Genomic DNA, 115,343 nt, shown 5'->3' with positions numbered 1-115,343 from the left:
GTGTAGCTCTTCCCGAGTTTGAAGGCGTAATTGAGCCTATCATAATAGGGGCAGGCAAAAAGGAAGGAAATTACATAGGGCGTGCCCCTATCCAGGAGCGCTGCTCAAAACTTGCAGCCAGGGTCCTTAAATGGATAAACCTTCGAAAAAAACCGGTTAACCGGAGAAAGATTGCTTTTATCCTGCACAACAGGCCCTGCACAGGGGTTGAAGGCTCGGTTGGGGATGCTGCAAACCTTGATTCCCTTGAAAGCGTGGCAAGGATATTAAACCGGATGCAGGAAGCAGGCTATGCTGTTAACTCTCCCCTGGACGGCAGGGAACTTATTGAAACTATCCTCAACAGAAAAGCAATTTCCGAGTTCAGATGGACTCCCATAAATGAAATTGTAAAGAACGGAGGGGTTCTGGCTTTTGTGGAAAAAGGAGAATATGAACAATTTTTCAATACCCTGAGCCCGAATGTAAGGCAGAGGATGATCGAGGGATGGGGAAACCCGCCCGGGGAAGAAGTCAACGGCATTCCTGCTGCAATGGTCTATGAAAACAAAATCGTTGTGACCGGGGTACAGTATGGAAATGCTGTTGTCTGTGTGCAGCCAAAGCGAGGATGTGCAGGTGCCAGATGTGATGGAAAAGTCTGCAAGATCCTGCACGACCCTGACGTTCCGCCAACCCATCAGTACCTTGCGACCTACAGGTACCTTGAAAACACCTTTGGAGCTGATGTGCTCGTACATGTAGGGACCCACGGCACCCTGGAGTTCCTGCCCGGAAAAGGGGTGGGGCTTTCAGGAGACTGTTATCCTGATATCGGAATCGGGACTATTCCCCATCTTTACATCTACAATTCTGACAATCCCCCGGAGGGCACCATTGCCAAACGTCGGAGCCTTGCCTGCCTTATTGACCATATGCAGACGGTCATGACCTCGGGAGGGCTTTATGGAAGCCTTGAAGAACTTGACAGGCTGCTCGGGGAATACGAACAGGTAAAATATGACAAAGGACGGGCACATGCCCTGAAGCACCTGATCCTTGATGAGATTAAAAAATCGAACCTGGACTCCGAAATAAAAGCCGACCACCAGACTCCTTTTGAGGAAATAATAAGAAAAGCACATGAAGCTCTCGGAAAGATAAGGAACAGCCAGATACATAACGGGATGCACATCTTCGGGCAGCTCCCCGAGGGCGAGAAGAAAGTTGAGTTCATAAACTCGATTTTAAGGTACGATGACCAGGAAAGTGTGGGAAACAGAGTTTCGATTAGAAGGATGATTGCAGGGCTTCTGGGGCTTGACCTTGACGAACTGATCTCTGACCAGAGCCTGATTTCAGCAAATGGGAAGTCAAATGGCCAGAGGCTTGAGGAGATTGATTCCCTTTCAAAAGATTTCATCAGGACATTCATAAGTAACCCGGAAAAAGAGCCGGACCGGATAATCAAAGAGGTTCTTTCAGGGCAGAATTTTGCAGGGCAGAGTTTTGAGGTTCAGAGCACAAACCCGACCTCCTCCCGGATCGCTGCTGCAATCTGTGAAAGGATTCTTGACCTTGAATCCAGAATAGATGCATCTCTGGAAATTGAAGCTCTTCTGCATGGTTTTGAAGGAGGATACATCCCGGCCGGACCTTCAGGTCTTATCATGCGCGGAAGAGATGACGTGCTGCCAACCGGCAGGAATTTTTATTCTCTTGACCCAAAACGGGTCCCGACAAAAGCTGCCTGGAGAGTGGGACAGCAGCTCTCCGGGGTTTTGATTGATAAACACCTCAGAGAGGAGGGCCGTTATCCTGAAAACGTAGCATTTTACTGGATGGCAAACGACATCATGTGGGCTGATGGAGAGGGCATGGCCCAGATTATGAGCCTGCTGGGAGTTGAACCGCTCTTGCTTGGCAATGGGCGCCTTAAGGGGTTCTCTGTTATTCCCCTTGAAGAGCTGGGAAGGCCCAGGATTGATGTTACTATCAGGATCTCCGGAATCCTCAGGGATAATTTCCCGAACTGCCTGGAGGTTATAGATGAGGCAATCCAGGCTGTGGCTTCGCTTGATGAACCTGAGGACATGAACTACCCACGAAAACACAGCCACAGGATGATTGAGGAAGGAGCGGATTCCAGAGAGGCTACTTTAAGAATATTTTCAAGCAAACCCGGGACCTATTCCGCAGGGGTGCAGCTTGCAGTCTATGCGAGTGCCTGGAAGGACGAAAAGGACCTGGCAGACATCTTCCTTTACTGGAACGGATATGCATATGGAAAAGACGTAAAGGGCCAGGAAGCCCACACTCAGCTTGCTTCAAGCCTCAAGACGGTTGACGCTACCTTTAACAAAGTAGTCAGTGATGAGTACGACCTCCTTGGCTGCTGCTGTTACTTTGGAGTCCACGGGGGGCTCACAGCTGCCGCCAAACAGGCTTCGGGCAGGGACGTGAAGGTATATTTTGGAGATACAAGAGAACCGCAGCATGTCGAAGTCCGGGACATGGCCGATGAACTGCGAAGGGTCGTAAGAACCAGGCTTTTAAACCCGAAATGGATCGAAGGCATGAGACAGCACGGGTACAAGGGCGCACAGGATATTTCGAAGAGAGTCGGAAGAGTCTACGGCTGGGAAGCTTCTACTCAGGAAGTGGATGACTGGATCTTTGATGATATCACAAAGGCTTTTGTGCTTGATGAAGAAATGCGCAGGTTCTTTGAAAAGAACAATCCCTACGCTCTTGAGGAAATGTCCCGCAGGCTCCTTGAAGCGCAGTCAAGAGGACTCTGGAACCCTGATCCGCAGGTGTTTGAAGACCTGAAAAACTCTTACCTTGAGATCGAAAGCTGGATGGAAGAGCTGGCAGGAGAAGGAGAGTTTCAGGGAGGAGCTGTGGACATCATGAGCTTTGAAGATGTCCCTGACTGGGATAAGAAGATGCAGGAAATCCGAAAAATCCTCAAGTGAAAAGGGTTGCGGAATGAAAAACATAGTTTTTTTCTTCCTTGTACTGATGCTGGCAATACAACCTGCAGCAGCCGAGGAATTCAAACCTGAAGATATGACCACATTTATGCTTCAGGTCCCACATGGAGTGGAGGGAAACGGCCTTGCAGTCGGAGGCAGCAACCTCTCAGCATACTTATTTTTCGAGAGTTATTATGAAGGGAATATGAATGTGACAATGGAGCTTGATTTTCCTGAGGGCTTTGTGCTCCGGGATACTCCTGTCCATTCCTTTTCGCTTCAGACAGAGTACGAGGACTGGTACAGGCTCGTTGATTTTTATGTACCTGCTGACATTTCCCCCGGGACCTATAACATAACTGCAACTGCAGTTGTTGAGGTTGAAGGAAATAAGCATACCATTGTGCGCGGGACCCGACTAAAGGTCGCTTCGAGAGAGGAAATCGCAGGGGAAATCGCAGTATCCGGACTTACAGTACCATCGGATGAGGACGGATATGGAGACCACAGTCATCCTGCCAGCACCCTGGTCATCCGGGAAACCTCACCTGCTCTCAAAAAACTGCTTAAGGTAACAGACCTCCAGCTCGATAGGGAGGAACTCACTTCTACCTACATAGGAGTGGAGCTTACCAATAAAGGAGACAGTACGGTCCCTGTAATAATCACCTATGATGTCCTTGACATAAAAACCGAAGAACCGGTAAAAGCTTTTAAGCCCGCCATTATGGGAATGAACGCAGATACCCTGTGCTATGCCACTGTAACACTTTCTCCGGGTTCAAGTTCGCTGGTAAGCCTCCCCCTCTATATATCTGAGGGCGCGATGGGAGGAGAGTACCTGCTAAGAGTAAAGGTAAAGCTAACAGGCAGCGACTGGGTTGCGGTAACAAAAGATCAAAAGATAACTGCAATCTCGAGGAAATGGGGACCCATAATAATTACTCTTGTCTCCTCTTTACTTGGACTGACTGCAGTAAGCCTCTTCTTTTCAAGATCAAAGGAGATAATGGACAGGTTTAAGACCCGTAACCTTGTGCTGATTGCCCTTTTTGGAACCGTTTCTTTTGCAGCCATAAACCTGCCTATGACAATTCTTTGGGAGCTGTCCCATGCAGTATTCGGGCCTTTCAGTTTCCTTTTTACAGGTCTCTTCCACGAGATTCTCCTTTACATGCTAATTGCCTCTCTAGTTGTCCTTATTCCAAAACCCGGAGTTGTAAGCCTTTTTATGATGGTCAGGTTCCTGCTTGGAGGCTTTATAACCGGGAGTTTCACCCCGATTACTTTCATAACATTGTCCCTGAGCGCGGTAGTTCTGGAGGTTCTGATGTATGCTGCAGGGATTACCGGTAAAAACCCGGCCCCGGAAAACAGGTTCAGGATGGGGGTTATCTGCGGAATTGCCGATATGGCCAGCGGGTATGCGTCCTTCAGTGTCTGGATGGTGCTCTACAGGCTGTTCTACAGCGACTGGTATATTATGGCAAATATCCTGATCGATGGCTTCCTCTACACTTTCATAGGAGCCTGGTTTGGAATAAGCCTCGGAAACAGGCTGAAAAAGGTGGCAGAATAAAGGTGGCAGAATAAAGGTGGCACAATGAGGAGGAATAAAGTGGTACAGTGGGGCAAAATAAGGCGGAACAGTGAGGAGGAATAAGTGGTACAATGAGGCAGAATAAGGTGGTACAATGATAGAGATAAAAGACCTGTGGTACACCTATCCCGGAAGAACGGAACCGACATTAAAAGGGGTCAACCTGAAAATAGAGGAGGGGGAATTCGTCCTCCTGACTGGACCTACCGGCTGCGGGAAGAGCACTTTACTAAAAACCCTTAATGGCATAATTCCCCATGAATCCGGAGGAATATTTTCAGGCAGCATCCGGATTAACGGGATAGAAACCAGAGATTCAAACCAGATGGAGCTTTCAAGAGGTTTAGGCCTTGTTTTCCAGAACCCCGATGACCAGATCTTTTCTACGACCGTTGAGGACGAGGTAGCTTTTGGGCCCGAAAACCTCTGCATGGAAAGGGAAGAGATTGATAAGAAGGTAGAAGAAGCCCTTCAGATGGTCGGGATGTCCGGACACAGACCGGAATCCACGAATTCGCTTTCCGGGGGACAGAAACAGCGGGTCTGCATTGCAAGCATGCTTGCGATGATGCCTGAAATCCTTGCCATGGATGAGCCTGTAAGCCAGATGGACCCGATGGGCACCCAGGAGGTCCTGAATACTGTGAGGGAACTTAACAGGAAACTGAAGATAACCATTCTGCTGGTTGAGCACAGGCTGCACGAGCTTGCATCCTTTGCAGATAGGATTGTCATAATGGATGGCGGAAAAATAATCTTTGACCAGCCCGCTTCAAAAGCTTTTGATAATCTGGAGGTCTTTCACAGGCTGGGACTTCGGGTTCCTGAGCCCGTTGAATTCTGCCACAGACTGGGAATAAGGGCAAGTCCCCTCAGTGTCAGGGAAGCTCTTGCCGTGCTGAACAGGAAAAACTTTAAAGAAAATATGAAAACTCCTCAGCTCTTTCCGGACCCGGGAGAAGATACTGAAGCACAATCAGAAGCGCAATCAGAAGCACGAGCTGGCTCTCCAGAAAATAATGATTCTATAGAAAATAATGGTCCTATAGGAAAGAATGACTCTATAATAGATATCCGGGATATGTGGTCCGGATATGAAAAAAACAGGATGGTACTTAAAGGCATAAACCTGGAAATCCGTAGAGGCGAAAGAGTTGCAGTCATGGGTACAAATGGCTCAGGCAAATCAACCCTGCTTTTGAACCTTGCAGCCATGCTTAAGCCATACAAAGGAAGTGTAAAGGTCTTTGGGGAGGACACGAAGTCCAGAAATCCATATTCCTTTGCAGGTAGAGTCGGGTTCGTATTCCAGAACCCTGACCTTATGCTCTTCTGTGATTCAGCTGAGGAAGAAGCGAGATTCGGACCTGTTCAGTTAAAGTATAAGAATATCGAGGAAAGGGCAAGGACCTCGCTTGAAGCCATGTCAATTCTAAACCTCAAGCAGGACCTCCCCCAGTCCCTGAGCCGGGGGCAGAGGCTCAGGACAGCCGTTGCCTCGGTACTTTCCATAAATCCGGAAATCATTCTCCTTGATGAACCTACAACAGGGCAGGACAGAGTAAATATAGAACAGATGATGGATTATTTCAAAAATAACCATTCCACCCTGGTTTTCTGTACCCATGATATAGAAATTGCAATGCTCTATGCTACAAGAATCCTTGTGATGAATGAGGGCCGGATTATAGCAGATGGAAAGGGAAGAGAGGTCATAAAGAACATCGAGATCCTCAGGAAAGCCTCCCTTACCCAGCCCCCGGTTGTTGAGATTGCGAACTATCTGGGAGTGGACGCCTTTTCGGTCACGGAACTTGTGGAAATTCTGACCCCTGGAAGTTCTGAAGTGATAAATGTTGAAGTGATAAATTCTGAAGTGATAAATTCTGAAGTGATAAATTCTGAAGTGATAAATTCTGAAGTGATAAATTCTGAAGTGATAAATTCTGAAGTGATAAATTCTGAAGTGATAAATTCTGAAGTGATAAATTCTGAAGTGATAAAATGTTGAAGTGATAAAATGTTGAAGTGATAAAATGTTGAAGTGATAAAATGTTGAAGTGATAAAATGTTGAAGTGATAAATTCTGAAGTGATAAAATGTTGAAGTAATAAATTCTGAAGTGATAAAATGTTGAAGTGATAAAATGCTGACCTTTAGAAACACTGAAGTGATAATATGATAGGTGCCAGATCAATTGCAGAACCAACGATTAAAGACACAATCATTCACAGGATGGACCCAAGGGCAAAGATACTGGTTCTGATCTCCACTGCTTTTGTCGCAGTAACCCTGGACAATCCCAAAACCATGTTTTTGTTGTTTCTGATCGTACTTTCGGGATTTGCGCTTGCAAGGATGCCAGCAATAAAGCTCAAAACCCTGACTCTACTACTCGTGCTTTTGATCTGGGGGACTATCTACTCTCAGGCTCTTTTTTATTCCCAGCTTCCAAGAACCGTGATTTTTACCATACTCGACCCTGATTTTCCGGTTCTGGGCTGGCTGACAAACGGAGGGCTTTTCGTATATGAGGAAGGGCTCCGGCACGGCGCAATTCAGGGTTTAAGGTCGGCTTCAATCCTGTCTCTTGGACTGTTGATGTGCTGGACCACGGACTCGAGGGATATGCTAAATGGACTTGTGGGGCTCAGGGTCCCTTACAGCGTGGCCTTTATGGTGGTAACAGCAGTCCGGTTCCTGCCAATAATAATCACTGAAGTGGTTACTGTAGTAACAGTCCAGAGACTCAGGGGTTTTAATCCGAAAAGGTTCGGGTCAGGGATCGTAAAAACGTCCCTTAATATACTGACTCCGACCCTCTCAAACTGTGTAAGGAGGACTGGCACCCTTGCAGTTTCAATCCAGAGCCGGGCTTTCCGGGCAAATCCGGACAGGACATACCTCAAAAAACTGAAGTTTTCGGAACTTGATAAGGCAATGGTCACGGTCTGTATTTTTGCTGCCATAAGTATTGTGACCATAAAGCTTCTTTACAATATGTACACAAGTGGAATTTATTATACCTCAGGTTTAAGGCCTGTTTATGCGATTGCAAGGGGATACCTGTGATAGAAATAAAAAAATTATCAAGATCCTTCGGAAACCTGCTTGCTGTCGATAATATCGACCTCGATGTGGGAAACGAGATCTTTGGCCTCCTGGGCCCCAACGGAGCAGGCAAAAGTACGACAGTCATGATGCTTACAACCCTGATAAAACCAAGCAGCGGCACTGCAAAAGTCTGCGGGTATGATGTTGTAAGGGACTCAAAAAAAGTAAGGTCAAAGATAAGCTATGTCCCCCAGGACATGGCAGTGGACAGAAAGCTCACAGGTAGAGAAAACGTGATGCTTTTTGCAAAGCTCTATGGGATTCCGAACCGAAACTCAAAAGTTGATGAAGTGCTTGAAATGATGGCCCTTTCGGACCGCGCCGGCGACCTTGTAAAAACATACTCGGGAGGAATGAGAAGGCGCCTGGAACTTGCTCAGGCGCTTGTGCACGAGCCTGAAGTCCTTTTCCTGGACGAACCCACCCTTGGCCTGGACATAAGCGGTAGAAGGAAGATCTGGGAACATATCAGGATGCTGAAAGCCGAAGGGATGACCATATTCATGACCACTCATTACCTTGAAGAGGCAGAAAAGTACTGCAACAGGGTTGCTATTATTGACAAAGGCAGAATCGCAGTTGTTGGCTCTCCTGAAAACCTGATAAACTCCATAGGAGAAGATGCTTCCCTTAATGATGTTTTTCTTGAGAAAGTTAAAACCCCTGAAGACCAGGCAGGGTTTAATTCAACCCAGTTTAGAAACCTTCTGAGGCGGAGATAATGAGAGCAGTGTTCTACTATTTTGAAAGGGACCTCGTAAAATGGCTCAGAGGAAGGATTACCGTTATTTCTTCACTTATAATGCCTGCAGCCTGGCTGGTATTTGTCGGGCTTGCCCTGCCCACAAAATTTACTGATAACTACCTTGAGTTTATCACCCCCGGAATCCTTGTCATGACGACTCTCTTTTCCTCCCTGCAGGGAGGATCACTTATGATTTTTGATAAAATACTGGGCTTTTTGAATAAGTTCCTCGCCATGCCCTCCCCGCGTGAAAGCCTGCTGTACGGAAAAATCCTATTTATCAGCGTAAGGGGCCTGCTGCAGGCAACTGTGATCCTCCTGATGGCTACGCTCCTTGGGGTAAGGGTACTGAACCCGATAAATATAGTTCTGATATATCTGACCCTGTTTCTGTTTTCGGTATTTTTCTCTGCGCTCTCAACTATGATAGGCCTATACTTAAATGACCATGACAGCTATGCAGCCGTAAACAGCATGATCAGCATGCCGCTCTTTTTCACAAGCAGTGCACTTATGCCCTACGAAGTCATGCCTGCCTGGCTGAGGACAATGGCAAAGCTCAACCCTGTCAGCTATGCCATAGACAGCACAAGAATGCTGTTTGAAGGAACGATCCCCGTATACGGAATACTTGGACTCGCAGCAGGAGCCGGAATCATGGTTCTCCTCGGGACATATCAGTTCCGGAAGGCAGTTGTATGAAAAAAGAGAAAAAGGAAAAAGGAAAAAGGAAAAAAAGTTATTTACCCATAATTAGTCCTCTTGAGCGCAGCGAAAAGGACTGCGGGCTCCCGAATCGCAATTCGGGCGGCAATTCAGGCGGCAATTCGGGGTTTAGACCTGCTTTATATTCATATTGAGGGCAACTTCTGCGATATCGGCGCTGTATTCCGAAACCCTCCGCAGGCTCTCGAGGACCATGCTGAGCTCGATATTGCCAGAGCCGTCTTCACCTTTGGTTTCAAGAGAAACTCCAAACTGGGAAACTTTTTTGGCTTCAACAACGATTTTGTTTATAGCCTGGAGGTCTTCTTCCTGCATTGAATATATTGAGCTCTCAAAAACTTTCTGGGAGAGTTCAGCCATCTTGAAAATAGGGTCATCGGCACTGATTCCGGAGTCCATCTTAAGTACATTCCTGGCGATCCGGACAGCATGATCTCCTACACGCTCTATGCTCTTGGTAATAAGCCTGTACCCAAGACATTCCCGCGGGTGCCTGATTCCTATTTTTTCTGAAAGTTCGATATCCTCAATTGAAGCCTTTAGCTGACGGACTGAGAGAAGGTAGAAACGGTCCACATCATCATCTCTTTGGATGACGTCCTCTGCGATCTCCACATTATGGTCCCGAAGGGCGGTCATGGAGTCCTCAAGCATGGAAAGAACAAGCCCATACATGTTTTTGATTACACGGCTTAGAGGAAGGTCGTTGTAGTTCAGGAGGCACTGGAAGACAAGCTCATTTCTAGATTCTTCCACAAGTTCCAGACCTATAAGTTTCTGGCGCACAGAGTCCTTTATAAACTTGCGGTCATAGGCGCTGAAACCCTTTTTAGTGGTCAACCTGATTACGTCATAACCTACCAGATAATGTGAAATAAGGATTCTCAGGTTGTTTTCCGCACTATCGGAGTGAAGGTAATCTATAGTTGCCTTAAGGGCAGAATGTTCTTTTGAAACCACACTGGAAGAAACCAGCAGGGTTTTGTTAGGCATGGGTGTAAGAGTAAGTGTGTCTCCGGCCTCAATCCCTATATCTCGGACCCATTTAATGGGAAGGGACACTATATAGGTAGAATTTCCGGTAAACTGGACTTTTCGTTTATCCTTGGTAATAAATAAGCCCCCTGAGGAGTTACTAATGAATCGTACAGAATCTATATAGACAAGGGAGATATATAAATGTATCCAGAAAACCGAAGCTCAAAATAAGAAATAAACCATGATTTTGTCGTCTAAGTATAGTATATAGGATTAAGTATGAATCATAGAAAAACATAGAATTGCTTAAGGTATTACCTACAATTTGTGTAGAAAACAGGGTTTATAAAAAAATACGTCTTTTTATAAAACTCCCTTTGCGGGAACTGAAAACGTCTTTTCTCAAGAAAGAAGGGCTGTTCAGAGATTCTTACTGAAAATAGAGTTATTGTAAAGAAAAATCAGGCAGTCCATCTTTACATTGTTGATGTTTTAAAATAATATCCCGGTTGATCAAAGACTGAAGAGAATTACAAGAGAAGTAGAGAAAAAAAATCGAAAATAAAAAGAAATGAAATTTAAGCTAATATAAGAATAAAGGAAAAATAAAAAAAATAAAAGAATAAAAAGATAAATAAGCCAGTACTTCCATTTTATTTGAAAAGAACTCAGTTTTTTAAATACAGGCAACTCCTGAGTCCCAAAACAGAAAATTCTCAGGGCACTCAGCCATGGAAGTGGAAACCCGCCTTAAAGCACTTTTGCAGGTATACCCGTACCCTTAACATTATAGTAGCTCAAAACCAGTGGTTTACGTAGAGTTTGTTCCCTTAACCCTGAACAGGTCAACATTTCAAGTCTATAGTTCATGGAAATGGGTAATCCATAAAATTAAAATGAAGGAATTGGATTGATGAAACAATTCGATATAAATCTGGAATCGCTTATAAATAGCAGCCCTATAGTTATTTTTTTGTGCAAATCAACAGGGAACTGGCCTGTGGAACTTATTACGGAAAACGTCTGGCAGTTCGGCTACGCAGTTGAAAACTTCATCTCCGGAAATATCCGGTATCTTGACATTGTCCATCCTGAGGATATTGAAAGGGTAAAATCTGAGATTGCCGGATGCTCGGAAAAGGGATGCACTGAGCTGACACAGGAATACAGAATAGTGACAGCTTCGGGAGAAACGCGCTGGGCTGAGGTCAAGGTCCTGATCCGGAGAGACGAAGACGGAAAAGTTAGCCATTACCAGGGCACTCTCTGCGATGCTACCCAGCGCAAAAAGGCCGAAGAGTCGATGCAAAAGGCGCTGAAAAAGAAGAATGAATTAAAAAACATCATCAAGAGCAGCCCCGTGTTTGTATTTCTGTGTAAGCCAGAAGAGGGCTGGCCCGTTGAATTTGTCTCTGAAAATATCACAAAGCTGGAATACACCACTGAAGATTTCACCTCTGGAAAAATAAAGTTTGAAGACCTGATACACCCTGAAGACCGTGAAAGAATCCGCGCCGAAGTGGCAAAGTTTTCCAGAGAAGGATATAAGGACTGCACCTAGGAGCACCGGGTCCTGACAAAATCGGGAAAAGTACGATACATAGATGACAGGACCCTCATCAAAAGGAACGAAAAAGGAGAAATTACCCATTACCAGGGAATCGTTCTGGACATTACCGAGCGCAAGCTTGCTGAAGAGATAGTGAAAGGACAGAACCTGGTGCTCGGGCAACTGGCTTCAGGAGCTCCACTCGAAGAAGTGCTTCTCCTTCTTATTCAAAATATGGAAAAGATCAGACCAGGCTCTATATGCTCGGTAATGCTACTTGACCGGGAGAAAAAGCATCTCTTTTACTGCGTTGCTCCGGGACTTCCTGAGTTTTACAGGCAGAGGACTGACGGAATAGAGATTGGTTTTGGAGCGGCTTCCTTCGGAACCGCAGCCTTCTTGAGAAAAAGGGTAACCGTAGATAATGTAATGGAACACCCCTACTGGACTAAATACAGGGATCTGGCAGTTGAGGCTGGATTGAAAGCCTGCTGGTCAGAGCCTTTAGTCTCATCCTCCGGAGAAGTCCTTGGTGTTATTTCCATGTACTACAGTGAAGTGCACAGGCCAGAAAAAGAAGACCTGGACTTTATGAAAACAAACGCCCAGCTGGCAGCCATTGCAGTTGAGCATAAGCTGGCAGAAGAAACCCTGAAAGAATCCGAACACAAATTCAGGACCGTCTTCAACAACATCAATGACCAGCTGTACATCCGCGAGCCCGAAGGAAAAAATTACATGGACGTAAACCAGGCAGTGGTAAAACGGCTCGGATACGAGAAGGAAGAGATCCTGAAAATGGAAGCCGAAGAAATCATTCCTGCCGAGTACTGGGACTCGGTCCGTGAAAATCTAAAAAAGATCCGGAGCGAGGGGTCCAGGGTATATAACTCGGGAGCTATCTGCAAGGACGGCACAGTTGTCCCTCTTGAAGTCAGCGCCAGAATTATTGATTACGACGGAAAGAAAACGATCCTCTCGGTTGCCAGGGACATTACCGAGCGCAAAAAAGCCGAAGCTGCACAGAAACTTAACGAATCCCGGCTTGAAGCCCTTGTAAAACTTAATCGGATGACAGGAGCTTCCTTAAAAGAAATAACAGACTTTGCCCGCGAAGAGGCAGTCAGGCTTACAGGCAGCAAACTCGGGTACCTCGCTTTTATGGACGCCTATGAGACCTCCCTGATCATGCATTCCTGGTCAAAGAGCGCAATGGAAGAATGTGCAATCGAAGACAAGCGCTTTATCTACCCGGTAAAAACAACCGGGCTCTGGGGAGAGGCAATCCGGCAGCGCAAGCCCATTATAACCAATGATTATACAGCTCCGAGTTCCCTGAAAAAGGGATATCCGAAAGACCATGTTCACCTTACCCGTCATATGAACGTACCGGTTTTTGACGGGGACAGGATAGTTGCAGTTGCAGGAGTTGGAAATAAGGATGATTCATATGATGAATCTGACTTACGCCAGTTGACCCTTCTCATGCAGGGCATGTGGCAGCTTATCCAGAGAAAACAGCTTGAGGACGCCCTTAAATCCTATTCTGAAGACCTGTCAAAAGCCAATGATGAACTCAGGTCCCTTAACAGAATAAAAGCGGAATTTATGGCTGAAAGCCTTCCCCAGATAAAGGTAGATTACAGCGACCTTATGGATTTCGAGACAATGGAGACTATCGAAGACCAGCAGCAGAAAGCTATAGACGCCGTAATCAACAGTTCGGAGCGTTTGAAACATATGGTGGATTCCCTGCTCTACCTGAGCCTTGAACAGGCAGGAAAGATCGAGTACTCTTTTGCCGAAGTAGAGATAAAGAAGATACTCTCGGATGTTTACCTTAACCTGGTACTCCTGATAGATGAAAAAGAACTGAAGGTCGAAAAGGAACTTCCCCCATACCTGCCACCTATTCGTGGCGATAAGCAGAAACTGACAGACCTGTTCACCACCCTCATGGGCAATGCCATCAAGTTCACACCTCATGGTGGGACGCTGGAAGTAAAAGCCGTAGAGGAAGAAGATAGTATCCACATAACCGTAAAAGACAGCGGAACAGGCATCCATAAAAGGCTGATCCCCCACCTTTTCCACAGGATATACCAGGTTGACGATTCCATGACCCGCAGGTACCAGGGACTTGAATCAGGGTTCTATATCTGTAAAAACATTGTCAATGCCCATGAAGGGGAAATCTGGGTGGAAAGCGAGGAAGGTTCGGGAACCACGATGCATGTAAGGCTTCCGAAAAAGAACTTTGAAACCGGAAATGTGAATTAAATATAGTTGAAGTTGAAAAATGTTCAAATTAAGTGGCTGGAGATTTACGATGAAACTGGAACTATTGGGCACTCTTTTCCTTTCGGACAAAAGGAAAGACCTTCTTTTGCTGCTGATGGAGGAACCCCGAAACATTGAAGATATAAAAAACATACTCAATGTGACTTCAAGTGCGATCATGACCCAGATCAAGATCCTCATCAGCCAGGGGCTTATCATTCATGAGGACGACCTTTACAAACTTTCTGATATCGGAAAGGTGGTAGTTAAGAAAATGAGGCCTCTTCTGAACACCCTTGGCGTGTTTTCAGAGCATATGGATTACTGGGAGAACCACAATATAAGCGCAATCCCTGTCCCCCTTCTGGACCGAATAGATGACCTCGGGCACTGCGAATTCATCGAACCCGACCTTGACAGGATGTATGAGATCCCCCAGAAAATCGAAGAAAAGCTAACCAGGTCAACCCATGTTATGGAAGTTTCCTCTTATTTTAATCCTGCTTACCAGTCAACCTATGTTGAACTGGTGAAAAAAGGAACTGACGTATCTCTGATAATCACAAAGCCGGTATTCGAAAGGCTGAGAAGGGAATACAGCACATCCCTCAGGGAATATCTGGACAGAGACAATGCAAAAATCTTCGTCTGCGACTGCCCTGTAAAAGTAGCCTCAAGTGTGGTAACAGACCATTTTCTGGCTCTTTCCCTCTTCTATAGAAACGGGATATACCACAACCATGCAATGATGAGTATGGAAAAAACAGCCCTTAAATGGGGAGAAGCCCTCTTTTTGCATTACATGAAAAATTCAAAGGAGATAAAAGAAATCGAATTTGAGAAAGCCTGAAAGCTTCAGCAGGAAATTAAACTCTACAGCACATGAAGAGATAAAACACTCCATAAGGAAATACAACATTCCGGAATATGATGTATGTGGATCGAGACCCATTATCTCCAGCCTCCTCTTTTCGATCCACTTAACCATCTGCAAATTCCAGTCAATAAGCTCTCACTAACAAATCCGTTCAGTCCATTAAAAAAGGGAAAAATAAGGAAACTGTAGATACCTGTCACCAGAAACCTTCGCCATACTCGAACTCAACCTCATCGACTTTTTCAGGAGGGAGCCCCAGGTCTATGAAGATCCTTTTAAATACGGCTCTGTACTCTTTTTCAGGAATTTTATTTCCTGAACTATCTGATCTGAGAGAGATATAGAGACGCACACCCCCCAGCCTGTCAATATGGACCGTGTAAGTGCTTGAGCCTTCCTTAAAACTTATTTCTGCAGCCTGAACAAAATAGCTTATAGACCCTATTTTTTCGCTGCCATTGTAGAATGTTTCTGTACTTCCACCTTCCCCTGCCGAATTTTCCGCATCAAAAGTCGAACTGGTAGATCCCTCTAAGAGATGTCTGCGGATTGCTGCGATATCAGGATGTCTTGTTATGGTTACCTGCTCGAAAAAGATGTCATTTACCCCCCAGTTCTCTGCCGGGAGATACGCTTCAATTTCCTTTTCATTCATACCATATATGATTTTGAATTTATTGACCACCCATTCTCTCTTGGGGAGATCTTCCGGTCTGTACTTTGCAAGGGGGTCTTCATTCCAGAAGGAAAAGGTTGAATCTCCATTATTCAAAAAAGATATTGAAAACCAGGAAGAGTTTGAATAGTAAAGATCCATCGAGTTTACCCGAAAATCCGAACCGAGCCTCGGATCAAGCCCTTCAATAAGTCCGGGATTCACTCCCCCGGGCCCGTTATTCACACTGTAATCGTATCCGGCTCCCTTTGCACTGGAAACCGCATGAGTATAATATTTGGGGGAGCCGAGATTAACACCATTTGAATAGTAAAAAGCCTGGTCGTAATAGGTTAGCATAAAAATAAAGCCACTAAACAATAAGAATGGGATCAGCAAAACAGAGATAAGAAGTAGTGTTTTCCGATTTTTAATCATTGACTCACTCCAGTTCAGAACGTTCCAACTTCCCCTTCTTCTCCGACGAAAAACACCATACCAAGAGCAGTCGAAGGGTCTTTTCCGTCTTCGAAAACGGAGACTTCAACATCATATGTTCCCGGACCAGGAACAGCTATCTGTACTGACTGTTGAAGCATAGACCTGCCTTTTATGTAGTCAAGTTCTACATTTTTTGTTGCCAGCTCGCGGAAGGAGGATGGCTCATCGGAGTCAGTCTCCTCTAACTTAAACCGAATCAGAAGAGCCGAACTATCCGCTTTGTCTGCATTTACAATGTAGGCGGTCACATTCAGGACATTTCCTGTCTCTCCGCTGACAGGTGTCGAATACTCTTCAGATAAAGAAATCACTTTAATATCTTCAACAGATACAGAGGAATGTTCGCCTTCATCGGGAACCACACAGCCGCTAACAGCACTTAAAACCCAGCACATGAAGATCAGAAATAAGGACACTTTCATGCATTTATTCAAAAACGCTCCTCCTTAAGATCTGGATTTGACTCATAATAAAAGGGAGTTCCTTTATTATTACTTTTTTAATTTATCATAATTTTTGATAAGTTTGGAGACTCGCATTTTGAGGGAGTTCATTGTTTTTCCATTATATCCTGACCGATCAGATCCCCCTTCCCGACTGATCAAATCACCCTTCCCGGCTGATCAGACCCCCTATGTGATCAAAGGCTTTGATCAGATGAGAGCCCCTGATAAAATGAGAGTACAACACGAGATCAGGCAACTCCGTAAAATGGGGTCAAACAACGAGATCAGGAAGGTTAACAAAATCAGGAAGTATTACTGGATAAGGGGAATTTATAAAATCAGGGGAATTAGCAGAATTAAGCATCAAGAGAGATGTTAACTGCGTTAACCAGATCTCTGCGCTTATGTTATATGTTTTGCAGCTAATGTGTTATTGGAAGTTAACAGTCATACAAAGGCTTACTGAGCAATGAGCCTTAATTGAGCTACTTACTGTTAACCAGGGAATAACTGTAAAAATGGAGGACGTTTTTTTATGGCAGCAGATATCTTAAACCAATTAGCGGAAGCTGTCGTCGACGGAGACGACGACCTTGCAGAAGAACTTGCACAGAAATCACTGGCTGACGGCGTTGATCCCTACAACGCGATCGTCAATGGGCTGGCAAGAGGAATGGCAATTGTCAGCGACCAGTACGAAAAGGGAGAAGCCTTCGTACCCAACCTGCTCCTTGCCTCTGGCGCAATGTATGCAGGTATGGACATCCTTACCCCCTACATGAAGGCAGCAGAATCAGGCCTACAGGCAGTGGGTGTTATTGGAACCATTGAGGGAGACGTGCACGACATCGGAAAGAACCTCGTCAAGACGATGCTCAGTGCCGGTGGTTTCAAAATGATCGACCTGGGAGCAGATGTCCCGATCGAGAAGTTTATCGAAACCGCAAAAGAGAACAAAGTCGACCTGATCTCAATGAGTGCCCTGATGACCACAACCATGACCAATATGGAAAAGGTCATTGAAATCCTCCAGGAAGAAGGCATACGCGACTCCATGGTTGTAATGGTAGGAGGTGCCCCTGTTTCCGAAGAGTATGCCACAGGAATCGGTGCTGACTCAACCCACCCTGATGCAATGCACGCAAGCGCCTGGGCATCCGAAGCCATAAAAGAACTTGAGCCCAAAGACGCAAGGTGGAGCGAAGTGAAGGTCAACCTTGGAAAGATCAAATACAGGGAAATCCTCGCAAAGAAGGTAGTCTCCGAAAAGGTCGACATCGGGCTTGAGACGGCTAACAAGATCAAGGAAGAATTCGAAAGCATCGGTGTAAAGAACAAGGAGGAAATGACCCACATCGACAGGACCGTATCCGCCATGTCCGACAAGAAGGTCGACCGCCTGCCGGTCTACCCGCTTGCCTGTGGTGTGCTCAGGAAGTTTGCCGGAGTCAACTACAGGGACTATGCCACAAACGCAGAAGCTTTCACCCAGAGCGCCTTCCTTGGTTCAAAGTACCTGGACATGGACATGTTCGTGGGCCTTGCCGACCTTTCAGCTACATCCGCTGACTTCGGATGTAAGATCAAATACCCCGAAGACGACACCCCGTCCTCCGAAGGGCACATTAAAGACTATGAGAAGATTGAGGTCCCCGAACTTAAGGAAGGAACCCGCGGCTACGAACTGGTCATGGCCTCAAAGATGGCAAAGGAAAAACTCAACAAGGAACTCAACACCCCCTTCATCGGATTCCACGAAGGCCCATTGCTTACCCTTACCCAGCTGATGGGTGCAGACCGCGTGCTCATGGATATGAAGACCCAGCCGGATGTTGTCCTTGAAGCTGTCCAGAAGTGTACCGACTACATCTGCCAGCTCTCCGAGCTCTTCTTCAGTGAAGGAGCCTGTGATGCCCTCTGTATAGACAACCTCTGGTCAAACAATGTGATTATGAGTGAACAGGACTACTGGAAATTCGACGGAAAGTTCGTCTACGACCAGCACATACCGCTCTTTAAGCAGTATAACCAGCCGTATCTTATCCACAACTGTGCTGACGCCGTGCACTTTGAGACCCAGATAAAGAAATTCGGCACCGCCCTCTACAGCTATGCCTACTATGAGAAATCCAGGGAAAAGGGATCCCAGAACTATGCAGACCTCATCCCCAAATATGGAGACACCTGCTGTATGATGGGAGAAGTTAACCCTGTTGAATTCATGGACGGATCGGCAGCCGGTGTGCAGAAGGTAAAGGACGACACAAAGGTCCTGCTCCAGAACGCACTCCCTGTGCTGAAGGAGAACGGTTTGCAGTCCAAGTATGTTATGTCTTCTGGCTGTGAAATCCCACCAGGCGGCCCCCTGACAACCGTGCAGGCAATGGTTAACACCGTAAAGGAGCTGGGCCCGGAACTTCAGAAACAGATAATGGGGTAAACTCTCCTTAATGGGGTGAGATCACCTCCCCCATTTCGATTAAAATCTGGACAGAATGTTTAATAATAGAATTCAGAGCCCAAAATAAGAGAAATCTCCATAGAACCTGTAAAATCCTGAAAAAACAGAAAAACATCCACAAGCAAGTAAAAACCATATTCTAACCTCCAGAAGGGCGGAGTTAAGACGATTGGGTCTTCTCCATCCTTTTCCATTATAAAAGCCGCAAAGTAAAAACTGTAAGATCTTTTTTGAAAAAGGTTTTTGCCTTTGAAATTATGTCGGGCTCTCAGAATTGTGAGAAAGCAGAGGTAAGGTTGGCTAGAAATGTTAGAGACAGGGACTGAAGCAGATGAGAGAAGACCAGCCATAGAAGTTGCAGAGGAGGAATGTAATGTATCTGGGACTGGGCATTGATACTGGTGGAACATATACCGATGCCGCTATTATGGATATGTCAAACGGAACCGTGATCGAGTCGAATAAAGCGCTTACAACTTATCCTGACCTTATAAGGGGAATAAAGAATTCAATTGAAGGGCTGAACCCGGATGACCTGAAAAGGATAAAATTCGTTTCTGTTTCTACAACTCTTGCTACCAATACCACTCTTGAGGGTAAAGGCTACCCTGCAGGGCTGATCCTTATAGGGCACACTATCCCGAAAAAACTTGCCAGCAATTATGTAATATCAATAGGAGGAGGCCACGATTCCGATGGAAACGAAATTGCTCCTCTTGAAGACCTGGAAACCGTAAAAGAATTTGTAAGGCAGATAAAGAACAAAGTAGCTGCTTTTGCAGTTTCCGGTTATTTCGGAGTCAGGAACCCGGAACATGAACTCAGGGTCAAGGAATTAATTCAGGAAATAACTGACATGCCTGTTGTTTGCGGGCACGAACTTTCCATGAGCCTTGGGGCTTACGAAAGGGCTGTGACAGCTCTCCTGAACGCCGAACTGATCCCGGTAAGCAAGCAGTTTATCAAATCCGTCCAGGCTGTAATGGAAGAAAAAGAGATAAAGGCAACCCTGATGATGATGAAATGCGACGGGTCCCTGGTCCGCATCGAAGAAGCCCTGCAAAAGCCTGTAGAATCAATCTTTTCCGGACCCGCTGCAAGCCTTGTAGGAGCCGCACACCTGACAGGCCTGGACACCTGTGTGACAGTGGACGTGGGAGGCACAAGTACCGATATTGCCATGATTTCCGGAGGCATTCCCGAGATCAGCGACACGGGAGCAAAAGTCGGGGGCTGGAAAACAATGGTAAAAGCGATCAGGATGGACACCTCGGCCCTTGGAGGAGACAGCCTTGTCTGGATTAAGAGAAAAACCTACCTGGGGCCCACAAGGGTGATCCCTCTCTGCCTGGCAGCTTCAGAGTTTCCGGAGATTCTGGAGAAACTCGAAAAAACCGACACTCCAAAAGAAAGCATTATGGATGAGATTATACAGCCGACCTCATTTTTCATAAGGAACGGGGTGAATTTCCCTGAGCTTCTTAGCGAGGAGCTTGAAGAAGATGAGATTGCAATAATCGAACACATGTGGACAGAGCCTCTTTCGGTATTCGAGATTTCGGAAAGGATTGGAAAACATCCGCTTATGTTCGCAGGAACTTTGAAGAACCTGATCCGAAAAAGGCACGTAAGCCAGATAGGGTTTACCCCAACCGATGCCCTGCATGTGCTCGGGGAATATGTAAGATGGGACGGAAGAGCTTCCTTCATAGGCGCTAAAGTCCTTGGAAAGAATCTCAAAAAAGGAGCGGAAGAGTTTTCAGCCCAGGTTAAAGCTGAAGTCGTAAGAAAACTCACCCTTGAACTGGTCTCCTTCTTTGCAGACGATCTGAAGAAAGAAGACGTTGAAAAAATGATAGTAAAGGAGGCTTTCCTGAAATTCCATATAAAGGTCCCGGTGGTACTTGTAGGAGCTCCGGTGAGAGCCTACCTTAAAGAGCTGAATGAAGCAGTGGATGCGGAGATCCGGATTCCTGCATTCCATGAGGTAGGAAATGCCGTTGGCGCTCTTGTAGGAAAAGTAATCCACAGGACAGAGGTCCTTATCCGCCCGACTGCCGCAGGAAATGCAGCATATTCGGTATTCTCTGAGCTTGGAAAAGAAGTTTTTGAGGACTACGGAGAAGCCCTGGATTACGGGCTTAAGCTCAGCCACAGGCTGGTCTCGGAATATATGGACAGTTACGGCCTCGATATGGGCAACGTGGAATTCGACCTGAAAAAGAATGATGTGGGAAGCATTGGAAAATCCCCACTGGAAACCCGCCTGGTCGGACTCGGTGTAGGAACAACCGGAAAACTGGCATAAGAACGTATTTTGGAAGAGCGAGTTTTGGCGCTGGAATGCGAAGATCGGAGTAGTGTCCCGGGAAATAAACGGCAGGGATTGCAGCAAACGGGGAAAAGACATGGCAAGTGAGCTAAAAACACCAACAAGCCCTAAATAGAAAGCCAGGCCGGAATGGCGAAACTGGCAAGGACGATAAGGGACAAGATTCTCATCGACGAGCCGGTAAAAGAACATGTAATACTTTTCCTGGAGGGTACGGGTTTGCCATTTAAAGGTGCCTCCAGGAAAGAAAAGTATATATCCAGAAAACCCCTCAGGGAAGAAGGCTCAGTGATCTTCCTTTGTAATCTTCTTTTAAATCTTCCTTTATTATCGAAGGCAAAACTCCTGAGATAGGATAAGAAGAATAGATCCCTGAGAAATAGAAGTGATCTGAAAAAACATACCCCTGGAAAAAACAGGCCCCCTATAAAATAAAAATCCTCCTGTAAAACCGAAGACCTTCGTGTGAAACCTCAAATTATGATATATAGAGTTAGTCCCAAAGTTGAGGAAAAATACCGTTGCCCTGATGATTGCTATTGTTGTTGCAGTTGAAATCTGCCACATCCGGAGATTAAAAGATAATTCGACTGATTCAGGAACTGAACGGTCAATGGCGGTTCTTAATCGCTGCGGTATAAAAAGGACTATAATGCTGAGAGGAATTACTTTTTATAGTGTCCCGGGGTACGAGGCTAGAAGTTGATATTATGACAGGACTTATAGATTTAATTTTTTTTTCTGAAAAAAGGAAGGAAATTCTGATCCAATTGGCAAATGGACCAAAAAGCGCCGATGAAATCAAAGACGGAATTCATGGAGACGTATTTTCTATAATGCCACAGCTAAAAAAGTTGAAAGACATGGATGTCATTATCCAGAAAAGGGACACCTACGAACTCTCAGATATAGGAAAAATAATTGTTGAAAAAATGCTGCCCTTAACGGGTCTCCTCCAGGTTTTTGAAGGAAATAACAATTACTGGTCAAAGCACGATAGAAGGCCAATCCCTGAGCATCTGATGAAGAAAATACATATGCTTGGAAAATGCAAACTGGATGAGCCTGACCTGGATCACCTCTTTGAATTCCCAAAAGACCTGAAAGAAATGTTAGGCAGGTCCGAGAGGTTAAGGAGCTTTTACTCATTCTTTTGCCCCGAATGCCCTTCAATTCAGGCAACCTGTGCAAAGAACGGAGCAAAAGTGGACCTGATTCTGGATGAAAAGGTATACATAAGACTGAAAAATGATTTTAAGGACACATACAACTTGCTGCTTGAAAACAATGTTTCACTCTATATTTACAGGGGAAAAATAAAGCCTTCTTCCTTCATAATTTCAAATGAATTTATGATGCTGAAACTCTTCGGAAAGGAAGGAGAGTTTGATCACAGAAATATCATGAGTTTCAACAACAGTGCCATTGAATGGGGAAACGAACTTGCTGATTACTACATAGGACTTTCGGAAAAAGTAAATTAAACAAAAAAGGCGGTGCATTCAGCTGCAACCCCGGAAGCTGATTATTTGCGCCTCCGTCAACCATTCCAAATAGATAGTTTTCATTTGCTTTTATGCGACATTTTCCTCTTTTTTCCTGAAAATCTTCAGAAACTTCAATGCTATCAGAAGTTTTCCATCCTCCACTGTAATTAAATTCATGGAATTAATTTCACAGAATTAATTTCATGGAATTAATTTCATGGAATTAATCTCACTGCTCAGTAAAGATTGATTCATGCACAAAAACAATACCCCCAAATATTTTGAGGTAGCGTTATTTTTGAAGGCACCTGTTTTTTTGAACCTGGTTATTCAGCGAGAAAAACTTTTTTCACCCCCTCCCCCAAAAGCCCTCATTTACTAATTTTCTTTTTCTCCAAAATGTCCTGATTAAACAATTTCCCTGCTCTCCCTGAAAGCCCTCCTTTACAGATATTCCTGCTCTCCCTGAAAGCCCCCCTTTGCCAGAGAATAAGGCCTCCTGAAAAGGATACAGCTGAAAACTTAAACATGCCCGCAAAACAGGAAAGGCAAAAAAATAAGAGCACGACAAAATATTTGCAGATTACACAAAAACAGCATCGGCTATGCTATATAATATTGAATGATACTATCAGAATGTAAACAGCCATAGCAGAAAGATGACCATCCGGAGATGGAAGAGCGGCTATTTTCAGGCATGCTGACGAAAGATCGTTAGGTTGGAGAAATAGCTACTGGATAGGCATCAGGTACTGGATAGGTATCAGTAGCTCTATGGAAAAATTAAGGACGGGGATCCTTTAGAGAACCCTGCCCGAAGCAGTAAAAACAGGATGCCAGGATCTGGCATATCTAATCCTGAAAAATGGAGGTTTAATATGGCAAAAGAAGAAATTTTAAACGCTTTAATGGATGCTGTCGTCGAAGGAGACGACGATCTTGCAGAAGAATTCGCACAGAAAGCTCTTGACGAAGGAGTCGACGCATATGAAGCGATCATTGATGGTCTCGCAAAGGGCATGAACGTAGTCAGTGACATGTACGAGAAGGGAGAAGCCTTCGTCCCCAGCCTTCTGCTCGCAGCAGATGCAATGTATGCAGGTATGGAGATCCTGACCCCTCACATAAAGACTGACGCAACCGCTGTTCCAAGGAACGTCGTCGTTGGTACTGTTGAAGGTGACGTGCACGACATCGGTAAGAACCTCGTCAAGACAATGATCACCGCTGCAGGCTACAACGCAATTGACCTCGGTGTCGACGTCCCACTCGATAAATTCGCTGAAACTGCAAAGGAAAATAAGGCAGTTGCAATCTCCATGAGCACCCTGATGACCACCACCATGGGCGGCATGGAGACTGTTATCGAACAGCTTCAGGAAGCAGGCCTCAGGGACTCCCTCGTAGTCATGGTCGGCGGCGCACCCATTTCCAGGGAATACGCAGAATCCATCGGAGCAGATGGCACAGCCGGTGACGCAAGCGGAGCAGTCGAAAAACTTGCCTCCCTCCTCAGCGCACTTCCTGCCGATACATGGAGCGAAGCCTCAGTTTCAGCAAGCAAGATGAAGTACAAGGAAATCCTCGCACAGAAGGGCACCAAGGAAGAAATCGACGTTGGGCTCATCACCGCAGAGAAGATCCTCGCAGAGTACGACTCCGTTGTACCCAAGTTCAATGAGACCATGACCAAGAAGGAAAGGTTCGTCTCCGCATTCCAGGACAAGAAGGTCGACAGGCTCCCGGTAGCACCTCTCATCTGCGGTCTCTCCAGGAAGTTTGTACCCTGCACCTACGCAGACTACTCCACCAAGGCAGAAATGTATGCAGCCAGTGCAGTCGCAGGTACCAAGTACTTCAACATTGACAACTTCGTAGGCCTTACCGACCTCTGTGTTGTCGCAAGTGACTTCGGTGCAACCATCAGAGTCCCTGAAGAAGACACCCCTGCAGCAATCGGTCACCTTGAAGACTACGAAACCATGGAAATCCCCGAGATCAAGGAAGGTACCCGTGCATACAACCTTATTCAGGGTAACAAACTCGCAACCGAGAAGGCAAAGGCAATTGATGCACCTATCACAGCTCTTTTCGAAGGCCCAATGGTAGCCCTGACCCAGATCATGGGAGCAACCCGTGTACTCTCTGACCTCAGGACCAACCCCGACGTTGTCCTCAAAGCCCTTGACCAGACCACCGAGTACTGTAAGGAAATGGCCAAGATGATGTTCGAGGAAGCCCAGCCCGACAACCTCTGTCTGGCAACTCTCTGGACTAACAACATCATCCTCGGAGCAGACGAATACATGAAGACCGAAGGAAAGGTCATGCAGAACGTCTTCGCCCCGCTCTACAAGGAGTACAACAAGCCCATGGTTGTCCACAACTGTGCAGATGCCCCTCACTGGGACCTTATGAGCAAGTGGAACACCCAGTACTACAGCTACACCTTCTACCCCGAGCAGGTAAGCAAGGGCTCCAAGGACCACAAGTACCTCATTGAGAATTACGGGAAAGATGTCATGTTCGCTGGGGAAGTCAGTCCTATCGCATTCATGGACAACAGCCCCGAGAACATATCAAAGATCAGGAACGACACAATTGACCTCCAGAAGAGCGTCCTGAACACTCTCAAGGAGAATGGAATGCAGTCCAAGTACGTGATTGCAACCGGTTGTGAAGTCCCACCAAGAGGTCCATGTGACACAGTAACTGCCCAGTCCTACACTGTAGCAGAAACCGGTCCGGAACTCTACAAGAAGATCATGGGATAAACCCACTGATATCACCCAGTCAAAAAAGGCAATGTAAAAATTGCTGTTTGAGGGGACGGGCATTTTTGTCCGTCCTCTTATTTATGAAACTTTATGTATTTCCAGAAGCTTTCTGGACCTTATTAAGAATGACACTTGTATAAGTGAAATTAATTCTGCAGATGCCGAAAAATAAATCCAGCGAAATCTATATATATTAAGTCAAATCTCCGCACATTAAACCACAGATCAATAATTCAAATAAAATATCCACGTATTAAGTCAAAACCCCATATTTTAAATTAAATAATCACACATTCAGTTAAACCTATAGAATTCAAAGAAAATAGAATTCAATGGGATTTCCACACTCTCTCCACACGAAGTCCTGAATTACAAGGCAAAATATCACGCTGATGACAATGCCCATCCCTCTCAAAAGGCATTGTTATCCAATCTCCAAAAAAGTGAGTAGACCAGAAAAACTTCCCTAGAACACATATTTGCCATTTTAACGTGCCTTAGGAGAAGTAAAGTCTAAATCCACGGAAAAACGGTTCAATGCTCTCAGCCTCAAACCTCCAGGCAGGAGAGGGCAATGAGCCGAAATAAAAATCAGGAAAGAAGCACTGTTCAAGCTCTGTTGCCATTTTAAGAGCTGAAAAAGTGCTGCCAATCCTGAAAAACCTCCAAAAGATCGGCATGCCCCGGAAACTGCAGGAATCCTCCGAGCAGGAAAAGGGGCAGAAATCCGATTATTGATAATAGAACGTCAACGTTACCCGACAGTCCAGGGATCTTTATTCTCATGCTCTGCTTCCTGACAGAGTTTCATTCTATCCACTTCAACCCTGTATAAATCCATGAATCTCTTTTAATCCATGAATCTCTTTTAATCCACAAATCTCTTTTCTACAAGCTTTGTTTTGTGAGACTCTCTGAATCTTATTTTTACAAGCTTTGTTTTGTGAGACTCTCTGAATCTTATATTTACAAGCTTTGTTGCCATAGCAAAAGAATGAGCTGAAGGCGCATATTTGTCTTCAGAAAAAGCATTTTTGCATGGATTTATATAATTTGTACACAGATATTTTAACTGAAAAATATAAAAGTGATCCAGCCTGTAATAAATATCCAGAAGAAGCCAATTATGAGGCTTAAGTAACAAAAGGATTTTTGATGGCAGGTTTAAATGGCAGATCCAGACCTGAGAGACCGTTTTCTGAATACCCTGACAGGAAAAGCTGTGGATAAAGTGCCAGCTCTATCGGTTACCCAGACCGGAACCGTAGAACTTATGAAAGAGAGTGGAGCTGCATGGCCTGAGGCTCACTTTGATGCGGAGAAGATGGCAGCTCTGGCACTTTCAGCCCACACTTTTGCAGGCCTTGAAGCCGTGCGCTACCCTTTCTGCCTCACTGTGCTCTCGGAAGCCATGGGATGCAGGATTAATCAGGGAAGATACGATATCCAGCCTTCTCCGGGGTCTCACCCTTTTGCAAAGGAGCCGGAAAAGCTGGAGCTTCACCCCGACTTTACGGAAAGAGGAAGAATACCACTGATTTTTGATGTGACTTCCATCCTGAGGAAAAAAGTAGGAGAAGAAGTTCCACTTATAGCAGGTATGGAAGGTCCGGCATCCCTTGCTTCAAGATTGGTTGGTACGTACAATTTCCTTACCTGGACACTTAAAAAGCCCGAAATATTAAAAGAATGCCTTGAAGTCACAAGAGCAGTCTGTTCCATATACACAGAAATGCTTTACGAAGCCGGAGCAGATGCTGTCTGCATAGTTGATGGGATAGCAGGACCTGACACGCTTGACCCCAGACATATGGATGCCCTTATAAAACCGGAGTATGAAAGGTTCTGCAGGTCAGGAAAAGGAATAAAACTCATACATGTTTGCGGGAACTCAACCTCTATCCTTAAAACTCTTTCAAGATGCGGTTTTCAGGGGATCAGTATAGAAGAAAAAGTAACCGACCTGCGAGCTGCAAAAAAACTTGTTGGAGGAAAAACAAGCCTGATAGGAAACCTTTCCTCTTCAGGGGTAATGCTAAACGGAACCTGCGAAGAAATAAAAGAAGAAGCCAGAAGATGCCTGGAGGGAAGAATTGATATTCTTGCCCCTGGCTGCGGGATTGCCCCGAAGACCCCGATTAAAAATATAAAGGCACTTGTTGAAGCGAGAAACGAGTATTATAGATAACATTACAAAATAAATACATTGCAAAAATCAGAAGTTTTTATTATTACGATCCTTTTTTTACGAAGTTTACTGACAAATATGTTGTATATGCCTTAAAAGAAGGGCCTCCGGAAATCAACCCCCCGGAAAAATCAATGCACCCTCAAAAATCAGCACCCCTACTAAAATCAAGACCCTTCACGACAAGCCCCGAATTATGTTATATACATTTAAGACTAAAACTTAGTTAAAGACAAATTAAATAATAGTGAAAACGCTGCGCAGCCCATTTCACTCCCTGGATTATATCCAGTTCATAACAGCCTGATACAGCGGATAGGCTCCAATTTATTTTTTTTCAATTTTCAATCGCTGCAAGTGGAGTAAGAATTTTCAATCGCTGCAAGTGGAGTAAGAAAAATGTATGGGATCGCACTTGACCTGGGAACCAGCGGCTTTAGAGCGCAGCTTATAGACCTGGAAACAAAAAAAGTAGTAAGAACCGCAATGACGATGAGGCACCCCCTTCCGGGGGGCAATGTGATCGACCACCTGGACTTTGCCCTTGAAGTAGGGGAAGATATTGCAAACAATATCGTACTGGACGCAGTAAAGAAGATCATTGAGACCCTGAATGCAGATCCAGCTAGCATTAAGAAACTGGTGGTATGCGGAAACCCGATCCAGCTTTCCCTTTTCCAGAACTCTGAAATAAGAGACCTCGCCTTTGCCGGAAAGAACATGCAGAAAAGGCTTGGAGTCGAGAATGTGGACAGGAGTGCCAGGATCTTTCCGGCATCCGAAATTTTCAAAGGTGTTCTGGACCTACCGAATTGCGAAATAACCGTACCTCCGGCTATCGCCCATGAGATAGGAGCCGATGCCCTGGCGATGATGATCGAAACCGATTTCCTGAACCAGAAAGAGGTCTCCATTGTCACTGACTACGGCACGAATGCAGAAATGGCAATAAAAGTAGGGGATAGGATCATCACCGGCAGTGCGGCTGCAGGGCCTGCCATAGAAGGGCAGGGAATCAGCTGCGGGATGATTGCAAGCCCGGGTGCGATTTCAGACGTGAACTCCGAAGGGGAATACTGGCGTCTTACGGTCCTGAATGAAAAGATGGAAAGCAAAACCGGAGACCTTGTAAACCCGGTTACTGGGGAAATCCTTGAGAAGGGCGAAATCGAAGCTGTAGGTATTACCGGTACAGGCGTAATTGCAGTTATCGCAGTTGCCATGGAAACGGGCCTTATGGAGCAGCCCCCTAAACTGCCCAACGGGAAGCTGATCCTTGGAAAAGACATAGAAATCACCAGCGAAGATATTTCCGAAGCCGGAAAAGCTATAGGGGCAATCCACGCAGCCCAGCTTGCACTTATTCTGGAAGCCGGAGTAACCTTCGAAGAGCTCGAAAACGTCTACATGTCCGGAGCCACCGGAACATATGTGGACTGCAAGAAAGCCAGGAAAATCGGCTCCTGCCCGGATTTCTCAAGAAAAGCCGTACAGTTCGGAAACACTTCCATGGCCCTTGCCAGGGAAATCCTCCTTGACGAGTCCAGGCTCAAAGAGGTCATCGCCCTTGCCGGAACTATAAAAGCCGACCACCTGATGATGGCGACCAGCGAGACCTTCAAGAACATCTACACCTGCGAACTTTCCTACTGGACCGAGGGCATGAGCATGAAACTATACAAAAAGTTCATGAGAATGTACAAATATCCCCCTCTCCCGGAACCCGTAGAGAATGCAGTGCTGGAAAAAAGGGCAGCTAAAGATATCGAGGAAACAGGAGATGTCCCGATAGAGATCGTAGAAGACGTGGGGATCACCCTCGAAGTCCCTGTGGAAGGCTGCCTCTACTGCAAGCGCTGCAACGAGGAGTGCCCGGAAAATGCCCTTGTAACCATCGAGAAAAACGGAAGTTTCTTTGCAAGCTGCAGGACTCAGGACTGCCTTGGGACAAGCTGCAGGCGCTGCGTACGGGCCTGCCCGATAAAAGCAATAGACTTCAAGAACATCGCAGCTCTGAGTGTAAACGGACTTCAGAGAGACAGTATGACCGGCGGAGTATATTGAAAGGAAAACTCTAAAAACATATCAAATAGCAGGGGCTTTGAAAATGATAAAAATAAATGTATCTTCCTGCATGTGCGGTTTTAGCCATACGATAATGGGAAGGGTGAAAGGAGACAGGATTATCATAAAGATCGATACCCCCTGCGAAAAATTCAAAGAACTCACCTACCTGGAATTCCCTCTTCAGGGACTGCCCGATAATCAAAGTAATCTCACCATGGAGATGGAAAGACAAACGGATTGCTCCCTCGAATGCACTAAGGAATGCGCCCTGGACTGCACCAGGGGATGCCTTATTCCCCATGCAGTTTTCAATATCTGCAGAATAGAAAGGAAGCTTCCGGAAACGCCTATTCTTGAAAGTACGGAATACACAGTTTCAGAGTGCAGTGACTATTGATAAGTGACTTCCCAAAAATGATGCATTGAAAACTGGATTATTTTTCAGGGCTAAAAAAGTCAGGAAGGAATTAATTCCTTCCTACTAAAATTCGAATTATTTTTTCTCTTTTGTCTGCCGGTACACCAGGTATGCCCCTATAATAAGGAGCAAGAGCAGAATCGATATCGAGAAACTGATCTTGTGCCCGGTTTCCTGCCCGCTGACCCCTTCCTGATCAAGCTCCGTGGTGTTCTGCCCCTCTTTGTCAACATCAAGCTCTCTCGAACCCGAAGCACTATTTTCTCCTGAATCATCAGATTCTCCCGAAAGAGCAGAGTCCGTATCTTCATTCCCGGCATCATTGACATTTCCATCCTCAGCTGCCGAAGAAGCAGGAACAATAGTAGCCGAACCGGTCCCATGACCTCCACTGTGTGGAGTAGAGACAGGTGGTGTGGAGATATTCTCGCCTGTTATGGAGAACGGGGAAAAGCCTGGAGTCTCTGCACGGAAATAGTAATATTTTGCATCTGAACCGGTCTCCCAGGTATTAAGAAGCTGCCATTCCCCATCGTGGTATCTGTTCAACCGGACAGTCCCCGGAACAACTTTTTCCATCCAGGACCTGCTGACTCTGAAATCAATAAACTTTGAGTCGGAACCGGTCTCATTCATAACCGTATGGTTGCTGAGGTGAATGTTCATATGCTGGTAAACATCACCTTCGGGGTTTTCTGAAACCTCAGACGCCCTATCATTCAGGACTTCGACAAAAATGGAAACATTTCCGGCTGAAGAAGCATTGAAAGAGACTCCGAGGATGCTGTTGTCATCGGTATTGTCCGGGTCCTCCGTGAAATCAAAGGTCACAGATTCGTTCCTCTGTACTTCCCTGACCGGCAGCACTACCGTGTTATTGATATTTTCTTTGCTTTCCGCGGAATCTGTGATAATGAAATTCCAGGTATGGTTTATAGCAGCACTGCCGTTTGAAACTCTGGTGGTTACGGCATACTTGCCCGCAAAGAGACTGCTGTTTTCAACACTTGTGTAATTGTTCTTGAAATCCCCATTTTTCCAGAGAGCTTCCGGGGAGAGGACAAGAGACGCATAAGCATTATTTTCCGCGTTCCCTTCAGAGGACTCTTTCCCGTTCACGTACCAGGTGAAATTACAGAGCATATGAGTTGAGATGTTGAACTCCTGGTCAGGGTCTCCCACGTGCAGCAGTTTCAGAGCTTTCGGGTTATAGTCAGCAATCGGGGTGACTGTGACCTCGTTTTCACCTTCAACGGATATGGATACCAAATCTTCTGCCGAAACGTTCCCTTTGATTTCGAAGATCCCAAAGTCCGAATCAAGCGGAGCTTTCAGAGTGTAAATCAGCTGCCTGGACTCGCCTGCCGAACAGTTTTCCCAGACCCATTTATTGGAGGATGAGTCGAATTCAGCGCCTGCGTTGTCTATGGGAATCAGAGTCCAGCCCTCAGGAATATCTTCGACTACGGCGAGGTTCTTGAGGTCCCAGGCGGTTTCAACGGAAAGGTTTACAGTAAATTCCTCACCGGGATAAACACTTGTTTTAGACAGATTTCTCTCTGAAATTACCGGATGTGCCAGGACGTTGATGCAGTCCTCCACAACCTTCGTATCATTTCCATAAGCGTTGGAAACGTACAGGGTCACATCATAGCTTCCCGGAGTTTCATAGGTATGGACCGGATTTTTCCCGGTGTAATCGACCTGCCCGTCCCCTTCAAAGTCCCATTCCCAGGAAACGGCATTGTAAGACTCATCGGTGAAGCTTACAGTCAAAGGCGCAGGACCTCTGATAAGGCTTGCCGAAAAGTTTGCTGCGGGAGGGAAGGGCTGTATTGTGACATTGATGAAGTCTTCAACGGTCTTATTTACCGTTGTCCCGTTTCCGCTTGCATCCAGAGTGACATTATAGAGGCCGCGTTCCTCATAGGTGTGCACAGGATTTCGTTCATTTGAGCCGCTCCCGTCCCCGAAGTTCCATTCAACTGATTCGGCATAGCTTGAATTATCCATAAACTGCACAGTCAGTGGATAAGGGCCAGTGGTCACGTTTGCGCCAAAATCAGGGATTGGGAGAAGGGTGACGTTGAGGTAATTTTCAACTGTCTTTGTCACGGAAGTCCCGTTGCCGGTTGCAGTCAGGGAAACCGAATACAGGCCAGCAGCAGAGTATGTATGGATCGGATTGAGTTCATTTGAGCTGTCCCCATCACCGAAATTCCATTCAAGGGTTTCAGCGTACTGAGACTCATCAGTGAACTTAACTGTCAACGGGAAAAGTCCTTCAGTAATGTTTGCACTGAAAGCAGGGACGGGAGGAATGGTCACATTGATGTAACTATCAATGGTTTTAGTCACTGAAGTTCCATTTCCGGTTGCGGTAAGGGAAACAGTGTACAGACCAGCTTCCGAATAAGTATGAACAGGATTCAGGCCAGTTGAACTGCTTCCGTCTCCGAAGTTCCATTCAACAGACTCAGCGTACTGAGACTCATCAGTGAACTGGACTGATAGCGGGAAGGTACCCTCAGTAACATTGGCACTGAAGTCAGGAACAGGAGGAATTGTAACATTAATACAGTCTTCAACTGTTTTTGTAACGGAGGTTCCATTTCCGGTTGCTGTAAGGGAAACCGTATACAGACCAGCTTCCGAATAGGTATGAACGGGATTCAGGCCGGTTGAACTGCTTCCGTCTCCGAAATTCCACTCAACAGACTCAGCATACTGAGACTCATCAGTGAACTGGACTGATAGCGGGAAGGTACCCTCAGTAACGTTTGCGCTGAAAGAAGGAATGGGAGGAATTGTAACATTAATACAGTCTTCAACGGTTTTTGTCACTGAGGTTCCATTTCCGGTTGCTACAAGGGAAACGCTGTACAGACCAGCTTCCGAATAGGTATGAACAGGATTCAGGGTAGTGGAACTGTTTCCATCTCCGAAATTCCATTCAACAGATTCAGCATACTGAGATTCATCAGTGAACTGAACTGTCAATGGGAAGGTACCTTCAGTAACATTGGCACTGAAGTCAGGAACAGGAGGAATTGTAACATTAATACAGTCTTCAACGGTTTTTGTCACTGAGGTTCCATTTCCGGTTGCTGCAAGGGAAACGCTGTACAGACCAGCTTCTGAATAGGTATGAACAGGATTCAGGGTAGTGGAACTGTTTCCATCTCCGAAGTTCCATTCAACAGATTCAGCATACTGAGATTCATCAGTGAACTGAACTGTCAATGGGAAGGTACCTTCAGTAATGTTTGCACTGAAAGCAGGAATTGGAGGAATTGTAACATTGATGTAGTCTTCAACGGTTTTTGTCACTGAGGTTCCATTTCCGGTTGCTGCAAGGGAAACGCTGTACAGACCAGCTTCTGAATAGGTATGAACAGGATTCAGAGTAGTGGAACTGCTTCCATCTCCGAAGTTCCATTCAACAGATTCAGCATACTGAGATTCATCAGTGAACTGAACTGTCAATGGGAAGGTACCTTCAGTAATGTTTGCACTGAAAGCAGGAATTGGCAGCGCTTGAACGAATATATAATCTTCCCGGACAGATGTGTTGGAGCTGCCTTCCGAATTGTTCACTGTTAAGGATACGGTGTAATATCCAGGTTCAAAATATGTATGTGTGCAGTTTTGAAGTTCCGAACTGTTTCCGTCTCCAAAGTCCCAGCTCCATGATGCTGCATTTTCGGACCTGTCATAAAAACTCACAGTAAAGGGCTGGATTCCCAGTGTCACGTTGGAATCAAAGTTTGCCACAGGAAGAAGCAAAGGAGCGGTCCATTCGACGCTTGCCTGATTTGACGTGAAGGTCTCGCCTGCGGTGTTCACAAAGCTTGCTTCTATAAGGTCAGTACCCGTGAAAGTCCCAAAATAGCTGAAATTAGCCCGCCCGGCTGCATCCGTTGTAGCAGAGCCGCTCTGACCTGCATTAGAACCTGAGACGACCACGAAATGGACCTCTTTTCCCTCGAGAGGATTTCCATCATCGTCCTGCGCCATAGAGGCGAGGGTATATTGAGACCCGACAGAAACGTTTCCGGAAACAGGAGACAGGAGAATCCCTTCGCCTACCATCGCAGTAGTTGATTTCAGGAAAACGTATGAAAAGAAGATATTGTCATCCGTAGAAGGATTATAAGTGTATACCGTGATATTTGTGGCCCCATTGTCTACGAAAGGCAGAAGGTTGTAAAGTTCGTCGTCAGTTCGTGAATTGCTTGGGCCTGCTAATGGATCAGAAGGATTTTCATTGCTGTCATCCAGCCCTCCCACTGTAAGGAGTCCATCGCCAAAGATGTTTCCGTCATCTTCACCACCAGCCGAACTTGTAACCCTTTCTCCGTTTACATCAACTTGACTGACCTGGCCACCCCCGTTAGCCTGGTAACTGAAGGATATGCCAAGGCCCATATCAATCACAAGATCCGGGTTACTTTTGTCGAGAGGTTCTGCAAGTTTTATTTCAAAAGTGTCTCCCGCAGGGTCCTGTGCTCCAAAAGCCAGTATAACGGTGTTGTCAACCTTCTGAGAAGGATCGTCAAAAATCACTACAAGAACACTGCCATCAGTATACCCCGGATTCAACTCTGTAATAGTAAAATTAATTCGACCAGCCGGTTCGGCATCAATTTTTGGCTTTATTAGAGATGTCACATCTGTCCAGTAGTTGTGGCATGTGGCATCGACTGAGGTATCCCAGTACACAGCATTCCCATCAATCAAAACACTTCCATTGGGCACCGTGGATGACCATACACCTGTGGCAAGCAGGTATGCATCCCTTACGGTTGAACCCGAAGAAGGTTTTTCCACCTGAATAATACCACTGCCGGAAGTCCCAAGCCCGTCCACAGAAACATTTATTTTCCCGGTTTCCGTGACCATGGGTTGCAAAGAAGTACTTGAAGAGCTTCCTCCAACAAGTGTGTGGGGAGTGTTTAGAGTCAAATCTTTTTCCAGGGCAATGCCCGGGGTCATTTCATTTTCTGCACTTACCTGTAGAGGAAATGAAGAGAACAGAATAAAAGCTGCAAATAAAATAGAAATAGCTTTTACAAGAGTTCCGGATTCGGATTTCATTTTTCACACCTAAAATCGTTTTCAAAGTAAATTTGTTACAGTTAAAGAGCAAGGTTTGGCTAACAAATATAAGACTGGATGAAAATTTCAGAAAAATATATTAGATAACCAGAGAAATTAATAGTTAAATACAATTCCAAAATATTTTAATTGATTTATTAAATTTTTAAATAAGTATGGGAATTAATAATATAAAAAAGTTAAGTTTAAAAACATAAAAATTAGAATAAAAAATGATGATGAATAAGCCTGCATAAGCCGTCATTCAGAAAAGTAAAAATATAGAGATTCATATGAATCAATCTTCCGCAGAAGTCCACAAAAATGAGGGATAAAGTACTAAAAAATTTGCAAATTAGAACACCCTTATGTACAAAAAATAGAAAAAATATTATACATGATATAAAAAAATAATTAAGTGAGTGTAAGAAACTGCTTACCCTTTATCAGCTTCAAAAAAGAGAATACTCAATTACTCAATAATCCTCAAATAGCCAATAATTAAAGAAAGTAGAATCCTGAAAAATGCATTTAAAATCTTGAAAAAGTGGCTTTTAATGTGTTTATCAGGTTGAATATTTCCAGATACCAAAAAGCACATTGTATTAGAAAAAGAGTCAAGTGCCAGAAAAAGAATCAAGTGCCAGAAAAAGAATCAAGTGCCCGGAGCGTGACTCGAACACGCGACCTCCAGATATCTCAGGAGATTAAAGACGCCTCATATAAGGTCCCTATGAGTCTGGCGCCCCAACCGACTAGGCTATCCGGGCTTGCAACACACAAATGTATTAACATATATTAAAGGTTAACGATCGGAATTGGGGAAAATGGGGTTTATCATTATTTTTGATGTGAAAAATATAACTCAAGAATGGAAAAGATAAAACGGTCAGTTCTCAGAACACATGAAGAGCATCAGTGAACACGTTATGTTAGAGGTGACATAATAGGGTAATATATAATAAAAGGAAATTATCTGGATATAGCCTATATAACGACTAAAAATATAATTAATAAGTGATATATAAGCTTTCAGGACGATTTTTAAAAACAGGGAAAGCAGGAAAGAGCGCCCGTCAGGGACTTGATCAATTATATCCAAACACATAGGCTGTAAATAGATGTAAATCTGGATAAATATATATAAATCATATAATTATAATGAATGATCGAAATAAACCTTCAGTCAAAGGAGCTGCCCGGAAGGTTCCATTTTCCATGCCGGTAAATCCTTTAAAAAAATCACTATCAGAGGGAATTAGTTCCGATTACACTTTCGAGAAGTTAAGTCTTCAATAAATCAGCTCCAACAATATATTTACTAAATAGTTAATTCAGGGCATTTAATTCCAAACTGAGCTCTCCCAATTTCCCATTGACTCCAAAACTAAAATCTCTCGAGACAGTCCCCCACCTCAGATTAACCATCAGTCCTGAGCAAGGCACCTGAGTTTTCAGGCCGAAAAGGTGTTAGAAAGTAGAGAATTTGGGATTGACACTTAAAAAAATGACACTTAAAAAAATGACACTTAAAAAATTGACACTTAAAAAATTGATTCAATTGATTCAGCTTATTGAGATACCTGGATTATATCCCAGATGAGGAATTTCCATGAAAATAAAAGCAAATCTCATATCCGGAAGGACCGCCGACCAGGGCGCACATCTGGAAGCAAAAACACACAAAGGTTATTTTGATGCCTGTGCTTACTGCGAACTGAACTCCGCAGACCTTGAGAGGCTGAGTGCCTCTGAGGGAGACAGCCTGAAGGTTACCACCGAGTTTGGGGAAGTGGTGGTATTTGCAAAGGCAAATGAAGGGAATCCAGATGGCCTTGCCTTTATCCCCATGGGTCCCTGGGCAAATGCAGTGCTGAGCCCTGACACACATGGCTGCGGGATGCCAGGATTCAAAGGTATCCCTGCGGAAATCGAGGTCACGGATGAAAAGCCTCTGGACATGAAGTCCCTGATGAAGAAGTATTTGGAAGATTAAAGGTCCCCTGAAACGAGAAATTCACATTTTCATCCAGGTCCGGAGAAACTGGAAAAATTCGGAGGAAAAAATATGCCAGTAATTAAAGACGCAGTATGTTCCCTCTGCGGGTCCCTCTGCGACGATATCACAGTCACTGTTGAAGATAATAAGATTACAAAAATAGAAAATGCCTGCATTCTCGGGCACAGCAAGTTTGTCGGCATGTTCGAGCATGACAGAATAGAAACCCCGATGATCAGAAAAGATGGGGAACTTGTGCCTGTCTCCTATGAGGAGGCAATCGAAGCTGCCGCAAAAATCCTGGTAAATTCCAGGAGGACACTTTCCTACGGCTGGTGCTCTACCTCCTGTGAGGCGATCAGCGGAGCAATTAAGCTTGCCGAAGAAACCGGTTCAGTCATAGATTCTACAGCAAATGTCTGCCACGGGCCTTCAGCCCTTGCTGCTCAGGAGAAAGGGTCTCCTTCAGCCTCCCTTGGAGTAATAAAGAACAGAGCAGATGTAATCGTCTTCTGGGGCTGCAACCCTGTGCATGCGCACCCCAGGCATATGTCCCGTTACTCAAGCTTCTCAAAAGGCTTCTTTACCGAGAAAGGACGGAAAGCCAGAACTATGGTAGTTATTGATGTCAGAAAAACTGACACTGCAAAACTCGCTGATAAATATGTGGAAATTGAACAGGGCTCAGACCTGCTCCTTATAACTGCCCTCCGCTCGATTGTAAACGGGCATGAGGATGTCATTCCGGAAACCGTTGCAGGTGTTCCTAAGGCTGAACTCCTTGAGCTTGCAGAAACTCTGAAGAACGCAAAGTTTGTTTGTATTTTCTTCGGCATGGGAGTCACCCAGTCCCGATCAAAGTACAAGAACGGAGATGCGGTATCTTCTCTTATTTCTGACCTTAACCAGCACACAAAAGCCGTAATGATCGGAATGCGTGGGCACTATAACGTAACCGGTTTCGGGCAGGTAGCAACCTGGGAGACAGGTTTCCCGATGGCGATCGACTTTGCAAAAGGATATCCCTATTACAACCCCGGAGAAACCGGAGCAAACGACCTGCTTGTGCGTGAAGAGCCGGACGCTGCAATTATAGCTGCAGCTGATGCCGGAGCCCACTTCCCACAAAAAGCAGTCAGACATCTTGCAAGGATTCCTGTAATCCAGATTGACCCGTATGCCAACCCTACAACCGAGCTTGCAGATGTGGTGATCCCATCGGCAATTGTGGGAATCGAAGCAGAAGGGACAGCTTACCGTATGGACGCAATTTCCCTCCGCATGAAGAAATTGATTGATTCAAAATTCAAGACCGACGAAGAAATTGTAAAAGACCTGACTACAAAGGTCAGGGAACTGAAGAGAGGTGCATAAGATGTCGGAAATCCTGATTAAAAACGCCAGCGTCTGTGATCCGGCGCAGGGAATTAACTGCGAGACTATGGACATCTGCATCAGAGACGGCAAGATAGTAGACAGTGTCTCTGGAAATGCGAAGGTTATCGATGCAGAAGGCAAGCTCACCATGGCAGGGGGCTTTGACGGGCACACCCACAGTGCAGGTAAAATTAACGTGGGCCGCTTCATGAACCCCAACGATGCAAGGAAAAACCTTGTACCCGGACTTTCGGGCCAGGTTGCACGCACTGAAAAGACCAGAGCGCAGGTTGGGTACAACACCCCAAACACTTACGCAATCGGGTACAGGTATGCAAAACTCGGGTACACAACTATCTGTGAGGCTGCAATCCCCCTTCTTTCTGCAAGGCACACCCATGAGGAATTTAAGGAAATCCCTATCCTCGACAAAATGGGACTCTCACTCTTCGGAAGCAACTGGCAGGTAATGGAATACATCAGGGACAAAGAACCTGAAAAACTCGCAGCCTATATTGCCTGGGGCCTGAAAGCCTCAAGAGGCTACGGAGTAAAGATTGTAAACCCCGGAGGCGGAGAAGCCTGGGGCTGGGGCAAGAACGTAAGCGGACTCTATGACCCCGTCCCGAATTTTGATGTAACTCCTGCAGAGATTCTCATGGGCCTTGTAGAAGCCAACGAGCGCCTGCAGCTCCCTCACTCCGTACATGTGCACTGCAACAACCTTGGAAAACCCGGAAACTATGCAACCACCATAGAGACCATGAAGCTTTTTGAAAAGGTAAAGCCAAGCAGGGACAGACAGTCTCTCCACGTTACTCACGTGCAGTTCAACGCCTATGCAGGCACTTCCTGGAGGGACTTTGAGACAGGAGCCCCAATGGTTTCAGATTACATTAACGGGGCAGACCACCTTACTTTCGACCTTGGACAGGTCATCTTTGGCCCTGCAGTGACCATGACTGCAGACGGACCTGTAGAATATGCAAACTCAAGGATGCTGCATGAGAAGTGGAGCAACCAGGATGTCGAACTTGAAGACGCGTCCGGTGTAGTGCCCCTCTTCTATTCCCCAAAAAGCTTCGTAAATGCAGTTCAGTGGGCTATCGGGCTTGAGCTTGCTCTGCTCGTAAAAGACCCCTGGAAAGTCATGTTCACAACAGACAGCCCTAACGGTGGCTCTTTCGTGAACTATCCTGAAGCCTTCACCTACCTGATGAGTGCAAAGAGAAGAGCAGAGGTTATCTCAGGCTTCTCCAAGATGGCTCTTGACAGGATGGTGCTGCCGGGAATCGACAGAGAACTGGACTTCTACGAACTTGCTGTCATGACAAGGAGCATCCAGTCAAAGATATACAGCAGGCCCGAGAAAGGAAACCTGAAAGTAGGGTCAGATGCAGATATTGCAATCTATGATATCCTCCCAGGCCAGATTGACCCGACTACAGAGTACGAAAAAGTTAAGAAAGCTTTCTCAGGTACCGCATATACCCTGAAAGACGGAGTGGTCGTTGTAAAAGACGGAGAAATCGAAGCCACCCCGAAAGGCAGGATCTACTGGGTGAATGCGAAGGTCCCCGCAAACATAGACAGTGCCATGCAGAAAGATATAGACCTCAAGTTTAAGAAGTACTACACTGTGAGCAAATCCAATTACATGGTTGAGGATATGTACCTCGAGAACCCTGTTGAAATCGGCACAGAAGGGGTGTTCTAAATGCAGGTTGTAAAACTTTCCCTCAAAAAAGCAAATAAAATCCCCATTGAAGCCGATAATGTAAATCCTGACAACTTTGCAGGCAAGACCACAGAAGAGATAAAGGCGATTCCTGTCTTGTACGGAAACGGACAGTGTCCCCTCGGGGACCTCTTCAATGTAGAGGCAGAAGGCAGCGACTCCGTGGAAAACACAAAGATAGTTTTCGAAGGCGATGTCTCCAGGGTAAAGCGAATCGGGCAGAACATGAGCGCCGGAGAGATCGAGATCAACGGCAACGTGGACATGCACTGCGGCTCTGGCATGAAGGGCGGAAAGGTAGTAATCAATGGCGATGCTGACAGCTGGCTCGGTTGCGAGATGGCAGGCGGAGAGATTATTCTCAACGGAAACGCTTCCTATTACGTGGGCGCAGGTTACCGCGGAGAGTCCTGCGGCATGCGCGGAGGAAAGATTACCGTCAATGGCAATACGAAGGACTACCTCGGAGAACACATGTGCGGAGGAGAGATCCTCGTAAAAGGCGATGTAGGGCTCCTTCCCGCAATCTCAAACAACGGCGGGAAAATAGTCATTGAAGGCAAAGCAACCATGCCTGCAAGCGAAATGAAGAACGGCACAGTCATCATCAACGGTGAGGTATCCGATCTGCTTCCCTCTTACAAAGAAGAAGGGACAGAAGAAGTCGAAGGCGTTACATACCGCAAGTTCGTAGGTGATGTTAACGTTGGCGGAAAAGGCGTTTTGCTTATAAAGTGAACGACTTAAAATAAAAGTATGGCGGATAAGAGACCGAAGTAAAATAGACTCTGCGGAGTTTCTTTCTTATCCGCTTTACTACTCTTTTTGTACTCCCTTGTTAATTGGGTTGGTATTATTCCGAAATGGCCTTTTGTTGTATCTCCTTTTCCTTCTTTCCACGCGTCGCACCCTGCTTGAGCCCGCCTGCGTGCCGTAGATAAAATCAAAAGCATTAGGCATGCTGGAAACCTGATGCCAGATATCAATTGTGTATATCAACTGAGTATATCAACTGTGTAGTTAGGGATGCCCGTTCTTTTTACCCACCCGAATTGCGACTCGCCCGAATTGCGACTCGCCCGAATTGCGACTCGCCCGAATTGCGATTCGGGAGCCCGCGGTCCTTTTCGCTGCGCTCAAGAGGACTAATTTATGAGTTTTAGCAGTGAGCTTCGCTTAAAAGAGCTAATACGGACTAAGGAAAAAGAAATAAGAAAAAAGAAAAAAGAGATCAGAAAAAAGAAGGAAAAAAGCTGAAAGGTGTCAGCTCTACTGAAAGAAATCAGTATCCTGTTGCTTCTGCCAGCTGCCTGAGAGGAGCTTCTTCAGCAGTATTTCCGAAAACTATTATCACATAGTTTTCATTGCTCCAGATATAGGAGTATCTGGGAACAGTTTCTCCTCCGGATGTTATGTACTCGGTGATTTTCACAGCGGAGTGACCGTTAAAGGACTCATCCGTAAAACGGGAGCCTTCACTTAATGGGGGGAAGGAAGCCTTGTATGCAGTGATGAAATTATTTGCAGAGTCCTCATTTTCAAGCTCGATCACGTCTATATAATAGTTAGTTTCGTTAGAGTCTTTGTAGATCCCTTCGGAGACATTAAGAACCCCGGAGACATTTTCAGCTTTGTAATCGCTTTTAGTCTCATCTGTGGGAAGCAGAAGGGTATCAACGTACTCAAAGCCTGCAGGAAGGGTTTCAAGTGTACTTATTCCAGCCAGATCTTCCTCAGAAATTGCGTTTGTTTCCGGATTGTCCGAATCTGTCCCGTTAACTGCAGGGGAATTTTGATCCACGCAGCCTGAAAACGCGATCATCAAAACCGCAAACACAGATATTAAAGCTATACTTTTTTTCATGGAATTTCACCTTGATCCGTAAAACCCTGAAAAACCAGGTGGTTTAAAGAATCAGGATTTCAGAATTAAAAAGATCGTCAGAACTAAGAAGTCTGCAAATAAAAAGTTATCTGCAAAAATAAACCAAAAAAGGATTTGAAAGAGAGAAGGGCAAGAAAAACCCCTCACTCAGAATTTAGTTGTTCCTCCTGAAGAGGTAGACGATTGCAAGGAGTCCGACAATACCAAGGACAACTCCGAATCCAGGAGCGCCTTCTTCTGCAGGGGTTGTTTCGCCCTCTACTGGTTCAGTTTCTCCTGCAGTTGCTTCCTCAGTTGGTTCTTCAGTTACACCTTCACCTGGAGTTTCAGTTACGTCCTCATCAGGTTGGGTTACTCCCTCTCCGACATCGGTTTCATTCACATCAGGAAGTCCTCCGGTTTCGTTTCCTACACCGAGAATCCTCACAACAAATGGGAAGTACCTGAGTTCATTGACAGGAGTGTCACCTATTTTGAAGAACATGCCTTCAGCGATTTCCTCTTCAGAGTCCAGGGTCAGGGTGAAGGTATCTTCATTGCTGATCGTGAGGGTTGAACCGTTGATGGAAACATCGTCGAGGTTACCAAATTCGTCATCAGACTCGATGGTCATTGCGTTTGCATAGTCAATGAGCCAGAGACCTTCAATCTGGGCAATGCTGTCGACTGCACCCTGGAAGACCTGGTTGACATGCACTCTGAGGACAACGACATCGTCTTCGTCCTGGATGTCATCGAGTTCGACTTCCCAGGTGTTGGCGCCGGTATCGACTGAGATGATTTCGTCATCTACGAATTCGCCGTCTTTGGTGAATTCGAGCCAGACTTTCTTACCGTCAACATCAACCTGCCTGGCTTCGATAGCATAGCCTTCGCCGAGGTCGAGGAGTTCCCCCGTTCTGATGGTGTACTTGTCATCACTGTCAAGGACGAGCTTTGAAAGTTTGTCGGCTTTTTCGGGTTTAAGCGGGACATACTTCTGTGCGAAGAATCCTATAACAGGGTACTGGTCCCAGCCATCGGCTGCATTTTCATATTCGTAGGCAACACTCTCAATGCTTGTCTTGTAAACGAGGTCGCCCTCAGGGATCACGTTTCCGTCAATGTTGGAAACACTGAGGGATTCTGTTTCGACATTGTCGTCGATGTCATAGAAGAAGCCTGCGAAGCTGGATGCGTTCCAGGTGAAGTTACCTGCACCGAAGGAGGCTGTTCCCCCGATCACATGGACACCTGGCTCTTTGATTTCCAGCATGAGATAGAACCTGAGCACATCGGAGCTGGTGTCAGCTGTCTTGAAGGACACGTTATTAAGAATTTTGTCTGTGCTATCCCTGGTAAGGGTGATGGTGTCCTCGTTGGTAACCATGAGGGTATCTCCCATGATGGAAACATCATCTAATTCGCCAAATTCGTCATCAGATTCAATGGTTATTGCGTTTGCATAGTCAATAAGCCAGAGACCTTCAATCTGGGCAATACTGTCGACTGCACCCTGGAAGACCTGGTTGACATGCACTCTGAGGACAACAACATCGTCTTCGTCCTGGATGTCATCAAGTTCGACATCCCAGGTGTTGTCGCCGGTATCGACTGAGATGATCTCGTCATCTACGAATTCGCCGTCTTTGGTAAATTCGAGCCAGACTTTCTTACCGTCAACATCAACCTGCCTGGCTTCGATAGCATAGCCTTCGCCGAGGTCAAGGAGTTCCCCGGTTCTGATGGTGTACTTGTCATCACTGTCAAGAACGAGCTGGGCAAGTTTGTCAGCTTTGTCAGGTTTGAGTGGGATAGCCTTCCGTGCGCCGAAACCGATCATGCTATAGTTGCTCCAGCCAGCAGCCGGATTATCGTATTCGTATCCAATCGGCTGAATCGTGGTTACGTAAACGAGGCCACCCTCTCCAATGACGTTGTTTTCAGTGCCCGGAACATCGACAATGAAAACAATCTCAGTTGACACATTGTCATCAATGTCATAGTAGAATATTGGAAATCGAGAAGCATCGATTGGAAGGATTGTACCGTTGCCATATGTATCAATAATGTCGTCGATATCAGAGCCGTTGAACACTGAACTGCGGACCTCAATTACATCTTGTGCACTTGAGGCAGATGCAAATACAGTAAGAAGCATGAGAACAGCCAATGATACTGCTGCAAATCTCTTCATTTTATTGTTTCCCCCACGTGTTTGTTAAGATATATCGTATGTAAGAAGAAGTGCCAGGATCGACCGCTTAAAGGGTTTCATCCTTCTTCACCAGATCAGACTTGTCCATTTAGTCTATTCCCGAAGAGGATTTTATTCCCCTTTATCCCCCTAAATTGGATTACATAGGCATTATCATCCACGCAACCTGAAAACGCGATAATCGAAACCGCAAACACAGATATTAAAGCTGTACTTTTTTTGGCTTTGTGGAAATCCGGTGCCACATTTATATCCGGTGGATAGTATATATTAGTTATAATATATATTTCTTAATGGAAAAAACGAGGAGAAAAAACAGAATTTACCGAAGTCCTCTGTCCTAATCAGATTGTAAATTTTATGGCATTTCCGGAAAAGGAAATATCACAGGCAACGGCACATATCAAATCAAGAACAGAAAACAGATGGTTTAAAGAATCAGGATTTTAGAATTAAAAAGAATCGTCAGAACTGAGAAATCCGCAAATAAAAAGTTATCTGCAAAAAGTAAACTCAAAAAAGGATTGAAAGAGAGAAGGGTTAAGAAAACCCTTCACTCAGAAAATTTAGTTGTTTCTCCTGACGAGGTAAACAACTGCGAGGAGTCCTACAAGGCCAAGGACAACTCCGAATCCAGGAGTGTCTGCTGGTTCTTCTTCGGTCTCGGTTTCGCCAGTTACAGGTTCAGTCTCGGTTGGAGTTACGTCGCCTACTGGTTCAGTCTCGGTTGTGGTTACTTCTTCAGTATCATTGTTTTTAGGCTCGGTCTCGGATGGAGTATCATCTTCTTTTGGACCTTCGTCGCCAATGGTCTTCTCAACGTATGGGTAGTACCTGAGGTCGCTAGCAGAGGTGTCAGCGATCTTGAAGTACATGCCCTGACCAATTTCCTCTTCGGAGTCCCTGGTCAGAGTGAAGGTGTCTTCATTTTTGATGGTAAGGGTTGGACCGTTGATGGAAACATCGTCGAGGTTACCGAATTCGTCATCAGACTCGATGGTCATTGCGTTTGCGTAGTCAATGAGCCAGAGACCTTCGATCTGGGCAATGCTGTCGACTGCGCCCTGGAAGACCTGGTTGACGTGCACTCTGAGGACAACGACATCGTCTTCGTCCTGGATGTCATCAAGTTCGACTTCCCAGGTGTTGTCACCGACACCGACTGAGATGATTTCGTCATCTACGAATTCTCCGTCTTTGGTGAATTCGAGCCAGACTTTCTCACCGTCAACATCGACCTGCTTGGCTTCGATAGCATAGCCTTCGCCGAGGTCGAGGAGTTCGCCGGTTCTGATGGTGTACTTGTCGTCGCTGTCAAGGATGAGCTTTGCAAGCTTGTCAGCTTTGTCAGCGTTGAGTGGGATGTATTCTTCTGCAAAGAAGCCGATAACAGGGTACTGTCCCCAGTTTGCCTTTACATTGGAGTACTCGTAATCAACGTTCTCGATGGTGGTCGAATAAACGAGGCCGCCTTCAGGAATCACGTTTCCTTTAATACCGGAAACTTTGAGGGATTCTGTGGAGACATCGTCGTTGATGTCATAGTAGAAGCCAGCGAATTTGGTTGCATCCCAGGTGAAGTCACCTGTGCCGGAGGCTACCTGTCCTCTGAGTTCATAGGTGCCGGGCTCTGTGATTTCCTTCATGACGTAGAACCTGAGCACATTGGAGCTGGTGTCAGCGGTCTTGAAGAACATGCCCTCAGCGATTTCATCTGCGTCATCCCTGGTAAGGGTGAAGGTGTCTTCGTTGGTGATGGTAAGGGTTTTACCGTTGATTGAAACATCATTGAGTTCGCCGAATTCATCGTCAGACTCGATTGTCATTGCGTTTGCGTAGTCAATGAGCCAGAGACCTTCGATCTGGGCAATGCTGTCTACTGCGCCCTGGAAGACCTGGTTGACATGGACTCTGAGAACAACGACATCGTCTTCGTCCTGCACGTCATCAAGTTCGACTTCCCAGGTGTTAGCACCGGCACCGACTGAGATGATTTCATCATCTACAAATTCTCCGTCCTTGGAGAACTCGAGCCAGACTTTCTCACCGTCAACATCGACCTGCTTGGCTTCAATAGCATAGCCTTCGCCGAGGTCAAGGAGTTCGCCGGTTCTGATGGTGTACTTGTCATCGCTGTCAAGGACGAGCTTTGCGAGCTTGTCAGCTTTGTCAGGGTTGATCGGGATGTACTTATCTGCGAAGAAACCGATCAGGCTGTAGTTGCTCCAGCCAGCGGCTGCATTTTCATATTCGTAAGCAACATTCTGAATGGTTGTTGAGTAGACAATTCCGCCTTCTCCAATGACATTGCCTTTAGTGTCGGGTTTTGTTACAATGGAAAGGGTTTCGGTTGTCACATTATCGTCAATGTCATAGTAAAATGCTGCAAACTTGGTTGCATCGATTGTAAGGGTGCCACCAACGCCATATGTACTAATAATGTCGTTGATATCAGAGCCGTTGTACACTGGGCCACGGATCTCAATTACGTCTGCTGCACTTGCGGCGGATGCAAATACAGTGAGAAGCATGAGAACAGCCAGTGATACTGCTGCAAATCTCTTCATATTATTGTTTCCTCCATGTTTGTTAAGATATATCGTATGTAAGAAGAAGTGTCGGGATCAAACACTTAAAGGGTTTCACCATTCTTCACCAAATCAGACTTATCAATTTCGTCGATTGCCGAAGAGGATTTCATTCCCTCCTTATCCCTCTAAATTGGATTACAAGTGTTCTATAAAATAATTGCATTATTAAATCTTTTGTGGTCTATTTCAGGGGAATTGAAGAAGAAAAGCGCAAAACAACGATACAAATGACGGTAAATGTCGAAAGAACCCGGGCAGAATATTCGTCAGAGGTTAACAGAGAAGATGAAGTAGAAATACTTATAAAACACTATGGAAAAAAGGTAATGTGTTTAGAGAGGAGTAACTAAATAATTTGAAACAATACTAATTTTAAAAAATGATTATGTAAAAACACCATTTATTTGATATTTATCCATTTTGAAAACTTCTGAAATCAGGAAAAATATCGACACTTCGCACATGCCATCCTTTTCTCAACTGCATAACCTGAGCAGGGAGTGATAATTTATACAGTCTGAATACGTCCCATATTATATGTTGTCAGGCATCTTCCAAAAAGATACTAGGCTTGAAACTCTATAATAGGGTGTGCATTTTACATGTGCTCTGTTACTGAGCACATCGTCCAGCAGGAAAAAAGATCAGTTCAGAAAATAGTAAGGTAAAGCTGGCAAATCAGAGGATTATGGGTAAAAGTGAAAATAAACTTTTGAAACAATTCAGTTATTTATCGCACGGACTTTTATAATTTTTATAAAAATAAAAGCCGAAAATTGTCTATTTTACTCGGGGTATAGTATAATCATACAGAATATTAGAAATTGACGATATAATAGATGAAATATAATATAAGAAAAATATATAAAAGAAAAGAGTAGAAAATAGTCTGAAGAAAGGATGCCCTGAAAATAAGGCACCTGACATTATACAGATAACCTATATAAGATCATATTTTATACCTGAACAATGCAACATAGGATTAAAAACAACATGGGGTATCAGCTTTGGAATGTCAAGATATTATCCAGAATGTCCTCTGCAGGATTAAAGCCATCAAAGGCGTGGAAGATACATACATTTTGAATGAAGAAGATAAAGAGAAAATATTTGAGCTCGAGAAAAAAGCCGAAGGGGCGGTCTTGATGGGCATGGGAATCGGAGATAACCAGGGGATCAAAGAGGTTTTCAAACGCCAGGTAATCATAGCCTTTACAACCAACATGGACTACGTCTGGCCAGAGGGACCAAATGTCATTCTAATGCAGTATGGGGAGAAAGTAGGTGAAGATGTCTATGACCCCGAAAAACTCGAAGAATGTAAAAATTGCAAGGATATGATGGTGATGGGAAATTTTGTAATTTACAGAAATGCAGTACCAAAGCCGCAGAGCACAAAAAAAGAACCGATGACTGTTGTACTCCCTCCCCAGAGTTGTAAAGAAGTAGAATGTGTGAGCAACGTGGCTAATACCGTGCTCGCGTCCCCATCCACCCCTTCAGACGAGTACATCAGGTCTGTAATGGGCCTCAAGCCGCGGGTAGGGCAGGGGACTTTTATCATCGGATACGACATCTGCTGATCAAACTGGACCTGCGGATGGTTAGAGAAGTAAATAAAAAGGTCTGGAAAAAACAATCAAGCACACGATACAGACATGCCTGCGAGATGGTTCAGTCGTCATTATGCATGTACTATACTCAACGTTGTGTCTATAGATATAATACAATAACAATACAACAGCAAAAATTGAGTGTGCTATACAATAAAAAATGAAAATTCAAACAAACGATCTTTAGTATAAAAGATAAAGATCGAAAATTATCTTTTTTTAGAGAGGTACAGCAGCAGGTTTCAATATTTAGATAAAGCAAGTTTATTGGAAATTCAGACTAACGAAAATTTAAAAAATCCGTTAAGGGAATTCCATTACTTAGAGATCAGTCTCAAACCACTTTCATCAGAAACTGCTGCCGAAAGAAATAGCCGGGAATAAATGCCGGAAAGACGGAATATGAAATGAAGGAAGCTGATTATAACAGGGCCTGCAGAAGTGTACTTGAAAAGGTACTTGCCGGTGAAATAAAAGACGAAGTCCAGTTGAACAAAGAAAAAAAAGATGTGAGTAAGAGACATCATCTTGCCAGCCTGCCCAGAAATGGAGATATCATTATGCAGGGTACACCTGAAGAGCGGGCCCTAATAAAGGAGTTCCTCAGGCGAAAACCCGTAAGGACAATTTCCGGAGTTGCAGTAATTGCTGTAATGACCTCTCCCGCCCCATGCCCTCATGGAGTTTGTCTGCCCTGCCCGGGAGGCCCAAAATCAGCATTTAAATCCCCTCAGAGCTACATGGGAAAAGAACCTGCAGCAATGAGAGCCATTCAACACGAGTTCGACCCTTACGCCCAGGTTCAGTCCAGGCTATCTCAGCTAAGGGAGATCGGCCACGATGTGGAGAAGGTAGAGCTGATAGTTATGGGAGGCACATTTTCAGCACGCAGCCTCGACTATCAGGAATGGTTTAGCAAACGTTGCCTTGAAGCAATGAACGATCTCACAGGCGCTGAATGGAGGGAAAATGCCTGGAAGATCGGAAAATCAGTCCCTTACATTCCGCTTGAAGAGGTTCAGAAAGCTAACGAAATAGCTGATATCCGTAACGTGGGAATAACATTTGAGACACGTCCCGACTGGGCAAGAGAAGAACATGTGGACGAGTTCCTCAGGCTTGGAGGAACAAAAGTCGAGCTTGGAGTCCAGAGTGTTTATGACTTTGTCTTAACCAGAATGCAGAGAGGACATGGTGTTGCAGAAATTGTAAGGGCTAACCAAGTTTTAAGAGACAGCGCATTTAAGGTAGGCTTTCACATGATGCCCCACCTCCCGGGATCAGATTCACAACTCGACCTGAGAGGGTTTAAAAAGCTCTTTGAAGATCCGCGTTTCATGCCGGATTACCTCAAAATTTATCCAACCCTTGTAACTGAAGGCACCCCTCTGCACAGAATGTGGGAAAACGGGGAATATCAGGCACTTTCAGATGAAGAGGCTGCAGAACTTGTTGCAGACATAAAAGCTGTCCTGCCTAAATGGGTAAGACTCCAGCGCATCCAGCGTGATATTCCCGCCAATCAAATATTTGCAGGCGTCAGAAAGAGTAACCTCAGGCAGCTTGCAGAGGAAAAACTTCGGGAAAAAGGAGGCAAATGCCACTGTATACGCTGTAGGGAAGTCGGGCACAATAGCTTGAAAGGGAGAGGGATAAACGAGAAAGACATCGAGCTTACGATGGAAACTTACGAAGCCTGTAACGGTACAGAACATTTCATTGCTTTTGAGGACCTTTCGGCAGATGTCCTTATAGGTTTTACGCGTTTGCGCTTCCCGGCTACCCCCCATCGCCAGGAACTCCAGGACTCTGCCCTTATAAGAGAACTGCACGTTTACGGCTCCATGGTACCTGTAGGAAAAGGGGCAAAACAAAAGGAATGGCAGCACCGGGGCTATGGAAAAGAACTTATTGAGCACGCTGAAAAAACGGCATATGAATCCGGCTACAGGAAACTTGCAATAATCAGTGGAATAGGTGCCAGGGAATACTACCGAAAACTCGGATATACTCTTGACGGAGCTTATATGTCAAAAACTCTGAGGGGCTAAAAAGATGGCTATCTTCCACTACATGCCTTAAACTGAGTTTTCCACCGGTACTTTACACAACCTTTTGGGTTCCTGAACCTATCCAGAGTTACTGGAACCCTTGAGATTCCTGCATATAGTTGTCCTTATAGGGACTTTTTGGCACTATATTTGCTTTTCTAGCATCTATCAGAATACATCCGGGAACACCATCTTAAGCACTTACCGTTTTCTCCCCACATTATGTTTCAAGTGTCTGGCTTCCCCACTAACTATTTTTTCAACTCCCTTTATACACCGGATATTATTATAATAGATTTTTATAAAAACGGGACTTTTTATCAGCTTGCTCCTGACAGTTTATTTCAGATTTTGGGTTTAAAAAAGTAGAGTAAAGAAAAATATATAAATATTAATTTGTAAAAACATTTTAATAAAATTCAATAGGATAAATATGGAACTTTGGTTTTTTAGTTGTAGAGTAGACCAGGGTTTCGATTTGGGTCTAAAAAGTTAAGAGGAAAAAAGGGCTAAAACCTCAACAAGCAAGGCAATAAAGAGAAATTGATAAAATTGGTTATTATAACTTTTCCCTTATAATAACCACTTATATTTTAAAGATATAAGGTCTCTCAAATATAATTAATGTAAAAATATAAATAGTACTGTGTAAATAAAGTAAGTCAACTGAATAATAATATTAAAGCGCAAGTCAAAATTTCTGCGTTAGTAAAATTAAACTAACCAGAGACTAAAGAGTTCATTATAAAAAAAAATTCAGTTAAAATATCAATTTTAGAGAATGCGGGGGGTTATATAGAAAATGAAAAATATAAAAATGATTGGGGAGGAATATTCTGTTCTAAGTACCTATAAAATGAGGAAAGACAACCTATAAAAAATAATTATTAAACTGGACTCCCTGTCCAGCGCATTCGAATCTACACATTTAACAGGGAGATTTACAGAGAAATGTTAAATAGTATGGTACAATATCGTATACCCGTCTTCACGAATTGTACAAAATATTTACAAGTTATATAAAAAATATAAAGATGTCAACTTTTGGTTTTCCGAAAAATACTCTTAAAGCTTCAGAAAAAACTACGGGTCACATTTTAAGGTAAATCCGTAATATATGAACTATATAAACCTGAAAAAGAAAATAATTATAAAATGCAAAACATGAGGCAATTAAGAGATTTGGTTTCAAGAATAAATTTTTGATTAAAATAAAAATAAAAAAACATTCATAAAAAAATAAATATTATGAGACATTAACATAATAAAAAACGTAATATATCAGCTCCGAAAACCCCACTCATGTTTTGAATTTTAAAGACAAAAACAAACCCAAAATTAAACCTGAGAAACCCTAAATCAAACCTGAGAAACCTTAAATTAAACCCTAAATCAAACCCTAAATCAAACCCTAAAACAAACTCTAAAAAACCTGGAAAGAGCGGTGATAAAAATGAAAATTAGAGTTGTAAGCTCAAAAGAAGAAATTGACACTTTAAAACTCAATGAGGAAATTGTCCATCTTGCATTCAGACCATCCAACAAGGACATTTTTAAGCTCATTCTGAAGTGTCCAGAAGTAAAAGCGATCCACATCCCAAGCTCATACAAGAGAACGATTTCCAGTTCTGCACAGATGTATCTATCGATGCAGAACATTGCTTTGCTTGAGGGCGATGTGTGGGGCCACAGAAAAGACATTAACGAATATTCCGAAGTTTCCCAACATGTATTTGACCGTATAAAGGAACTGAAAGAAGAGGGAAACTCCGATGAAGACACTATAGAAAGACTTGTAAGGGAAACAAGGCTCAGCCCGGAGTTTGTAACCTTTATCATATCAAATTAAAATAAAGTTCTAAATAAGCCGATCAAAATTCTGATCGGCGTTCATTCTCCGGCAGAATTCCCTGCTTAAACTTTTTTTAAATATTCAGAGACATATCCTGAAGCAAATCCTATAAGTTCCAGAGCTGATGCAGGAAAAAATGTATCGGAAAACGTGTCTCTCGGAATTAATTAATTTAAGAGTTCCAGTCACCAGCAAGCTTTTAAAGAAAACTATCCTTCAGGATAAAAATTTCTTTTAGAAATAACAAATTAGATGTAATTAGATATTTTCTCATACAGGAACCTTATTTCATACATCAGTACATTTTAGCAACTACCAGTGATACAAGAATATTATTGATGTAGAAATATTACTGAGCCTGATATGCATTACTTTTATCAGTGCCTGACCGATAACATCTTTACTCTTACCAGAAACCTACCCTAAAACCCATATTATCTGTCTTCGGTATGCATACCTGTGCCACCAGCATTCATTATCTATTGTCCACATGCATTATAGTGCTACTGGAATTCATAATATGTTTCCCGTCTGTATCATCTTTGCTATCCGAAAGAAAATAGAAAATAAACCCGGGCATTGCCCTTATGTTTTAAATAAAAAGCTTAAGTAAAATAGAGAAAAACAGGAGAACGGATTTTATGACCGAGTTCGAACATGTGCTTGTAAACTCATTTAACGCATACATTGAGGAAAAAGGCATAAGAGCCATCTCCTACCGGCTTAAGCAACACAGGTTTACTTCTCAGTTCCTTGACGTGCTTGTAGATTCCCTTGACCCTGACCTGTACCTGGGGATCGAATGTAAAAGTATCTCTGTGGAGAAAGGAGCAAACGCACTTTACTTCACCCAGCATTTTACTGTAGACAAAAAAGGCATCCATCAAATAGACAGGATTTCAGACTACCTGAATAGATCGGGAAGGAGGGGATTCCTTGCAGTAGAGCTTCGCCTCGGGACAGGTCATGACAGGGAAGCATATATGGTCCCCTGGGAAGAGCTGGAGAAGAGTTATCATGCAAAAAATCTTAAACTAACAATACAGGAAATCCGAAATTTTCCGGAAATGAAAAGAGATGGAAAAGATTACATGATAAACCCTAAAGAATGGGGAAGAAAAAATCGCTGGGAAAAAGACAGTTAAACTGAAGCTAGCAGAGAATCTCGGAGAAAGTAATGACTGAAATTATGGAAGCATTTAGAAAAGAAGCCGGCAGGTGTGCCGAAGAGATAAGAAAACACAGGTCAGTGCATGTAGTATCTCATATAGATGCAGACGGACTGACTTCTGCAGGGATAATCTGCACAGCTCTTGAAAGGGGAAATATCGAATATACAGCACGTTTTGTAAAGCAACTCGATGAAAAAGCCCTTGACACTCTCGCAGACGAAAACCATGAGTTAATAGTTTTTACGGATCTCGGAAGCGGGATGTGCGAACATATAAAATCCCGCAGGATCAATGCTGTTGTCTCAGACCACCACCAGCCTCAGGGAACTCTGGAGTTTCACCTCAACCCACACCTTTTTGGGGCGAACGGTTCTTACGAACTGAGCGGTTCTGGAACCACTTACCTTCTGGCTTCAGCCCTCGGAAAAAACAGGGACCTTTCCTCACTTGCCATAGTAGGGGCTGTAGGGGATATGCAGCACCTGAAAATGGGGCAGCTTGTAGGAATTAACAGGGAAATTCTGGAAGAAGGAGTGAGAGGAGGGAACCTCGAATTCAAAAAAGACCTGACCCTGTTCGGAAAGCAGACCCGCCCAATCTACAAACTTCTGCAGTACTCTTCCGATCCTTACCTTCCCGGACTTACCGGAGATGAAGAAGCTTGCATAGAATTTCTTCATTCCCTGAATATTCGCCACAGTCAGGACGAGCGCTGGAGGCGCTGGATAGAACTTGAGGTTTCGGAAAAACAGAAAATTGTCTCAGGGCTTATCCAGTATTGCCTTAAATCAGGAATACCGTCATACAGGATCGAGCGCCTGATAGGCGAGGTGTACGTCCTTCTCAATGAAAAGGAAGGAACGGAAATGAGAGATGCATCAGAGTTTTCCACTCTTCTCAATGCTACTGCCCGGTACGACCATGCTGACATCGGGCTTGCAGTCTGCATGGGGGACAGGGAAAACGCCTACGAAGATGCCAAAAAACTGCTTGCTGAACACAGGCAAAACCTCGTTAACGGGCTTCTGTACGTAAAAGAAAATGGCATTACTCAGCTCAATAACATCCAGTACTTTGATGCAGGTTCGCAGATAAAGGAAACCATTGTAGGAATAATTGCAGGCATGAGTTCCACAATAGTTGAAAACAGGAATCTTCCAATTATTGCCTTTGCAAAAACAGAGGGAGGAGTTAAGGTCTCAGCAAGAGGGACGCAGGACCTGATCCGCAGAGGAGTAAACTTATCTGAAGCAATGTCAACTGTCTCGGCAGAAGTCGGCGGGGCAGGCGGCGGACACGATATTGCCGCAGGGGCAACTATTCCTGAGAACGTAAAAGAAGAGTTTGCCCGAAAGCTGGACCTTTTCATAGGAGAACAGCTTCGACGGAAAGCAAATTCAAGATAATGTAGGCTGCCCTCCGGAAATCATTCCGGAAAGCCGGATACCACGAAAAGCAAATTCAAGGCTCGGTGAATGAAGGACGGGGGTTTCTGGAATAGAGGTAATAAGCAGGTTTCAGACCAGATCTTCGATCCGGCTCATTTCCTTGAAAGAAATTAACCTTGACATTGCGCTTGTGTCTATAGGAATTCCATACTCCTGCACAACAGCCATCGGATTTGTTCCTCCAATGACAACTATTCCGAGGTGGTCTCTCTCAATAGGGACATCAAGAACTCTTGTGTTTGGTTCTCCCACTTCCAGAATTCCGCTGAAGCCTGCATCAAGAAGGTCAGAAAGGCTACTTTCAATCGCATCTCTTGCAACCATGGGAGCTTCCCTCAGGTTTGCGAGAACCTTGCCTGAACCTGTCCTGAGCATTTCAGATACGGAAGTGATTCCCTGAGACATCAGGACTTCCAGGGGATCTACAGTTGTACTTACATATGTCAGCACATCGGTAAAACGTACAGGAATTCCGTTTCGTATCTGGACAACACCGCCAAGCTTCGGATTTACAGGAATTCCTGCTTTTAGCAGTACGCCGTCAATAGTTATACTGCAAACAGTCCCGACCCCTACCTTTCCGTTTTCAATGGTCAGGTTTCCGATTGATTCCCCTTCGGAAATTACTTTTACGTAAGGGGTCACGGAAAGTCCGCTTGAGATAACCATCTTGAAGATCCCGAGCACATCGTCCAAGTCTTTTTTATCGATAAGCGAGAGATTAAGTATGACGTCTCCATCCATTTTCTTCGGATCAAATGTAGTCCTGTACATGAGATCTCTGATTCGGGATGATGTAAACTGAATACGGTATCCATTTTTTTGCATTTCAACCCTCCTGTAATTGAAAGTATTTATACCTATTATAAGTTGTGTATTAGTATGGAAGAAAAACATCCTCCCGATTGGCATCAACCCTCTGTCTGTAAGTCCCCTGCCTTAAAGGCTATAATAAAAAAAGATAAAAATAAAGGTTTCTCAGAGGAGTCTTCAGGAAAAATGTATTAGAACGTGAGCTCGTGTATATCATGAGAAACTCGGAATCCTTTTCACAACACTCCCGCTAAGAAACCCATAAAATCCTGCGGAGCCGTTAAGAATCTTAGTTTGTCAGCTCTATGCAAAAGATCATACATATTTTCTCCGGAATCAAGCCTGAGTTCATCAAAGCTCAGTGGTTTGACATAACGAATGGATGGGATATCCCTGTAAAGAGGGTTTTTGGCAAAGCCATCTTTAAGAAGGAAATAGGCAGCTCCGGAAAGTCTTTTTACAGGCTCATAGACCGAAGAGAAATCACGGCAAACCCAGTTTGCCATCTCAAGACTCTTTTCTGAAGCGTTTATTGTTACATGCCCGTACCCGGGCGGGACAAGCACCATATCTCCTGTTTCTGCTTTGATTACTGCCACATCCAGAACAATGTCCTCTTCTCCAGGCTCCACTTTCTGCAGTAGATAAGTAGCAGAACCTTCAAGCACCTGGTAAATCTCAGGATAGGAGACATCGGTTCCGGGAACCTGCGGATGGTAGTGACCTACGGTTTTAATATATTCTGACCCAAGCATTCCGGGAGGGATTCTTGTAATGTCATATCTGAGGTGGTGGGTTTTAATGTTCTCAAGATCAGCATCATTTTTGGCAAGATCCCTGAACATGTAATACATGTCTTTATTTCTTTCATCTACCCTTTCAAACCATTCCCTATCAAATACCACATCTTCCATATCGTGGAGTTTTCTTACATCCGCCACAGTGACTTTATCCCCGAACTTCAGTGTTACTGCCATTAAATTCCCCTTTGTTTCAGAGCATATAGATAACGTTCAATACCACAGCGAGCCTGTTCAATTACATACAAGATTTACATACAAGATTTTGCCATAAAAGTTAGCAGTGAATCAGTAAGGCCAAAATCCAGAACAGCAATAGGAGTGTATAAGTTATTAACTGACAATATATACATATTGCTGACATTTCTACTTTTTGGCGACATCAGGGGAGGAAAACTGCACTGTTTCACGTCTTCAAAGCTTTTTCAACCATTTTCGGGTAAGTAAGTTCAATAATAGTTTTCAGATTTACTATATCCTCCCGGTTATATTTAAGAAGCAGGTCCAGAGCTTCCCTATCGCCCTTCTCATACTTCCTCCAGAGCCGGACCGCATCAAATCCATCCATACCATCCGTATCCTCACTTCTGCAGATCCCGAGCACCTTCTCGATATTTTTGAGACCCCCGCCATACCCGATACGCCGGAGGGGATACATCAGGTCGATGTGGAGCTGCTTGAATTCGATTTCGGGAAATTCGGATTTTATGAAAGGAATATCAAAGCGGGCTCCGTTAAAGGACACGAGGAGCTTGTATTTTGAAAACTCCTCCACGATGTCATCAAGATTGATTCCCCTCACATACATTTTGGACTCATTCCCGTCATAGATTCCAACAACGGTAATCCTGTCCCTGCTGGGGGAAAGCCCTGTGGTTTCGATGTCAAAGAAAGCGACAGAGTCAGAAAACAGAGAATAAGTCCTCCAGTGTTCTGCAGAAGGGAGACGCTGTGAAAAAAAGAAGCAATCTCTTGCAGCCAGATGTCTAGAAGACATCTTTATTTCGTCACATATTCTGGTTTTCCTTGATAAAGGAATTGAGATTCTATCTTCCATTTCCAGGAACTCTTCCCAGGTATTTATTCCTGAAGCCCAGATCTTCTGCTCAAGAGCTTTTCCTACGCCCGGAATGTGAATATATGTGTTCTTTAGCATTTTTCCCCTGAACCATTGTAGGTGATCTTTAATAAAAATACTGCATGAGGACTGAAAGTGATATAGAACGCAGACAGTGGCTTTCAATAAATATAAACCCTACATTAAATGATCAGAACAGGGAAAATGTTCACTAAATAGACATAAATCCGGGTCAATTCGTTCGGACATGTATTTAAGAGTCGACCTTGCCGTACGGAATCGTTCCGGATCCACACCGACAAGGTTAATATACTTAGTCAGTGATAATATAGAGTATTCTTTATTTCTTTCGGGGGCAAAATATAAAGAGGATTTATAGAGTTCAACTTAATAAGATTGGGGAAAAAACACAAGTTCAGGACTTCTAGAAAGCCAAAAAAATAAATACTAAGATATAGTTACCACCAAACCGATTAGAAATTAAGGATCGATTTTTACAGGCAGGAGTCGAGAAAGCTTCCTGCAAATGAATCTTTTATACGGGTGTGCAAGTAATGGCTAAAATTTCCGTAATTGGTGCAGGAAATGTAGGTGCGACCACAGTCCAGCGGCTAGCTGAACTGGAACTGGGCGAAATTGTCATGACAGATATTGTGGAAGGACTACCACAGGGAAAAGCTCTTGACCTCATGCAGGCAGGAGCAATAAATGATTATGATACACAGGTAACAGGTACTAATGATTATGCAGACATTGCAGACTCTGACCTGGTGATTATTACAGCCGGGATTGCCAGAAAGCCCGGAATGAGCAGGGAAGACCTTATTAAAACCAATTCAAAAATAATAGGAGAGGTATCCCGAAATATTGCAGAGTATTCTCCGAACTCCATTGTTATAAATGTCACAAACCCACTTGACATTATAACATATGTAGCTATGAAAGCAACGGGCTTTGAGCCAAAAAAGGTCTTCGGGATGAGCGGAGTTCTTGATACAGGTCGTTTTGCAAGCTTTATAGCAGAAGAACTGAAGTGTTCGAAAAAGGATGTCGAAGCAATGGTTATAGGAGGCCACGGAGACCTTATGGTTCCCCTCCCCCAGTATACCACAATCTCGGGAGTTCCGCTTCCGGAACTGCTTCCGGATGAGACAATTGCCAGGCTTGTAGAAAGGACAGTGAATGGAGGAGCCGAAATCGTAGGACTTCTCAAACAGGGAAGTGCATTTTATGCCCCGTCTGCAGCCATTGTGCGCATGGCAGAAGCCGTGCTTAAAGATTCAAAGCGCATTCTTCCGGCGTCTGCATATCTTGAGGGACAGTATGGGCAGGAAGGGATTTACTTCGGAGTGCCCGTAAAACTGGGAGCAAATGGGATAGAAGAAATCCTGGAACTCGAACTTGATGAAAGCCAGTCTGAGATATTAAGAAAATCCTCAGAAACGATAAGAAGGGGAATCTCACAGCTAGACATATAAAAAAGAAACCAAAAAATAAACCATAAGAGGCGTAATAAACAGATCAGAGCTGAAAGGTAAGTATTAACAAAAGAAAGGTTTAACAAAAGAAAGGTTTAACAAAAGAAAAGTTTCAGTTGACGGAAAAATCAGTACATTTTTTTCGGCAGGTTTTTTAGGCAGGTTATAAGAAACTCAGAAGCCTGCCCAATTTACCAGTTTATTTCTGTTTTTAAATGTCTCTAAAAAATACAAAAACAAAGTTAATCCTTATTGATCAATTCGGAGAAGAGAAGGTGAGTTAACTACCCGCTAAATCTAAAGATTTAACGGGTTTCCTGCTAAAGCACTATGAATTTAAAGTTTCCATTCCCACGGCCAGGACAATTCGGAAAAAAATTAAATCGAGAAAAACACCACCTCTGACTAACTTAAACACGGAGTATTTATTATAGAAAACAGATTAAAAATCCTTTTTCTCAGAGAAAGGCAATAGATAATTCGTTAATCGTAAACATTAAGTTTAAGTAGAACTGTAGAATCTGGAACTATATTTTTAATAGAGAAGAGAGCTCAGTAAAACTGTAAGATATATAAGTATGTTTTTCATATAAGGTAGAGGAAGATATTTAAATAAATTTAGGATGCATAGATAACTTAAATTAATTAATAGAGCTGGGATATAATGCGCGAAGAACTCACATCACTCTTTGGCCTAAGCATATACACAAACAACGGTGTTTATGTAGGGAAATTGCAGGACCTTGTAATTGATGTAGAGGAACAGAAAGTAACAGGACTTGCTGTTTCGGACATTAACAGGGAACTTTTTGATCTAAGCAGCAGAGGTATTATTATTCCCTACCGGTGGGTTATAACAGCAGCAGACATTATAATAATCAGAGACGTTATCCAGAGATACAAAAAGAGGAAAGAAGACTGAATGGTCTTTCGAAAAGTCATATGAAAAACCGGGAAATCTATGCTGAAATGCGCTGTATCCCGCCAGTGGTCTTGCGCGCTGACGGCAGGAATTTCAAAAATACACTTTCAGGCCTGGGCTTTGAGAAACCCTATGATAAAACCTTCGCCAGAGCGATGGCGAACACTGCCGAACTCTTCATCGAAAAAAGCGGTTTAAGCCCTCTTTTTGCCTATACTTTTTCAGATGAAGTCAGTTTTCTTTTCGCAGACCTTCCTTTTGACGGCAGGGTGGAAAAAATAGATTCTGTTGTGGCGAGCTTTCTGGGAAGTGCCCTTACGATAGAACTGCGGCTTGAAGAACCCATAGCTTTTGATTCCAGATTGGTAGCTCTTCAAAAAGAGGAAATTCCTGAGTACTTTCACTGGAGGCAACTGGAAGCCTGGCGCAACTTTGTGGCAGCCTGGGGATACTATGCCCTCAGGAACGAAGGTGTGGGGAAGAATGAAGCTGCAAAGTGTCTGAAAGGAAAAAAAGAATGGAAAATTCATGAGATGCTTTTTGAGAGAGGCATCAATCTTGCGGCGCTTCCTGCCTGGCAGAGGAGAGGAATCATTATATCAAACGAAGAATATGAAACCCATGGTTTCAATCCGGTATCTGGCAAAGAGGAAAAATCCCTGCGAAGAAAAATAACTCAGAACTGGGAAATCCCGAAATTCAAATCCGAAGAAGGGATACCGTTTTTAGAGAAACTTATTAATAGAAACTGAAGTGTTTCAGAATAAAAAAAGAAAAGGAATGTAGATGTAATGGACAGACTTGAGCTTATAAGAAGAAATGTTCAGGAAATTGTTACCGAAGAAGAATTGGAAGGACTCCTTAAAAATAAAGAAACCCCCCGTGCTTACGTAGGATACGAACCGAGCGGAAAAATCCATATGGGGCATGTCCTTACCGTAAACAAATTAATAGATTTGCAAAAAGCAGGATTCAAAATCACTGTCCTGCTTGCAGATGTACACGCTTATATGAACAAGAAAGGCACTCTGGAAGAGGTCAAGAAGATTGCAGACTACAACCGGCGCTGCTTTATCGCTCTCGGGCTTGATGAAGTACAAACTGATTTCGTTTACGGGTCAGACTTCCAGCTGGGAGCCGAGTACATGTTAAATGTGCTCAAACTTTCAAGAACAGTCACCCTTAACAGGGCAAAGAGGAGCATGGACGAAGTAGGGCGTGCAATGGACGACCCGACAGTTTCCCAGATGGTATATCCCCTGATGCAGGCTATTGATATTGCCATGCTCGGAGTGGATGTGGCGGTCGGAGGGATTGACCAGAGGAAAATCCACATGCTTGCCCGCGAAAATTTAAAGAACCTCGGATTTGAAGCACCGATCTGTATTCACACTCCTATTCTCCTTGGGCTTGACGGAACCAAGATGGCTTCTTCAAAGGACAATTTTATTTCAGTAGATGATACGGAAGAAGAGATCTACAAGAAGTTTAAGAAAGCTTTCTGCAAGATAGGAGACGTAGAAGAAAACCCGATTCTTGCTCTTTTCCGCTATCATATCATCCCAAGATACGAAACAGTTGTTATTGAAAGGCCTGAGAAATTCGGTGGAAACCTCACATACCACAGTTACGCTGAGATGGAAAGTGACTTTATAGAAGAAAAAGTCCACCCAATGGACCTTAAAAATGCAGCTGCAAAATATATAAATGAGATTCTGGACCCTGTCCGAAAAGTTCTTCTATGAATTCCGGAAGGGTAAACCCCTTCCAGAAAATTTTAGAAAAAATCCGGGGTGAAGGCACATTCTTATGGGGAGTAGGACGTCACATAAAAATGCCTGAAGATCCTGGATAAAATGTTATATAGCTATAAGGCATAGAATATTTGGAAAGTTAGTTCAGATATCCAGGGTGCTTTTTATGAAATATGTTTACCAGGACTCTACGGAACTGCCTGTACAGAGGGATTTCATTGAAGATCTGAAATCATACATAGACATAACTGCCCGAGTAATCCCTCTGGAGAATTCCATAATAGAACTTAAGTGCAAAAATAAAGAAGCACTCCATGAATTGAACAACAGAATAACTGGAATGAATATCTTCGAAGAGAAACTCAGCTCATTGGTTAATAAATTAATAAAAGAGATAGGTACAGAGGATTTAGTACCCTGTGCTGACTCAATTCTGATCACCTGCAATGAAAATTTCGGGCGAAAGCATGAAATTCTTGAAATAGAGTCCAGAAAAATTGAAAATGGAACCGCTCAGGAGTGTCAAAAAATTGAGAGCAAGGTTCTTGAGGTTCTCAATCCTTTTTTGATCTCAGGAATATATGGAGCCAAAAAGAGATTTGAGCTTTCCAGCAGTATAAGCGGAGTTTCAGGGGAAGTAGAAGGTTCGGTTTCAGGCTTGCAATACTATTATAAACTCTGGTTTACAGAAGAGCCTCTGACAGTAGAGAGGCTTATTGATAGCTTGAGCCTGCCGGGATGGACAAGGACAGGAATCCTGCGAAAAGAAGAGAAAATAAAAATGCAGGACCTCTCCGAGTTTCTCGTAAGTTCCCTTGAATATGACAGCGAAAGAAATATCCGTCTTGTTCTTGAAAATAAAAAAGCAAACCGGAAGTTCAGGATAGAAGGCAGCGGGCTCAAGTACTTTGTATATGAAGATGATAAAGAGATTACTGCCGACAAAGAGCTTGGTGCTCTTATAGATATGAAGGTTCTTGCTAAAATTCCGGAGAAGATCCAGAATTACCTCCGGACAAATATCCGAACCTATACCCTTTCAAAAGTCCTGCTTGACGAAGAAGATGCCGTCTCTACAAACCAGATTTTCGACTGCCTGAAAGTAATTGCCGAACAGTACGGTGTGATCGTCCATGAGTGTCTGACAAAAGGGCTTAATAAAGAAGAAATTACCATCAAAATGGAAGAAGCCGACGGAACAAGAACTGAAAAGTATATCTCAAAGGCTGAAATGTATATCCGTCTTTCCGATGTAGGAAGCGAAGGCGTTGAGATTGCCGAAATACTTGGCGTGGACAGTAGGGCTCAGATTAAGGACAGTAAATACCTGATCGTCTAAGTCTTTTTAAACGTTATCTTTTTGGAGTGTTTATATACATTACATTTTAAATAATATATTTTGTAAATTATATTATATATATTATATGTAATAGGTAATATATTACGTTGTATACTGTTCGTTTTATAGTTTACTTTTTCATTTCTATTTTAGAAATCAATTCTTTAGACTTTTTCTCTCCTTCTATCGCTTGCAGATTTTAGATAGTACAACTCATGAGCTGTAACATCTGGAGAAAGGAGAAATAAAAGGGCATCTACTACGGAATTTTGATACATTAATGAGCAGCTGTAATAGATTCAAAAAGAAAATCTTCCGGGATTTGGTTAATTGGATGAAATAAACAGATATAGATAAATTTATATTATGTTAGGTTTGAACCTGCAAGAACCCAAAGAGAAAAGCCTCAAGAAGGCTGATACTCGAACTGCCAAACTTTTTTCAATGATTAGATAATTGAAAGTGTCGAGCCTTAAATATGAAGCAGGAGAAGTAACGTATTGTACGAAGTAACCCTCGTTCAAGGTATAAATATTTTGGATCAGGAGTTTACCGGAAAATTTATTCCGAGATAAAAATAAGAAACTTAATTTCGATGAATTATATAGCTACTTGTTAATAAGCTACTGATGTACCAGAAATTTATATTCATAGATGTGTGGGGACGGAGGCTAATAAAAATGAAAATAAGTTTTTTTCATTATTTGATTTATTTGTTGATAATAATGCTAATTCCTGGAATTATGCCTGTTACGGTTGCTGCAGCTGAGGACATACCTTCCGAGGATGACGGAAATATAACTATTTTACTGCCTGACCTGGTAATTGAGGATCTTTTCTGGAACCCGGTTAATCCAGAAACCGGAGAACAGGTGACCATCACAGCAACAGTAAAAAACCAGGGAGATGCAACTTCAGGAACAACAAATCTGGTTTTTTATAGCAACGGGAGTCAGATAGGAGAAAGCTCAGTCCCTGAAATAGAAGCTGGAAACAGTGAACAAATATCGTTTTCATGGATATCGGAAACTGAAAGTACAGTGGAGATAAGTGCAAAGGTAGATGAAAAAGATTCAGTGGAAGAAAGCAATGAGGATAATAACGTCAAAACGGCGGGGTTTATAACTTTCAAAAAGAACAGATTCCCGGACCTGATAATAGACACTCTTGAACTCCCTGAAAATCCCAGCCCAGGAAAACATCAGAATATATGGATAAGTGTGAAGAACCAGGGAACATCGGCATCACAAAAGACAACTCTGACACTCTACATTAACGGAAGTGCTGTTAACTACTGGAATGTGCCCAGGTTATCCAGGGAGGAAAGCAACTATGCCTTATATACATGGTTTCCGATAGAAGAAGGATCTGTAGACATAAAAGCAGTTGTTGATGAGGGCTACCTCGTAGATGAGAGCAACGAAGAGAACAATGAAAAAACATCCACCGTAACAGTAGCAAAAGAGTTTATTCCTGACCTGATAATTGAAGATATCGTGCCTGAATCGGCTGAGGGTGAACTCGGAAAGACCCTGAACCTCACCCTGAAAGTAAAGAACCGGGGTACGTACCCCTCTGAGGAAGTCCGGGCAAAATATTATATTAACGGAACCGCCCCCACACAGGATGATATTCAGATTCCAGCTCTTTCAAGAGGTGAAGGAGCAGATGTCATCTTCTCTCTTGTCCCGGATAGAGAAGGACAAATGGAAGTAAGAGTAATTATTGACTCTGGTTCAGACGTTCATGAAAGTAATGAAGATAACAATCAATTCACAAAAATTATAAACGTAAAAACCATACTTCCGGACCTTATAGTAGAGTCGCTTTCTTTAAACCCGGAAGCGCCCAGAGTAGGAGATGACATTAATTTCACAATATCAATAAAGAACAATGGGCTCAGGGACTCGGCAAGCAGCGAGCTAAAATATTATATCAACGGGAATAATGTAACTCAGACCGGTAAAGTATCGATGCCAGCAACTGCCGTAGGGGAAACCACAAAAGGTACTCTTCACTGGGTTCCTGAGGCAGAAGGAAACATAAATGTGAGAATGGTAGCAGATGACGGAAATGCCATACGTGAGGAAGACGAAACAAACAATGAACTAACCAGGACTGTAAGTATCTCCAAACAGACTACTCCCGGCAATGAAGGAAGCTCCGATTCCAATTCAGGTTCCAGTTCCAGTAGGAAAAGCAGCAGTATGGGAAGTGGCGTTTCCAAAGAGCCAGCTAAGAATGTAGAGGTCAAAGAGCTTGATACAAGGAACATTATGAGTGGCTACCATGTCAAATATGATTTCGCGAAAAACGTCACATGTATCACATATATCGAGTTTGACCCGATGAAGACCTTTAAGAAAACAACAGCAACCGTAGAAGTGCTTAAGGGAAAATCCATTTTTGTAAAGAAGCAGCCTCCTGGCAGGATATACAGGCAATTAAACATCTGGCTGGGAAATAAAGGAGCAGGGCTTCCGGCTTCCCTTAAGAACAGCTATACAGGGTTTAAAGTTGAAAAGGAATGGATAAAAAACAACAGTGTTGATGAATCCAATATAACCCTTCTGTGGTACGATAGCAAATGGCAACCGCTAAGCACCAAAAAAACAGGTGAAGACAAAAACTATGTTTATTTCAGGGCAAAAACGCCTGGTTATTCTTCATTTGCAATAAGTGAATATACGGGAGAAGAGGGAACTGTAGAAGGAGATGAAGATGGAATACAGGAAACTCTGAGAAGCTGGAACGGCGAAGGGAAGGCAATCCTGAACAGCAGTGCAGAAAGAGAAGGCGGCACAGGAAAAAAGCCGATGGGAATGGCTAAAATACTTCTTGCTATTTCCCTGCCTCTGTTTATGATCATTGCAGAGTACTTTGTTCTGAAGAAAAAGATCTGAAAAGATTCCTTTTCTTCAACCCCTATTTATTCTATGCTCAAAAGAGACAGATTTTTAACTCTTAAACATACCGATTTTCAGACCAGTTTTCTTCCAGCCAGAAGAGCCCCGACTACAGAGCCAATAATGCCTGTTATCGCGGTATGAGCTATGATAACTATTGTAATTATGAAAGTAGAGGCTGCTACAAACCCCCCAAGGACAGGGGCATCCCGCAGAACGGTCACAAGGACTCCCCCAAGAAGAAAGCCAGGGATTATCATGAAAACCGTCATAAGGAATCCGGACTTAAGCCCTCCTCCAAAGCCTCCGTCTGCATAATAACCCGCCAGTAAGCCTCCCAGAAAAGGAGCTACTGAGTTTACGACCGGAATAAAATAAAAAATTATAGTACAGACCATACCTATTAATGCGCCACTTATGGTTCTACCCATTGTTTAGACCCCCATGTTAAAGCAAGTCGAACCGGAAATTAATATAAATTTGATTTGATAATTATTAAGGATATAGTTGGCCCTCATATTAAATATATAGCTGAACCATTATACGTCACTTCCAAAGAAAGGAATTTTTATAATTATACCCTCAAATTTTTTTGCAGAACTCAAGGACTAAACCTGTAAATTCATTTTTAAGCTTGAGTCCCGGAAGAGAATGAAGCCAGTATAACGGAGACGCTGTTTGCAGCAATTATTGCAGGATCGTCTACCTGGATTCAGTAGAACAGCCAGAGAACCATGCAAGAAGTCGAGCAAAGCAGCATTAGAAGAGATATATCTTTTGTGGATTTCGTTGTCGGGGCGTTTATAAGCGGAGGGGAAAAAGCTATAGTTGTCAGGGCACCTGCAATATAACCGATCATATTGATTTTAATCTTCCGGATTCTGATTCGAGGCTAAAAAATGGATTCCAGGGTAACTTTAGAATAGATAAAATAGAGTTGGCATCCGGATTGTAATAAAAACTTATTCAAGAAACAGAACCCTGAAAACAGAACTCTGATAACAGAACTCTGATAACAGAACTCTGATAACAGAATCCTGATATAAGTGTACCCTCCTAAACCTTTATGGGGATACCGTATGACAGAAAACTGCCTTTTTTGCAAGATAATATCAGGGGAAATCCCTTCAAACAGGATATATGAGGATGATGCCGTTTACGCATTTCTTGACATTTACCCGGCAAGCGAGGGGCATACGCTCGTTGCTCCTAAAAAACATTTCAGCAATTTTACGGATATGAATGCAGAAGACATTGCCCTGCTTTTTGAAGCTGCAAGAAAAGTTACTGCTGCGGTTGAGAAAGCATTTTCAGCAGAAGGATCGAACGTCGGCATAAATAACGGGGAAGTAGCAGGACAGGAAGTTCCCCATGTACATGTACACGTTATTCCAAGAAAAAAAGGGGATGGAGGACGAGGAATAAAATCAATTGTATGGACTGAACCCGATACTACCAATCTGGAAGAAGTTGCGGAAAAGATAAGAAAAGCCCTGTGAGGAAAAAGAAAAACTTTAAGTAAAAAATGACACCGGCAAAAGACAGGTGAATAACCAGAGAGAAGAGACAGCTCCGGGATAATATTTTCAATACGAAACGATAATATATTTTTTGGAATATAGTGAATTTAGGGGAAGAAGGCATAGTTATCTTTAGAAACCTTCCATTTCTCTTACTTTGGGGGTAAGAACAGTGGCAGAGCTGGAAGTAGATGTTAGAGGGCAGACCTGCCCGGTCCCGCTGGTAGAGTGCAGAAAAGCATTCAAAAGAGCCTCTCCAGGAGACCTTGTAATAGTAAAGGGCACGCATCCGGCATCAAAAAAAGAGATTCCCATGGCATGTGAGGCGATGGGACTCAAGGTGCTGGAGATCGAAGACAAAGAGGGAGGAAAAGAGTGGGAGATAAAGATCCGGAGGTAAGCCCGGAAAAGGAGTGGAAATGGGGGAAAAAGCAGTTATTGTCCTGCATAGCGGGGATATGGACAAGGTATACAGTGCGCTCATAATAGGAAACGGAGCCCTGGCAATGGGAATGGAAGCCTCCATATACTTCACTTTCTGGGGGCTCATGCGGCTTAAAAAAGGGGAACTTGAAAAGGGGCCGCTTTCCAAAATGAATATGATGGGCATGGGCAGGCAGATGATCAAAAAGAGGATGGATAAAGCCAATGTAGCTTCCCTTGAAAGGCTGATGAGTGATTTCAAGGAACTTGGCGGAAAGATCATAGCCTGTGAAATGACCATGGAGATAATGGGCATAACAAAAGAAGAGCTTCGAACGGAATTAGTGGACGAATGGGGAGCTGTTGGCACGTATATCCAGGAAGCAAGAAATGCAAACATAACTCTCTTTATCTGATCCAGAAAGGATTTCCGGATTTAGAATTGTCATTTTAGTCCGGAACTTGTGGGTTTTGCTTCGATTCTTAAACCTCATCACGTCCGTTTCGGTTGCGAATCTCAATATAAATTGAGTTTAATCTGAGGAGGGGGAAGAGATATTTGAAAATATGATTTATCTTGACAATGCTGCATGTACCCGGCTGGATGAGAGGGTGCTTGAAGCAATGAAGCCTTACTTTTTTGATACTTATGCAGTAGCGACGTCTGAGTTTGGTTATTCTATGGGCATCGATGCAAAGGAGGGGCTGGAAAATTCCAGGGAAGGTATAGCTTCAAGGCTTGGTGCGGATTCCGAAGAAATTGTGTTCACTTCAGGGGATACGGAATCAAGCAACATGGCGCTTAAAGGAGCAACCTGGGCCCTTAGGGAAAAGAAAGGCAAGCATATTATCGTCTCGAAGATAGAGGATTTTCCGGTATTAAATACGGCAAAAACCCTCCAGAAGCAGGGCTTTGATGTAACTTTTCTGGATGTGAATGCCGAAGGGTTTGCAGACCTTGAAGGGCTCAAAAAAGCAATTACAAAAGAAACCGCCCTTGTCTCGATCCAGTACGCCAATCAGGAAATAGGGACTGCCCAGGACCTTAAGGCTATTTCTGAGATATGTGAAGAAAAAGACGTGCTCCTGCATACCGATGCTACCCACAGCTTTACCCGGCTTCCCCTTAATGTGAAGGAATTGCCCGTAGACCTGGTGACGTTGTCCGCCCATACAATTCACGGACCCAGAGGAATAGGGGCACTCTATGTCCGGAAAGACACGCCCATAACTAAATTCATGGACGGGGGCTTTCAGGAATTTAACATGAGAGCAGGCGTGGAGAATATTCCCGGAGCCGCAGGTTTTGCAACAGCTGTGGAGCTTGTAACTGAAGAAGAAAACCGGCAGCTCGAAGCTATGAGGAATCGGGTAATTGATAGAGCCCTTTCCGAAATCTCGGAGGTCACCCTCAATGGAAACCGCAAAAAACGTCTGCCTCAGAATGCAAACCTGACTTTCCACTATGTAGAGGGCGAATCCGTAACTCTGCATATGGATATGAGAGGATTTGCAGTTAGCACGGGTTCGGCCTGTTTTTCCCGCTCCCTTGAAGCCAGTCACGTGATAAGAGGAATTGGTGGAGACCATGAGAGGGCTCACGGCTCGGTACGTTTTACTTTCGGGCGTTACAACCGTATGGAGGATGCGGATTCGGCAATTGATGCCATGAGTGAAATTGTGGCAAGGCTCAGGGAAATAAGTCCGCTTGCGAAAAAATGAGCTGAAAGAAGGAGAAAAGAGAACACGTAAAAAAGGCAGGAACAGGCAGGAAAAGAAAAGGAAAGGGAGAGAGGAAGATGAAAGTAGAAAGGAAAGGTGAGACTATAAAGTTTCCTTATAGCGAAAAAGTGCTGGAGCATTTCAGGAACCCGCATAATGTAGGGAAAATAGAGAATCCTGATGGAAAGGGCCTGGAAGGAAGTCCGGCATGTGGGGATATGGTCGCCGTATATATAAAAGTAGAACCTGAAACAAAGGTTATTGAAGATGTAAAATTCGAATCTTACGGGTGTGCTTCAAATATTGCCACAGGATCTGTAATCACAGACCTTGCACGGGGAAAAACTCTGGATGAAGCAAAGAAAATAACATGGAAACAGGCTTCTGAAGAACTGGGAGGGCTTCCTCCGATTAAAGCCCACTGCTCCGTGCTTGCAGTTGAGGGCCTGCGTGCTGCAATCCGTGACTACGAGGAAAAGCATGGGCTTGTTACTGAGAAAGAGCCTACAACTGAAGATGTTATCCGGCGGAGGCTCAAGCACGTTATGAATCCACTAACCGGTCTTGACATTATCCGCACGAATCTAATCCTTAAAACGAGTGTCGAAGATGGAGTAGTAAGGGTGGTTGTTGACCTGCCTGCGGACCACCAGTTTGCTTCGGCAATAAAAGAGGATGTAATGGAAAAACTGGGAGCTTTGTGGGATGTGGAAAGAGTGGACGTAGTGTTTACAGCCTGAATAGGCTCTGCATTACACCTGTAGAAACACCTGTAGAACCACCAGTTGAAACACCAGTTGGAACGCCGGCCCAAATGGAAACCTTTGTTGGGGAAAGAAAAAATAAAGGGTACGTGAGAGGAAGAAAGCAAAGCCACTTCCTGGAGGGTCTGGTTCCGAAAACACAGAAATTTAGTTCTTCCCGACTCAAAAAATGAATGGATATAAAGCCTTATTTTTTCTTTGCCCGGACAGGGCTCACAAATCAGGACGTTAGAGATAAAAACCAGATAGCTTGAGCTCATTATCTTCATAACTAAGACCTGTTACCCAAATCCATACCCTTACGTAGTTTTCGAGTTTTAATTAAAGTGGATAGAAATTAATCCTCTATCCTGCAAAGCAAACAGACCTGCAATCAGCTGGCGCTTATCCCGGGAAGTGTGCAGCCCCGGGAGATGTCCATCAGGAGAGAAAAAAGAACAAACTCTTAAAACCGAGAGGTGAACCAGGGAGGAATAAGAAAATTCAAGCTAAAGGAATAACTAGAGAACCGGAGATAATGTGGAATCTCAATATCAGCAAAGATGGAAAGTTTTACCAGGAAAATTACATGCTCTTATTTCCCAGGTATGTCAGTGCCATAGATGAAGAGTGAGAAAGTTTTCTCCTTTAAAAAAGAACTCAAAAACCAAACCAGTTTTCAATATCCAATATAAAATGTCGCTCGAGGGAGAAATTTTCTCTCGGGCAAACCTCCATTTCATTTTATTCTGTAGTAGTGAGAAATAGGTTTACGTCCGTGAAAGCCTGAATGATTAAATCTTTTTTATCAGGAATAGGTTTACATCCGCGAAAGCCTGAATGATTTACTTTTTTTATCAGGATAACTTAACCATCATTTAGTTCATTATAACTGAATCCTTTTTTCAGTTCAGAACAATTCACTCTTTTTTAGTTGAGAATACCTTAAGCCGTTCTGATTAGAATGATTAGTAGAAGATTAACCCTTTCCTATTCGCTTTCTGTCCACTTGATAATAAAATAGACAGTTATATTAAAAGTCCGCGTATAAAATAGTAATAATGAAGATCAAAGGGAACTCAACCAGAAGGAAGTGCATGAGATGAATCTGGAAGACACGGGTAGTGAAAAAGTAGAATACGGCACGGAAAAAGAAATCCTTAACGAGCAGCAGCCTCACTGGGAGAAAGTGTTTTCAAACACCTGCTCGAGATTTGGGGACAAGCCAAGTTATCCTGCCAGAAAAGCGACATCTGTTTTTGAAAAAGAAGGAAAACAGAAAATCCTGGAACTTGGAGGAGGTCAGGGAAGAGATACCTGCTTTTTTGCCAGCCGGGGTTTTTCAGTCCATTCGCTCGATTATACTGAAAGCGGGCCAAAAGCGATAAAAGAAAAAGCTGAAGAAGCGGGATTAGGGGAATATGTTACAGCCCTCAGGCATGATGTAAGAAATCCTCTTCCTTTTGAAGATGGGACTTTTGATGCGTGCTATTCTCATATGCTTTACTGCATGGCCCTGACCACAGAGGAACTGGAATTTCTCTGCAAGGAGATTAAAAGGGTACTCAAGCCAGGTGGAATAAATATCTATACAGCCAGGCACACCGGAGATGCCCATTACGGGACCGGAAAACACAGGGGAGAAGACATGTACGAAATTGCAGGTGGCTTTATAGTGCACTTTTTCAGCATAGAAAAGGTTGAGCACCTTGCAAAAGGTTACGGGAGCTTCGAGCTGGAAGAATTTGAAGAAGGCGAGCTCCCAAGAAAACTGTACCTGGTAACAATGCGAAAATAAGGGCAAAGAAAGACAGGCGGGGAAAAGGGGGTAGAAGAACTCCATAAGACTGCCGAACCCGGAAGGACTTTCTGCTATACCTTCTTTAAAGGCAGGAGAACAAAATCAAAAAACAGAGTTTCAAAAACGTTCCAGCCTTAAAAAGAACGAATCGAGAAAACTCAGAGAGAAAAAACCTGCCTGGAATTCTTTTTGTAATATATAAAAAGTTCTTCTCCCCATTTTAGAGCACCGGGCTCAAAACTTACAATGTATTGACGGTCAATTCGTTCATTTTTATCAAGTAGAGAAAGCGCAAAGACCTTATCGGTTACTACCAACATCATCGGTTTTTCTTCGCCCTCAGATACAAAAAAATGAGAATTTTCACAGTTCAAAAGAAGCTGTACCTTCTTCTTGTATTCCGGAAGAGCCATGTTAAGAACCGAACTGTCACTAAAAGGTGTGGCTGAATCAGAGAGGCACTCGTCCCGGATACTCTCGAAAACCGATTCCGTAAGGATAATTGTAACATCAATACCCATTTCAATTAATTCCAGACAGAGCAGATGGTAAGCTGGATGAATGGCAGAAACAAATACCATAATGCGGGAAGAGGCCAGCATACATTTTACAATATCTTCCTGAACTTTGAATATATGAGATAGATCGGGTTTCAGGACCTTACACTGCCCCAATTCTCCGATTCTTGTGAGAAAATGAAAAGGAATTGAACTCAAATCATGTTCGGACCAGAAATCCCTGTTTTCCTCATATATCTTAAGGGTGTTTAGCAAAAACTGTGCATTTGTGGCTATAACTATCCCCATTTCAGAAAGAGAATATACCCCATCTGTCTGGATAACCAGACCCAAATCAACCAGTTTTTTGATCTGGGGAATCATTGACTTCCAGGGAAAATCAAATGCATTTTTGATCTCGTCACTGCTTTTAGGACCCTCCTCTTTTAACAGCAGAAGAAGGTTCTTTCTTTTTTCAGAAAGGAAAATTGCGTCAAGCAACGAAGAACTGGTACCAGAAACTTGGCTCATGGGTTTGTCTCACTTAGAATATATTATAACAAAAAGTTATAAGTTCACTGGAAAATCCTCAATAAATTCAGGATAAATCCCATACTATTCGAAACTCATAACAAAATGGATAGGTTCCAAGGGGAGTTGTCATGTCCAATGCCATTGGAATATTCTAATCGCAAAGTAAAAATCTTCATCGTTTTGGTTATATATGAATAGGAATTATATAAACTAGACAGATAGAAATATTATTCTATTGTCGTTTCGATTGGGTGAATTTTAAGATGTGGTAGATACGCTGTGGTTTTCTTCAAGAGCTGTCGAAAAGCAATATACTCCCTCCAAGGAAGATGCTGTTGATGAAAACGCCTTATCATCAATATAGTTCTAGAAGCTCTGAGGTAAAACCTACAGCTAATACAATTCTGAATTTAATACAATTCTGAATTTAATAAAATTCCGATTTTAATAAAATTCCGATTTTAATAAAATTCCGATTTTAATAAAGCTTGAAGTCTCATCTGCTCGTTTTTGTTGCAGGAACTAATGGTTGCCTTAGCAATATCATGCGTAGTAAACATATCCAAGCTCATTGCAAGAATAATATACTTATTTCAAATATAAAAATGTTGCATTATATCCAGAGATGACTATAGAAGCCAGTTATAAGAGAAATCCGCCAGCGCTGTATGTTGCCGTTGCCCGAGACTTTTTGGATACATATATGCTTGATGTCTTGAACAGGTCTCCGAACGATAATACAATGGATCATAATTATTGGGCGGTATCTCGGATCTTGCAACAGCACTTTTTCCATGATGTTGCCAGAGCCTGTGGAATTTATTCAGATGCAAGTTCCACGATAAGAAGGATTAGAACCTAAACATATCAAAAGAGTAATCCTGGCTTGTAGGGCATTCAGATGCAACACAGAAGGCTTCGTATTCGGCATGTATGGAAGGAACTCCGCTTTCTCCGGGCATAATTATGTTTTCCGGGCAGATAATGGAGCAGATTCCGCATGCTGTGCACTTTTTAGCATCAAAAGAAATAAGGCTCATTCTATGTACCTCTTTTCATACTATATTCTTAATCCGACTATTATCTATCTATTTAATCTGACTTTTATTAATCAAATTAGTGATATAGTTAACTGAGCCATAGATAACTGTGCCGATGATGAGAAATCAGGAGTCGGGTATAGCAGGAATAGTTGGATATATAACTGGCAGCTCTAATCCCTGATCAGGCCATTCAAATTGCTCTGTTACAGGCTTTAACGGACTCATTTTAGACTAAAGTTGAAATCTATCCAGCTTTGCTGAGAATATAACTGGATCAATTTCTACCAGAGATCCTTTAAAACTTTGAAAATGTACTCGTTTTTGGGACCATTCGTTCTATATTAAGGAAGTTTGGAAATTTTTGATTGAACTTCCAAATTTCCAAAGCACCGATGTTTTGATACGAAGGCGAATTTTAGTAAGCCTTACGAATTTTGGCGTGATTTTGAGGTTCTACAAGCTGAAAAGGTGGATATAAGCATCTGAGCGGAGGAGGATCGCTTTTATATAAATATTTGAATGTTGATGTAGCGGATGCTCATATATATATACTTGTATATACTTTTTAGCCGAACTCTCTAACAATCAAAGATTCAGAGTAATTGCAGACTCAAAACAGGTATGAAAAACAGATAGTTTGATGATCTGGCCAGAAAACTTATAAGGAGTTAGATCGAAGGGATTTAGGGAGTTCAGAAGTGCTTTCCAGGTACCGCCCGAACTCCACAAAATACGCCCTAAAGGCATGAGTTATGTTAGCTTTGCGTGTATTTAAGCTTGCTGAGTCTGCCTCCTAGGGAATAAGGAGGATAAAATAATGACTAAGAAACTTAAAATAATTGCAATGTTTATGGCAGTACTTCTTGCAAGTATTGCTTTTGTGCCGGCTGTTACGGCACAGGCTGATGGACTTTCTTCGGTATCTTCTGACCAGAAAGGAAAAAAGATTATTGAGAAAACGCCTGAATTCAAAGAGATTGAATTTACTGACACCACTACAATAGTACAAGTCGGAGACATGCTCATATCTTTTGAGTCTAATTCTAATTATACTGAAGCAAAAATGGAATTGAAGAATCTGACAACTAATGAAGTAACCACCTTTAATTATGAAGTTTCACAAGAAGCTGGAAAATACAAGACTGATGTATACATCGAAGGGAAATTAGTTAACACAGTGACTTCAGAGTACAACCCTATTAAACCAGGTGAAACTAGCAAAATACTAGAAAAACCCTCTAGTCAGACCAATCTTTCACGTGGAACAACACTATATGATTGGGATGGTGTAACGTTCATCAAGGGATCTGGTATAAAATATAACCATCCAGATTATACTACATATGATGCGTATGATTATGAGGCCTTTTATATAGATGGCGATGTACTTACCCATCATCATATTAACAAATATGATTCAGCTGCGATAGCTCAGTGTGCCCCAATTGTTGCTGGAGCGACAATTGGTTATTATGTTGGAAATATAGTTGGTGGAGTTGCTGGAGGACTTTTGGCAGCTATGTTGACTTCACAAACTAGTGAAGCACTTCTTGATGAACAGGACTGCATTTGGTACTGGGAATCTGACACATGGGCTCCCGTTTACCTTGCTGGGATGTGGCGAACAGTGCCTCTATACTTTAGAGTTTCTTCTTACACTTTATGGAACAGCTTAGACATATCAAACCCATAAACATACACCATGAATGAGGCAACAAGAGGACGAAATTTAAACAAGTTCGTCCTTTTATATTTTTTGAATTAGGTTCTCTCGTACTTCAAATCTAAGTTAATAGGACTTACGGCCTAAACTATAAAAATCAACAGCAATAAACTCATAGCTTTCTAAAACTTAAATTTCAACTATGGTGTCTATTGTACATAATTTGGCATTATAGATATGTAATTCCTAATTAATTTGAAGTAAGGTAGTGGGGTGAATCATTGATCAAATCTGAAAAAACGAGCACAGACTCCATGTTTGAAATAAATATAGAGAGATTTGGAGACTCTTGGTTTTCAGTAACTCACTCCACGACCTGAAGTAAGATGATTATAAAAATTAAATTTAAAAAGTGATATTTGTGAAAATACAAAAACTCAAACCTGAAGAGATTTTTGGATTAATGTTAGGCATTGTACTTAGTTTTATTATGTTTAGGTTATCTTTTAAGACGAGCGATGTATTACATTTTTCTAATCAAATAGTTGTTTGGGTTAATACTGGTCTTATCGTTTTCTTCATAATAGTGGGGCATTATATAGTCTCAAGGAAAGTAATTGACGAAAAAAAGAGAACTGATGACATAATAGGTCTTAAAAGTAATTTACTGGGTTTTTTCATATGGCTTATTGTAATAATAATTGCAACCTTGTTGAATATAGAAATTAATCAGACTACGATTATAACGGGAGGTTATCTTACAATACTTTTAATCCTTTTATACATGAATAAGAAAGTTACTAACTGAAGAATAGTCCAAAGTAGGAATTGGATTCACAGATAGATGGAAAATATTAATTCAGGCAATTTAGCCATGACCGACTTCCTTTCTTTTTTGAATTATTTAGAGCCTCTACAGGCTTTCAGGGAAAACATACCAGCCCTTAGTAGATTTCTTAGCCACGAGGCAGCAAAGCACTCCAAAAGCCTGTAACCCACTTTCCGCAGATGTCCATTCATTTTTCATAAGTATTCATGCTCTCGTTTTTCATGAAAACCGCTCTAGTTACTCAAACACGTATTTTTGAAATTTTCCAAAATTTTCGACCTTTTGCCTTCATTCAAAGATTTCGGCAGCCATTTCCCAAAGTTTCAGTTGAGATAATAACTGCAGATTTTCGAATAATTCTCCAAAAACGACATCAAGAAAAATGTTCTTTTTTTGAAGACATCTGCGGAAGGTCGGTTAAAACGAGAATTTTTAAAAAATATTCTTATTCTGCCTACTTCGGCTGCGACGCTGCCAGGAAAGATGCGTCAGTACTATGGAGAGAAGATTACACTCAGAAAACGCGAATAAAACCGGAGTTTATAAGATATCGTGAAAATCGGGCTATAGCTATTGATATTGTGTAGATATAACAAAAAATTAATTAAGTTCCAAATCCATTTAATTCAATTTTGGCGTCACCACATCTTGAATTTGCCCAAAGATTGGTACTTATGTGTTTGCCCCTTCCCTATAAGGAAGAAAACAATATAGGGCGTCTTGTTATAAGGATTATGTGTTATACCCTACATAATGGGAATTTAGCTATTTTTGTTATACCCCACATTTTATGCGTCGCCTGATGCTGTTTTATACTACAAAGTATAAACTCCGGTTTAAGAGAGCTGGTAACTAGTCATCGGAATTATCTCATGTAAAACATGAGGCTTCGGAAATAGAACAGTAAAGCCAGAGAAATTCGGAAACATTTTTCCAAATAAGATCATTTTCCGAATAATTCAATAACTTCTGTTAACATTTATCCGAGAGGAGTTTTCTGTGGGCACTTATCTTCACATTGCCCGCATTCCGTACAATTTGAAGCCTGGACTTCAAGACCACTGTACAGAACCTTTTCCCCTTCTGCATTATCAACCTGCTCACCAGTCCAGAAACGAGGGGGTCGGGATTCCAATTCTTGAAGCGATTTCAAAAAAGGTCCCTTTTATAGCAATGAACCACAGCGGAGTTTCGGACATTATTGAGCACGGCGTAAATGGCTACCTTGCAGATAACCTCACTGAGTAGAAGAACGATTAAAGAGATAATGATTTCAAAAGATTTTGAACTAATACTTAAATATAAAAAAATATCATAATATGTGTACCGTCTTAACAGTGTGAACCTGCAAGTTTGCAGGTAAAAAAGGAGCCGTATAAATGAAAATGCTGGAAGAATTTTTCCCTGAATTCACCCAGAAGCTGGACGAAATTGACCAGCTTTATGCCGAAAAACGGATGATCGATGAAAAGACCTACCAGTTCATCTGCTTTGCCCTCTCCATCAAAGGCAGGTCAAAGCCCTGCGTCCTGAAGCACTTCAAGGGTGCCCTCGAAGCAGGAGCTACGGTCAAGGAACTCTCATACATCTTTGCCCTGGTCATGAGGGAAGCCGCAGGAGCCGACGACTGCTGGACCCACGACGTGATAGGCGACTGGAAAGAGATCCTGAAAGGCAACATTTCCTGCAGCTGCGCAGGAGATGAAAAATAAATACTCAAACTCAAGATTTTTTTGGATATAACTTCCAAAAGGGACATGATTTCAGGAATGCAGCTCTTATTTCTCACCCCTAATCTTTTCAGGCTCAGAAATATGGAATGGGAAAAATCAAGAGCTTCATTTTCCTGTATCCGGATTCCCTAATTTAAGAAAATGAAGCTTAAAAATCATCTTTGGAAAAATCCGTGAGCTTAAGTTGTCTGGGGCATAAAAGTTTTGCTCGCATTGATTTCATGTAATCTCCTGAGAGCTGGTATTTTTCCATGAGAGGCCTGAGCGCCCCGTAAAGTTCAGCCTGATAGGCCCCGTCAACCACTCCTTTTGCATACAAACGGCGGTAAGGAGCAGAAAGTTCAGGAAAATTGCAGGCAAGGAAATTGAAAAAATGCTTTCTGGTTTCACCCCTGAGGTAAAGGATACCCGTAAGAGCATAATCTACCTTACAGTCGGCTGCAAGAGAGAGAATTTGCTCAAGGTTCTGAGGGCTGTCCGTAAGAAAAGGAAGAACAGGCATCATATGAAGCCCGGTAACAGCGGCTGTATCTTTGAAAGCCCTAAGGACTGAGAAGCGCTTTTCCGGAGAAGAAGCCAGGGGTTCCAGCAGAGAGCTTAGCTTATCATCCATTGTAGTGACCGTGACTGCGACGTTTACATACGTCAGTTCAGAAAGCTCTTCAAGAAGGTCGCAGTCTCTGAGGATAAGATCGGATTTTGTGGATATAATAACAGGGTTTTTGTATTCGATCATCAGCGCCAGGACTTTCCGCATCAAGCCATACCTTGCCTCAGCGGGCTGGTAGCTGTCGCACACTCCACCTATGTTGATTACATCTCTTTTCCAGGACCGGGCTCCAAGCTGTTTTTCAAGGGCTTCTGCAATGTTGGTCTTTACGCAGATCCTCCGGAAAAAAGCACAGTTTTCCTTCCCTGTAGAGGAATAACTCTCCTCTTTTTCCAAATAGTTGTGAGAATACATTGCATAACAGTAATTGCAGCCGTGTTCGCACCCCCTGTAAATATTCAGGTCCCAGCCGAAAGGTAATTTGAGCCTGCTAGTTTCCTTTATATTATTCAGAGCTTTTTTAACCCGGATTTCCTCAAACATCCGGGAATAAGATTGGGTTGAAAGCTATAAGAAACTTGAGAACAGAGTATATTAGAAAAAAATCAGTAGAAAAAATCAGTAGAAAAAATAGGCAATTTCAATGAAAAAAGGGGATAAACATTGAAACAAAACTAAAACAAATAAGAAATAGAAAATCAAAAACATCAGAACAAAATAAACCATCTTATCTCGAAAATATCACTTAGTTTCTTGTAACTTGATAAAGGGTGATATATATACCTTTTAATATGTTGGGGAAAGAATCAAAAAATTTCGATGCGTTGAGCCTGTTTTCACCACCCCCTGTCCTGAGGGGATACATGTACGGGGCACAGGAAGCCTATGAAGCGAGGAACTCAAACAGGCTTCTGGCCATACGGCTTGAAACAAACACATCATGTAACCTCCACTGTCGCTACTGCTATGCACAAAGTGGAGAGGATTCAGTAAAAATAGCTGATTTTAATGTCCTTAAACGCATAATATCCGAAGCAAAAGAACTGGGGATCAGGTCTGTGGTGGTGATAGGGGGAGGAGAACCGACTCTTTACCCTAACTTTAGAGAACTGATTGCCTGCATTGATTCCCTTGGGATCATTCCGATGCTTTTTTCAAATACTGTTTTGATGACAGAGGAACTTGCAGGGTTTCTGTATGAACACAACGCCTCTATTATGGGAAAGCTCGATTCCCTCAGGCCTGAGGTCCAGAACTATCTGGCAGGCAGGGAAGGGGCTTTCGAGGATATAAAAACCGGACTTGAAAATCTGATAAAAGCAGGCTTTTCAAACCCTGCCGAGCCTGGGAAACTCCGCCTGGGAGTCTCTTTCGTGAGCAATAAAATGAACCTTGAAGAGATTGAGGAGATCTGGCACTTCTGCAGACAGAACAATATCTTTCCTAACATGGAGATTCTCACTCCAACAGGCAGGGCAAATGATGAACTTGAAGATAAACTGCTCACAGCCGACGAGATAAAAGAGTACAAGTTAAAATTGCTGGAAATAGACAGGAAATATTACGGATACGACTGGCTGCCCTATACCCCGATCACTGCAAGCGGCTGCCTTCAACACCTTTACAGCCTGTACATCAATATAGAAGGAAATGTCAGGCCCTGTGCACCTACAAAACTGGACGAACATCCCGCACTAAGGGTTAACGGGGAATATCCCTATAACATAAACAGGATGAGCCTGAGGGAGATCTATGACTCCGATCTCTTCAAATATGTAAGGAATATCGACAAAGTGCTGGAAGGCAGATGCGGGAACTGTGAACACATGGAAGAATGCATAGGCTGCCGCGGATACGCTTATAGCGTCGGGATAAATAACGGAGCCGGCCCACTCGAAGCCCTGAAGATGGAATGTAAGCAGTGCTTCAAAGAATGATAAAACAATAAAAAGCGGTCCATATAATTGATAGTAAATAAATTTATTAAGTGCGGGGCATATATATTATGAAATGACCCTGGGAGAAGTGAGAAGTTGGACAGCACAGGAAAAGCGAGATTAGAACAGGCTCCGGAGAAAGAAGAAAAGATCGTAACTATCAGCGAAAAAGACCCCGAAGAGAAGCTGTATGAGAGCCTGAAGAAGTTCGAACTGCCCGATTATCTTCTGTATACAGGCGCGGGAGGGGCAAATAACTGGCTGAAGCTGGATGAATCCAAAACGTTTCCTGTTGCCCGGCAGCTCAAGATAATGCTTGAGGAGAATGTTGCTTCGATCGTCAGATTCATTCCTGCCTGCATGAACCTTGTGAGTGTGGGAGTAGGGAGTGGGGAAAAAGAAAGAATTCTTCTAGAAGAGCTAATAAAGAAAAAACGGGCTGAAAAACAAGCCTTCGAAAAAGTATCAACACACTATTATCCCGTCGATATAAACAGCCAGTTTGTAGACATCGCCCTTGAAAAGGTAAAGGACCTGCCTGTAGAAAAGAAAGGGATAGTCGGCTTTATCGAGGACATGCCTCTCCTTAAAAAACACTGGCGACCCCCGGTTTTGTTTTGCATTCTGGGAAACACGTTTTGCAATTATGAGCCTGAATTCATTCTTCAGCTGATCTATGAAAACCTTGAGCAGGGAGACCTATTCTTCTTCGATGCCAACCTTCTTCCTTCACAGGGTTCAGGTGAAGAGGCACAGTCTTCAAGGAAATCTATCCTGGGCACATATGCCTCAAGAGAAAATGCGCTCTTCAATATGTACCCCCTGCTTCAGTACGGAATGGCTCCTGAGGATTTCGACTTCGAGCTTTTGCTTGCACATGTGGATTCCAAAATAGGGGCACTGTATAGGACCCGGAAGAGCCTGAATATCCTGAAGGACGCTGAGATCAGGATCGGGCCAGAGACCATAGGCTTCAGGGAGGGAGACGTCATACGCATGGGTTTTACATATAAATATACATATGACCAGATTATCGCTTTTCTAAACATCTGCGGATTTGAGGTTCTCAAGGCTTTCCTGAGTGAAGACAGAAGAAATGTGATGATCCTTGCAAAAAAACGCATATGAGAATGACAATAAATTAGAATGGAGGTTCTGGACATGGGTTGCCGGATAGAAAAATTGAATGGGGTGAAAAAAACCGGATCGAGTATTGCTTACGGCTGTGATGACCTGGGGAAGCTGAAAAGTGTACTTGTGCATACTCCGGGAGATGAACTCGCCCTGGTCAACGAATCGAACTATAAACACTGGCTTTACGATGAGGTCCCTGATATTTCCGGATATATTGAAGAACACAGGCGTTACCAGGCCCTGCTGGAATCAAATGGAGTCAGGGTCTATGAGCTTGCAGACCATGTGACAGAAAAAAGAGACCTGATAAACAGGATGCCAAATATTACCTTCCTGCATGACACTGCGGTTATTTCCAGAAAAGGCGCAATTCTTTCAAAAATGCGTCCTCCTGCAAGGGAAAATGAAGAGGTTGTCGTAAAGGAAGCTCTGAACAACCTGGGAATTCCCATACTCAATGAGTTCAACGGGGAAGAAGGATTTTTTGAAGGCTGTCTCCTGCTCTCAAAAGAGACGATTTTTGTTGCTGATACGGAAAGGCATACCTATCCCTTTATCCGGGAATTTATTTTGAATATCCTGAGCGAGTTTGATGAAGTCATCTACGCCCGCATTCCTAAAGCCAGGCGCTACATGCACCCTGATACGGTCTTCAATCGAATAAGAGAAGACCTTGCCCTTGCTTACCTTCCAGCCTTTGAAGAGACCTGCCTGTTTACGAAAGACTCCAGAGAAAGAATCGATTTTAAAGAGTTCATGCAGGAGAAAGACATGGAGATCATACCTGTTTCGGACTCCGAGCAAAGCCGCCTTGCCTGTTCTTTTGTCCCCCTTGAAAGCGGGACCATCTTCCACTATGACATTGCACTTGATCAGGACACAAGGAAAAGCCTTTCAGGAGAAGGTGTTGAGATAATTCCTTTCCACCCTGAAGCCCTGCTTGCGGGAGGGGGAAGCCTTCGCTGCCATACCCTGAGACTCTGCAGGAGAAAAAATAAGATTAAGCTAAAAAAGAGAGTGAAAGCCGTGGAAAAGGCATGACGGATTTCACGAAATATAATATAAGAAATCAAGAATGATCGAAACTGCATAGATTACCAGAGTTCCGTGGTAAACAGGCAGTATTCTCAAACCCGCACCTGGACTTTTTTCTTTCCATAGATAAAGGTTTGCCCCTGCAAGGAGTGCAAAACCTGCAAGAAAGCCGTAGTGAGCAATAGGCCCGAGCTCCCTGAGGAAGAAGATAGCTGCAAAGAAATGCAGGAGCGTAAAGCCTGTAACCCAGTACATAGTCCCTTTTGCACCATAAAGGACGGCTATCGAATTCATGCCTCTTGCCCGGTCATTTTCCAGGTCGATAAAGTCGTTCAATCCCAGATGAGCCATCGTCCAGGGATAGAAAAAAACCATATAGAGCAGCATGGTCATATCCGGCTGCCCGTAGCAGAGATAACCTGCTGCCGGAAAAAGGGTGAAGTCAGTCCTTCCGAGAAGCTGGGCAATAGGGAGCTTCTGGTCTCTTTTTTTCACCTGGTAAAAAGCCTCAATGCCATAAGAGTACAGCATGATTGCAAAGACATAGAGTGAATTCGGATAGGGAAGGGTGAAGATCAGGGCTGAAGTAACACCTGCAAGCAGGAGAAACAGCCAGAAGGCATTTTTTGAAGTGATCTTCCCTGAGGGAAGGGGTCTCTCTTTAAAAGGTCTCCAGTACTTTGTAAGGGTATTCTCCACATCAAGCCGGTCTCTTTTTCTGTCCACGTAATCGTTGAGCACGAAGCCGGCTTCGAACCCCAGCAAGCCTATCAGGGCAGCCTTGATAATTAGTGCCCAGGAAAAACCGCCGTAATTAGCAAAAGCAAGCACCAACCCGGAGCAAAAAATAAGGGGCCAGGCAGGAAGGAAATGAGCACGAGTGAGGTCGATGTAGGCTTTCAGGGTTTCTTTCATTTTTTGGGCCTCAGTAACAATAGTGGTAAATAAGGGAGATCATTCCATAAAAATAATGAGTATAAATTAAAACCGTTGTAAAAGGGAGAAAGTTCAGGAATATAAAATAGGTGTAGCGCCTAAAGTTTATTCCGCTCGAAACAAAAAAATCAGAATGAAAAAGGTAAGGTTTCTGTTTATCACAATGGATATATCATTAATTTATAATGAGATACAGAATCTTATTACAGAACCTTACTCAAAAATGACTTTGTCCTCTCATTCTGAGCATTGTAGAAGATTTCATGGGGTGTGCCTTTTTCGACTATGATACCGTCGTCCATAAAGAGAACGCGGTCCCCGACTTCTCTGGCAAAGCCCATTTCGTGGGTCACAACAACCATTGTCATACCTTCTTTTGCAAGGTCTTTCATGACGTTTAAGACTTCTCCGACCATCTCGGGATCAAGTGCGGAGGTGGGCTCATCAAAGAGCATTACCTTCGGGTGCATAGCAAGAGCCCTGGCGATTGCGACCCTCTGCTGCTGCCCTCCGGAAAGGGAACTGGGGTACACATTGGCCTTGTCTTCGAGCCCTACTTTTTTTAGTAGGTCGTGGGCGCGGTCGTAAGCTTCTTTTTCGGAAAGGCCGCGGACCTTCATAGGAGCAATGGCTACGTTTTTAAGAGCGGTCATGTGGGGGAAGAGGTTGAAACGCTGAAAGACCATTCCGACTTCCTCGCGGATCTTGTTGATATTCACTTTAGGGTCAGTGACCTTTTCCCCATCAATCCAGATATCTCCCGAGGTAGGGGTTTCAAGAAGGTTCAGGCAGCGGAGGAAGGTACTTTTTCCGGAACCTGAGGGGCCTATCACGCAGACCACCTCGCTATCTTCAACTTTTTCGGTTATTCCTTTAAGGACTTTCAAGCTTCCGAAATTTTTGTGGAGGTTATTCACTTCTATCACTTACGCCAAGCCTCCTCTCAATGTAATTAAGCACGCGGGAAATTCCCATGGTCAGGGCCAGGTACACAAGGGCAACTGAGATGTATGTCGGGAAAGTGGCAAAGGTCTTTGAGACATAAAGCATCCCATTTTTGGAAAGCTCATGCACGCTGATGATTGCAAGCAGGGACGAATCTTTCAAAAGGGCTATAAACTCGTTTCCGAGAGGAGGGATAATCAACCTTACAGCCTGCGGCACGATAACTTCCCTCATTGCCTGCCCTTCGGCCATACCCAGGGAACGGGCAGCTTCCATCTGCCCTCTGTCAACAGATTTGATGCCTGCGCGCACAATCTCAGCATTGTAAGCCCCGCTGTTAATACTGCATACCGCAATACCCGCGATAATCGGGTCGATCATGAAAGGATCTCCTGTAAGCCCGAAAATAAGGCCAGGGATTCCGTAGTAAAAAAGCAGGATCTGCACGAAAAGAGGAGTTCCCCTGATAAAATCAACATACATTGTACTCGGAATTTTGAAAACCGATCTTTTAGAGAGCTTTCCGAAAGCTGCAATTGTCCCCAGGATTAGCCCGAAAAATATCGCAAAGGTAGTGACCTCTATGGTGATTACCGCTCCCCTCAACAAACTCGGAAATACAGTTATAGCGTGTTCAAGGTAGGACGCTAAAAGAGACAAACTCTAACCTCAGTTATTTATGGATATATAAAATGAATTACATTATACAAATGATAGATCTGTGGGAGATGTTTAGCTCAGATTTGAGCTCAAATTATACAGCCATCCGGGTCCACCTGAATGGGGGTTCCTCTTCAACAAATATCTCTGCAAATGGACTACAACAACGCCTTTCAAGCGAGGGATTTTAAAGTTGCATCCAGTGCAAATACGCGTTTTACAGAAATATATAATTGAAAACACTTTTCCATTATATAAAACCAATCATTTGTAACAAATATATCAGTGGACATATTTTGGAAATGAGATGTTAGATAATTCAGGCAAAAAGAAAATCAAAAGATTTGATCGAATATTGAAGAAATTATATAAAAAGAGCAGAAGCAAAAAGAAAAGAGACGGGAGAGCAGCACAAAATGTGCCAGGCTCTCGAGTTACAGTTAGATTTACTCTTCCATGTAGGTTGGGAGTTTTGTAAGGAGTTCGTCATACTTGCCGCTGGCTTTGACGTTCTCAATACCGGCGTTGATTTTGGTGAGGAGTTCGGTGTTACCAGTGCGGACGGCAAAGCCATAGTCTTCACTGTTAAGGGGCTCGCCAACAATCTCGATTACATCGGGCTGGGCTGCGATGAAAGCTTCCGTGACAGGCAGGTCATTGATCATTGCATCGGCACCGCCGATCTTGAGTTCTTCAATGGCTTCATTTACATGTGGGAAGTCCTTGATCTCAGCAATGATTCCGGCTTTCTGGAGCTCTTCTGCCTTCAGGAACCCGGTGGATCCGGTCTGAACAGCAACGGTCTTGCCCTTCAGGTCGTCAATACTCTGAATGTCTTCATTGCCAATGAGTACGGCAAGAGCCAGGCCTGCGTTGATATAAGGTTCACTGAAGTCAACCTGTTCTTCACGTTCATCGGTGATTGTCATACCTGAGGCAATAATGTCAACATTTCCGGTCTGAAGAGCCGGGATAAGGCCAGCAAAGTCCTGGTCAAGATACTCAACCTTAAAGCCCTGGTCTTCTGCAATGGCGTTCATGAGATCAACGTCAAAACCGATCACATTTCCCTTGGAATCCACAATCTCAAAGGGCGGGAACTGGGCTTCAGTGCCTACAACGTAGGTGGGCATTTCTCCGTCAGAAGAACGGAAAACAGCATCAGATCCGTTATCAGCTGGAACACTTTCTTCGGCGACTTCTTCGACGGCTCCTTCTGCCGCTTCCTCTCCACCCTGCTCAGCACAGCCGGCTGCAAAGACAACAGTAGCAATTACAAGGAGTAGGGATATTATCTTTAACAGTTTCTGCATATCAGTACCTCTGAAAACTCTTCCTCAATATTGAGTATGTAAAATAATCAAACTTTTATAAATAGTAAGACAAAAGATTAATAGCTTTGGAGTTTAAATTAATTTCTTCAGATCGCAAAGTAAAATTTTTTAAACTAGAAAGAGAACTTAAATAGAAAAGCCTGAAAGTTAATAAAACTGAGTTAAACACTGAACATTGCGGCAGGACGCAACACCCGGTAAAAAACTGACATCTCTTTTGTACTTTTCACAGGACAGGAATGCTCAACTAATTTGCAAACATGTGTTTCCATTTATTTATTGAGTCCACTGAATGGCTCTGTATGCACCCCCTGTAGAGTAGAAAGTTCAGGTATAATTCAAGGAGAGGGAAGAAAGTTTGAGTGTACACCGGAAGCAAATAAAAGAAATTTGTAATTCTTGCCGGGGCTCGAATGAGAAAAAATGTTGATGTTAATGTGGCTTTACCCAGAAACCTATTAGTAATATTTGATCTGGAAAACTGATATCTTCAGAAGATTTCAGTGAGCTTAATATTTACCATCTAGTTCCAATTTTTGCCAGATTGTGTTTAGTACTTATGGGTTTGTGACAGAAAAGCAAGAGAAATGCTCTGACATGGGAATTTTATAAAAATACCTTATTGCAGGTTTTACACGGCTATAAACTGATTATATCCGAGTGTTTAAAAAAAGAAATGTGTAGCCTTAAAAGGCTACGCGAATTGTTATTTAGAAATTATACTGCTTATTCAGTGATTTCTTCTTCAGTTGCGTTGTCGTCAGCGTCTTCAGTTGCGTTGAGGTCAGCGTCGTCAGTTGCGTTGAGGTCAGCGTCGTCAGTTGCGTTGAGGTCAGTTGCGTTGAGGTCAGTGACGTTTTCGTCAGCTGGGACGTCAGCCATAACTTCGTTTTCAGTTGAATTTCCATCTTCTGCTACTGGGAGTTCATCAGTCACTTCTTCTGAAGCTCCTTCTTCTGCTGGTTCAGCGGCCTTGTCAGCACAGCCGGCTGCAAAGACAACAGTAGCAATTACAAGGAGCATTGCAATGATCTTAAACATTTTTTTCATTAATATTACCTCTATAATTCTCTTCCTTTTTAACACCCATCTCATATACCACCTCATATAAAAACATGAGACATTTATATGAGATATTTATGCATGACCAACCAATTAGATTAAAACTTTTCGATATGGTAAAAAAATAAGAGACCGAATGATTCAGAGTAGTTCCAACGGATTTTCCTGCAAGAGAATATGTGGGAATGGGTTAAGATTAACAGATATGGCAGGAGTATATTGAAAAATAGGAGTCCACAAATGAGTCAATGTAGACGAAAGAAGTGAAAGGATGGAAAAGCCGCGAGTCGTCAGGCAGCAGAAAATTATTTAAAGATATCAGAATGTTCGTCCGGCGCGCAGCTGCAAAACTTTAAAGCCTCAAGTATAAAACTGATCAAAAAAGTGCCGAGGATAAGACCCTGAATAATTATAAAACCCTGAGAAGCTCTGGCAGAGCCCAAAGAGAATTCAAAAACTCCATATTTATAGGATATGCCAGGCAAGTAAAAAATGAAACCGAAGCAAAAGCTTTCATAAAAGAGATAAAAGAGCTGCATGAAGATGCAAACCATAATGTTTCAGCTTATTTTGTAAAAGAAGGGAGTTCCTTTGCCCTCAGATACGATGATGACGGAGAACCTGCGGGCAGCTCAGGAAAACCCGTTTTTAAGGTCCTCGAATCAAAAGGGCTCTGTAATGTAGCTGTAGTTGTTACCCGGTATTTTGGGGGAATAAAGCTGGGCTTTGGGGGGCTTTCCAGGGCGTACAGGGAAACTGCAATTTCAGCTATTGAAGAAGCAGGTACTGTTGAGGTCTTTGAAGAGGTAAGGTTCAGGATACGTTTCGGATATCCGGAGATTCAGAAGATTAAGAATCTCATTGAGGAACACGGAAAAGTAGAGGAAGAAAAATATTCTGATGCTGTCGAATTTATTTTCCTTGTAAAAAAGAGTTTTGAAGAGAAATTTCTTGAAAAACTGGCAAACCTGACAAGAAATAAAGTTGAGCTTGAGAAGATTTAACTTTGAGAAGTGGGGCTGGATCTTGAATTAAGCGCTGGATCTTGAATTGAACTTTAGAGAAGTGCCCCCTCAAATAAAGAAAACACTAAATTGCAGGAAACCACTAAAAACTATGGGAGATATACATTCTTTAGAAATTACCCAGCTATTGGAAATATTCTATGCTGGAAAATACTTTAACTGGAAAAAAATTAGAAGTTTAAACCGAAATTTAATCCGAGGTTGAAAGTATCTATACTCAAAAAACCCACACTGAAGCTTGAGAGGGAATATTGGAAGTGTAATATTGAGGCACAACAAATTTTCAATTATACTTATTTCGGTTGTTTTATTCATGGTACTGAGCGCATGTGCAGGTTCAGCTGCCAGCGAATCATTGAAAGGAACCGAGCAGGAAGTTAACTCGGCTTTTAGCAACCAGATCAGCCCTGTAATCTCAGGAGACTACATTGTCTGGCAGGATGAACGGGACGGAAACTGGGACATATATCTGTACGATATGACCATTGGAAGGACTGAATCTGCCCTGTTCGAGGACTCAAAAGACGAAATAGAACCGGCAATCTCAGGTAACCGCATCGTGGTCTCGGACAACAGGAGAGGCAACTATGATATTTATATGTACGATATCAACTCCGAGACCAAAACCCAGATTACTTCGGACAGGATAGACCAGAAAGAGCCAGCAATCTCAGGCGACATAATTGTCTGGACGGACCGCAGGAATCAGGATACTGACATTTACATGTATGACATTACCTCCAAAAAGGAAACACGGATAACAACAGATAAGGCAGATCAGAGCCAGCCTGCAGTCTCGGGGAATATCATCGTCTGGAAAGATACGCGTGACGGTAATGACGACATTTACATGTACGATATCAATACAGGCAAAGAAAGCCCTGTGGTTACGGACCCTGCAGGGCAGACAAACCCCGTCATTGAAGGAAACTACATTGTCTGGGAGGACAGGCGTGCCGGAAACCTTGATATCTACATGTATGACCTTTCAAGCAAAAAAGAAATACCTGTTTGTATTGACCCATCCCCACAGAAAACCCCTGCTATCTCGGGCGGGAGAATAGTATGGGCTGACGGGAGGATTAAAGGAACAAACATCTTTATATACGACATCACCACGGGGCAGGAAAAGACAGTTTCCACTGCATCTGAATATGAAAGCAACCCTGCAATAAACGGCAACCGTATAGTCTGGCAGGACAAACGCAAAGGTACCATGGACATCTTTATGTTCACAGAAGATGCTTCCGAGACAGGCATAGCTGCCGAAGAAGAGAAGGGGACTGAAGACGAATCCGGAGCAAAAGAATCGCCTCTCGGCATCTATCCAGCATCAGCTGCAGTTATAGCGGCTTACCTTAGAGCGACTTCAGGGAAAGACAGGAGAAGAAAAATTTAATCTCTGCAAACTCTGATATCAGGCAAAAAAACAGATCAAGAGAAGATACTTAAAAAATAAATAGAAAGTGAGAATATAAACTGTCATGGAAAAAAATTCGGAAAAAATAAGAAAACTGGAAATCCGAAAAATGCGCCGGGAAGAAGCCGGATTCGCAATTGAGATGGCAGCTGCAGAAGGCTGGAACCCTGGCATCCATGACGGAGAACTTTTTTACGAAGCCGATCACAAAGGCTTTTTTATTGCAGAGGTTGAAGGCAAGCCCGTAGGCTGCGCTTCTGCTGTCGCTTATGATGATTCTTTCGGGTTTTTCGGGCTCTATGTAGTCAACCCCGAGTTCCGGAAAAAAGGCATCGGAATGAAACTGACCGAAAAATGCCTGGAATATCTGGAAGACAGGAACATCGGGCTTGACGGCGTTGTGGAAAATGAAAAGAAATACCAGCAGGTTATGAAATTCAGATCCTCCTATAGCAACCTGCGTTTTGAAGGCAGGGGAGGAGGAGAAGTCCCGGATGGACTTATGAAGACTTCGGAAGTCCTTTTTGAAAAACTGCTTGCCTACGACAGGAAGATGTTTCCTGCCCCAAGGTCCGGCTTTCTGGAGAAATGGGTGAATCAACCTGACTCTTACGCCTTTGCAGCACTGGAAGAAGGAAACCTGAAAGGGTACGGTGTGATAAGGAAGTGCAGAGCAGGATATAAGATAGGCCCTCTTTTCGCAGACGACCGGGACACGGCAGAGAAAATATTCAGGGCTCTTAGAGCTTCAGTTCCTGGGGAAACCGTTTATCTTGATGTCCCCGAACCCAATAAAAAAGCAATGGAAATCGCAAAGAGATACAACATGAATGTGATGTTCAAAACTATCCGCATGTACAGCCGAAAAGAACCTGACATAAGGCTTGATGGGGTTTATGGGGTTACGAGTTTTGAACTTGGATAAGCAAAGATAAAAGCAGGAGCAGGTTCTTTTCAAATCCTCCCTTTTCCAGTTTTTTCTGCAGCCTGAGAGCTTCAAGGCTCTCTTTTGAAGAACCCTGGAGTTCTGCGATTTGATAGATAATTTCAAGCAGGTCGGCAAGCTCCTCAAGCTCTTTACTCTCAAGATACTCAGCTAGTTCTTCTCCAAGCTTACTTTCCAGCTCAACAAGAAATTCAGGATCTGAAAGCTCTTTCGCAGCACATTCTCTGCCAGAGTTCCGGATAATTTCCGGGATTCTATCCCTGACCGCTTTAGGGTGATTTTCTGCGGAAGACTTCATTTGAATTAGCCACCTTCACCCGGTCTTAACTTACGAGAAATATATTTCAATAAATATATATGAGACAAATACATATCCAATAAATATATAAGTGCTACACGTCTATCCATGCAGAATGTTTCTGGAGAAAAAAAAGGCGCATCTGGCAGTCATTATAGGCTGCGTGTTCTACAGCATGAACGGGCTTTTTATTTCCCGTATCCATGATATGGCTATTTCTCCAGTAATCTTTTATAGGTTGTTCTTCGGGCTTCTGTTTCTTTCTATATATATAGTAGCGAGAGGGAAAACCTCGGACCTCAGGTTAAAGAAAAAGAAAGGAAGCCTGTTCCTGCAGGGAGTGCTCGTGGTTACGTGCATGCTGCTCTATTTTACCTGCCTGAAGATTACCTGTGTATCCATTGCAATTCTACTCCAGTATACAGCCCCAATCTATGTAATGCTGGCTTCCCCTTTTCTCCTGAATGAGAAAATCGGAAAGGAAAGTATAGCTGCCCTCTTCATCGCAATCACAGGAGTATTTCTGATAGTCAGACCCGAAGGTGGACTTTCCGGCATTGAACTTACCGGCACCTATATGCTGGGCATGATAGCAGGGCTGCTTTCGGGAGTTGTCTTTGCGGCTCTGATCCTGAACGTAAAAGTTTTAAAAGCGGAATACCCGGAGCTTGCAATCGTCTTCTGGCCCATGGGGATTGCGTTTTTGCTGCTGAGCCCGTTTGCATTTGAAGTTTCCCCGGCTGTCCTTTACAGCAACCTGAAAGTGCTTGCTGCTTTCGGGATAGTATCCATAGGTTTCGGAGAGATCTTTACAATTCTAGGACTTGCTAACCTTAAAGCCCAGACAGGAAGCCTCCTTTCTCTGATAGAACCTGTTAGTGGGGTATTTTTTGATATCGCAGTGCTTGGAATTGCGCTGTCTTCAGAAACTCTTGCAGGTTGCGCCTTAATTATGGGCTCAGCAGTAATTATAAGTCTGAATGATTCAGAGAAGCTTCCGGAAAAATAAGTGAAGAAACTCCCCGGGACTTTTTAAAAGAACAGCCTCCGCAGGTTCTTCCTAAAGCCCCTCCGAAAGATTCACAATGAGCAGTACTCATCCCTTGCCCTGAAAAGCGCTTTTATATTCTCGAGCGGAGTATGGGGAGCGAGCCCGCAGCCTGGAGCAAGAATATCGATTCCATCTTCAAGGCATGCCCGGGCTTCAATTATAACCTCTTCAGGCCCTTTTGTCAGCAGGGTATCAGAGGGAGATACATTTCCTATCAGGCGTGCCCGGTTGCCTACAATTCTCTTTGCAAAACTGACGCCCACCTTCTCTTCAATGCTGATTCCTTCAAACCCGGCATCTGCAAGAGGGTCAAGGACAGCTGTGGCGTCCCCACACATATGGAGGATTTTTAATCCTTTAACCTCCCTGCAGAATTTCCTGTAGAGTGGAAAAACAGATGCCTCAAACATCTGAGGGGCAATAATATCAGGGCCGGCTTCGGAGTCTATAAGCACTACGGCATCTGCCCCTCTTTCCAGCAAACCGTTAGAGTATTCTATACAGGCTTCGGTCAGAGTTCCCATGAGTTCCTCAATAACTTCAGGGTTTGTCACAAACCACATTAGGTAGTTTTTCATCCCGGCAAGCATAGAGGCAAGTCCGGCAGGACCCACAAGCCCTGCAACAACAGGCACATCTTCCCCGACGTTATTCTTCATAATTTCAACCGCATCCAGCACTACCGATGTCCGCCTGCTTTCAAGAAGAGGACCGGGGATTGAAAGATTCTTAACATCATTCTTTTTCTTGCAGGGAAAATCAGTAACATAAGGCTGTATATCGACACTACCTTCAGCTACCGTACAGCCCAGGGTTTCGGCAAGCACCGTAGTGCAGAAAGGACAGCGCACGTTTTCAAACCCTGCAATCTCATGGCCTGCCAGGGCAAGTGCCGCCATCTTGTGGGAGTCGTAATTAGCCTGAGGCCAGTAAGCTCCTGTCATATCCATGAGTTCGACAGTGCCTGTCTGGGTTACCGAACAGACAGGAACCATATCCGGGGATTCGCCTTTCAGTGCCCTTTCAAATCTCTCTTTTAGGGTAATCTCACTCATTTTGTCACCAGATGTAATTAGATATTATTTGAGATGTAGTTGTTAACTCAAAGAATGATTTCCAGAGAATATTTACTTATTTTATAATATACTAAGAAGAAGATATAAAAAGATATAAATTAAAAAAACTTCACAGAGATTAGGTAGAAGTTAACGGGTGAGAAGAAGATGGGAAAACAGAATGATCATAAGCAAGAAAACCAGTGGATGATACTAGCCTTTGCCATAGGTGCCGCCCTTGGAAGCCTTTATGGAGCTTTTATTCTTGGACCTGCGCTGGATAGTATTGCGGAAGGGGCAGCTATAGGCATTGCAATGGGAATTGGAGCTGGAGTAAGTTTAGGAACTGTCCTGGAATTTGGGACCAGACCCGAGAAAAGGAACAAAAAAGAAAGTAAGCTACTTATCGCCGTGGTTGTTGCAACCTTAATTCTGGTCCTTTCAACTGTATTTATGGCTTATTCAGGTACTGCTTAATTTCATGAGGTCCGCCCTCAGAAGAGGATCTGCGCCAGTTTCCCGGTGAAACGCTAATTTCAAATCTTGCGCCTTCTCCTTCGATTCCTGTTTCATTAATTTCCATGCCTGTAATGGAAAGTATGCCTCTGACGAGGAAAAGACCAAGCCCGGTATTTCTACCTACGGATTTCTCAAAAATAAGTTCTTTCATGACAGGAGAGACCCCTATGCCATTATCCTTTACTTCGATTACAACACTTTCCCCGACTATATGAGAGCTTACATCAATCTCGCTGACGTGATCTCCATGATTTCTTGCATTGTCAAACAGGTTGTAGAAAGCTTTTTTGAGCAGGGGGTCGGCATATACATCAAGCCCATTATCCTCTATGGAAAACTTTAATCCCTGCCCGGAAAAGGCAAATGCCGCCTCTTTTGCAATGTTGCTTATAGACTGCCAGGTAGGGGAAACAACTCCGAGTTCCTGGTAATCCTTTGTGAAAATGATCTGGCTATGGATTGTTTCAATGCCTTTGTTAAGATTTCGGAGGTATTTTGAGATCCTGCGGTCTCCTTTTACATCCGGAGGAAGCATTTCCGAGATAAGCTCGGTATACCCTGAAAGTACATTCACCTGATTGAGAATATCGTGCCTGGTGATATTGCTCATGAGGTTTATCTTCTTGTTTGCCTGTTTCAAAGCTTCCTGGTACCGATGTATCTCCGTAATATCATGGATCATTACCAACTTGCCCTCTGCATCATCCCTTGTCATAAGGGGACTGACACTGACAGTGAAGAACCTTGTTTCCAAACCGCTCTTGAGTGAAATTTCCCTGCCGAAACTTCCCTCAGGCGAATCACCAAAAATCTCCACTCCCTCTCCGAAAATGCCATTTAAGTTTTCTCCCATGACCTCTTTTCTTACTTTTCCGGCGAGTTCAAGTGCTGCCTTATTAATATCCACTATAGAGTTTGAAAAGTCCACAACAATGTACCCGTCATTCATGGATTCTATCACACTCTCTCTGGCAACTGGAATAATGTTAAGGAACTCATGCTGGATTGTGCCCCAGAAGAGAATCAAACCGGTTATTGCAAAGGAAAAAGGAGTCGGATCAAAAAATTCAAAGGGCCCGATATTTGCTATGTGAAGTAGATTTCCAATCACCGGAACACAAGCTGCAGTAAGAGCAATGGCTGCCTGGGTCCCATAAGGTGCGGTAAGGTGGATAAACTGCCTGAAAAAGAAAAAGATTCCTGCGAAGATCAAACCAAAGGAGTAGATATAAAAAAACCAGAAAAATGGCCCATGCTTAAGTACAAGGAGAGGAAAGCCTCCTGAAGCATCAAGATAGAAACCTTCAAAGTACAGCCCGTGGATACTGTTTGTAAGCATCAATAGAATTGCAAGGCAGGGAAAAAGAAAAAGCAGTTTCTCATACTTTCGTGCAAACTGCCTGCATACCCCAGAGTATTCGGCTGCAAATAAAAACCACGCTACAGGAGCAAAGGCGATCCCCAGGTACTGGAGATGGGCAAATAAATACTTAAACTCAATATCCAGGAATCCGATTTCAAAAGCGTAATTCACGGACCAGAGAGCCATGCAAAGCATAATTAATATAAAATGCTTTGCAAAAGGCAAACTGCGGTAATTAAAGGCTTTGTATGCTTTGATTGCAAGCAAAGTGGATATAAGCCCTGAAAAAATTAATGCCCCCATATAGGGAAACGCAACGGTGTGTATTTGCAGGCTGATAAGACGACCTTCCTTTTTACAATTATTATTAAGCGAATGGGGAGAGTCAGGAAATAGAAGTAAAAAACACCAGACGTTTTAATAGTAACATAAAGACTATCTATATAAATTTATGTATTTAAGCAAAGAGAAATAAGATTACGATTATACTGTCCACGATATAAAATTCTTAGAAATAAATATTGGGAGGGTTCAATATAAAATTTATATTACCCGGACCCTGACAGAAAAGGTGGAGATCCTTAAAGGAAAACTCCAGATAATTGCGATTTATTTGCTTACCAGACACCATTGTTTTTAAGAGTTGCAAGGATATTGGTAAATTCACTGTTGAACCTGCACTTCCCAAAATCAGGAGTGTCCAGGATTTTCTGCTTTACAGCCTGCAGCTCATTCATAAAACATCTTGAATCTTCAAAACCGGAGAATCCGGATTTTCCGCCTTCTGGATACTCTCCGAAATGCACGATATTTTCCTCCAGGATTTCCAGGAACCTGGGATCAAGATCTTTTGTAAAATAAGTGTCCAGCACAAGGAGATTTACGATTCTCTCATAGAATTTTAGAAGCTCGTAGTCTTCACTTCCGGAAATGTTAGGAGAAGCAGTCCGGTAAATCTGTCCGTGAATATAGGTCAGATAGCTGGAAAGTGTGCTTATCAGAGATTCAAGGTTTTTCTCTTCAGGGAAAACAATAGGGAAACGCCTTAAAACTCCCGGATTCAGGCTCCCATTGTAAAGCCTGTCATTCTGGCAGATCTCGGAAAAGACCCTTGAAATTGAACTGTTAAGTGCAGCGAGGACGTAAAAATACCTGGAAGGGTCTTGAAGTACGACTCCACAACCTTTTTCAAAGAGATTGTTTCCTGCTGCGTCAAAAGAAGCTTGCAAGCTGTAATGATCCGAAACGACAATTTTCGGGATATTGATGTACTGCAGCAGTTTGCAGTCTCCAACACTGTAATCTGCAGAAGAAAGAAATGTGGAATTGTGCTTAAAATTGTTTTTAAACTCCGTAATCCGGGCATATGTCAGGGGATACCTTTCCTTCAATTCCTCAGGTTCAAGGAGTCGACACCCTTTCCTCAGACCATCGGCTTTAATTTCGTAAGGCAGCATGAAACAATAAGGAGATGGGTGAACCGCATATTCGTTAGAAAAGGCACTGTCTATAAACGGATATACAAGTTCTCGTTCGAGATTGATCTCCCTGTTCAGGCCCATACATTTATAAGGGTTTTCAGGAGAGTCATTTTCCGAAAGGCTTAACTTATGCAGATATTCGCTGTCAGTATTTATCCCACAAAAAATATCTGCTGAAATATCATCCAGGGTGTTCGAAATCTTGCTAACTTTTTCTATAATACTGTTTTTGCTCCAGAACATGATAGGTTTCACTTCGTTATAATCGTGGAATTTATTTATGAATAGACTTATCCTTTCTATAAATAGACTTATCCTTAATCAGAAAATGATTTATTCCCGCCAGAAAAAAAATCATTCAGAGTTGATCCCGGAAACAAAAGGGTTAACGGAAAATGCATTTCTCGTAGATAAAAAACCCGGAAGGATTTGGACCATACATATTAACTTCTAATAAGTGGCTCCTTTAATCCAGACCTGTAAAGGCTAAAAATTCTCTCAGGACTATCGTTTTTCGTTAAAATTTTCGAGCATTAAGGAGGGGAATAATCTGCCTGGATTAAGATTCATGCTCCCGCAGCATTAGGAGCCAGGGAAATTAATCCTTCTGAACAGCAAAGATCTGAACCTTTTACGGTCTCAGTGATTCCGACTGGAAAACTTGGCATTCTGCCCTGAGAGACTTTTACCCCGTGGGTTAGAAAAGGTCAATGTATATAAACATTTCACAAAAATCTAAAAGTATTGTACCCGGAAATGCTTTTGCAGATTCAAAACCATTGGGGAGTTCAATACATGAAGCAAATACAAAGTAGAAGTAGAATAGTGAGTCGTCTGTATCCGTTATACAACTATATCCGATATACAACTATATCCGATATACAACTATATCCGATATACAACTATATCCGATATACAACTATATCCGATATACAACTATATCCGATATACAACCTCAATAAAAAAAATTAAAAAAGGGAAATGATTTTGGAATAAATCACAATTGTTTTAAAAAACAAACATCCATTGTTATTTCTGTTTCTAGTGAAATGATCACTGTTCCGTGCCCTCCGGATGTATGTTGTAAGTGTGGTTATTTTCAACCTGGAATGTGATTGATCCATCCCCTTCGACCTTGTAACCGAGGAATTCACCCGAGGCATTGTCGTAGACCTGCGTGTTGTCCCCGGCACTTATATTTACATTTATGAGTGCGCGGGCACCATTTGTGTTTGCCTTGAAAGTGAAATAATCATCCCTATATTCCAGAGAATCAAAAAATGCATCGTAGGTATTGCTATTTACCATGTAATATTCGTAAAACGACACTATGGATACATTATTTGAATCGTAGTTGTCAGCCCATTCCTGGAATTTTGGGTAGCTTATAGAGTACTTTATAGAAGGGTCTTTATCGGTTTGGTGGGTAAAAACCGGATATGCCATTCCGGCTGATGATGCTGTTTCCCACCATCCCCAGGTATCGTCGTCCAGGTTTCCGACACTTTGTTCAGCATGAACCCCCGAGTTTCCATTTCTCCAGACCATTCCCAGGTTTTCATATGCATAAATTGCGTGTGTAATGTTATCACTATTTCTCAAAGAACACCAGTTTGTCGGCTTCTCCCCTATTGTTTCATAGACGTACCAATACTCCTCATCCATTAATCTGTATGCTTCTTCGAGGGGAAGGAGGGTCAATTCTTTGGAATAATGTATGCCAGTATCCCATGAATCGTTTTCCACCAGACCCCGCAGGTATTCAATTTCCGTTTCATTGCACTTCTTGAGAAGTCCTACATCAAACCATATTGTGCCTTTATCCCCTCTGCTATTAAGGTAGTTGATGCCCTGCCCCGTCGTATTTTTCGGATGCGGCCCATCAAGTCCAAAGGCAAGCATTCTGTTATCTCCAATTGCTGTTATGAAATTTCTGTCCGCATACTGGTCTATGCTATGTATATTCACATCAAGGAATGTTCCTTTTCCGATGACAAAGCCCGTGAACTTGATGTACCCGTTTGAGAAATCCACATAAGGCAATTTCTGCCTCTCAAGATCATAAAATGGAGTTACTATGTATGTGCCATCATTTATGGCGATAGTATTTGTTTTGTTGTACCCGTCAAAGATTATTTTGAAATCAGATCTATCACCGGCATTTTTCAGGTATATGGTTTCATATTTAAGTTCGCCGGAAGGACTTTTGTAATAGCTTTTTAGGACGGATTTGTTACCTATTTCGGTAATTATCATCCTTGAACCCGGACTATTGAGTTCAACGAAACTTTCAGGGTCGTCCGTATTTATATCCATTGAAATTTGATAAGTGCATTTGGCCATCGGCGTAAAGCCGCAGATATAAAGTGATCCTACCTGTTTCGATTGTTCAAGATAGTGAATCAATGGAATGGAAGCACATTTACAAAAATTGAATGTCTTTGAAGAGCTCCTGAAATATCCTACATATGTATCTGTTCCAAAATTAGTGATGGGATCTACAACCGGAAGTATGAAGTAAGAAACTGGAGAGCAGTCTCTTGTAGTTGTATATTTTAACCTCATCGAGGAATTATCAAAAATGACTTTTGATTCATGGATCCCGTAAATTGTTGAATACAGTATATCGGAAGTCCCATTCTGGAGTTTTGCGACAAAGGCATTTCCAGGAACACCATTATTCTCTGAATAGTTGCCCGTGAAAAGTAGAATATTACCTTGATTAATATTGGTGAGAGTTTTTGAACTGTTTGTGTCCCGGGAAACTCCGAGTTCTCCGGTACATGAGTAATTTAATATCAAGCACATGAAAAGAAATATTTTTATCTGATATGACCTCTCCATTTGCCCCCCTCTTCCTAATGATTTTCGAAATTTGCGTTAAAGGTTATATTATATGCAGTCTCGTGTGTGCAAAATATATAATATTATTTGTATTTATTGCCCAGTGATTCAAAAATTAATAAACTGCGTTTTAATATAGCAAATATAGACTATAAGAACTTTTGTTTAGTGGTAAAAGAAGGTACGGAAAAAATTGCATGTACAACAAAAGTAATTTATCTCAGTTCCTGTTGTAGTTACCACGCAGCTACTGTCAGGAACAGTTTAAGCCCGGACCTGAGCTTAACAAAATTCTAAAATAGCCTTCTCGGAGATTTCCTCTGGATTAAATGCTGACAAAGCATCTTCAGTTCGAAACACAAATTCATCAGAGAATTTTATGCCTATTCTTTCTTCCGTCTTCTTTTGACTGATAATCCATCTGATCTTCTTAGCATTTAGTTTCACAATAGAGGATCATCCCAGCTAACATAGTATGCGAAATATTTTTGGGATAAAGGGTCAAATCTAAAAAATAGCAGGTCAAATATTGGAAAATGCTTGAGAGAAAAGAGTAAAAGTGAGATTCTGAATAACCTCAAATAGAAGTTATTCAGATTTCCTACTTATTAGAGAAAACTAAGAACTCCAGAGAATTCGGCATCAAATGCATACTTTTTAAAGTTAGAGGTTTCGAAAATCTTCTGCTTTATGTAGTAGAGTACACTCAGAAGGCTTTCACTGCATTCAGATTCCATATCTCCTGCATATGGGTGGATATTATCTTCAAGGGCACTCAGAAGCTTCGGGTCAATGCCATCTTCAAAGTAGGCATCCATAACCAGAAGGTTTGAAATCTGCTCATAAAAGCCCGTAAGCTCATCAAGCCAGCCCGCAACACCATTTCCTGCTGCATATTTCTGCCGGTTAAGGAACATGAGATAGCCGGAAATAGTAGTGATCAGGTCCTCAGTCAGCCTGTCTTCAGGAAATACAATTGGGAAGCGTTTCATTACTGCAGGGGTTACAGAGCTTGAGTACACCATCTCAGACTCGCAAACTGCTGGAAAAAGTCTGGCAATCTGGCTGTTAAGGACTGCAGTTACATAAGGGTATTTTTCCGGTTCTTTAAGGACAATACCACAGCCGCCCTCAAATACATGGTTTCCGGAAGCGTCGTAGGCTGCCTGCAAACGGTAGCCTTCGGTAGCAATGATTTTCGGAGTGCCAAGGTACTCCAGAAGTTTCTTGCCCCTTACACTATAGTAGTCTGCGGAGTCAAGAGGAGAGTTATCGTGATCGAACTGATTTTTGAATTCCAGGATTCTCCCGTATGCCATAGGGAACCTGACTTTCAGATCCTCTGGAGGGATTATTCTGCCCTCCTTCCTGTTGCCTTTGTCTGACAGCTCATAAGGCAGCATAAAACGATAAGGTGAGGGGTTAAATGCAAATTTTTCGGAAAATGCGCCTGAGACGTAGGGATAAATAAGTTCAGGCTCTAAAATTACGGGTTTACAGAGGCCTTCACAAAGATAAAGCGAGTCAGAATCGCTTCCTTCTGGAACTGCAAGCCTGTGCAGCAACCCATTTTTGGTGCTAATGCCTCCAAAGATGCTTTCGGAGATGTCTCCAAGTTTAGTCGGAAGTTCACAGATTTTTTCTACAATTCGGTTTTCATTCAGGAACATCTATTTTTCACTTCTTAGAAATATATTGAGAAAATTCCTTTTCTCTTGTTTTTACTCTCAGAGCTGGATCTTGTCTGAGTTGTTGAAAAATAATTTTATCTCAGCACTCTGAACTCTGATGTCCCATTAAAACAATCAAAATCCGGTCTGAAACGCAGGATAGGGTTTGTATAATTACCTGCAGGAAATAGTAGAATAGCATAAGTATATAAATATATTCGCACTGAAAATTAATTATAAATATAAATCATGACAAATAGCCAAAGTAAATCCAGACCAATAAAAAAAACGTGGAGCAACGACTCGTATTATTTAAAGGAGAACTATTAGAAGCAGCTCTAAGTAGAATAAAAAATAAGGAGGTGGAGAAATAAATCTCTATTTGATGCAAAGTTTCAGGCATATAATCTGTTATTCAAGGAAATGCAGGGACTGACCAAATAAATTTAAATACTGATTTTCAGACTACTTATATATGCAAGGAAGCAAATATTCCGAAAAGTATTTAATAAGAGAAGCTACAGCCGAAGATATATCCGGAATGCTTGAGGTCTTTAACTATTACGTTGAAAATAGTTTTGCAGCGTATATCGAAACTCCGGTTGGCCCCGAGTTTTTTCAAGCTGTTCAGAGTCAAAATGAGCAGGATGGAAATGAGCATTTTCCTTTTTATGTTATTGAAGAAATGGGAAAAATAATAGGACTCGGAGCCCTGAGACCATATTTTCCATTCCCGAATTTCCGGCACACCGGTGTGGTTTCCTATTTTATCCTGCCAGGGCACACAAGAAAAGGCCTTGGGTCCGGGATGCTGGACAAACTCTGTACGGAAGCCAGCAAAAAAAAGATGAAAAGCCTCCTTGCAAATGTGTCCTCAAAAAATGAAGCCAGCCTGAACTTTCATCTGAAACACGGTTTTATTGAATGCGGAAAGTTCCGGGAAGTCGGAACTAAATATGGGAAATATTTTGATATCGTATGGCTGCAGAAGTTCCTTGAGGAAGATCGGGAGTAAAATCAGATAAAATCAGATAAAACAAGAGTAAAAAAGAGAATTGGAAAAGGAACATTAAAAAGAACCTGCAAGGGGCAGATAATCAATGTTTCCTTTACCCATATCGTAAGCTGTCTCACAAATGCCATCACCATCGGCGTCTGGATTTGACTGACTGAAACCATTCCCTTCAGGTGAAGCCCAGAAGTTCCCACCCAGGAAAGATTTTCCAACAATATTGGTGCCTGAGTTTTTGCTTACATTCCAGACATTGCCTGAACTTTTTCCTTCGGAATATAGATTTTTCGTGTTGTTAAGGTAATTATTATAGATAATATTGTTATTTGAGTCAAGAATGCAAATGCCATATCCTGAATTCGAATCCACTATATTGCTGTTAAACGTATTATTGCCGGAAGAGTTAAGAAAGATACCGTACTTTGAATTTAAATTAATACTGTTGCCAATCAGAATGTTTTTGCCGGAGCTTTTCAGGTAGATGCCAATTCTATTGTTTGGTGCCCTGCTGTCACTCAGTATATTGTCATTGCTAAAAGAATCAAGCCAGAAACCATAACTGCTGTCAGATGCTGTATTGCTGGAAAGCACATTTTTGCTGGCGTTATGCAGAAGGATTGAGACCTCACTGTAAGAAGCGGTGTTGTTTTCCAGTTCGTTTGCAGTAGAATCCCATAGACTGATACCATACTTCTTGTTGTTTAATGCCATATTATTGTCAAGTACATTTTCGTTTGAAGCTTTCAGGTAAATACCCACTTTATTAGTATATGACGCCCTGTTCTCATTCAGAGTATTACCGTTACTTGACGAATCCAGCCAGATACCATAGTTGCTGTTAAATACCTTGTTATTGCCAAGGATGTTTCCGCTGGAGTTATGCAAAATAATACAGACATTGCTACTGTTTGAGGCTGTATTGTTACTTAACGTATTTTCGCTTGAGTCCAACAGATTGATACAGGACCCGGAATTATCAAATGCCGTACTGCCGGAAACTGTGTTTCTGCTGGAAGCTTTCAGATATATACCGATCTTATTGTTTGCTGCAGCATTATTTTCCAGTACATTGTCGAGGGAAGAATCCACCCAGATACCGTAACTGCTGTTGGAAACCCTGTTATTAAAAAGTATATTTTCGTTTGAGCTGCGCAACAGGATACAGGCATTGCTATATGATACTATGTTGTTGCTAAGAGTGTTGTTGCCTGAGAAATCAAGACGGATGCCGAATCCCGGATTTAAGATAAAATTATTTCCTTGAATATAGTTCCCGACAGAGTTCTGAAGAGTATCCTGATAGTTAAATAATTCGTTGTTTTCAATGCGGCAATCTTCAACCCCATAAAGGTGAATTCCGGAATTGGAGGAACTTATGTTTCCTGTAACATTGAACCCACTAATCACCACTCCATCGGCTGTGACAAAGAAAACATCCTCCGAGCTGCGGACTGCCTGAACTCTGGTATCCGAAGGGCTGCCGGATGCTGAAACAACAACCAGGTCTTCTACATTTATTTCTACGTTTTCCACATAGATGCCCGGATAAACAAGAATAGTATCCCCTGGATATGCACTGTATACCGCAGCCTGGATGGAGGTGAAATCTGCAGCCTGGTCTGCACTGTTGCTTACGGTAATTACCGTGGACTTCGATTCTTTGAGCGGGAAATAATCAATGACTCCGCTGCCTTCAATATCATACATGGAATCAAAGATGCCGTCAAGGTCAGTATCCCTGCCACCCAGCGGATAGACAGTTCCGTCAGGTCTTCCCCAGAAGTTACCACCAAGGTGAGACCCGCCTACAATATTAGTGCCTTCGGATCTCGTTGTATTCCAGAGATTTTCCCCTGCGGCCAGTTCAGATTCCACGTTCACTGCATTATTAAAATAGTTGTTATAAATGAGGTTACTGGAAGTTTCGTAGATTTGCAGGCCCACTTTTGTGTTAGACTTTATAGTATTGCTGACCAGAACATTACCGTTTGACACACCTGTAAGAGAAATACCCCCGTCATTTTCCGAAACCGTGTTATTTTCCAGTGTGTTGCCAGGAGAATCAAAAAGTGAAATTCCACTGCTACAGTATGAAACTGAGTTATTTCTCAGAATATTGTTCTGACTGTCACCAAGGCTGATGCCTGTCAGGCTATCCGAAACATCATTATCAATCAGAGTGTTACCTGAACTAAACATGTAAAAATCGATGCCACAGCTATTATTCGAGAGTATATTATGCTCAATGCGGCAGTCAGCAACTCCATATAAGTGAATCCCGGCAGCTGAGTCCGATCCTCTTATGCTAAAGCCCTTAATGCTCACTTCATTTGCCCAGATACCGAAAACGTCTTTAGAACTATCAGCTGCCTGAATGATTGTATCTGAAGAGTTGCTGGATTCGGAAAGAATGGTCAGAGATTTGGTAATTTCAATATTTTCCTCGTAAATGCCTGGTTTGACAATTATTTCATCGCCTGGATTTGCAGCATTTACTGCAGCCTGAATGGATGTAAAATCAGCAGCCAGACCTGTATTGTCATTTACCGTAATTGCGATAGCTGCTGCATTTCCTGTAATCACGAGATTGAACGCGAGAACTGCTATGAAAACGATTATGCTTTTTCTTTTTGTTTGATACATGGTAAACTCCGTAACAAAATTCTTGAATTCTGTAACGAAACCTATTTTTCGGACAATTATCGGAATTAATAGTCGGATCTCAGAGATTTAGGGGAGAGACCTTCTCTAAAGCGCTACAGGTGACCTCAAAACGATCAAGAAAACAGTCCTGTTAGGATAGTGAGGCTGATTTACCTATGAACTTCAGATTTTAGAAAGGTCTTTGAGATCAAGACCTGAAAAACCAGACACTCACGGAAAATTTTCCAATTTCACTGTTCTCCGAATAATTAACACGGCTACCTCGCTGCTCTCATGGATATAAGAACAATGTTTTAAGCCTGGACACCGAATATTTGAAATTTAATTAGTATGTTAAAAAATAGTACAGTTATATAAAATTAACTCAAATGTTAGGAAGTTGGGTATTTGAATACTTCATTTCCTCATCAATCAGGATTGATTTTGTGTAAATTTGTTACAAATGGCGACGTTTCCAGCAAAATTACATCCTAAATTCGATCCATTTACTTACCTGAACCCCGAAGGCGAGACTCTACATGGAAAAATTAAAGGTTGGGAAGATAGAGTTAAACTTATGGGATCCGAAGATTACCTTCACGCTCTTGAAACGATGGGGAGAATCCCGCTTTTTACACCTATCCTTGCATCCCTCATGCTCTTTATAGGAGGGGTCCAAATGGGGAGCCTTTCACGGGAGAAGGGGCATTTGTTGCCAACGGGTTGATCATGTCAACCGGGTTTTTTACGCTTGTCTATGCAGCAGTCCTGCGGTTCAGGCAAGGGCTCAAAGAAGCCGAATAAATCAAAATTGCGCTAGCGCACCCCGCAGCAAGCTAGCGGGGTATTCGACTGAAATAAAGGGACAAACGTTTACTGAATGAGTGAACCGGGATTAAAACGGGAAAAGGAAAAAAGCCTTGAAAAAGTTACTGAAGAAAACGCCTTATTTTTGATTAATTTTTAGCTTAACAAAAAGCCAGAATCGGCGACGTAGCAAATGTAGGCCCGCAAAACTCCGGTCCTTAGCTTCTTCTTTTAAAGTATAGAATTTAACTAAAAAGTTAGAGAAGTCCAGGGTTTTAAACATTCTTTTAGAAAAACAGGAATAATTGAAATAGAATAATCGAAATATAAATAGATGGGGGGAGAGTTAATTTGATGGGTAAGAGAGCTTTGCTGCTATTAGTATTCATTCTATTTATTGTACTTCCGGCTGCAAACATAGATTGGATAAAGTGTATGGAAAATTCCGGTTCTGCAGCCGGAGATTTGCCAACGGACCTGACAGAAGGAGAGATAAACCGCAGTAATGACGGAAAATACAGGGATGGCGTGGTTGATAATTTTGATTATTATTTAAATCCGGGATACCCAGCGGGATTCACCCACGCTACTGGAAATAGAGGGAGTGGATAAGTACGCAATGCAGAGTGAACCTGAGAGATGCGTAAAAAGCAAAATAAAGCAATTATGCTGCGGGGATGAGTTCTCAGGTCATGGAAAACCCGGGATGCCAGAACCTTTAGCCCTGGCTCAGGTTCTTACAGGTAAACACATAAAGGGGGATGCCCGTGACAGGATAGGATGAATACGAGTCACGGTTAAAGAGACCTTTTTTAGAGGTGAAAATATTAAAGTGGTAAGGATTCATGAGTTTGGCGGACCGGAGATTCTGAAGTACGAAGATGTCCCCGAGCCCTATCCAGGCCCGGGGAAGAGGTCTTTGCTAAAGTACCGATAAATCAAATTGCACGCGGCCACTCCGCCCTAAACAGGCTGTTCGACAATTATTTCCAGCAATAACGGAATTTCTTCGGTTTCGATTATACATTCAGGATGGATGAAACGAAGACTTTTCTTATGAACAATTATGGAAAAATTAAAAATGAGTGAAAGTAGTCATTCGGAACTACAGCAAATCAGAACTACTGTTTGAGTCAAAATGTTCTTATATCCGGATTTCATCTCTGTATAATTATTTTAGTTAATAGATTTGGAAACAGCTCCCCCACCCGGATATAGACCATAAACTTAATGAATGTCTTAACTTAGTTTTTACCTGAGTTTAATTTCCTTTTTCTTTGATCAGCAGTTCAGCCGATTCAAACCCGGCTTTTACCGAGCCGTTCATACTCCTTTCCGGATAGTTGGTTGATGAGAACATACCTGCAAGATAAAGTCCGGATGGGCCTGCAGCAAAAGGAAGCACATTTTTAAGGTATCCCTGTTCGTATACAGGAGCGGTATCTATTCTACGGTAGAGTTTCGTCCAGTGAACCCCTTCTCTTGAGAATCCGGGAAACATTTTTTCGAGCCCTCTCAGATAAGAATCAATGACCTGTTCTTCTTTTTGCGTCCAGAGAGCACTTTTTTCGTCCTGGAAATAGGACGTCACATAGACCAGATGCTCACCATAATCTTCAAAAGGCAAATAATTAGTGTGCTCGATTACGGCTCCAAAAGGCACATCGGCTTTTATGTTCAACCAGTAATTCCCATCTTCCATAAGCTTTCTGTCAAGCCCGATCAAAGCGCACGCTGTCCCTTGATAACGGATATTTTGTAAGGAATTATGCAGGGCTCCAAGCTTGCCTCCGGTAATTGCGTCCAGTACCATTGGTTCTACAGTTGAAATAACTGCATCGCAGGCTATAAAATCCCCGCCAACTACCACTCCCTGTACGGCATTGCCTTTGATCACAATTTCCGTTACTTCCTTAGTTGTTTGGATCTCTCCCCCATTTGCAGTTATTTCCCCTGCCAGGGCTTCTATAAGGGAGTTAAAACCTCCTCTCATGTACCCCAGTTTCTCTCCTTCTTTTCCCCTATCCGACCTTATTTTCACCCGCCCGATTAGCCAGGCAGCAGAAACGTTTTCGGCATTGTCTCCGAATTTGCTTTTCATCAGGGGAGCAAAAAAGTTTTCATACACCGACTTTCCTGCAGTATCGAGGATCCAGTCCTTTGCCTTTATTTGATCATAGGGCGCCGTGTCTTTTATCAGTCTTATCCTGAAGACCAGCAGGCCAAGTTTTACCAGGTCAAGAATAGAAAGAGGGCTAAAGTGTAAGATCTCAAGAGGGGTGTTCATAGGATAGTTCTTACCATCCACGAAATAGGCGTTTTTTGCTTCCAGCCATAGCATCTGCTTTTCAAGCCCAAGTTCCCTTATAAGGGCAAGAAGTTCCGAATCACTCCTGAATATATGGTGGTAGTACCTTTCAATAAAGTATTTTATTCCGGAGTGTTCCAGACAGTAGCTTGCTGCCATTCCTCCAATATCCGGATCTTTTTCAAAAACGACTACTTCGTTAGATGTACAGAGCCTGTGACCTGCTGACAAACCGGCAAGTCCGCTTCCGATAATTACTATCTTCATGTATATTTTTCCCTCTGTTCGTTAAATTTTTAAGTTAATTTTTGAGAATTGGCATTTACAACCTTGAAATTTCTAGATAGAGAAACAGATAGATTCTAAAGAAACAGATAGATTCTAAAGAAACAGATAGACCCCACATATTTTTTCCAGGAAAGGTTTTGTAGAATTGCAAATTACATAAAAACCCCTTTGCATATCGATATGTCTAACCGCTATATATACATTAAACTCATTTATATTATAGCACAGTACATACTGAGTGCAGAGCTATCGGGTTACAAAAAGACGAGGGTCAGGGTTGTACTACGATCAGGAAATTAGCTCGGTTTTTGAAGAGCTGAAGACATCAGAGGAAGGGCTGAGCTCCGGAGAAGCTGAAAAAAGACTGGAAGAGTATGGGAAAAACGAACTTAAAGAAAAAGAAGAAATCTCTGTCTTTCGCCTCTTCCTCTCACAATTTAAAAGTATTTTAATTTTTATCCTGATAATTGCTTCCATTGTTTCGGCTTTACTTGGGGAATCCATTGATGCAATAGTGATTTTATTTACTGTTTTTCTTGCTGGAGTTCTCGGTTTTGTGCAGGAGTACAGAGCTGAAAAAGCTATTGAGCTTCTCAAATCCATGACGTCTCCGGAAGCAGTTGTAATAAGAAATGGGACCGAAAAAAAAATCCCCTCAACAGAACTGGTTCCCGGGGACATAATTCTGCTTCAAACCGGGGACCGCATTCCTGCAGATGCCAGGATAAGTAAAGAGTTCAACCTTAAAGTGGACGAATCCTCGCTCACCGGGGAATCCGTGCCTGTCCAGAAAATTACCGGTTCCCTGCCTGCAGACACCCCAGGAGCTGACAGGAAGAACATGGTCTATGCAGGGACTGCAGTTGCCTATGGAAGAGGAAGGGCTGTTGTCACGGCAACAGGCATGAAAACCTCTTTTGGAGAACTTGCCGGGCTTCTCGGGACAATAGAAAGGTCCAGAACCCCTCTGCAGGAAAGCCTTGATAAATTCGGCAGATTGATTGGCGGGGCAACTCTTGTAATTGTAGCTTTTGTTGCAGTGCTCGGTGTATTTTCCGGCTTTCCCCCTCTTGACATGTTTCTCTGGGGTGTTGCGCTTGCAGTTGCCGCTATCCCTGAAGCCCTTCCTGCGGTTGTGACAGTAGGGCTCGGGCTTGGAGTAAGGCGCATGGTCAAAAGGCATGCCCTTGTAAGAAAACTGCCTTCCGTAGAAACGCTAGGTGCTACAGATGTTATCTGTTCTGACAAGACGGGCACACTTACTCAGAACAAAATGACGGTTGAAAAGATATATGTTAACGGGCAGACCCTCAAGGTCACAGGAAACGGGTATAACCCTGAGGGAAAATTTCAAATAGGAGATTCAGAAGTACCGGAGGACAATACACATCTTCGGATTCTTTTGCTTGGGGCTGCTCTCTGCAACGATTCAAACCTTCATGAAGAAGAAGACGGATGGAAAATTACAGGAGACCCGACAGAAGCAGCTCTTGTAGTCGCTGCGGCAAAGGCTGGATTTGAAAAATCCGAGCTTGACCGGAAATATCCACGGCTTGGAGAAATCCCTTTCTCTTCCGAAAGTAAGAGAATGACTACCTTCAATAAACTGGAGGACAATCCGGGTAACTTTTTTGATTCCGAGCTTGTGACTTTTTCAAAAGGAGCTCCAGAGGTCATCCTTGCCTCGTGTACGAAGACTTTCCTCAACGGCGAAATGAAAGCTTTAACCCCCGAGCACGAACAGGAGATCTCCGAGCAGGTTAAGGAGCTTGCTGACCAAGCGCTGCGGGTTATGGCCATTTCTTTCCGCCCGCTTGAAGAAAACTTTTCTCCCGAAAAAGTTTCGTTCGGGGAAATCCCTGTAGAGAAGATCGAAGAAGACATGGTCTTTTCAGGGTTAATTGGCATGAGAGACCCTCCCAGGGAAGAAGTGAAAGCTGCAATCAAAACCTGTGAGGATGCCGGCATCAAGACTGTAATGATAACAGGAGACCATAAAGTTACAGCAGCTGCAATTGCGCGAGAACTCAGGATTTTGAAAGAAAACGACCTTACACTTACTGGTTCTGAACTTGACAGCCTTGAAGAGAGTGAATTTGAAGACAAAGTTGAAAGGGTCTCGGTTTACGCCCGGGTCTACCCTGCCCATAAACTGAGGGTAGTAGAAGCTCTAAAAAAGAAGGGCCATGTTGTGGCGATGACCGGAGACGGGGTAAATGATGCTCCTGCCCTGAAAGCTTCGGATATGGGCATAGCAATGGGCATTACAGGCACTGATGTGAGCAAAGAAGCCTCAAGCATGATCCTGACCGATGATAACTTTGCGTCCATTGTCTCGGCAGTTGAAGAAGGACGAAATATATTTAAAAATATCAAAAATTTCATCACCTACGGGCTCACAGCCCATATAGGGGAAGTCCTGATCGTCCTCATAGCAATTTTGGGCTGGCAGATCCTGCCTTTGCTTGCCGTACAGATCCTGTGGATCAATCTGATTACAGATGGTCTCCCTCCTATGGCTCTTTCTGTTGAACCTCCTGACAGGGGGCTTATGAAACAGAAGCCGAGGAACGTTGAAGAAGGGCTTATCACCCGCCGTGAAGTCGCTGCCGGACTGGGGCTGGGAGGGCTTATAGCCTCGCAGGCACTGATAGTATTAGTCTGGGCTCTGGACAGCGGTTTTCCCATTTCGAAACTGCAGACTATGATCTTCACACTTGTGGTCTTTTCAGAGATGTTCAACGCCTTCAACTGGCGTTCTGACAGGTATTCGGTTTTTTCTCTGGGACTTTTTACAAACAAGCCTCTGGTCTACGCTGTCCTGACCACAGTGATTCTGCAGTTGATGGTGGTTTACGTCCCGTTCCTTCAGTTTGCTTTCGGGACAGTTCCCCTTTCATTTTCTGAGTGGGGAATCATACTCGCTTTAGCTTCCACCACACTCATCTCGATGGAGATTGTAAAGTACCTGAACGCAAGGAGAGCCCACTGATCAAAAAGTGAATTGAGTTTGTCCGGCTCTCTGATTCAAGCAGTCATTTCCATGTTCCTTTTTCCGGATAAAAACAGTCATTCCCCTGTTCCGAAAAGTCATTCCCCTGTTCAGAATCCCAGAATTAAGCAGTCAGGCCCTTATCCTATCATCGGTTTTCTTTTTTCTTTCAGTTTTAATCGCAAACTTCAAAAGCGGAGGTGAAACCAGAATAGATACAACCACCATAAGCACTATCCCCGAAAATATTTCCTGGTTGATAATCTCCAGTTCCCTGCCTATGGTCAGTACCACAAGTTCTACCCCTGCCCTGGGCATGACTCCTATCCCGAAGATAAGGCTTTCATAAAAATCGAAACCTATGGCTTTTGACCCTATGAAACCCCCTATTAGCTTTCCTGAGAGGGCAAAGAGGACAACCAGGAGGGCAAAAACGCCTGTGTTTCCCAGGGTGGACAGGTCAATTGAAAGGCCTATAAATGCAAAAAAAAGAGGGATCAAAATCCCGTAAGCCAGTCCTTCTACTTTGCTCTGCACGTCCTGGATTTTGGCAAGGGGAATTTCCGAAATTAAGATCCCTCCTATGAACGCTCCTATTGTTGCATGAAGCTCAAAAAACTCTGCAAGATAGGCAGAAAAAAGGGCTACCATAACCACAAAGGAAAATACTGCTTCTTTTGCATGCATTTTCTGAGCATAGACAAAAAGCCTGGGAAAAAGATACTTTCCGAGGATATACATAATCAGCAGAAAAAGCAGAATTTTTCCTGCAATCGTAAGAACGCCCAGAACCGAAGGCACGCGGTGAAAGCGGGAAAAGGTAACCACCACAGAGAGTAGAAATATCCCTATAATATCGTCCAGGATTGCAGAGGAGAGTATTACTGTCCCTGGCCTGGTGGAAAGGTAGTTCAGGTCTATAAGGGCCCTGAGCACCACTCCTATGCTTGTAGGGCTGAAAGCAACTGCCATAAAGAGGCTTTGAAGAAAACTGAAATCAAAGATATTTCCAAGCCAGAAACCGAAAGCAAAGGCAAAGGCGACCTGAAAAAGTGTAGGGACAAGAGCAGCCAGCGCTGCAGGTTTCAGGTCCCTTAAGCTCACTTCTTTATATCCTGCAGTGAAAAGCAGAAAAATAGCCCCAAGCTGGGCAAAGAAAGTAATTACTCCGGTTTCTACGTTAAGAAAAAGCACTCCAAGTAAGATACCTGCCAGAATTTCTCCCATGACTGAGGGGACACCTACTCTTTCTGCCACCTCACCCAGAATTTTCACACTGAAAATCAGGAATAGTATCTGAAACAGAGCACTCACTGCTGTTAGTCCCCCACTCTTTGCTTTTTTACCCCAAACTCCTTTTTCTCAGGACTTATCCAGAGCTTTTTAGATCTCAATTTCCGTTTCCAGCTTTATCCCTCTGTTTTGTTCTCCGTTTAATCCCTCAATTTCAGTTTCCGGCTTTATCCCTCTGTTTTGTTCCCCGTTTAATCTCTCGATTTAATTTTCCGGATTTATCCCCTCTACTTTAGCCTCTGTTTTATCTCTCAATTTAATTTTCCTGCTTTCATCCTTTTCTTTTTTCGTCCCCTATTCTTTCCTTCTTTCTTCTTCTACAAATCTCCTTTACGAGATCTTTCTTGGAGATAATTCCTGCCAGTTTTCCATTTTCGCTGACGCATACGCGGTCAAACCTGTGCTTCATCATAAGATCCGAAGCGTCTTTGAGTGTAGCGTTAAGAGAAATTGTCACCGGATGCGTTATCATTACGTCTCCCGCTTTTCCTCCAAGAGACCTTATAGCTGTAAGAGGGGTATGTTTTGCTCTGGGAACCAGGCACAAAAGCAGGATTTCAAGAACGATGTCAAGATCAATAATTCCCACAAGCTCATTATTCTTATTCACTACCGGGAAAGTATGGTAGGGGAGCTTCCCAAAAAGCGAAAAGACTTCTTCCAGAGGAGTGTCTTCCTGTACTGTTACCACTTCTCTGGTCATAAGTTCTTTAATTGTTATCCAGAGGCAACGCTCAAAAATTTCGACGATCTGTTCGGATTGAGGACCAGCTTCCGGAAACCCTTCAAGAGAATCAGGTAATTCTCCTTCCTTTTCAGAAACCTTTTCCAGCTGTTTATCTTTTCCTTTTTCCTTTTCTTCCCTCTCTTCGTTGCTGCTTCCTTGAGAGGAGTTTCTTCCTGCAAGATTATTTGCCAGAGCGAATATTTTGTCCATAACCAGCCCCCATTTATAGAACTCTCCCCTTTTTACATATTATTTGTGTTTTCCGATACTTTCTTCTCTGTATATGGGGTTTATCCGGTCTTTTCAAGTTTGTTCTTATAATAGAGGGTGAAATCTCTTCCCGGGCGCAGGGTAAAGTTGTAAGAGGAGTACTCTTCTTTAGGGATTTCCCTGTACATGTCATAGGACATGGGCACAATAATAGCATCGTACTTACTGCTTGCAGGAGGTTTTGAAGAATACCCCACTTTTTCATAGTCCTCCAGGTACCAGGGCAGGGGCCAGTACAACTTATTCGGGTCAACCACATAAAGCCTTAGATTTTCAGGCCTTCGGTCTAGACCTTCTATCTTTTCCATGAGCTCTCGAATATCCGGAGAAGCCTGTGTATACGTCATCAGCTCTGCCGGCTCCATGCTCCTGTAGTAATTTACCGAGATACACTGGCCCAGAGAAATTAGCAGGGCGAGCGCCAGAATTCCTGCTGTTAAAGTACGGGCTTTTCCGGCATGTTCTGCCCGAGAAGATGGCCTTGGCCTTGTCAGAGGGCTTAGATTTCCTTCCAGAAGCTCCTGTTCCGGCATTACATATTCATTATTCCGGGAAAATATTTCTCCCAGATAAGCTCCTGCCAGGATTCCAAAGGGCAGGACAATATGTACAACAAGCCAGGGAACTTTTTCCTGAAGGTAGGAATAGAGCAGAAGGCTGGTAAATGCCCAGTAACAGAGGAAAAGGAAAAATGAAACATTTCGACCTTTACTTTTCAGAAAATGGAAAAATCCTGCAGTCCCAAAGAGTATAACCGGAATCTCGTATCTGAAAAGGATGGGGATATAATAATAAAATGGACCTCCGATCCTCTCTATCCTGTGCATTGCCAGCCAGTGGGTAAAAGCCCTTTCTACGATTGAGAAAAGGGAAATATCGTTCCTGAAAAGGCTTGTATAAAAAAACATTATAATGAAAATGGAGAGCGCCCCTGAAAGAAGAATTTCAGGGAGGAAGGGTAA

At 43.2% G+C, this 115,343-nt stretch carries 90 protein-coding genes and 1 tRNA gene (2 of these 91 cut by a window edge); 57 read left to right on the top strand and 34 right to left on the bottom strand.

Going from position 1 to position 115,343, the window contains the following annotated elements; genetic code table 11:
* From cobN to EO98_RS01475, 6 genes are all read left to right on the top strand, one after another.
* Positions 1–2,957, top strand: the 3' portion of a protein-coding gene (gene cobN / locus EO98_RS01500; protein WP_048142940.1) for a cobaltochelatase subunit CobN. The gene continues 901 nt to the left of window position 1, outside the view; the window shows 2,957 of its 3,858 coding nt (coding positions 902–3,858); its start codon lies off the left edge, out of view; its stop codon occupies positions 2,955–2,957.
* A 13-nt stretch (positions 2,958–2,970) separates the two neighbouring features.
* A complete protein-coding gene (locus tag EO98_RS01495; protein WP_048142986.1) occupies positions 2,971–4,536 on the top strand; it encodes a hypothetical protein in 1,566 nt (521 codons plus the stop codon).
* 115 nt (positions 4,537–4,651) lie between these two features.
* Entirely contained in the window at positions 4,652–6,568 is a 1,917-nt protein-coding gene (locus tag EO98_RS01490) for an ABC transporter ATP-binding protein (RefSeq protein WP_048160023.1), read from the top strand.
* 167 nt (positions 6,569–6,735) lie between these two features.
* On the top strand, positions 6,736–7,629 hold the full coding sequence (locus EO98_RS01485) for an energy-coupling factor transporter transmembrane protein EcfT (RefSeq protein WP_048142944.1): 894 nt from the start codon (positions 6,736–6,738) through the stop codon (positions 7,627–7,629).
* Positions 7,626–8,393 carry an ABC transporter ATP-binding protein gene (locus EO98_RS01480; RefSeq protein WP_048142947.1) on the top strand — a complete coding sequence of 256 codons (768 nt, stop codon included), beginning with the start codon at positions 7,626–7,628 and terminating at the stop codon, positions 8,391–8,393. The genes EO98_RS01485 and EO98_RS01480 overlap by 4 nt, the downstream gene beginning before the upstream one ends.
* Complete coding sequence (locus tag EO98_RS01475) at positions 8,393–9,118, top strand: ABC transporter permease (RefSeq protein WP_048142949.1); 726 nt, start codon at positions 8,393–8,395, stop codon at positions 9,116–9,118. Before EO98_RS01480 ends, EO98_RS01475 begins: the two co-directional genes overlap by 1 nt.
* A 132-nt stretch (positions 9,119–9,250) precedes the next feature.
* Here the strand turns inward: EO98_RS01475 and EO98_RS01470 are convergent, their stop codons facing one another.
* Entirely contained in the window at positions 9,251–10,255 is a 1,005-nt protein-coding gene (locus tag EO98_RS01470) for a phosphate uptake regulator PhoU (protein ID WP_082098425.1), read from the bottom strand.
* A 778-nt stretch (positions 10,256–11,033) separates the two neighbouring features.
* Here EO98_RS01470 and EO98_RS19000 point away from each other — a divergent pair.
* The 3 genes from EO98_RS19000 to EO98_RS01460 all read left to right on the top strand — a co-directional run bounded on the left by EO98_RS19000 (position 11,034) and on the right by EO98_RS01460 (position 14,799).
* The gene (locus tag EO98_RS19000) at positions 11,034–11,681 is read left to right on the top strand and encodes a PAS domain-containing protein (protein WP_082098678.1); all 648 of its coding nucleotides are present in this window, start codon (positions 11,034–11,036) and stop codon (positions 11,679–11,681) included.
* Between the two features lie 141 nt (positions 11,682–11,822).
* Complete coding sequence (locus tag EO98_RS01465) at positions 11,823–13,949, top strand: GAF domain-containing protein (protein ID WP_235283890.1); 2,127 nt, start codon at positions 11,823–11,825, stop codon at positions 13,947–13,949.
* A 49-nt stretch (positions 13,950–13,998) separates the two neighbouring features.
* Complete coding sequence (locus EO98_RS01460) at positions 13,999–14,799, top strand: winged helix-turn-helix domain-containing protein (protein ID WP_048142953.1); 801 nt, start codon at positions 13,999–14,001, stop codon at positions 14,797–14,799.
* 223 nt (positions 14,800–15,022) lie between these two features.
* On the opposite strand, the gene EO98_RS01455 is transcribed toward EO98_RS01460, so the two are convergent.
* Together EO98_RS01455 and EO98_RS01450 are read right to left on the bottom strand one after the other, a co-directional pair.
* On the bottom strand, positions 15,023–15,841 hold the full coding sequence (locus tag EO98_RS01455) for a hypothetical protein (protein WP_048142955.1): 819 nt from the start codon (positions 15,839–15,841) through the stop codon (positions 15,023–15,025).
* 92 nt (positions 15,842–15,933) lie between these two features.
* Positions 15,934–16,416, bottom strand: coding sequence for a hypothetical protein (locus EO98_RS01450; protein ID WP_156160979.1), 483 nt, complete (start codon positions 16,414–16,416; stop codon positions 15,934–15,936).
* A 106-nt stretch (positions 16,417–16,522) separates the two neighbouring features.
* Between EO98_RS01450 and EO98_RS01445 the strand changes: the two genes are divergently transcribed.
* Together EO98_RS01445 and EO98_RS01440 are read left to right on the top strand one after the other, a co-directional pair.
* The gene (locus EO98_RS01445) at positions 16,523–16,807 is read left to right on the top strand and encodes a hypothetical protein (protein WP_048142958.1); all 285 of its coding nucleotides are present in this window, start codon (positions 16,523–16,525) and stop codon (positions 16,805–16,807) included.
* A 156-nt stretch (positions 16,808–16,963) separates the two neighbouring features.
* Entirely contained in the window at positions 16,964–18,868 is a 1,905-nt protein-coding gene (locus EO98_RS01440; RefSeq protein WP_048142961.1) for a uroporphyrinogen decarboxylase family protein, read from the top strand.
* A 59-nt stretch (positions 18,869–18,927) separates the two neighbouring features.
* On the opposite strand, the gene EO98_RS18110 is transcribed toward EO98_RS01440, so the two are convergent.
* Entirely contained in the window at positions 18,928–19,083 is a 156-nt protein-coding gene (locus EO98_RS18110) for a hypothetical protein (RefSeq protein WP_156160978.1), read from the bottom strand.
* A gap of 179 nt (positions 19,084–19,262) precedes the next feature.
* Between EO98_RS18110 and EO98_RS01430 the strand changes: the two genes are divergently transcribed.
* The 5 genes from EO98_RS01430 to EO98_RS01410 all read left to right on the top strand — a co-directional run bounded on the left by EO98_RS01430 (position 19,263) and on the right by EO98_RS01410 (position 25,482).
* Positions 19,263–21,197: a hydantoinase/oxoprolinase family protein gene (locus EO98_RS01430; protein ID WP_048142965.1), complete on the top strand. Its 1,935-nt coding sequence runs from the start codon at positions 19,263–19,265 to the stop codon at positions 21,195–21,197.
* A 153-nt stretch (positions 21,198–21,350) separates the two neighbouring features.
* Positions 21,351–21,575, top strand: coding sequence for a hypothetical protein (locus tag EO98_RS01425; protein ID WP_048142967.1), 225 nt, complete (start codon positions 21,351–21,353; stop codon positions 21,573–21,575).
* 151 nt (positions 21,576–21,726) lie between these two features.
* Positions 21,727–21,927: a hypothetical protein gene (locus EO98_RS01420; RefSeq protein WP_048143742.1), complete on the top strand. Its 201-nt coding sequence runs from the start codon at positions 21,727–21,729 to the stop codon at positions 21,925–21,927.
* Positions 21,928–21,991: 64 nt separating this feature from the next.
* Positions 21,992–22,705, top strand: coding sequence for a winged helix-turn-helix domain-containing protein (locus EO98_RS01415; protein WP_235283891.1), 714 nt, complete (start codon positions 21,992–21,994; stop codon positions 22,703–22,705).
* Positions 22,706–23,586: 881 nt separating this feature from the next.
* On the top strand, positions 23,587–25,482 hold the full coding sequence (locus EO98_RS01410) for a uroporphyrinogen decarboxylase family protein (RefSeq protein ID WP_048142974.1): 1,896 nt from the start codon (positions 23,587–23,589) through the stop codon (positions 25,480–25,482).
* Between the two features lie 630 nt (positions 25,483–26,112).
* Here EO98_RS01410 and EO98_RS18995 read toward each other — a convergent pair.
* Positions 26,113–26,271, bottom strand: coding sequence for a hypothetical protein (locus EO98_RS18995; protein ID WP_156164125.1), 159 nt, complete (start codon positions 26,269–26,271; stop codon positions 26,113–26,115).
* A 382-nt stretch (positions 26,272–26,653) separates the two neighbouring features.
* Between EO98_RS18995 and mtaA (EO98_RS01400) the strand changes: the two genes are divergently transcribed.
* The 3 genes from mtaA (EO98_RS01400) (at position 26,654) to EO98_RS01390 (ending at position 30,137) form a co-directional block, all read left to right on the top strand.
* Entirely contained in the window at positions 26,654–27,673 is a 1,020-nt protein-coding gene (gene mtaA, locus EO98_RS01400; RefSeq protein ID WP_048142979.1) for a methylcobamide:CoM methyltransferase MtaA, read from the top strand.
* A 399-nt stretch (positions 27,674–28,072) separates the two neighbouring features.
* Positions 28,073–29,737 (top strand): methylamine methyltransferase corrinoid protein reductive activase, encoded by a 1,665-nt coding sequence (locus tag EO98_RS01395; RefSeq protein WP_048142981.1) that lies wholly within the window; start codon positions 28,073–28,075, stop codon positions 29,735–29,737.
* Positions 29,738–29,780: 43 nt separating this feature from the next.
* Positions 29,781–30,137 carry a DUF6951 family protein gene (locus EO98_RS01390; RefSeq protein WP_052734580.1) on the top strand — a complete coding sequence of 119 codons (357 nt, stop codon included), beginning with the start codon at positions 29,781–29,783 and terminating at the stop codon, positions 30,135–30,137.
* Positions 30,138–30,233: 96 nt separating this feature from the next.
* On the opposite strand, the gene EO98_RS01385 is transcribed toward EO98_RS01390, so the two are convergent.
* Together EO98_RS01385 and EO98_RS01380 are read right to left on the bottom strand one after the other, a co-directional pair.
* Positions 30,234–35,255, bottom strand: a complete 5,022-nt coding sequence (locus tag EO98_RS01385; RefSeq protein WP_048160022.1) for a PKD domain-containing protein — start codon at positions 35,253–35,255, stop codon at positions 30,234–30,236.
* Between the two features lie 660 nt (positions 35,256–35,915).
* A tRNA-Met gene (locus EO98_RS01380) sits at positions 35,916–36,025 on the bottom strand.
* 842 nt (positions 36,026–36,867) lie between these two features.
* Here EO98_RS01380 and EO98_RS01375 point away from each other — a divergent pair.
* The 4 genes from EO98_RS01375 (at position 36,868) to EO98_RS01360 (ending at position 41,107) form a co-directional block, all read left to right on the top strand.
* A complete protein-coding gene (locus EO98_RS01375) occupies positions 36,868–37,251 on the top strand; it encodes a molybdopterin dinucleotide binding domain-containing protein (RefSeq protein WP_048134851.1) in 384 nt (127 codons plus the stop codon).
* A 72-nt stretch (positions 37,252–37,323) separates the two neighbouring features.
* Positions 37,324–38,628 (top strand): formylmethanofuran dehydrogenase subunit B, encoded by a 1,305-nt coding sequence (locus EO98_RS01370; RefSeq protein ID WP_048143083.1) that lies wholly within the window; start codon positions 37,324–37,326, stop codon positions 38,626–38,628.
* A gap of 1 nt (position 38,629) precedes the next feature.
* On the top strand, positions 38,630–40,348 hold the full coding sequence (locus EO98_RS01365) for a formylmethanofuran dehydrogenase subunit A (RefSeq protein ID WP_048143081.1): 1,719 nt from the start codon (positions 38,630–38,632) through the stop codon (positions 40,346–40,348).
* Complete coding sequence (locus EO98_RS01360) at positions 40,349–41,107, top strand: formylmethanofuran dehydrogenase subunit C (protein ID WP_048143079.1); 759 nt, start codon at positions 40,349–40,351, stop codon at positions 41,105–41,107.
* Positions 41,108–41,651: 544 nt separating this feature from the next.
* Here the strand turns inward: EO98_RS01360 and EO98_RS01350 are convergent.
* The 3 genes from EO98_RS01350 to EO98_RS01340 form a co-directional block, all read right to left on the bottom strand.
* Positions 41,652–42,233 carry a hypothetical protein gene (locus EO98_RS01350; protein ID WP_048143076.1) on the bottom strand — a complete coding sequence of 194 codons (582 nt, stop codon included), beginning with the start codon at positions 42,231–42,233 and terminating at the stop codon, positions 41,652–41,654.
* Between the two features lie 175 nt (positions 42,234–42,408).
* Positions 42,409–44,430 (bottom strand): S-layer protein domain-containing protein, encoded by a 2,022-nt coding sequence (locus EO98_RS01345; protein WP_048143074.1) that lies wholly within the window; start codon positions 44,428–44,430, stop codon positions 42,409–42,411.
* Positions 44,431–45,017: 587 nt separating this feature from the next.
* A complete protein-coding gene (locus EO98_RS01340) occupies positions 45,018–47,018 on the bottom strand; it encodes an S-layer protein domain-containing protein (RefSeq protein ID WP_048143072.1) in 2,001 nt (666 codons plus the stop codon).
* 1,031 nt (positions 47,019–48,049) lie between these two features.
* Here EO98_RS01340 and EO98_RS01335 point away from each other — a divergent pair.
* From EO98_RS01335 to EO98_RS01315, 5 genes are all read left to right on the top strand, one after another.
* Positions 48,050–48,625 (top strand): hypothetical protein, encoded by a 576-nt coding sequence (locus tag EO98_RS01335; protein ID WP_048143070.1) that lies wholly within the window; start codon positions 48,050–48,052, stop codon positions 48,623–48,625.
* A 437-nt stretch (positions 48,626–49,062) separates the two neighbouring features.
* Positions 49,063–50,706, top strand: coding sequence for a tRNA uridine(34) 5-carboxymethylaminomethyl modification radical SAM/GNAT enzyme Elp3 (locus EO98_RS01330; RefSeq protein WP_048143068.1), 1,644 nt, complete (start codon positions 49,063–49,065; stop codon positions 50,704–50,706).
* 1,453 nt (positions 50,707–52,159) lie between these two features.
* Entirely contained in the window at positions 52,160–52,555 is a 396-nt protein-coding gene (locus EO98_RS01325; protein WP_048136055.1) for a DUF1699 family protein, read from the top strand.
* 644 nt (positions 52,556–53,199) lie between these two features.
* Entirely contained in the window at positions 53,200–53,703 is a 504-nt protein-coding gene (locus EO98_RS01320) for a hypothetical protein (protein ID WP_048143066.1), read from the top strand.
* Positions 53,704–53,735: 32 nt separating this feature from the next.
* The gene (locus EO98_RS01315) at positions 53,736–55,136 is read left to right on the top strand and encodes a DHHA1 domain-containing protein (RefSeq protein ID WP_048143064.1); all 1,401 of its coding nucleotides are present in this window, start codon (positions 53,736–53,738) and stop codon (positions 55,134–55,136) included.
* Positions 55,137–55,247: 111 nt separating this feature from the next.
* Here the strand turns inward: EO98_RS01315 and nrpRII are convergent, their stop codons facing one another.
* The 3 genes from nrpRII to EO98_RS01300 form a co-directional block, all read right to left on the bottom strand.
* On the bottom strand, positions 55,248–56,006 hold the full coding sequence (nrpRII, locus tag EO98_RS01310) for a global nitrogen regulator NrpRII (RefSeq protein ID WP_048143092.1): 759 nt from the start codon (positions 56,004–56,006) through the stop codon (positions 55,248–55,250).
* A gap of 221 nt (positions 56,007–56,227) precedes the next feature.
* Complete coding sequence (locus EO98_RS01305; protein WP_048143061.1) at positions 56,228–56,968, bottom strand: glucose-6-phosphate isomerase family protein; 741 nt, start codon at positions 56,966–56,968, stop codon at positions 56,228–56,230.
* A 229-nt stretch (positions 56,969–57,197) separates the two neighbouring features.
* Positions 57,198–57,947, bottom strand: coding sequence for a ribonuclease H-like domain-containing protein (locus EO98_RS01300; protein WP_048143059.1), 750 nt, complete (start codon positions 57,945–57,947; stop codon positions 57,198–57,200).
* Positions 57,948–58,423: 476 nt separating this feature from the next.
* Between EO98_RS01300 and mdh the strand changes: the two genes are divergently transcribed.
* The 6 genes from mdh (at position 58,424) to EO98_RS01270 (ending at position 66,265) form a co-directional block, all read left to right on the top strand.
* Positions 58,424–59,347 carry a malate dehydrogenase gene (gene mdh, locus EO98_RS01295; protein WP_048143057.1) on the top strand — a complete coding sequence of 308 codons (924 nt, stop codon included), beginning with the start codon at positions 58,424–58,426 and terminating at the stop codon, positions 59,345–59,347.
* A 664-nt stretch (positions 59,348–60,011) separates the two neighbouring features.
* A complete protein-coding gene (locus tag EO98_RS01290) occupies positions 60,012–60,269 on the top strand; it encodes a PRC-barrel domain-containing protein (protein ID WP_048143055.1) in 258 nt (85 codons plus the stop codon).
* Positions 60,270–60,289: 20 nt separating this feature from the next.
* Positions 60,290–61,021 (top strand): tRNA(His) guanylyltransferase Thg1 family protein, encoded by a 732-nt coding sequence (locus tag EO98_RS01285; RefSeq protein WP_048143053.1) that lies wholly within the window; start codon positions 60,290–60,292, stop codon positions 61,019–61,021.
* A gap of 39 nt (positions 61,022–61,060) precedes the next feature.
* The gene (locus EO98_RS01280; protein WP_048143051.1) at positions 61,061–62,014 is read left to right on the top strand and encodes a tyrosine--tRNA ligase; all 954 of its coding nucleotides are present in this window, start codon (positions 61,061–61,063) and stop codon (positions 62,012–62,014) included.
* A 175-nt stretch (positions 62,015–62,189) separates the two neighbouring features.
* Positions 62,190–63,362: a hypothetical protein gene (locus EO98_RS01275; protein WP_048143049.1), complete on the top strand. Its 1,173-nt coding sequence runs from the start codon at positions 62,190–62,192 to the stop codon at positions 63,360–63,362.
* A 725-nt stretch (positions 63,363–64,087) separates the two neighbouring features.
* Positions 64,088–66,265, top strand: a complete 2,178-nt coding sequence (locus EO98_RS01270) for a CARDB domain-containing protein (protein WP_235283903.1) — start codon at positions 64,088–64,090, stop codon at positions 66,263–66,265.
* 77 nt (positions 66,266–66,342) lie between these two features.
* Here the strand turns inward: EO98_RS01270 and EO98_RS01265 are convergent, their stop codons facing one another.
* A complete protein-coding gene (locus EO98_RS01265; protein ID WP_048143045.1) occupies positions 66,343–66,699 on the bottom strand; it encodes a DUF5518 domain-containing protein in 357 nt (118 codons plus the stop codon).
* 648 nt (positions 66,700–67,347) lie between these two features.
* On the opposite strand from EO98_RS01265, the gene EO98_RS01255 reads away from it, so the two are divergent.
* The 6 genes from EO98_RS01255 to EO98_RS01225 all read left to right on the top strand — a co-directional run bounded on the left by EO98_RS01255 (position 67,348) and on the right by EO98_RS01225 (position 72,474).
* The gene (locus EO98_RS01255) at positions 67,348–67,767 is read left to right on the top strand and encodes an HIT family protein (RefSeq protein ID WP_048135827.1); all 420 of its coding nucleotides are present in this window, start codon (positions 67,348–67,350) and stop codon (positions 67,765–67,767) included.
* Between the two features lie 193 nt (positions 67,768–67,960).
* Positions 67,961–68,188, top strand: coding sequence for a sulfurtransferase TusA family protein (locus tag EO98_RS01250; RefSeq protein WP_048135830.1), 228 nt, complete (start codon positions 67,961–67,963; stop codon positions 68,186–68,188).
* 19 nt (positions 68,189–68,207) lie between these two features.
* The gene (locus tag EO98_RS01245) at positions 68,208–68,627 is read left to right on the top strand and encodes a DsrE/DsrF/DrsH-like family protein (RefSeq protein ID WP_048135831.1); all 420 of its coding nucleotides are present in this window, start codon (positions 68,208–68,210) and stop codon (positions 68,625–68,627) included.
* A 151-nt stretch (positions 68,628–68,778) separates the two neighbouring features.
* The gene (locus EO98_RS01240; protein ID WP_048143043.1) at positions 68,779–69,933 is read left to right on the top strand and encodes a cysteine desulfurase family protein; all 1,155 of its coding nucleotides are present in this window, start codon (positions 68,779–68,781) and stop codon (positions 69,931–69,933) included.
* A gap of 77 nt (positions 69,934–70,010) precedes the next feature.
* Complete coding sequence (locus tag EO98_RS01235) at positions 70,011–70,673, top strand: iron-sulfur cluster assembly scaffold protein (RefSeq protein ID WP_048143041.1); 663 nt, start codon at positions 70,011–70,013, stop codon at positions 70,671–70,673.
* A 1,105-nt stretch (positions 70,674–71,778) separates the two neighbouring features.
* Complete coding sequence (locus EO98_RS01225; protein ID WP_048143039.1) at positions 71,779–72,474, top strand: class I SAM-dependent methyltransferase; 696 nt, start codon at positions 71,779–71,781, stop codon at positions 72,472–72,474.
* A 161-nt stretch (positions 72,475–72,635) separates the two neighbouring features.
* Here EO98_RS01225 and EO98_RS01220 read toward each other — a convergent pair whose 3' ends face one another.
* Positions 72,636–73,505, bottom strand: a complete 870-nt coding sequence (locus EO98_RS01220; RefSeq protein WP_048135837.1) for a winged helix-turn-helix domain-containing protein — start codon at positions 73,503–73,505, stop codon at positions 72,636–72,638.
* 854 nt (positions 73,506–74,359) lie between these two features.
* Positions 74,360–74,548, bottom strand: a complete 189-nt coding sequence (locus EO98_RS01215; RefSeq protein ID WP_048143037.1) for a 4Fe-4S binding protein — start codon at positions 74,546–74,548, stop codon at positions 74,360–74,362.
* An 820-nt stretch (positions 74,549–75,368) separates the two neighbouring features.
* On the opposite strand from EO98_RS01215, the gene EO98_RS18985 reads away from it, so the two are divergent.
* Positions 75,369–76,244, top strand: a complete 876-nt coding sequence (locus EO98_RS18985) for a hypothetical protein (RefSeq protein ID WP_048143035.1) — start codon at positions 75,369–75,371, stop codon at positions 76,242–76,244.
* Positions 76,245–76,635: 391 nt separating this feature from the next.
* Positions 76,636–77,022: a hypothetical protein gene (locus EO98_RS01205; protein WP_235283899.1), complete on the top strand. Its 387-nt coding sequence runs from the start codon at positions 76,636–76,638 to the stop codon at positions 77,020–77,022.
* A gap of 1,000 nt (positions 77,023–78,022) precedes the next feature.
* On the opposite strand, the gene EO98_RS18980 is transcribed toward EO98_RS01205, so the two are convergent.
* Positions 78,023–78,112, bottom strand: coding sequence for a 4Fe-4S binding protein (locus EO98_RS18980; protein WP_235283907.1), 90 nt, complete (start codon positions 78,110–78,112; stop codon positions 78,023–78,025).
* On the opposite strand from EO98_RS18980, the gene EO98_RS01195 reads away from it, so the two are divergent.
* The gene (locus EO98_RS01195; protein WP_235283897.1) at positions 78,082–78,291 is read left to right on the top strand and encodes a glycosyltransferase; all 210 of its coding nucleotides are present in this window, start codon (positions 78,082–78,084) and stop codon (positions 78,289–78,291) included. The two genes, EO98_RS18980 and EO98_RS01195, sit on opposite strands and share 31 nt — an antisense overlap.
* A gap of 131 nt (positions 78,292–78,422) precedes the next feature.
* A complete protein-coding gene (locus EO98_RS01190) occupies positions 78,423–78,755 on the top strand; it encodes a carboxymuconolactone decarboxylase family protein (RefSeq protein ID WP_048143026.1) in 333 nt (110 codons plus the stop codon).
* A 169-nt stretch (positions 78,756–78,924) separates the two neighbouring features.
* Here the strand turns inward: EO98_RS01190 and EO98_RS01185 are convergent, their stop codons facing one another.
* Positions 78,925–79,869 carry a radical SAM protein gene (locus EO98_RS01185; RefSeq protein WP_048143024.1) on the bottom strand — a complete coding sequence of 315 codons (945 nt, stop codon included), beginning with the start codon at positions 79,867–79,869 and terminating at the stop codon, positions 78,925–78,927.
* A gap of 320 nt (positions 79,870–80,189) precedes the next feature.
* Here EO98_RS01185 and EO98_RS01180 point away from each other — a divergent pair, with 320 nt between their 5' ends.
* From EO98_RS01180 to EO98_RS01170, 3 genes are all read left to right on the top strand, one after another.
* Positions 80,190–81,263, top strand: coding sequence for a radical SAM protein (locus EO98_RS01180; RefSeq protein WP_235283895.1), 1,074 nt, complete (start codon positions 80,190–80,192; stop codon positions 81,261–81,263).
* 96 nt (positions 81,264–81,359) lie between these two features.
* Positions 81,360–82,391, top strand: coding sequence for an L-histidine N(alpha)-methyltransferase (locus EO98_RS01175; protein ID WP_048143020.1), 1,032 nt, complete (start codon positions 81,360–81,362; stop codon positions 82,389–82,391).
* A gap of 33 nt (positions 82,392–82,424) precedes the next feature.
* Positions 82,425–83,438: a dimethylarginine dimethylaminohydrolase family protein gene (locus EO98_RS01170; protein WP_048143017.1), complete on the top strand. Its 1,014-nt coding sequence runs from the start codon at positions 82,425–82,427 to the stop codon at positions 83,436–83,438.
* 6 nt (positions 83,439–83,444) lie between these two features.
* On the opposite strand, the gene EO98_RS01165 is transcribed toward EO98_RS01170, so the two are convergent.
* From EO98_RS01165 to EO98_RS18975, 5 genes are all read right to left on the bottom strand, one after another.
* Positions 83,445–84,347, bottom strand: a complete 903-nt coding sequence (locus EO98_RS01165; protein ID WP_048143015.1) for a prenyltransferase — start codon at positions 84,345–84,347, stop codon at positions 83,445–83,447.
* Positions 84,348–84,571: 224 nt separating this feature from the next.
* Positions 84,572–85,294 (bottom strand): amino acid ABC transporter ATP-binding protein, encoded by a 723-nt coding sequence (locus tag EO98_RS01160; protein ID WP_048143014.1) that lies wholly within the window; start codon positions 85,292–85,294, stop codon positions 84,572–84,574.
* Positions 85,278–85,973, bottom strand: coding sequence for an amino acid ABC transporter permease (locus tag EO98_RS01155; RefSeq protein ID WP_235283893.1), 696 nt, complete (start codon positions 85,971–85,973; stop codon positions 85,278–85,280). Before EO98_RS01155 ends, EO98_RS01160 begins: the two co-directional genes overlap by 17 nt.
* Positions 85,974–86,419: 446 nt before the next feature.
* On the bottom strand, positions 86,420–87,286 hold the full coding sequence (locus tag EO98_RS01150; protein WP_048143011.1) for a basic amino acid ABC transporter substrate-binding protein: 867 nt from the start codon (positions 87,284–87,286) through the stop codon (positions 86,420–86,422).
* A 747-nt stretch (positions 87,287–88,033) separates the two neighbouring features.
* The gene (locus EO98_RS18975; protein ID WP_052734581.1) at positions 88,034–88,357 is read right to left on the bottom strand and encodes a hypothetical protein; all 324 of its coding nucleotides are present in this window, start codon (positions 88,355–88,357) and stop codon (positions 88,034–88,036) included.
* 413 nt (positions 88,358–88,770) lie between these two features.
* On the opposite strand from EO98_RS18975, the gene EO98_RS17605 reads away from it, so the two are divergent.
* The 3 genes from EO98_RS17605 to EO98_RS01130 all read left to right on the top strand — a co-directional run bounded on the left by EO98_RS17605 (position 88,771) and on the right by EO98_RS01130 (position 91,739).
* A complete protein-coding gene (locus tag EO98_RS17605; protein WP_082098429.1) occupies positions 88,771–89,373 on the top strand; it encodes a YigZ family protein in 603 nt (200 codons plus the stop codon).
* A 334-nt stretch (positions 89,374–89,707) separates the two neighbouring features.
* Positions 89,708–90,793, top strand: a complete 1,086-nt coding sequence (locus EO98_RS01135) for a DUF5050 domain-containing protein (protein ID WP_235283892.1) — start codon at positions 89,708–89,710, stop codon at positions 90,791–90,793.
* An 85-nt stretch (positions 90,794–90,878) separates the two neighbouring features.
* Positions 90,879–91,739: a GNAT family N-acetyltransferase gene (locus tag EO98_RS01130; RefSeq protein WP_048143003.1), complete on the top strand. Its 861-nt coding sequence runs from the start codon at positions 90,879–90,881 to the stop codon at positions 91,737–91,739.
* Here EO98_RS01130 and EO98_RS01125 read toward each other — a convergent pair.
* Positions 91,717–92,058, bottom strand: coding sequence for a nucleoside triphosphate pyrophosphohydrolase (locus tag EO98_RS01125; RefSeq protein ID WP_048143001.1), 342 nt, complete (start codon positions 92,056–92,058; stop codon positions 91,717–91,719). The two genes, EO98_RS01130 and EO98_RS01125, sit on opposite strands and share 23 nt — an antisense overlap.
* Before the next feature lie 115 nt (positions 92,059–92,173).
* Here EO98_RS01125 and EO98_RS01120 point away from each other — a divergent pair, with 115 nt between their 5' ends.
* Positions 92,174–93,067, top strand: coding sequence for a DMT family transporter (locus tag EO98_RS01120; RefSeq protein ID WP_048142999.1), 894 nt, complete (start codon positions 92,174–92,176; stop codon positions 93,065–93,067).
* 71 nt (positions 93,068–93,138) lie between these two features.
* On the opposite strand, the gene mtaA (EO98_RS01115) is transcribed toward EO98_RS01120, so the two are convergent.
* Positions 93,139–94,164, bottom strand: coding sequence for a methylcobamide:CoM methyltransferase MtaA (gene mtaA, locus EO98_RS01115; RefSeq protein ID WP_048142997.1), 1,026 nt, complete (start codon positions 94,162–94,164; stop codon positions 93,139–93,141).
* A 168-nt stretch (positions 94,165–94,332) separates the two neighbouring features.
* On the opposite strand from mtaA (EO98_RS01115), the gene EO98_RS01110 reads away from it, so the two are divergent.
* Entirely contained in the window at positions 94,333–94,641 is a 309-nt protein-coding gene (locus EO98_RS01110) for a hypothetical protein (RefSeq protein ID WP_048142995.1), read from the top strand.
* Here EO98_RS01110 and EO98_RS01105 read toward each other — a convergent pair.
* The 4 genes from EO98_RS01105 to EO98_RS01090 all read right to left on the bottom strand — a co-directional run bounded on the left by EO98_RS01105 (position 94,616) and on the right by EO98_RS01090 (position 102,041).
* Positions 94,616–96,349: a histidine kinase N-terminal 7TM domain-containing protein gene (locus EO98_RS01105; RefSeq protein ID WP_048142993.1), complete on the bottom strand. Its 1,734-nt coding sequence runs from the start codon at positions 96,347–96,349 to the stop codon at positions 94,616–94,618. The two genes, EO98_RS01110 and EO98_RS01105, sit on opposite strands and share 26 nt — an antisense overlap.
* A gap of 314 nt (positions 96,350–96,663) precedes the next feature.
* Positions 96,664–97,782, bottom strand: coding sequence for a hypothetical protein (locus tag EO98_RS01100; protein ID WP_156160977.1), 1,119 nt, complete (start codon positions 97,780–97,782; stop codon positions 96,664–96,666).
* Between the two features lie 798 nt (positions 97,783–98,580).
* The gene (locus EO98_RS01095; RefSeq protein WP_048140881.1) at positions 98,581–100,371 is read right to left on the bottom strand and encodes a hypothetical protein; all 1,791 of its coding nucleotides are present in this window, start codon (positions 100,369–100,371) and stop codon (positions 98,581–98,583) included.
* 608 nt (positions 100,372–100,979) lie between these two features.
* Positions 100,980–102,041 (bottom strand): hypothetical protein, encoded by a 1,062-nt coding sequence (locus tag EO98_RS01090; RefSeq protein ID WP_048140879.1) that lies wholly within the window; start codon positions 102,039–102,041, stop codon positions 100,980–100,982.
* 475 nt (positions 102,042–102,516) lie between these two features.
* On the opposite strand from EO98_RS01090, the gene EO98_RS01085 reads away from it, so the two are divergent.
* Positions 102,517–103,056 carry a GNAT family N-acetyltransferase gene (locus EO98_RS01085; RefSeq protein WP_048140877.1) on the top strand — a complete coding sequence of 180 codons (540 nt, stop codon included), beginning with the start codon at positions 102,517–102,519 and terminating at the stop codon, positions 103,054–103,056.
* Between the two features lie 54 nt (positions 103,057–103,110).
* Here EO98_RS01085 and EO98_RS01080 read toward each other — a convergent pair whose 3' ends face one another.
* Positions 103,111–105,696, bottom strand: coding sequence for a NosD domain-containing protein (locus EO98_RS01080; RefSeq protein WP_048140874.1), 2,586 nt, complete (start codon positions 105,694–105,696; stop codon positions 103,111–103,113).
* Between the two features lie 463 nt (positions 105,697–106,159).
* Here EO98_RS01080 and EO98_RS01075 point away from each other — a divergent pair, with 463 nt between their 5' ends.
* The 3 genes from EO98_RS01075 (at position 106,160) to EO98_RS01065 (ending at position 107,287) form a co-directional block, all read left to right on the top strand.
* On the top strand, positions 106,160–106,423 hold the full coding sequence (locus tag EO98_RS01075) for a hypothetical protein (RefSeq protein ID WP_048140872.1): 264 nt from the start codon (positions 106,160–106,162) through the stop codon (positions 106,421–106,423).
* 434 nt (positions 106,424–106,857) lie between these two features.
* Positions 106,858–107,115 carry a hypothetical protein gene (locus EO98_RS01070; RefSeq protein WP_048135890.1) on the top strand — a complete coding sequence of 86 codons (258 nt, stop codon included), beginning with the start codon at positions 106,858–106,860 and terminating at the stop codon, positions 107,113–107,115.
* A complete protein-coding gene (locus EO98_RS01065; RefSeq protein WP_048140870.1) occupies positions 107,108–107,287 on the top strand; it encodes a hypothetical protein in 180 nt (59 codons plus the stop codon). The genes EO98_RS01070 and EO98_RS01065 overlap by 8 nt, the downstream gene beginning before the upstream one ends.
* A gap of 477 nt (positions 107,288–107,764) precedes the next feature.
* On the opposite strand, the gene EO98_RS01060 is transcribed toward EO98_RS01065, so the two are convergent.
* Positions 107,765–109,078 (bottom strand): NAD(P)/FAD-dependent oxidoreductase, encoded by a 1,314-nt coding sequence (locus tag EO98_RS01060; protein ID WP_048140868.1) that lies wholly within the window; start codon positions 109,076–109,078, stop codon positions 107,765–107,767.
* A 298-nt stretch (positions 109,079–109,376) separates the two neighbouring features.
* On the opposite strand from EO98_RS01060, the gene EO98_RS01055 reads away from it, so the two are divergent.
* A complete protein-coding gene (locus EO98_RS01055) occupies positions 109,377–112,091 on the top strand; it encodes a calcium-translocating P-type ATPase, SERCA-type (RefSeq protein ID WP_048140867.1) in 2,715 nt (904 codons plus the stop codon).
* A gap of 132 nt (positions 112,092–112,223) precedes the next feature.
* On the opposite strand, the gene EO98_RS01050 is transcribed toward EO98_RS01055, so the two are convergent.
* The 3 genes from EO98_RS01050 to EO98_RS01040 form a co-directional block, all read right to left on the bottom strand.
* Positions 112,224–113,405, bottom strand: a complete 1,182-nt coding sequence (locus EO98_RS01050) for a cation:proton antiporter (protein WP_048140864.1) — start codon at positions 113,403–113,405, stop codon at positions 112,224–112,226.
* A 250-nt stretch (positions 113,406–113,655) separates the two neighbouring features.
* Complete coding sequence (locus EO98_RS01045; RefSeq protein ID WP_048140862.1) at positions 113,656–114,321, bottom strand: HPP family protein; 666 nt, start codon at positions 114,319–114,321, stop codon at positions 113,656–113,658.
* Positions 114,322–114,401: 80 nt separating this feature from the next.
* On the bottom strand, positions 114,402–115,343 hold the 3' portion of the coding sequence (locus EO98_RS01040; RefSeq protein ID WP_048140860.1) for a flippase activity-associated protein Agl23. The gene runs 693 nt beyond the window's last position; the window shows 942 of its 1,635 coding nt (coding positions 694–1,635); its start codon lies off the right edge, out of view; its stop codon occupies positions 114,402–114,404.

This window comes from Methanosarcina sp. 2.H.T.1A.6, from assembly GCF_000979455.1.
GTDB lineage: Archaea > Halobacteriota > Methanosarcinia > Methanosarcinales > Methanosarcinaceae > Methanosarcina.
The sequence above is the reverse complement of the archived record's forward strand: the minus strand, read 5'-3'. Positions and strand labels throughout refer to the sequence as shown.

Coding starts and splice junctions, on each gene's coding strand:
- EO98_RS01495 (WP_048142986.1), top strand. CDS start 2,971: ATGAAAAACATAGTTTTTTTCTTCCTTGTACTGATGCTGGCAATACAA.
- EO98_RS01490 (WP_048160023.1), top strand. CDS start 4,652: ATGATAGAGATAAAAGACCTGTGGTACACCTATCCCGGAAGAACGGAA.
- EO98_RS01485 (WP_048142944.1), top strand. CDS start 6,736: ATGATAGGTGCCAGATCAATTGCAGAACCAACGATTAAAGACACAATC.
- EO98_RS01475 (WP_048142949.1), top strand. CDS start 8,393: ATGAGAGCAGTGTTCTACTATTTTGAAAGGGACCTCGTAAAATGGCTC.
- EO98_RS19000 (WP_082098678.1), top strand. CDS start 11,034: ATGAAACAATTCGATATAAATCTGGAATCGCTTATAAATAGCAGCCCT.
- EO98_RS01460 (WP_048142953.1), top strand. CDS start 13,999: ATGAAACTGGAACTATTGGGCACTCTTTTCCTTTCGGACAAAAGGAAA.
- EO98_RS01455 (WP_048142955.1), bottom strand. CDS start 15,841: ATGCTAACCTATTACGACCAGGCTTTTTACTATTCAAATGGTGTTAAT.
- EO98_RS01440 (WP_048142961.1), top strand. CDS start 16,964: ATGGCAGCAGATATCTTAAACCAATTAGCGGAAGCTGTCGTCGACGGA.
- EO98_RS18110 (WP_156160978.1), bottom strand. CDS start 19,083: ATGGAAAAGGATGGAGAAGACCCAATCGTCTTAACTCCGCCCTTCTGG.
- EO98_RS01430 (WP_048142965.1), top strand. CDS start 19,263: ATGTATCTGGGACTGGGCATTGATACTGGTGGAACATATACCGATGCC.
- EO98_RS01425 (WP_048142967.1), top strand. CDS start 21,351: ATGGCGAAACTGGCAAGGACGATAAGGGACAAGATTCTCATCGACGAG.
- EO98_RS01410 (WP_048142974.1), top strand. CDS start 23,587: ATGGCAAAAGAAGAAATTTTAAACGCTTTAATGGATGCTGTCGTCGAA.
- EO98_RS18995 (WP_156164125.1), bottom strand. CDS start 26,271: ATGAGAATAAAGATCCCTGGACTGTCGGGTAACGTTGACGTTCTATTA.
- mtaA (WP_048142979.1), top strand. CDS start 26,654: ATGGCAGATCCAGACCTGAGAGACCGTTTTCTGAATACCCTGACAGGA.
- EO98_RS01395 (WP_048142981.1), top strand. CDS start 28,073: ATGTATGGGATCGCACTTGACCTGGGAACCAGCGGCTTTAGAGCGCAG.
- EO98_RS01390 (WP_052734580.1), top strand. CDS start 29,781: ATGATAAAAATAAATGTATCTTCCTGCATGTGCGGTTTTAGCCATACG.
- EO98_RS01385 (WP_048160022.1), bottom strand. CDS start 35,255: ATGAAATCCGAATCCGGAACTCTTGTAAAAGCTATTTCTATTTTATTT.
- EO98_RS01375 (WP_048134851.1), top strand. CDS start 36,868: ATGAAAATAAAAGCAAATCTCATATCCGGAAGGACCGCCGACCAGGGC.
- EO98_RS01370 (WP_048143083.1), top strand. CDS start 37,324: ATGCCAGTAATTAAAGACGCAGTATGTTCCCTCTGCGGGTCCCTCTGC.
- EO98_RS01365 (WP_048143081.1), top strand. CDS start 38,630: ATGTCGGAAATCCTGATTAAAAACGCCAGCGTCTGTGATCCGGCGCAG.
- EO98_RS01360 (WP_048143079.1), top strand. CDS start 40,349: ATGCAGGTTGTAAAACTTTCCCTCAAAAAAGCAAATAAAATCCCCATT.
- EO98_RS01350 (WP_048143076.1), bottom strand. CDS start 42,233: ATGAAAAAAAGTATAGCTTTAATATCTGTGTTTGCGGTTTTGATGATC.
- EO98_RS01345 (WP_048143074.1), bottom strand. CDS start 44,430: ATGAAGAGATTTGCAGCAGTATCATTGGCTGTTCTCATGCTTCTTACT.
- EO98_RS01340 (WP_048143072.1), bottom strand. CDS start 47,018: ATGAAGAGATTTGCAGCAGTATCACTGGCTGTTCTCATGCTTCTCACT.
- EO98_RS01330 (WP_048143068.1), top strand. CDS start 49,063: ATGAAGGAAGCTGATTATAACAGGGCCTGCAGAAGTGTACTTGAAAAG.
- EO98_RS01325 (WP_048136055.1), top strand. CDS start 52,160: ATGAAAATTAGAGTTGTAAGCTCAAAAGAAGAAATTGACACTTTAAAA.
- EO98_RS01320 (WP_048143066.1), top strand. CDS start 53,200: ATGACCGAGTTCGAACATGTGCTTGTAAACTCATTTAACGCATACATT.
- EO98_RS01315 (WP_048143064.1), top strand. CDS start 53,736: ATGACTGAAATTATGGAAGCATTTAGAAAAGAAGCCGGCAGGTGTGCC.
- nrpRII (WP_048143092.1), bottom strand. CDS start 56,006: ATGCAAAAAAATGGATACCGTATTCAGTTTACATCATCCCGAATCAGA.
- EO98_RS01305 (WP_048143061.1), bottom strand. CDS start 56,968: ATGGCAGTAACACTGAAGTTCGGGGATAAAGTCACTGTGGCGGATGTA.
- EO98_RS01300 (WP_048143059.1), bottom strand. CDS start 57,947: ATGCTAAAGAACACATATATTCACATTCCGGGCGTAGGAAAAGCTCTT.
- mdh (WP_048143057.1), top strand. CDS start 58,424: ATGGCTAAAATTTCCGTAATTGGTGCAGGAAATGTAGGTGCGACCACA.
- EO98_RS01290 (WP_048143055.1), top strand. CDS start 60,012: ATGCGCGAAGAACTCACATCACTCTTTGGCCTAAGCATATACACAAAC.
- EO98_RS01285 (WP_048143053.1), top strand. CDS start 60,290: ATGAAAAACCGGGAAATCTATGCTGAAATGCGCTGTATCCCGCCAGTG.
- EO98_RS01280 (WP_048143051.1), top strand. CDS start 61,061: ATGGACAGACTTGAGCTTATAAGAAGAAATGTTCAGGAAATTGTTACC.
- EO98_RS01275 (WP_048143049.1), top strand. CDS start 62,190: ATGAAATATGTTTACCAGGACTCTACGGAACTGCCTGTACAGAGGGAT.
- EO98_RS01270 (WP_235283903.1), top strand. CDS start 64,088: ATGCTAATTCCTGGAATTATGCCTGTTACGGTTGCTGCAGCTGAGGAC.
- EO98_RS01265 (WP_048143045.1), bottom strand. CDS start 66,699: ATGGGTAGAACCATAAGTGGCGCATTAATAGGTATGGTCTGTACTATA.
- EO98_RS01255 (WP_048135827.1), top strand. CDS start 67,348: ATGACAGAAAACTGCCTTTTTTGCAAGATAATATCAGGGGAAATCCCT.
- EO98_RS01245 (WP_048135831.1), top strand. CDS start 68,208: ATGGGGGAAAAAGCAGTTATTGTCCTGCATAGCGGGGATATGGACAAG.
- EO98_RS01240 (WP_048143043.1), top strand. CDS start 68,779: ATGATTTATCTTGACAATGCTGCATGTACCCGGCTGGATGAGAGGGTG.
- EO98_RS01235 (WP_048143041.1), top strand. CDS start 70,011: ATGAAAGTAGAAAGGAAAGGTGAGACTATAAAGTTTCCTTATAGCGAA.
- EO98_RS01225 (WP_048143039.1), top strand. CDS start 71,779: ATGAATCTGGAAGACACGGGTAGTGAAAAAGTAGAATACGGCACGGAA.
- EO98_RS01220 (WP_048135837.1), bottom strand. CDS start 73,505: ATGAGCCAAGTTTCTGGTACCAGTTCTTCGTTGCTTGACGCAATTTTC.
- EO98_RS01215 (WP_048143037.1), bottom strand. CDS start 74,548: ATGAGCCTTATTTCTTTTGATGCTAAAAAGTGCACAGCATGCGGAATC.
- EO98_RS18985 (WP_048143035.1), top strand. CDS start 75,369: ATGACTAAGAAACTTAAAATAATTGCAATGTTTATGGCAGTACTTCTT.
- EO98_RS01190 (WP_048143026.1), top strand. CDS start 78,423: ATGAAAATGCTGGAAGAATTTTTCCCTGAATTCACCCAGAAGCTGGAC.
- EO98_RS01185 (WP_048143024.1), bottom strand. CDS start 79,869: ATGTTTGAGGAAATCCGGGTTAAAAAAGCTCTGAATAATATAAAGGAA.
- EO98_RS01180 (WP_235283895.1), top strand. CDS start 80,190: ATGTACGGGGCACAGGAAGCCTATGAAGCGAGGAACTCAAACAGGCTT.
- EO98_RS01170 (WP_048143017.1), top strand. CDS start 82,425: ATGGGTTGCCGGATAGAAAAATTGAATGGGGTGAAAAAAACCGGATCG.
- EO98_RS01165 (WP_048143015.1), bottom strand. CDS start 84,347: ATGAAAGAAACCCTGAAAGCCTACATCGACCTCACTCGTGCTCATTTC.
- EO98_RS01150 (WP_048143011.1), bottom strand. CDS start 87,286: ATGCAGAAACTGTTAAAGATAATATCCCTACTCCTTGTAATTGCTACT.
- EO98_RS18975 (WP_052734581.1), bottom strand. CDS start 88,357: ATGAAAAAAATGTTTAAGATCATTGCAATGCTCCTTGTAATTGCTACT.
- EO98_RS01135 (WP_235283892.1), top strand. CDS start 89,708: ATGGTACTGAGCGCATGTGCAGGTTCAGCTGCCAGCGAATCATTGAAA.
- EO98_RS01130 (WP_048143003.1), top strand. CDS start 90,879: ATGGAAAAAAATTCGGAAAAAATAAGAAAACTGGAAATCCGAAAAATG.
- EO98_RS01125 (WP_048143001.1), bottom strand. CDS start 92,058: ATGAAGTCTTCCGCAGAAAATCACCCTAAAGCGGTCAGGGATAGAATC.
- EO98_RS01120 (WP_048142999.1), top strand. CDS start 92,174: ATGTTTCTGGAGAAAAAAAAGGCGCATCTGGCAGTCATTATAGGCTGC.
- mtaA (WP_048142997.1), bottom strand. CDS start 94,164: ATGAGTGAGATTACCCTAAAAGAGAGATTTGAAAGGGCACTGAAAGGC.
- EO98_RS01110 (WP_048142995.1), top strand. CDS start 94,333: ATGGGAAAACAGAATGATCATAAGCAAGAAAACCAGTGGATGATACTA.
- EO98_RS01105 (WP_048142993.1), bottom strand. CDS start 96,349: ATGGGGGCATTAATTTTTTCAGGGCTTATATCCACTTTGCTTGCAATC.
- EO98_RS01095 (WP_048140881.1), bottom strand. CDS start 100,371: ATGGAGAGGTCATATCAGATAAAAATATTTCTTTTCATGTGCTTGATA.
- EO98_RS01090 (WP_048140879.1), bottom strand. CDS start 102,041: ATGTTCCTGAATGAAAACCGAATTGTAGAAAAAATCTGTGAACTTCCG.
- EO98_RS01085 (WP_048140877.1), top strand. CDS start 102,517: ATGCAAGGAAGCAAATATTCCGAAAAGTATTTAATAAGAGAAGCTACA.
- EO98_RS01080 (WP_048140874.1), bottom strand. CDS start 105,696: ATGTATCAAACAAAAAGAAAAAGCATAATCGTTTTCATAGCAGTTCTC.
- EO98_RS01075 (WP_048140872.1), top strand. CDS start 106,160: ATGGCGACGTTTCCAGCAAAATTACATCCTAAATTCGATCCATTTACT.
- EO98_RS01070 (WP_048135890.1), top strand. CDS start 106,858: ATGGGTAAGAGAGCTTTGCTGCTATTAGTATTCATTCTATTTATTGTA.
- EO98_RS01060 (WP_048140868.1), bottom strand. CDS start 109,078: ATGAAGATAGTAATTATCGGAAGCGGACTTGCCGGTTTGTCAGCAGGT.
- EO98_RS01045 (WP_048140862.1), bottom strand. CDS start 114,321: ATGGACAAAATATTCGCTCTGGCAAATAATCTTGCAGGAAGAAACTCC.